Source organism: Actinacidiphila oryziradicis, assembly GCF_005047355.1.
In the GTDB taxonomy this organism is placed as follows: Bacteria; Actinomycetota; Actinomycetes; order Streptomycetales; family Streptomycetaceae; genus Actinacidiphila; species Actinacidiphila oryziradicis.
This window is the reverse complement of sequence record NZ_SUMC01000015.1, coordinates 1-115,343: the sequence shown is the minus strand read 5'-3', so window position 1 is coordinate 115,343 and position 115,343 is coordinate 1. Positions and strand designations below refer to the sequence as shown.

Here is a 115,343-nt window from a genome sequence, read left to right as displayed (position 1 = left end):
TACCCGACCCGGTTGTCGTACAGGCCCAGCTTCTGCGCCTCCACGAACAGCGGGATCAAGCCGGCGGGAAGGAACCCGGAGAACACGAAGAAGGCGTACAGCGCATTGGAGTGCTTGAACCAGCCCCGCGAGATCGGGAAGGCCAGGAACACCCCGAGGATCAGCGTGACGACGTCCGGGACCACCGCGTAGAGCAGCGAGTTGAGCATCTCCAGGGCGAAGTCGCCCTGCGTCCAGGCCGAGCCGAAGTTGCTCAGCGTCCATGGATGCGGCAGGCCCGTCGGATCCTTGAGGAAGGACGGGTAGGTCTTGAACGACTGCAGCAGCAGATACACCAGCGGCAGCGCGAAGAGACCGGCTGCGACCACGAAGCAGAACAGCTGAACGCCGCTCAGCTGCAGCCCCCGCCGCAGCCCGCGGCGCCGGGCCGCGCGCTGGACCTCGACCGTCGTCGTGCTCTCCCGGCGCAGTCCTGCGGTCTGCGTACTCACAGCGACACCTCCCTGCGGCGCAGCGCCCACAGCAGTACGCCGCCGATGACCGCAGTGAACACGAACTGCACCATGGCCAGCATCGAGCCGAGGCCGAGGTCGGGGTTGACCCCGAAGGCCGTGTTGAACATGAACATCCCCAGTGTCTGGGTGTGGAACTGGCCCTGGGTGAGCACCAGGATCAGCGCGTACTCGCCCAGGCTGCCCATGACGGTCAGGAAGACGTTCACGGTGGTGGCCGGGGCCAGCAGCGGCCAGGTGATCTTGAAGAAGCGCCTGATCGCCCCGGCGCCGTCCAGCGACGCCGCCTCGTACACCTCCGGTGGGATGCGCCGCAGTCCAGCGATGTAGACCAGCATCGTGTAGCCGGAGAACATCCAGACGTTGATCAGCACGATCAGCCAGATCGCCAGGTCGGAGTCGCCGAGGAAGGCGCTGTTGCTGCCGAGCACCGAGTGGTAGACCTTCTCGGCGGGACCGCTGCTCGGGTCGAGGAGCAGCGAGAATAGCACGCCGATGATGGTCACCGAGAAGATCTGCGGCATGAAGATCAGCGCTCGGTAGAGGCCGTAGCCGAAGCGCCTGCGCTGCAGCAGCAGAGCCAGGCCCAGGCCGATCACGATCTGCAGCACCGTCACCCCGGCCACGTACTCGAGCGTGGTGACGACGGCCTGCGAGAGCTGCGAGTAGTTACTGGTGAACATGTTGCGGTAGTTGCACAGCCCGCAGAAGTTGATCGGTGTGCCGGGCAGCCCGGTGTAGTTGGTGAAGGAGTAGTAGACGGTGGCCAGCGAGGGGTAGAGCCCGAAGGTCAGCCAGCCGATGGTGGGCACCGCGATGGACAGCCAGGGTATCCATCGTCTGGTCCGCCGCGTGCCGAAGGGGGAGGTGGACACGACGCGCTCCCTAGGGCTTGACTGCGGCAGTGTAGGCCTTGGCCGAGTTGTCGAGCGCCGAGCTCATCGACGTGTTGCCGAAGGGCTGGGTGTCCCTGAGGTTGGGGCCGCCCGCGGGGTTGTCGGAGCCGACCGACGGCGGCAGCCAGGGCAGGGTGGTGCCGATGAAGCCCTTGGAGGCGTTGGTGGTCAGCCAGTCCGTCCACTTCAGGGTCGGGGTGGGCACGGCGGGCTCGGTGGAGACGGATCCGGTGGCCTTGACCCAGGCCGCGTAGTTGGTCTGCTGGGTGAAGAAGTCCAGGTACTCCAGGGCGAGCTTCTGGTGCTTGGCCCACGTCGGTACGGTCCAGGTCAGGTCGGGGGCCAGGTCCGGGCGGTTCCAGGAGGCGTTGTCGGTTCCGGGGACGGCGAAGAAGCCGAAGTTCAGCGACGGGTCCGCCGCTGCGATGGTGTTGCCGTCGTAGGAGCCGTCCACCAGGAACGGGTAGTCCTTGGAGTTGGCCGCCCACACCCCGGGCGCGGTCTGCGCCGGGACGCCACCGGCGTTGGGCTCGATGTACGACATGACCTGCTCGTAGCGCTTCGCGGCGTCCTGGTACACCGCGCTGTTCCAGTTCTGCTGGCCTTGCCAGAACTGCTGGTCGCGCTGCACCCAGAGGGAGTTGGCTGCGGAGGCGGGCTTGTCCTGCATGAGTAGCTGGTTGTAGATCCCGAACCAGATGATCGACTGGTAGCCGTCCTTACCGGCCACGAACACCGGGCTCACGCCCTTCGACTTGAGCAGCTTGAGGTCGCTGATGAACTCGTCGAAGGTGGTGGGCACCGACAGGCCGTACTTGGCCAGCAGGTCCTTCTTGTAGAACAGGCCGGTGTTGTTGACGTACTCGGCCGTGGTGACGCCGTAGACGCCGCTCTTATACCCCATCGTGAACTGCTGTGTGGAGGAGTCGAAGCGCTTCATGAAGGGCTGTGAGCTCAGGTCCAGGAACTGACCGTTGGCGACCAGCGCGGCGGTGCCACTCGGCTGGATTTTGGTCGAGGCCGGTGGGTACTTCTCCGGGCTCTGCGCGAACTGCGCCAGCACATCCACGTTCTTGGAGGCCAGCAGCGAGCTCTGCAGGGCCGGCCAGGCGCCCGCGGTGGTCGGCGCGGTCTGCAGCTTGATCTTGACGCCGGGATGGGCCTTCTCAAACGCGGCGTCGATGGCTTGGGTCTCCTGTATGGCGGCGGCGTTCGTCCACTCGGCCACCACCAGGGTGTTGGACGAGCTGCCACTGCCACTGCCGCAGGCGGTGAGCCCGGTGGCGGCGAGAGCGCCGGCTGCCGTCGTGGCCAGCACACGGGAAAGACGGCTGATGCGGGTTCTGTCGGCCATGTCTGCTTCCTCTGCAAGGAGAGTTGAGGGATGCGATGTAGCCGACGGGGCCCCGGAGAATGATCCGAATCATGTGGCCGATCGGTTGCCGCGTCAAGCCCAGTCGTACGGAAAATTCTGACAGACGTCAAGATACTTTTCTGACGGAAGAGCGATGGAAACCCTGTTATCCGCGCGTCAGCAGTGGCATCCTTGCAGGTCGCATCGGTCAACTGCAAGGTATGGTCAGATTTTACGGCCGGGCTATTGCCTTCGTAACACTCTTGGATTTCCATAGCCCTTGCCGCCGACGGGGCGCCCTGGAGAAGCACCGTCCGTCGACACCCACCCGGAAGGCCTCTGCCGATGCCGCACACATCGAAACGCTCGGGACGCAGAACGGCTCCACTCCTCGCCGCCGCGGCTGTCGTCGCCGCGAGCGCCTGCCTGGTCTCCCCGGCCGGCGCCGCGACCGGCTCCGCGACCGGCGCACCCAAGCTGTGGGCCACCCAGCTCCAGTTCGACGACAACGGCACCCCCTGGTCCGTCGCGCAGTTCCAGGCCATCAAGGCCAAGGGGATGAACAGCGTCGAGATCAACATGCCGTGGACCCAGATCGAGCCCAGCAAGGGCACCTTCGACTTCAGTGAGCTGGACACCGAGCTCGCCAATGCGACGGCCGCCGGCATCCGGATCGTGCCCATCTTCTGGCAGGCCGGCTGGCGTGGCAGCCCCGCGGCCTGGATCACCGACACGGAGACCACCAGCACCGGCGGCACCGGCATCGCCCCGCCCTGGTGGAACCTGACCGAGCAGCAGGACTACTTCGACTACGTCACCGCCACCGTCGCACACATCACCCACAACCCCGGCTACGGCGGATCCATCCTCAACTACGGCCGCCTGGACGCCCAGTGGAGCGACAACGGCGACGGCGGCTGGGCCACAGCCGACATCGACTACTTCCACCAGCACTGGCTGCCGCAGACGTACCGCACCATCGCGCGCTTCAACTCCGCCAACGGCACCGCGTACACCTCCTTCGACCAGGTGCCGGCCGCCGCCCCCGGGCAGCCGCTGGCAGGCGTCTACCAGGACTTCCGCCAGTGGAGCGTCCTGGACACCTACGACCGGCTCACCGCCGCCGTACGCAAGGTCAGCTCCGGGCCGCTGTACTACTACTTCGGCGGCCACATCTCCAACGCGCCCGACATCGGCAACCTGCCCGACGTCTTCTTCACCCTGGCCCGCAAGTACAACCTCACCATCATCGAGGACGCCGCCCAGTCGCCCGGCCTCACCCTGACCTTCGGCAGCCTGGCCAACGCCTACCACGTGAAGCTGGCCCAGGAGTGGACCGCTCCGGTCGATGCCGAGATGCCCGCCCAGGCCGTGCAGTGGATATCCAACTACGGCATGGGGCTGCCCTACGGCGGCGGCGAGGACTTCTTCATCCACGACGGCACGTCCAAGGACGTCATCGCCTACCCGATCTACACCGCCGCGCTGTCGCAATTGCAGGGCCTCAAGGGCTCCTACCCGCAGCAGCCGGTCGCCGTCTACTTCGACTACTCCAAGGCCTGGGGCAACCCGGACGGCGGCAGCCTCAGCAACGTCGAGAACGAGATCACCGCGCTGTGGTCGCGCCATCAGAGCGGCTTCACCGTGGTCACCAGCGACGAGGTCAAGAACCACGCGGTGGACCTGGGGAAGTTCCGCGCCGTGCTCCCGCTCAACGGCGAGGACGCCAATGTGACGGCATATCAGAAGTCCGGTGGCACCGTGCTGACCAACGGCGACCAGCTCACCCAGTACGCCCCGGCGTACGCGGACCTGAGCAGCGCGCACGCCCTGCAGGTCGTCCCCACCACCGCGAGCGACCACCGCAGCGCGCAGCTGGTGCTGGCCGAGATCAACCCGTACTTCCGCTACGACGGCGCGGTCGTGCTGCACCCGGCCGGTCTCAATCTCGCCGCCGGCCGCTACCACGCGGTGGACGCGGCCACCGGAAAGGCCCTGCCGCAGGTCGCCGAGCCGGACGGCGGCGCCTGTGTACCGCTGTCGCTGGCTACGGCCACGCTCGCCGAGTGGAAGCTTCTCCCGGGCCCCGCCCCGGCCGGCACCCCGGTGCCCGCCTCCTGCTCCACCACCGCGGGCGGTGCGACCACCATCGGCGCCACCGCGGACAGCAATGACGGCTCCTCAGGAGTCGTCTTCCAGAACGTCGGCGCGACCGGCGCGGGCGCGGACGGCAATCTGACCACCACCACCATCGGCGGCCAGAGCGCGTACCAGACCTGGACCACCGCCCAGACCGGGGTGGGCTCCGCCAACGCCTACCTCCAGCTCGACCCGGGCAGCGCGGTCGCCCGTGCGGCCACGGTCACCCTCACGGTGACCTACTGGTCGCAGGCCGGACAGGGTTTCACCGCCCAGTACGACGCCACGGACAACCCGTACCAGAACGGACCCACGGTCACCGGCAGCGGCAGCGGGAGCTGGCAGACCGCGACACTGACCCTCACCGGCGCGCAGTTCGACGAGGCCCAGAACCTCCAGGCCGACCTGCGACTCGCCGCGACCGACCCCAGCCTGCCGCTCTACATTCACAGCGTCCAACTGTCCACCGGCGACCAGTGAACAGCGACGGCGCCGTCCCCGACTACTGCGACTACCATGAGATCCGCCGGACCCGGTCGGCAGGGGGGATGACTGCCGGTGTCTGAGCACAGTGCCACCCGCGCATCGATGGAGAACGAACTCGACGTCCTCCGCCGGTGGGCGGCCGGACCCCAGCCCCGCGCGCTGCGCGCGTCGATCGTCCTGGAGGCCTCTCTCGGGCGGAACAACGCCGAGATCGCCCGGCGGCTGGGGGCCTCCCGGCAGACCGTGGTCACCTGGCGGCAGCGGTATGCCGCCGAGGGCCCGGCCGGGCTTGACGGCCGTTGGCGGAGCGGCCGCCCCGCGCTGGTCGACGAGGGCGAGGTGGTCGCCGAGAGCCTGCTGGCCCCGCCCGACCAGCGCTCCTCGCGCAGCCTCGGACGACGGCTCGGCTGCTCGCACACCGCGGTCGCCGCGGCCCGCCGCCGCTGGAACCTCGGCCGCGACGAACTCGCCGCTCCCGCACCGCCGTTGAACCCGCCGCTGGGCGAGGGCGGGATCTGGGTGGTGGGTCTGCTGCACGAACCGGCCCACACGCTGGTCCTGCTCGCCCAGCGCACCGGCTCTCGGCCCGAACCCGCGCTCATCGAAATCCAACCGCCCGCCGACGCGCTGGCCGCGGTCACCACCGCGTTCACCCGTGCCCTGGCCGCCCCGGCGGCGCCCTTCGCGAGCCCGGCCGTGGTCGCCGCCTTTCTCGCCGCCGCCCGGCGGGCCCACCCCAGGGCCTCGCTGCACCTGGTGGTCCTGCGCGGACCCGCCGCCCCCGACTTCGCCGAGCAGTGCGCACGGGCCAAGGTGACGGCGCACCAGCCCCCCGAGCACACCGGCACGGTGTCCTTCCTGCGCGCCGTGCTAGCCTTGGACGCCGCTCAGCACCCGTCCTCCTCGGCCAGGGTGCTGCTCGACCTCGCGACGGCGCTGCGCGGCCCCGGCACCGTCCGCTGGATCCGCGAGCCGCTGCCCGCCGCCCCGGGTGAGCGCCCCTCGGGCGCCGCCGGGCCGCTGCACGCCGACGGGCCGCTGCATGCCGCCATGAACGCGGGCGGTGCCGGGGCCAACCAGATCGACCTGGGCTCCTTCAACGAATGCGTGGTCATCGAGACGGTTCGGCTGGCCGGCGCGATCACCCGCGGCGACATCGCCGCCCGTACCCGGCTCACCCAGCAGTCGGTCTCCCGGATCACGCGCTCGCTGCTGGAGCGCGGACTGCTGGTGGAGGACCGCAAACGCCAGTCGGCGGGCAAGCCGAGCGGCCTGGTCCGGCTGCGCGACGACGCCGCGCACGCCATGGGCATCCATATCGACCCCGAGGTGCTGACCGCTGTGGTGGTCGACCTGTCAGGACGGATCGTCGCCCGGCGGGTCGAGAAGATCACACCCGAGCAGCGCCCCGGAGCGGTGGTCGCGCAGATCGCCGTGCTCGGCGAGTCGGTACTGGCAGGCGTCGGGCGGCAGGTGCGCGAGAGCAGCTTCCTCGGCCTCGGCGTCGCCGTACCGGGCCCGGTCGACACGGTGTCAGGGACCGTACTCGACCCGCCGCTGATGAGCGTGCTGCGCGACGTGCCGCTGCGCACGCTGCTGGAACGCCGTTTCTCCTGCCCGATCCTGGTCGAGAAGGACTCGATAGCGGCCGCCGTCGGCGAACGCTGGATCGGCCGGGACCGGCGCTCGCGCGACTTCGTCTACCTCTACCTCGGTACGGGGGTGGGCACGGGCCTGATCCTCAACGGTGACATCTACCGCGGCCTCACCGCCAACGCGGGCGAGTTCGGCCAGCTGTGCGCAGTGGTGCTGGGCCGGGTCGAGCCGTCCGGGCGCCCGGAGGTGCTGCCCGAGTGCAATCCGGCCAGCCACGTCCTGGTCCCCGACGCCGCTGCCCGGCGCACTCAGCTGTCGGTCCACCAGGCCGCCCGCGCGATCGGCCGCGGCACGCTCGCCGTGATCGACCTGCTCGACGTGGGCCTGGTGGTGGTCGGCGGCCCCTTCTGCACGGGCCCCGCCGCCGAGGTCTACCTCACCGAGATCGAACGCGCCGTCAACGACTTCCCCACCGCCCGCCGCCTGCGCCGCGTCCACGTCGAACGCTCCGTCAGCACCCACGAGGCCGCCGCCGTCGGCGCCGCCTCCACCCTGTTCCATGCCTCCTTCACCCCGCGCCTGCGCCGCCCGGGATCGCCCTGAGGCCGCTCCCGGGCCCGGCTGAACGGCGCTCCTCCCCGGAGCGGCCGTGAGTCCGGCTACTTCAGCAGCAGCGCGCCCGGCTGCGCCGACAGAGCGCCGTCGAGCACCAGAGACGCTGCGCCCACAGCGGCAACGCTAGCGCCAAGGGTCGTCGTGACGACCGCTGTCGGATGCGTCGCCTTGACGAATGGGCTGCTGGCCACCATCGGCTCCACGGTCTCCAGCAACCGGTCCCCCAGCACCTGCCATGCGGGACCACCGAAGACCACCGTGTCGACGTCCAGCAGCGTGGCCGCCGCGCAGACGCCGCGCCCGATACGGATCGCCAACCGCTCCAGGATGCCGTCGGCGGCCGCATCCCCCGCGGCCGACAGCACCGCGAGGCGCTCCAGCCCACGCTGCGCGTCCGCCGGGCTCGCCACCGTGTACTCGGCCCCCAGCACGCCCAAGGCCACAGCCTCCTCGACCAATATGCGGGTGGAGCAGCCCGCGCCGAGGCCGCCGACCTCGCCGGCATTGCCGGAGATCCCCCGCAGCACGGTGTCGTCCACGACCAGGCCCATGCCCGTGCCCGTGCCGAAGTAGAAGAAGAGCAGATTCCGGCTGGCCGTCGCGGCACCCGTCCATCGCTCCGCGACCACCGCCGCCGTCACGTCCTTGTCCAGCACCGCAGGCAGGCCGGTGGCTTCGCTCAACCGGTCACGCAGCGGGTACCGGCCCCAGCCGGGCAGCTCGGGCGGGTCCACCACCCAGCCAGCGACGACGTCGATCGGCCCGGGTGCCGCGATCCCCAGGCCCAGCACCCGGTCCCGGTCCGCGACCGAGTCCGCCACCAGCGCGGACACCGACGCGGCCATGTCCGCGGCGATCTTGTCGGTGTCCCCGCCACTGGGCGTGGTGTGGCTGTGCTGGGCGACGACCGTGCCCAACAGATCCACTACCACGCAGGTGATGACGGCGGGGTCCAGGTGGACACCCACCGCGTACAGCGAGGCCGGGACGATCTCCAGCAGTGTGCGCGGCTTGCCGCTGCCGCTGCTCTGTCGACCGGACTCGCGGATCACGCCCTGGTCCAGCAGCCGGCGGGTGATGTTGGAGACCGTCTGCGGCGAAAGGCCGGTGGCCTGGGCCAGTTCGACCCGGCTCAGGCCCGAGCGCTGCCGGCGGATGGCGTCCAGCACCACCAACTCATTGAAGTCCCCCACTCGCGGCAGGTTGGCTCCGCGTCTGATGGGTGACTGCCCGCCAGAACCCGCCGTCATGCTCGTCAACCTGCGCCTCTCCGCCTCCAGGGACTGCCGTCCGGTCGCTGGCATCGTATGCCACCGACCGGCGACGGGGAGCGGAACGGGCTCGTCCCGCACGGCCGGATGTGACTCGCTCATCCCCGCCCTCCGGCGGTGGCGGCCTCGGGACGCAAGCGCAGCGTCAGGATCTGGAAGGGTCGCAGCCGCAACCGGACGCCGTCCGGCTCCTCCGGCAGAAGGGCCGGCCTCCGCTCGGGGGTGCCCGGGGCGGGCTGCGGCCACGGCTGCTCCAACAGGTCGCAGTCCCAGGCGGCGGCGAGCGGGAACCCGGTCGTCAGACGTGCCGTGGCCGTTCCGCCGCCCGACTCGTACAGGCGGACCACCACGTCGCCGCTGCGGTCGTCCGCCAGCTTGACGGACTCCACCACGACCTCGTCCTGGTCGAGGGAGATCAGGGGAGCGGCCTCCACGGCGGCGGGTCGGAGCGGCAGCGAGAGCGCATAGCCGCCCGCGACGGCCTGCTCGACTCCTGCGCCCGGGACCAGGGCGTAACTGAACTGGTGCCGGCCCCGGTCGGCCTGCGGGTCGGGGCTGTGCGGCGCGCGCAGCAGGGAGAGCCGCACGGTGGTGGTGGTGCCCCCGTCCGCGCGGGTGTCGCGGTGCAGGTCGTGGCCGTAGGTGGAGTCGGTGAGCAACGCGGCCCCCCAGCCGCGCTCGCCCACGTGGATCCAGCGGTGCGCCCACAGCTCGAAACGGGCGGCGTCCCAGCTGGTGTTCTCGTGGGTGGGCCGGCGCACGTGGCCGAACTGGATCTCGGCGCTCTCGTGCTCGGCGTGGATGTCGATCGGCCAGGCCGCCTTGAGCACGGTGTCGCGCTCCTGCCAATCGATGTCGTTGCGAACCGTCAACTGGGCGCTCTCCGCCGCAAGTTCGATGTGCTGGACGAAGCGCGAGGCCCCGTGGGCACGCTCCACCCGCACCACCGCCAGCAGCGGCCCGGCGTCGACCAGGGTGACCGCCTCGGCGTGGTCGAGGTCGCGGACGGTGTCGCGGTAGTAGGCGTCGAGGTTCCAGGCCGACCACAGGTTGGGGTCGTCCGGGTGGACCTGGAGCAGGTTGCCGGCCGCGCCGGGAGCGATGGCCTCGCGCTCCCCCGCGTGGTCGTAGGCGGAGGTCACCAGGCCTCGGTGGTCGACCACGACCCGCAGTCGGCCGTTGTCGAGGACGTAGCCGCCGTCCTCGGCGCGGGCGGTGACCGGTCGCGCGGGGACGGTCTCTGTGCCGGACCCGAGAGCGGGCGCCTGGGCCAGGACAGCGAGCCTGCCGTCCGCGAGGAACTGGCCCTCCGGGTAGGACTCGACCGCCGCCTGGTCCGGCGCCAGGAAGGCGACCTCGCGGCGCGGCAGCGGGCCGCTGTTGAGGAAGGCGGGCGCGCCGGGCAGTTGCGCCACCGCCTCGCCGATGACCTGCTCCAGCTCCCGTTGGATCTCTCCGTACTCGCGTTCGGCCTGCTGGTGCACCCAGGCGATGGACGAGCCCGGGAGGATGTCGTGGAACTGGTTGAGCAGTACGCGCTGCCAGGTCCGCTCCAGCCGCTCGTAGGGGTAGGCCGCGCCCGACCGGACCGCCGCCGTGGCGGCCCACAGCTCGGCCTCGCGAAGCAAGGCCTCGGAGCGGCGGTTGCCCCGCTTGGTACGGGCTTGGCTGGTGAAGGTGCCGCGATGGTTCTCCAGGTAGAGCTCGCCGCGCCAGACCGGGAGCCGCTCGTGCTCGGCCGCCGCGGCAGTGAAGAAGGCATCCGGCGCCTCGACCAGCACCCGGGGCGACCCCTCCAGGTCCCGGAGGCGGCGGGCCTTCTCCAGCATCGAGGGGGTGGGACCGCCGCCGCCGTCGCCGTGGCCGAACGGCGCAAGCGAGCGGGTGGCGATCCCCTTGTCCGCGAAGTTGTCCTCAGCGTGGGCGAGTTCGGCCCCGGTGAGCTCGGCGTTGTAGGTGTCGACGGGCGGGAAGTGGGTGAAGACGCGGGTGCCGTCGATACCCTCCCAGGCGAAGGTGTGGTGGGGCAGGCGGTTCGTCTCGTTCCAGGAGAGCTTCTGGGTGAGGAACCAGCGGGCGCCGGCGAGCTTGGCTAGCTGCGGGTAGGCGGCGGTGTAGCCGAAGGAGTCGGGCAGCCAGACACCATGCTGCTCGATGCCGAACTCCTCGGCGAAGAAGCGTCGGCCGTAGACGAGTTGGCGGGCCAGGGCCTCGCCACCCGGCAGGTTGCCGTCGGCCTCGACCCACATCCCGCCGACCGGCGCCCAGGTGCCCGCGGCGACGGCCTTCTTCATCCGGGCGAAGACCTCCGGGTGTTGTTCCTTCATCCAGGCGTACTGCTGCGCCGAGGAGCAGGCGAAGACCAGCTCGGGGTACTCCTGGGCCAGGGTCGTCATGTTGGTGAAGGTGCGGGCGCACTTGCGCACCGTCTCGCGGACCGGCCACAGCCAGGCGGAGTCGATGTGGGCGTGCCCGACCGCCGCGATGGTGTGCGCAGAGGCGTGCGCAGGCCGGGCGAGCACGTCGACCAGCCTCTTCCGGGCCTCCGCCGCGGTTCCCGCCACATCGGTGGGGTCGACGGCGTCGGCGGCCCGGCGCAGCGCGTACAGGATCTCGTGGCGCCGGGAGGAGCCCTCGGGCAGCTCGTGCATCAGCTCGTCGAGCACCTCGATGTCATGGATCAGGTGCCAGACGTCCTCCTCGCGCACGGCGATCTCGGCCTGCCCGAGGCGGTAGAGGTGCTCGTTGCCCGCGGTCTCCAGCGAACCGAAGTGGGTATTGCGGCCCGCGCTGCCCACGATCCAGGGGTTGGCGGCCAGCTCCACGAGCAGGTCGACCTGGTCGCCCCCGGTGGCGGACTGTGTGAGCAGCACGCTGCGGTGATAGGGGTGCAGGCCCTGCATCGGAGAGCCATGGGCGTCGTGGACCAGGCCCTCGGCCTGGCCGCCGGGCCCACGGCTGATGTCGAAGCCGAGGTCGAAAACGGCCTCGACGCGGCGGCCGGCCCAGCTCTGGGGCACCTGCGCGCGCGCCCGTAGCCAGGTCGTCGACCAGGGACCGCCCCAGCTGGAGCCGAGGACGAAGGGCTGATAGTCGGCCTTCAGGGCCTCGGCGACGGGAACGGGTTCGCCGTCGACCGCCCAGGCGCTCAGGGCGAGCGGGTGGGTCTCGCTGTGGAGGGCGGGTCGGATCACCCGGTCCAGCAGCTTGCGGATCCGGGTCTCGGTGATCCGGCGATCATCATGCACGGGGACGGTCCTTCCAGGGGTCCTGCGCGGGGTCGGGCAGCCGGATGGTGTCGCGCGCGCCGTTCGGCCAGGCGATGTCCACGAGCAGGTCGGCGTCCTGCGCCCGAGTGGTGACCTCCGGCAGGGCGCTCGGGTCGGCCTCGCCCAGGTGGACGAGGGCGACACAGACACTGCCGTGGGCGACGGGGCCCTCGCTCTCCACGACGGGGGTCGCCGAGGCCGCGCCCAGAGCATTGCTGTCCTGGCCTGGCACCACGGTGGCGCGGGGCAGGCCGTGGATGCCTGTGACCAGGGAGACCAGTCCGTCGGCGTCCGCCACCCGGGCGGTGGCGCCGTCCGCCGCGGGGGCGGGCGCCGACGGCGGGTCCGCCGCCAGGGCCCAGCCGCCGATCCGCAGCAGGTGCGGCTCCCCGGCCGGGTCGTCGTCGGCGGGGTCGACCCGCACGGCCCGCACCTCGACGGAGCCGCGCAAGGCGGAGCCGACGGTGACCCAGGGACCGATTCGGTACGCGGTGTCGGGGCCGCCGAAGACGTCCCAGGTGGCGTCCTCGGGCCAGTGCGCGCGGGAGCGGGAGACGGCGGTGGCGCCGTCGATGGAGATCCGGGTGGACGGGCGCCGGTGGGAGGCCCGGCCGTGCGTGTCGAGGAGGACGACGGCGTTGTCCAGCGGCTCGGCGTCCGGGCAGGAGCCGGGCCCGGGGCTGGCGTCCCCGGGGGTTTCCGGCGCGGTGTGGGTGGAGTAGGCGAAGCGCGCGTAGCAGGGGTCGTCGGAGTGGAGGCGGTCCGGGTCGGCGTGGTCGCCGCCGTGGTTGACGACCCGCACCACACCGTCGGCGGCGGTGCCGGAGACCAGCCAGCCGGGCGCGGCCAGGGTACGGGTGAAGTCGCCCCGCTCGACCGGGAGCGGGGTGGCCTCCTCGGTCCACACCGGGTGGTCCGCCGGCAGCGCGAGGCCGATGAAGCCCTTGCTGGCCCAGTAGGGAGACGCGGGCCCGGAGTAGCCCTGGAGTACACCGCGGTAGGGGCGGTGCCAGCCCAGGGTGAGCAGGCCGCGGTCGTCGGTCGCGCCGTTCCGGGTGAAGTGGTCGAGCATCCGGTTGGCGATGGCGCGGGTCTCCCCCGCCGCCAGTGGCGTGGCGTCGAAAAGCGCACCGGTCCACAGCGGTGCCAGGGCGGCGTGCCGGTAGGTGAGCGAGCGTCCTTGGACGAGTGGCGAGCCGTTGGCGCCGACCAGCAGTCGCTGGTCCTCAAGGAAGCGGCGCAGCCGGGCGCGGTAGCGGTCGATCAGCCCCGCGGGTGCGGCATCGCCGAGGATGCGGCAGAACCACAGCGGGTACAGGTGCATGGCCCAGCCGTTGTAGTGGTCGAAGTTGCGGTGCAGCGCGCCGGTGAGGCCGTCGGAGTACCAGCCTTCCCCCGCGTACCAGCCGTCGGTGAGCGCGATGGTTCGGTCCAGGTCCTGCTGGAGCCACTTCCCTCCGGCGGTACGGGCGAACGCCTCGGTGATGCCCTGGAACCAGACCCAGTTGTTGCCCGGCATGAGGTTGCCGACCATCGGCGCGAGCCAGTCCAGGACCTGCTGCCTCACCCGGTCGTCGAGCCGGTCCCAGATCCAGGGCCGGGTCTCGTGCAGCGCAAGCGCGATGGAGGCGGCCTCGACCTTGGCCTGGTTCGCCTCGGCGAAGCTGGGCCAGCGTTCGGGGTGCTTCGGGTCGGTACCGGCGGCCAACCCGGACGCATACCAGTCGGCCAGGCCGTGCGGGTCGGCCCCGCCTGCCCCCGCCAGCCGGAACCCGGCCAGCAGGAAGGTCCGGGCGAAGCCTTCGAGACCGTCACTGTGCCTGCCGTTGTGGCTCGGCACTCCGGGCAACCCGATCAGCGCGTGCCCGGCGGTCGCGTACGGCCGCACTGCGAGCAGCAGCCGGTCTGCGGTCTGCTCCCAGTGGGCGCGGTCCTCGGCGGGGGTGCGGTTCATGAGTGGCGGATCTCCCGGGTCGGTGAAGGTGCGTCCACGTGATGGAGTGTTGCCAATGCCTCCGGTGGGTGAACTGGTGCAACGTACCGGCGCTTTCCAGGGCGGGGAAGCGGCGGTGGAGCGCCGAGCGACAGGGCTTGCCGGACGGCGCTCCACGCTTGACCGGTGACGGGCGTCAGGCTCGCGGTATGCGCAGCGTCACCAGTTGGAAGGGGCGCAGGTCGAGGGAGACGGTTCCGTCCTCGGCCGAGAGTGCTTCGGCGTCCACGAGGGGGCGCTCCAGCAGGTCGGTCAGGACGGCGCGGTCGACGACGAAGCCGTCGGCCACGGACACGGTGGCGTGCGCGCGCCCGCCGTTGGCCTCGTAGAGGCGCACCACCAGATCGCCGCCGCGGTCGTCGGCCAGCTTCACCGCGCTCACCACCACGGCATCCTCGTCCACGGACACCAGCGGCGCCACTGCGGCGACCGCCCCGGTGAGCCGGTGCTCGGGAAGGTTGGCCCGGTAGCCCTCGCGGACCGCGTCGGCGATAGTGGCGCCCGGCACGAGCGCGTGCCGGAACCGGTGCACACCCTGGTCGGTCTCCGGGTCGGGATAGCGTGGCGCGCGCAGCAGCGACGCCCGCACAGTCGTGGTCGTGCCCGCATCGGCGACACGTACCGAGCGGGTGACGTCGTGGCCGTAGGTCGCGTCGTTGACGACCGCGACACCCCAGCCCGGCTCGTCGACGTGGACGAAGCGGTGGTTGCAGGCCTCGAACTTCGCCCACTCCCAGCTGGTGTTCTGGTGGGTGGGCCGGTACGCGTGCCCGAACTGGGTCTCCGAGGCGTACCGGTCCGCCTTCACGTCCAGCGGGAAGGACAGCTTCAGGAACTGCTCCCGTTCGTGCCAGTCCACCTCGGTGTCGATATCGAGCCGCTTCACGCCGTTCGGCACCGACAGCAGCTGGACGACCCTCGACTCGCCGAAGACCCGCTCGATGCGGACCGACGTGCCCTCGACACCCAGGGACTCCACCTCGACCAGGTCGCGGCCGGTGTTCCGGTAGAAGGCGTCGACATCCCAGGCGTCCCACTGGTTGGGGAAGTCAGGGTGCAGTTGCAGCAGGTTGGCCGCCTGTCCCGGTGCGACCGCCTCACGGCCGGCCGTGAGGTCGTAGGCCGACACCACCAGCCCGCGATTGTCGATCTCGACGCGCAGCAGGCCGTTGTCCAGCACGAGACCGCCCCCTTCGTGCGGCACGGGTGTCACCGCGCCGCCCGGCCCGGCTTCAGGTGCGGCACCGCCCGCGGACACCCCGCCGCGAGTGTGCGGAGCACCGTTGAACAACAGCTCGACCGATCCCTCGCCGGCCAGGGCCCGCTGGGCGCCCGCGATGATGCCTTCCAGCTCCTCGCCCATCCGGGCGTAGGTCTCGCGCGCCTCGCGGTGCACCCAGGCGATGGATGAGCCGGGCAGGATGTCGTGGAACTGGTGCAGCAGCACCGTCTTCCAGATCCGGTCCAACTCGGCGTACGGGTACGGGACTCCGGCGCGGACCGACGCCGTCGCCGCCCACAGCTCGGCCTCCCGCAGCAGCGACTCGCTGCGCCGGTTGCCGCGCTTGGTCTGGGCCTGGCTGGTCAGCGTGGCGCGATGCAGTTCCAGGTAGAGCTCGCCGACCCAGACCGGCGGGTTCGCGTACTCGGCCTCGGCCTTGTCGAAGAACGTCGCGGGGGCCTCCCACTGCACCGTGGCGGAGCCCTCCAGGTTGCGCAGTCGCGCCGCCTTGGCGACCATCTCGCGGGTCGTGCCGCCTCCGCCGTCGCCGTAGCCGGTCGGTGCCAGCGAGCGGGTGGCGACGCCCTTCTCCTTGAAGTTGCTTGCTGCGTGCGCGATCTGACGACCCTTCATTTCACAGTTGTACGAGTCCACCGGCGGGAAGTGGGTGAAGATCCGGGAGCCGTCGATGCCCTCCCAGAGGAAGGTGTGGTGCGGAAAGCGATTGGTCCGGCTCCAGGAGATCTTCTGGGTCAGCAGCCGACGTGCCCCGGCCGCCTTGATGATCTGCGGCAGCCCGGCGGCGAAGCCGAAGGTGTCCGGAAGCCACGCCTCCTCGCTCTCGATGCCGAACTCCTCGAGGAAGAAGCGCTTGCCGTGGACGAACTGCCGGGCCATCGCCTCGGAGCCGGGCATGTTGGTGTCGGACTCCACCCACATGCCGCCGACCGGGATGAACCGGCCGGCCGCCACGGCCTTCTTGACCCGTGCCCAGACCTCCGGCCGGTGGTCCTTGATCCAGGCGAACTGCTGGGCCTGGGACATGGCGAAGACGAACTCGGGCTCCGCCTCCAGCAGAGCGGTCATGTTGGACGCAGTCCGGGCGACCTTACGCACTGTCTCGCGCAGCGGCCACAGCCACGCGGAGTCGATATGGGCGTGGCCGACCGCACTGATCCGGTGCGCGGCGGGGACGGCCGGAGCGGCCAGCACGCCGGCCAGTTCGTCCCGGGCCGCCTGGGCGGTGCTGTTGACGTCCTGCAGGTCGACGGCGTCCAGCGCCCGGCCGACCGCGCGCAGGATCTCCCAGCGGCGCGCGCCGTCCACGGGGAGCTCTGCCATCAGCTCGCCGAGCACCTCCAGGTCCATGGCGAGGTTCCACACTGTCTCGTCGAAGACGGCCAGCCGCATCGGGCCGAGCGTGTACTGAAGCGCGTCGCCCGCGGTGGTCCGGTCGCCCAACGGCGTGGGCTGGAAGGGCACACCGTTCGCGTCGAGATCCGGGTTGGAGGCTGCCTCGATCCGCCAGTGCACCTCCTCCCCACCGACCACCGGGAAATCCAGCCGCACATGGGAGTTGCGCGGATGGAGGCCCTTGATCGGCGAGCCGTCGGGGCGGTAGACGAGGCCCTCGCACTGGAAGCCCGGGGTGCGCGGGGTGAAACCGAGATCGAGCACAGCCTCGACAGTGGCACCGGCCCACTCGGCGGGGACCGTTCCGGTGACCTTGAACCAACTGGTCCCCCAGGGCCTACCCCACTGAGTACCCTCGGCGATGGGCCGGGTTGCCGCCGCCAACCCCTCGGCCACAGGCACGGGTTCGCCCGGGGCGGACCAGATCTCGACGTCCAGGGGCGCCGTCAGCGGGTAGACGGCCGGGCGGATGCGCTCCCGCAGGACGCGCTCCAGTCGTGCTTCGACCAGTTGTCGGTCGTCGTGCATAGGGTGGGTCTCCTGTTGCTGCGACGTGTGCGGTGCGGTCCGGAGGTACTGTTGAGGTCGCCGGGCGGCCGGGTCAGGTCACCGGAGCGGGCCGCTCGCAGGTGCTGACGACAGGGAGCGCACGGCCCTGGTCCGCCGCCTCCATGAGGGTGAGCATGACGTCCAGGACGTGGGCGGCGAGTTCGGCGGACGCGCGGTGCGGTCGCCCCTCCGCCAATGCCTCGGCCAGATCGGCGAGGCCGATGCCGCGACCAGCGTCCCGGTACCCGGCACTCACCGGCAGGGCTTCCCAGCCGGCGCCGCGGTTGATCTCGACGGGCCCGTCGAAGTTGTTGGGATCGGGCACGGACAGCGATGCCTCGGTCCCGTGCACCTCGATCCGCGGCAGGCGCGCGGCCTTGACGTCGAAGCTCATCACCAGGGTGCTCAACGCTCCCCCGGCGTGATCCAGGACCCCGGTGATGTGGGTGTCCACCTCCACCGCGAAGGTCTGCCCGGCGCGGGGGCCGCTGCCGATGGTGCGCTCGGCGCGCGGCCGCGACGAAGCGCCGGTCACCTTGACCACCGGACCGAGCAGGTGGACCAGCGCGGAGAGGTAGTAGGGGCCCATATCGAGCAGCGGGCCGCCACCGGGGCGGTAGTAGAACTCCGGGTCCGGATGCCACTTCTCGTGCCCGGCACCGGTCATGAAGGCCGTGGCGGCGACCGGCCGGCCGATCAGGCCGTCGTCGACGGCCTTACGGGCGGTCTGGGCGCCGGTACCGAGAACGGTGTCGGGGGCGCAGCCCACGCGCAGTGCCGCGGCACGGGCCGCGCCGAGGACGGCCTCGGCCTCCTTCTGGTCGACCGCGAGCGGCTTCTCGCCGTAGACATGCTTTCCCGCGCCGAGCGCCGCGAGGGCGACCTCGGCGTGCGCGGCGGGGATGGTCAGGTTGAGCACGGCGTCCACGTCGTCCCGGGCGACCAGCTCGGCGACGGAGCCGACGACCGCGACCTCCTTCCCGTTGCCCGCTCCCCCGGCCGTCCCCTCCGCGGCCAGGCTCACGGCACGGTCCCGGTCGAGGTCGGTGACGGCGGTGAGTTGAACAGACGTCAAACCGTTCAGCGTGGTGAGGTAGGCGCCACTGATCTTGCCTGCACCCACAATGCCGATCCTCAGCGGCTCGCCCACAGCAATCCCCTTTCCGTCAACGTGCGGACCTCCGGCACGTCGAAATCGTCGGGCTTGTGCCCGATGGTCGAGACGAAGACCCGCCCGGCGCCCCAGCTCCGGGTCCAGACCGCGGGCATCACCGCGGGCCGGTCACGCAGGTCGTCGGGCGGGAAGGTGGTGGTAGCCAGTACCTCGATGTGCGGATCGGTGAGCAGCCAGTACTGCTCGGTGTGCACGTCGAAGTCCTGGAGCCCCGCGATGACGGGGTGTTCCGCCTGCTCCGGCAGCAGGTGCACGGTGTAGTCGAGGAACTCGGGCGGGTGCATCACGAACCGGCCACCGGTGAGCAGGTGGTAGCCGTGGTCGAGGAAGGAGTCGACGACGCGCCGTGCCAGCCGGCGAATCCGGTACCGGCGCGGACCGCGGCCGCGAGGTTGTCGCTCTGCTGGCGGGTGATCGTGCCCATGGTCCAGCACTGCACGATCAGGTCGGTGGCGGCCAGGCGCTCGGTGTCCTCGTAGACCGCGAGGTCCTCGGAGGTCTCAACGGCAAAGCCCTGTTCCTTCAGGAAGGGGACGAAGCCGTCGCTGATCTCCTCGGGTTTGTGTCCGTCCCAGCCGCCTCGGACGACCATCGCCCGTCGGGTGGTGTGAGTGGTCAAGGTGATCGCACGCTCCCATCGGCACCGTGCGCGGTGGCCCACGGAGTTGGGCGGTAGTCGCTTGCCCAGCGAACCTACGAATCGGTGCCATAGTTTGTCAATACGCTGGAGAAACCGCGACACGCGGGGCCGCCGCCCTCGCACCACTGCGGCGCGGGATTCGGGCCGATGCCGCAACAGGTGCTTCAGGGGCCGCACCCACTCGATCCGTCCCTCAGTCAGCTCTCCTGGATCGCCACCGCACGACTACTGCCCACTGCAGCATCCATTGACTATCTCCAGTCGATGGATTTAATGTCCGAGGGCACGGAGGCCGTTCTCCCGCCCCCCTGTACCCCTTCACCAGCGCCGGACGCTGACCCACCGGGCCCGCTCCGCCTGAACTCCTGGAGGACCCCGGTGGCCGATCGACCGACGGCTGGTGATGACCTCGCTGGCCGGCGCGGGATTCTTCTTCTTCGTCGGCTACATCAAGAGCATCCCGCGGGAACTGGACGAAGCAGCGGCGCTGGACGGCTGCGGGTACGTCAGATTCATCTTCACCATCATCATGCCGCAGATGAAGCCCGCGCTGGCCACCTTCGCCATCTTCGGCTTCGTGCGCAGCTGGAACAACCTCATCCTGCCCCTGGTAATGCTGAACGATCCGGCACTGTGGCCAGTCACCCGCAGGCTGTTCTCCTTTTTCGGGCAGTACACCACGCAATGGCCACTGATCGCTGCGGCCACGGTCATCGTCGCGGCGCCCATCCTGGTGGTATTCGCGTTGCTCCAGCGCCATCTGGTGGAGGGCGTGGCAGGCGAGCGCGACCGTCGGCATCCAGGGCATCACGCCGACGGCCGCGGACCAGCCGGCCGGCTAGGCCTGTCTTCCGCACGTCACTCCGGCGGGTGACGGCTACGGGCTCGGATGATCGATCTTGACCGGTTTCGCGACCGTAGTTGTGCTCGCTCGTTGAACATGTCGCGGGCGCTGCGACTGGATCCGATCGATTGATCCGAGCTTGACAGAAGACCGATTTAACCGAAATGCCATGTGCGAAATGTGCGGCTAGGGGTGTGCTGAAGGTCTGGGTCGCTCGCTGATCCGGCATAGATCTTCGGCGCGCTCCCAGGGCCTGTCCGGCGCTTGAGGAAGGACCCGGCACCAGACGGACCCGGTGAACCGATGCGGTGACCGCACCAGACCGATTGACCGGTCGAGCCCGGTGCACGAAGGGCCTTGGTACCGGCGGGTGTACCAGACCGCCGAGACCACGGCCGGTTCCGGAACGTCATCGAACCTACGGTGCCTCAAATCCGCGGTGCGAGCCCGAACCCCACCGCCGCGATGAAAGTCGCCTCAGGGACTACAACAAGAGGAGCAGTCCATGAACGACGACCGCAGGCCGGCCCGCGACGACCTCGATCCCGTGAAACCACGAGCCGCCCTGGCCCGCCGACAAGTACTCGCCGGCGGCGCCGGCGTGATGGCGCTGCTGGCGCTGTCGCGAGTGCCGAGCGCGGCGGCGGCATCCCGCACGAGCGAGCCACAGACCCAACCCGCCGAGGGCACCATTCTGCAGTCCCTCAACGGGACCTGGGACTTCCTGCCCACGACCGGCACGCCCATCGAGCCGCCCGCGTCCGGCGACTGGGCGGCGATCCCGGTGCCGGCCGAGTGGAACATGACCCGCAATTCTTTCACGACCGACTGGAACGCCTACGACCTGTTCGGCACACCATCGGCCTGGAACAGCGTGGACGTCGCCTGGTACCGCCGCACCCTGACAGTGCCGGTCGCGCAGCGCGGCAACCGGATCGTGCTGCGCTTCGAGGCCGTCAACTTCGAGTCGACCGTGTTCTTCAACGGAGTGCAGGTCGCTCACAACGTCGAAGGCCTGCTGCCGTTCGAGGCCGACGTCACCGACAGTGTGGCCTGGGGGAACGACAACACCGTGCACGTCCTCGTCCGGTCCGGCGAGGTGGCGTCGAAACAGAGCGACGGCTGGCACCACCCGGCCGGGTCGTGGTGGGGGCAGGACTGCGCCGGCATCTGGCAGGACGTGTGGCTGCTGGCCCGCACCCCCGTACATGTGTCCGACAGCTTCGTCGAGACGTCCGTCCGCAACAGCACGATCTCGGTGACAACCACCGTCACCAACAACGGCACCTCCCCGGCGACCACCTGGGTCGAGCATGTGGTGACCGACGGCGACAGACCCGTGCTGCGGGCCGTCCGGCAGGTGTCCGTCCCCGCGGGTGGCACCGCGACGGTGTCGTTCACGCAGGGCTGGGCCGACCCGCACCTGTGGTCCACCGAGGACCCGCACCTGCACCAGCTCGTGGTGCGCCTCCTGCCCAGCCAGGCCGGCAAGCCCCACGACACCAGGACGGTGCGGTTCGGTTTCCGCGAGGTATGGGTCAGCGGCACCGACATCTACCTCAACGGCAGGCCGATCAAGCTGCGTGGCGACTCATGGCACTACATGGGCTCAATCGAGAACAGCCGCGCCTACGCGACCGCGTGGTTCCAGATGTGCCGTCAACTGGGCGTGAACTATCTGCGGCTGCACGCCATGCCGTACCCGCCGGTGTTCTACGACGTCGCCGACGAACTCGGCCTGCTCATCGTCGCCGAGTCCGGCATCTACGGGTCGTCGGGCAATTATGCCCTGTCGGCCGCGGACTTCTGGGACAACTGCGCCACCCACCTGACCCGGAGGGTACTGCGCGACCGCAACCACCCGTCGGTGATCGCCTGGTCCGCCGAGAACGAGATGCTCGCCGCCTTCGGGCAGAGCTGGGCGTCGAAGGTGGCCGCGCTCAAACCGGTGATCAGCGTGCTGGACACCAGCAGGCCGATCTACTTCGAGGGCGACGGGGACCCGATGTCCGCCGGCGACCTGGAGAGCCATCACTATCCGGTCGAAGTCACCACGAACAGCACCACGATCCCTGAGTCGGCCTACGTGCTGGCACCCGGCGAGTCGCGCGGCGACTACTGGGACCGCAAGAAGCCGCTCATGATCGGCGAGTTCAGCTCCATGTACTACGCGACGCCGTCGTCGATCAGCGCAGTGGGCGGCCCGGACGCCTACGCCGGCGCGGACGGCTTCTACGACGCGCACGGGCTGATCGTCGGCGCGCAGATCGAAGGCTTCCGCTATGCCGGCATAACCGGGATCTCGCCGTGGAACACAGTCTGGTACGGCATGAAGCCGTTGCCCTTCCAGGCGGACCGCGAATCGCTGCCGCTGCCGGAGCCGGGCGGTCCGAAGTTCACTCAGGTGGGGCGGTACGCCGCGACGCTGAACCCGGGGTTCGAGCAGGATCTGCCCGCGTTCGAGCCGAACGCCATCCACACGGCGGCGGCCAGGACCCTGCAACCGACCGCGGCCCTCGCCACCGACTACCGCACGCATTTCTGGGCGGGCAGCACGCTGACGCGCACCTACGCCGTCTACGACGAGGTCGGCACGGACCGCACCGTCACCGTTGAGTGGACCCTGCGTCCGGATGGCGGCCGGACGATGAAGGGCTCGCGCCAGGTGGCGGTTCCCGCGGCCGGTAAGGCGGACGTGACATTCGATGTCGCGTTGCCCGCCGTCACCCGCGTGACGTCGGCGACGCTGGGGATCTCCGTGTCCGCGGGCGGCGGCCGGCTGTTCAGCGACTCGAACCAGATCACCCTGTACCCGGCGTCGGTCGGCCGGCGGACGAACTCCCGTACGGTCAAGGCCGCCGTCCTGGAAACCGACGGCTCCGCGACCCGGGACGCGCTGACCGCACTCGGTGTGACGACCAGGCCGATACCGGATCTGTCCTCGGTGCCGGCGCAGGGCGAGATCCTGGTGCTCGGCGAAGGGGCGTCCATCAGCCCAACGGCTGACCAGATCACCGCGTTGACGGCCTTCGTACAGGGCGGCGGCACAGTCCTCAGCTTCGCCCAGCGAGCGCTGCCCAACCTGCTGCCCTGGCCGGTGCTCAGTTCGACCGTGCCACAGACGATCGCGCACGTCGTCGCGCCGCACCACCCGGTTCTGGCGGACCTCGGCTCGGACGATCTGCGGTGGTGGAACACGGACAGCGAACTCGTCGTGTCGAGCGCCCTGATCAAACCCCGGTTCGGCAGCGTGACATCGTTGTCCGACGTCGGGCCCGGCCTGGCGTCGAGCGCGCTCGCGGAGGCCCCGTACGGCAGCGGGGCCTACTTGCTCTGCCAGTTCCCGGTCATCGCCGCAGCCGCGAAGGAACCGATCGCGGCCGTGCTGCTGCGCAACCTGGTCGACTATGTCGCCACCCGCGCGGTTACGCCCGCCAAGCTGGGTGTGGTCTCCGCGACCGGCTCGGCTGTGCCGGCGACCGTGTCGGCGGCGGAGATCAAGTCGTCGGCAGTGACGACACTGGACGCGGCAAGCCTGGCGGACATCGACGTCCTGCTCGTCGACGCCTCCCAGGACAGCGCGGCCGCCGCCGTTGCGGGCGCGTCGGCGGCACTGAACAGTTGGCTGTCGGCCGGTGGCACGCTGTGGATCAACGGCCTGAAACCGGCGGCGCTCGGCTCGTTCGCGGCAGTGCTGCCGGCCGGGACGTCACTGAAGGCGGTGGACTCCCTTCACCAACTCGGGGCCGTGGTGACCGGGAAGTCGGCGGTCACCGACGGGCTGAACAACGCCGACCTCGACTGGCCGGGCTCGGTGACTGCGCTGCTCGGCCACACCGTGTCCGCGACCGGCGGCACCTCGGCCGTGGACAGCCGGGCGGTGAGCTGGGCCTATTTCGCGAAGGGCAACGAGCAGACCAAATACGGACGCGCGGCGGAGAGCGCACGCGGATTCGTGCCGGGCAGTGCCGTGTGGATCGGCCCGGTCGGTTCCGGCCGGGTCGTGGTCGACCAGCTCGAGTGGGCGGTATCGCTTCCGCTGCCGGCGCAGACGGCGATCGTCGCGGCCCTCGCGGCGGGCCTCGGCGTGGGCTTCGGGCAGGGCACAGGTTCCGGCCTGCTTTCCACGGCCGGCTGGCGGGGCTTCGCGAATCCGACAACCGGCGCCGAGGGCAACGCCTTCGACCGCAACGACTCGACCCGCTGGAGCAGCAACACCAAGCAGCAACCGGGCATGTACTACGGAGTGGATCTCGGTGCGACGCACACGATCACCCGGGTCATATGGGACTCCGCGCTGTCTGCGGGCGACCTGCCGCCGGGGGTGGATGTGCTGGCGTCGCAGGACGGTACCGCCTATACGACGGTTCTGTCGCTGGCGAGCACGGCCGGTGTAAGCAACGCCGGCGTCATGACCCTGACGCTTGATTCGGTGTCGGCGCGCTACCTCAAGTTTGTCGACACCGGGTCCACCAACGGTACCTACGTCTCGCTTCACGAGCTATACCTGTTCGGCACCTGACAAGAACTCCGAGACCGTTCAACCGGTCAAGCCCGGTGCACGAATAGCCTTGGTCCCGGCGGATGTATCAGACCGCCGGGACCACGGCCGGTTCTGGAACGTCATCGAACCTACGGTGCCTCAAGTGCCCCGTCCGGACGGCGGACCCGGGCGGACCAGCGCTCGTGCAGGAACTTGGTCGGCGGATGGGCGGCTGCCGCCTTCTCGTCCAGCTCAACACCCCAGCCGGGCTGCTGCGAGGGATACAGGTATCCCTCGCGGACCACCGGGGTGCCCGGGAAGACTTCGTGGGTCGCGTTGTTGTACTCGTGGGACTCCTGGAAGCCGAACGCCGGGGTGTTGACGTCCACAGCGAGGTTGGCCGCCACACCGACCGGCGAGATGTCGCCGGGCGAGTGGAAGGCGGTGCGCACGCCGAGCAGTTCGCACAGCGCCACCAGTTTGCGGGTCGGGGTCAGCCCGCCGACCGAGGAGGTGTGCAGCCGCAGCAGGTCCACGCCGCCGTCCCGGATCAGGCGCACCGCGTCCGGCACCGAGCCGAGCTGCTCGCCGACCGCGATCGGCACCGGGGAGGCCGCGCGGACCTCGGGCAGCCGGTCGTAGTACTCCGGCGCGATGACGTCCTCCAGGAAGGACAGCCCGTACGGCTCCAGGGCCCGGGCCAGCACCACGGCCTGCTTGGGTGTCAGCCGGCTGTGCACGTCGTGCATCAGGTTCAGCTCCGGCCCGAAACGCTCGCGGGCCGCGGCGAAGAGGGCCGGGGTGGTGCGCAGGTAGCGCTCCGGGTCCCAGCCGTCCGGATGCGGGGAGCGCGGGTAGCCGCCCGGCGTACCGGGAGCGCCGTAAGCGCCAAGACCTGGCTGCCCCGTCTGCAGCCGGACGTTGCGATAGCCGGCCGCGACCAGCTGCTCGGCCTGGTCCAGGGTTTCCTCGACACTGTGCCCCGCGGCGTGCGAGTAGACCTCGACCGCGGCCCGGGACCGCCCGCCGAGCAGCTCGTACACGGGCAGCCCGGCCCGCTTCCCGGCGATGTCCCACAGCGCCTGGTCCACGCCGGAGAGCGCGTTGTTCAGCACCGGCCCGTTGCGCCAGTAAGAGGAGTAGTGGATGAGCCTGGTGATGTCCTCGATGTCGGCCGGGTGGCGGCCGACGGCCAGCGGGCCGACATGCTCATCGACCGCGGCGGCCACGGCCGCGTAGCGCTGGGTGAAGGTGGCGCAGCCGAGCCCGTACAGGCCGGGTTCGCTGGTGTCCACGCGGACGACCACCAGCGGGGCACCCTCGGGGGCGGTGACCACAGCGCGTACGGAGGTGATCCGCAGGCTGTCGCGGGGGGGCCACGGCGGTCGGGCCTGCGGAAGTCCGCCGTCGGCGTCGAGCAGGCGGTTGGGGTCGGTCGCTGTGTCGGTGTGGGCGTCGATGCTGGACATGCGGTCCCTTCGCTGGGTGGGCGGGGCGGGGAATCAGGCGTCGGTGGGGCCGACCACCCTGAGGTGGCCGGTGGAGGCCCCGCGGGTCTGGACGGTGACCGGAAGGACCACGAACTCCGGTGCGTTGTCGGTGTCCTGGCCGGCGATCCGGCGGTGCAGCAGGTGCATCGCGGTGCTGCCCATGGTGCGGGAGGGCAGCGAGATCGCCGCGACGGTCAGCGGCAGCACGTCGAACGGCCCGGCGTCGTCCATCCCGGCCAGGTCGACGTCACCAGGGATGTCGTAGCCGAGGCCGACCAGGTCCTGAGCGGCGGCGGCGAGCACATAGCCGTTGGCGCAGAGCAGCACGCTGGGGGGGCGGCTGCCGCGCATCAGCTCAGTGAGCCGGGCACGGCGCTGCTCGGGGTCGAGGTCGCGGTAGCGGCGCAGTACCGTCAGGTCGGGGCGGACCGGGATGCCGTGCCGGCGCAGCGCGTCCACGTGCCCGGCGAGGCGGTCGCGGACGCTGGTGGCCTCGGTCTCGTCCCACAGCGTGGCGATGGTGCGGTGCCCGGCGGCGATCAGGGCCTCGGTCAGTTCGCGCCCGGCAGCTAAATTGTCCGCGACGACGGCGTCGTGGGCCAGGTCGGGGCGGTAGCGGTCGACCATCACCACCGGGACGCCGGCCCGGCGCACCTCGGCGTAGGCGTCCTCCGCTCCGCTGCCCTGGGCGGGGTAGATGACGATGCCGCTCACCTGGTCGTGGACCGCGTCGAGCAGAGCCCGTGCCTCCCGTTCCGGGTCGCCCTCGCAGTGCCGCAGGTAGAGCCGGTAGCCGAGTTCGGCACAGGCCGACTCCACGCCGGCGAGCAGCTGGGAGACGTGCGGGCCCTGGAACTGGAGCACGCAGGCGATGGAGCGGTCCGCCCGCGGGCGGGCGCCCGGATTGTCGGCGACGAAGGTGCCCTGGCCGCGGCGGCGCACCACATAGCCCTCGGCGGCGAGTTCGTTGAGCGCGCGCACCGCGGTGGCGTGACTGACGTCGAACCGCTCGCAGATCTCACGCTGGGTGACGAAGGGGACTCCGGGCGAGTACTCACCCGATCCGATGGCGGCCAGGAGCTCCCGCTTGACCTGCGCGTACAACGGAATGCGGGAGCCGCCGGCTTTCCCTGCCATCCACGATCAACCTCCTCGAGGCCCAAGGGGCCAGGTGAATCGGGCGTCAATTTAACATGTCAAGGGCCGACTTAACAGATACGAGCAAACACGATGCCAGCAGTCGGGTCCTATTGACATGTTAAATACGGCGCTCCTATGGTCTTCACGGCCGCCCCCAATGACGCGCGGAGGACCATATGCCCAACCTTTGGCGCCGAGTGCGGACTTGGACCGCATGTGCCGCTGCGGCCGCAGCCGCCCTCAGCACCACGGCCTGTGGGGCCGGCTCACTGGCCCCGAGCCGGGTGCGCGCGGAGCCACCGCACACCATCACCATGTGGACGTTCAAGCAGACCCACGTCAACGCGCTGGAGCAGGCCGCCGCCGTCTTCAAGAAGCAGACCGGCGTCGCCGTACGGATCACCGCCTACACCCCGGACGACACCTTCAGCAGCAAGATGCAGAGCGGAGCCGCGACCGGCAATCTCGCCGACGTGGTCGAGGCCCACGCCGGCGGCGAGGACTTCACCTTCGGGGGGGCCGGTATAGCCGCAGACCTGGCGAGCAGCATGGACCCCGTCTGGCACGCCCAGTTCCTGCCCGGCACCGCCGACAGCGGCCTGGTCACCGACAGCGTCTACCGGAGCTCGCAGGAGCCCAAGTCGAGCGACCCGGGAGTGAAGAAGGGGCAGCTGTTCAGCGTGCCGCTCACCGCAGGCACCTTCGGTATCGTCTACGCCAACCGCTCGATGCTCAAGGCCGCAGGGCTCAACCCGGACCAACCACCCGCCACGTGGGAGCAGTTCATCTCCTGGCTGCGCGCCACCCACACCGCCGGCCAGCAGTCCGGCGGCATCACGATGGGCCTCCAGGACCCGTCCACCGCCTTCGACTGGCTGCTGCAACCGCTCTCCTACGCCTACCTCGGCAAGAACCGATTCGAGGCGCTGTTCGGCAAGAACCCCACGTCCAACTGGTCCAGCCCGGCCGGACAGCAGCTGCTCTCGCTCTACAACGAGCTGACCCCGTACTGGACACCGGGCAGCCAGGCGCTGGGCATCGACGACGCCGACCGGGCCTTCGCCCAGGGCAAGTCGGCCTTCGACATCGGCGGCACCTTCACCCTGTCCTCCATCCAGCAGGACGGGATGAACGCGAACAATGTCGTCGCCTTCGCCGTCCCCCCGGCCACCGGCAGCGCCGTCCCGCACCTCAAACTCGCTCCGATCGCGCTCACCGGGCTCTCCATCACCGCCAGCAGCGCCAACCGCGCGGACGACCTCAAGTGGGTCCGCTTTCTGACCTCACGTCAGGCGGCCGCCGCCTTCGCCCGGACAGCGCTCGACCTGCCCGCCACCGATCTCGGCGCAAGCGCGGCCTCCGCGGTCGGGCCGCACATGGCCGCCCTAGAGAGCGTCTTCGGCCCGGCCGGACCGGACACCTACATCCCCAGCGACACCACCTTCATGGGCCCCACCTACGACCCCACCCAGTCCGGAACCGTCCTCGTGCAGATGTCCCCGCTCAAGGGCCTGAGCCCGGCCGGGGCCGCAAAGCAGCTCGGCGTCCTGATCACCAACTCCTGGAAGTGACAGCGCGGTGACTTCCCCCCTCCCCCTGCTCCCGAGGTCAGCCGCAGGCCGACGACGCCTGCGCGAAGCCCTGACCGGCTACGCCTTCCTACTGCCCGCCGTGGCGCTGTTCGCCGTCATGGGCGTCTACACCATCGGCTACGGGCTGCTGCTCAGCCTCGCCCGCTGGAACGGCTTCACCCCGCACTGGACCTGGGTCGGCACCGCCAACTACCTGGACCTCCTCTACCGGGACCCGACCATCGCGCCGATCGTGCGGAGCGCCGCGCTGCGCACCCTGGTGGTGATGATCGCCGTACCGGCGCTGGCCGTCGCCGTCGGCTTCCCGCTCGCTGTGCTGCTCAACCGGATCACCCGGCTGCGCGCCGTCTTCCGCACCGTCTACTTCCTGCCGTACATCACCGCCGGAATCGCGGTCTACTACGCCTGGACCTACGTACTGCAGCCGGACAGCTCGCTCAACTACCTGCTCAAACACCTCGGCCTGGGCAGCCTCTCCCAGCCGCAGGGCTTCCTCGGCAACCCGGCGACCGCGCTGCCCACCCTGATCGTGGTGATGTCCTGGTCCGCGATCCCGGTCGCCATGCTGCTCTACCTGACCGGGCTCCAGGCCGTGGACTCCTCGGTGCTGGACGCCGCGGCCATCGACGGGGCCGGCGGTCTGCGCACCATGACCGCCGTGATCTGGCCGCTGCTGCGCCCGATCACCGCCGCCGTGGTGATGCTCAACATGCGCGACGCCCTCCAGGGCTTCCAGATCTTCCTGGTCATGACCAACGGCGGCCCCGGCGGCCACACCACCGTGCTCGGCCTGGAGTCCTACAACCTCGCCTTCGTCAACGCGCTCAAGCCCACCCTGGGACTCGCCAGTGCCCTCGGCTGGCTGCTGTTCGTCGCAGCCCTGCTGCTGTCCGCCCTCAACGTCCGTGTCCTGCGGAGCCGCACATGACCGCCCCCGCCCTCCTCGACCGCCCCACCACCCCCGCCACGACCCGGCGGACGGACCGCGAGCGGACCCGCGGCGCCGGGCACGCCCGCCGGATCACCCGGCGCACCGTCGTCTACGCCCTGCTCACCGGCTACGCCCTGATCAGCGCCTACCCCTTCCTGTGGATGGTCTCCGGCGCCTTCAAGAACAGCCGGGAAGTGCTCAGCGGCGGCCATCTCATCCCGCACCACCCCACCCTGGCCACCCTGGCCCAGACCTGGAGCCAGCTGCACTTCCTGCGTTACTTCGGCAACAGCCTGATCATCACGCTCGGCACCACGGTCGGCGTGCTGCTGGTCTACTCGCTGGCCGGCTACGCCTTCGGCGTGCTGGACTTCCCCGGCCGCAGGCTGCTCTACGGCTCGTTCGTGGCCCTGCTGTTCGTGCCCGGCATCACCCTGCTGCTGCCGATCGTCATCCTGCAGAACAAGCTCGACCTGCTCGGCACCCGGCTCGGCCTGATACTGCCCAGCATCAACGGCACCGCCCCGCTCGCGGCGATGCTGCTGACCAGCGCCTTCCGTTCGGTACCGCGCGAACTGCGGGAGTCCGCACGGATGGACGGCGCAGGCGAACTGCGCACCTTCTGGTCGATCTTCCTTCCCTCCTGCCGACCGGCCCTGGTCACCATCGCGCTGCTCACCGCGATCCCCACCTGGAACGAGTTCGTGCTCGCCCGGGTCTCGCTCAGCGACCCCTCCACCTACACCCTCCCGCTCGGCCTGCAGAACCTCAGCTCCTCCGCCGCACCGCAGCAGAACGTGCTGATGGCCGCCTCACTGATCATCATCATCCCGGTGGTGCTGCTCTTCGTCTTCCTGCAGCGCTACTTCGTCAACGGCCTGACCGGCGCGGTCAAGGGTTGACGGGCGGGCCCCCGGCACACGCGAACTGAAAGGCAGTCACAGTGAAAGTCCTGGTCACCGGCGCAGCAGGAATGCTCGGGCAGGAGGTCGTCGCCCAACTGGCGGCCGCCGGCTGGACCGTGCGCGCCCACGACCGCACCGCGCTCGCGTCCAGCGGACTCCCCGGTGGATCCGTCGAGCCGGTGCTCGGCGACCTGCTCGACCCCGGGCACGCACGCGAACTCGTCGACGGCGTGGACGCGGTGGTGCACGCCGCCGCCCTGCCCTCCCCCAACTCCGGTACCCCGCAGGAGGTGTTCACCGTCAACGTGCAGGGGACCTACCAGGTGCTGGACACCGCGGCCCGGGCCGGCGTGCGCCGGATGGTGCACATCTCCAGCCTCTCCGCGCTGGGCCTGGCCTGGTCCACGGTCTACCGGGCCCCCGCCGAGATCCCGGTCACCGAGGGCCACCCCTACCTCGCCGAGGACGTCTACGGCCTGTCCAAGCACATCGGCGAGCTGATCGCCGAGACCACCGCCCGTCGCTGGGGCGGCACGGTGGTCAGCCTGCGCTTCCCCTTCCTCGGCAGCGGGCAGCGGCTGCGCCGCCACCTCACCTGGGTGCAGGAGGACCCGGCGCGCGACCGCGGCGGCCTGTGGGGCTGGCTCGACACCCGGGACGCCGCCCGGTCCGTCGAGGCCGCGCTCACCCGACCGCTGACCGGCTTCCACCTGATCAACGTGGCGGCACCGGACACCACCGCCCTCCAGCCGACCCGCGAACTGCTGAGCCGCCACCACCCCACCGCTCCGCTCGCCGACGCACCGGACGCCTTCGGCACCCCCTACTCCACCCGACGCAGCACTGAACTGCTCGGCTTCACTCCCATCCACACGTGGCGGGACGGAACTCCCGCCGGCCTTACCGGAGAGCAGATATGACGACGACAGCTCAGAAACCCAAGCAGGCCCTGGTCGTACGCGGCGGCTGGGACGGCCATGTCCCGGTGCCCGCCGGCGACCGCTACGCCACCGCGCTGAAGGCGGACGGCTACCAGGTCACCGTCTCCGACTCGCTGGACAGCTACCTGGACGAGGAACTACTGGCCGGCACCGACCTGGTCGTGCAGTGCTGGACGATGGGGCAGATAACCGGCGAGCAGGCCGCGGGCCTGTCCCAGGCCGTGCGCGCCGGCACCGGCCTCGCGGGCTGGCACGGCGGAATCATCGACTCCTTCCGCGCCGAGACCCGCTACCAGCTGATGACCGGTGGTCAGTTCGTCCACCATCCAAGGGAGTTCACCACCTACCGGGTCCGCCCGCTGCCCGAGCACTCCGACCACCCGGTGCTGGCCGGCATCGAGCCGTTCACCGTCACCACAGAGCAGTACTACCTGCACATGGATCCGGCGGTGGAGGTGCTGGCGGTCACCGACTACGCGGCCGACCCGGATTTCCCCGAGCTCGCCGGCGCGGTCGTGCCGGTCACCTGGATCCGCCGCTGGGGCGCGGGCCGGGTGTTCGTCACCGCGGTCGGGCACAACCTGGCCGATCTGGAGGTACCCCAAGTGGACTCGATGATCAGGAAGGGCATGACATGGGCGACCCGATGAAGGACCGAGCCGGGCAGCAAGTACTACGAGTGGGCCTGGTCGGCGCCGGGCAGATCAGCGGCGCCTACCTCAAGACGCTCCCCCAACTCGGCAACCTGCAGGTGACCGCGATCGCCGACCTGGACGCCGAGCGCGCCGCGGCCACCGCCGACGCGGTTCCCGGCGCCCGCGCGACCACCCCCGAGCGGCTCTACTCCGCCGAGGACGTCGACCTCGTCCTCAACCTCACCATCCCGGCCGCGCACGCCGAGGTGGCGCACGCCGCGATCGCCGCCGGCAAGCACGTCTACGGGGAGAAGCCGCTGGCCGCCACCACCGCCGAGGCCCGCGAGGTGCTGGCGGCGGCAGACCGGGCCGGGGTGCGGCTCGGCTGCGCCCCGGACACCGTGCTCGGCACCGGCGTGCAGACCGCGCGGGCCAGCCTGGACGCCGGCGATATCGGCGCGCCGATCGCGGCGACCGCCTTCATGGTCACCCCCGGGCACGAACGCTGGCACCCGGCACCGGAGTTCTACTACCGCCCGGGCGGCGGCCCGCTGCTGGACATGGGCCCGTACTACCTCACCGCGCTGGTCACCCTGCTCGGCCCGGTGCGCCGGGTGGTCGGGATGAGCTCGGCCTCCCGGCCCACCCGCACCATCGGCAGCGGACCGCGGGCCGGAACCGAGTTCCCGGTCGAGGTAGCCACGCACGTCACCGGGGTCCTGGAGCACTCCGGCGGAGCGCTGTCCACGCTGGTGATGAGCTTCGACATCTGGGCCGGCGAACTCCCCAGGATCGAGGTCTACGGCACCGCCGGATCGCTGTCCGTGCCCGACCCCAACGGCTTCGACGGCGCGGTGCGGCTCTTCACCGGCGCGGCGGAGAACTGGACGCCGGTCCCGGTGCGCGGCGGCTACCCGGACGCGGCCCGCGGCTACGGCGTCTCCGACCTGGCCCGCGCCCTGACCACCGGCGGCGCGCACCGCGCCAGCGGGGAACTCGCGTACCACGTCCTGGATGTGATGGAGTCCTTGCTCGCCGCTGCGGAGAGCGGCAGCTCGGTCGCGGTCACCAGCAGCTGCGAGCGCCCCGCCGCGGTCCCCGCAGGCGCCCGGCCCGAGGAGCACTGAGGGGAAATGACGCAGCCTCATATACCCGCGCTGCGGGTCGGCATGGTCGGCTACGCCTTCATGGGGGCGGCGCACTCGCACGCCTGGCACACCGCCCCGCGCTTCTTCGACCTCCCGTTGCGCCCCGAGCCGGCCGTGCTCTGCGGCCGGTCGGAGCCCTCGGTCCGGACCGCCGCCGAGAAGCTGGGCTGGGCCGACTGGGAGACCGACTGGAAGCGCCTGGTCGCCCGGGACGACATCGACGTGATCGACATCTGCACCCCGGGCGACACCCACGCCGAGATCGCCGTCGCAGCGCTGGACGCGGGCAAGCACGTACTGTGCGAGAAGCCGCTGGCCAACTCGGTGGACGAGGCGGAGCTGATGGCGGCCGCGGCCGAGCGCGCCGCCGCCCGGGGCGTACGCGCCGCGGTGGGCTTCAACTACCGGCGGCTGCCCGCTCTGGCCCTCGCCCGTCGCCTGATCGCGCAGGGCCGGCTGGGCACACTGCACCACGTCCGCGCGCAGTACCTGCAGGACTGGCTGGTCGACCCGGACTTCCCGCTCACCTGGCGGCTGCGCCGGGAGAAGGCCGGCTCAGGGGCCCTGGGCGACCTGGGCGCGCACGCCGTCGACCTGGCCCAGTACCTGACCGGGCAGCAGATCACCGGGGTGAGCGCGCTGCTGGAGACGCTCGTCCCGGAGCGCCCGCTGCCCGACGCCGCCAGCGGGCTGTCCGCGACCGGCGCGGGAACCGCGCGCGGCCGGGTCACCGTGGACGACGCGGCGGCGTTCACCGCCCGTTTCGCCGGCGGCGCCATCGGCGTCTTCGAGGCCACCCGGTTCGCCACCGGACGCAAGAACGCTCTGCGCATCGAAGTCAACGGCTCGCTCGGCAGCCTGGCCTTCGACCTCGAGTCGCTCAACGAACTCGCCTTCTACGACCGTGCGGAGGATCCGGACACCGCGGCCTTCCGCACCATCCTGGTCACCGAGCCGAACCACCCGTACATGTCGGCGTGGTGGCCGGCCGGGCACCTGATCGGCTACGAGCACAGCTTCACGCACCAGGTGAAGGACTTCACCGAGGCGATCGCCGCCGGCGAGCAGCCGAGCCCGTCCTTCGCCGACGGCCTGCGGGTGCAGCGGGTGCTGGACGCGGTGGCGGCCAGTGCCGCCGACCGCAGCGTCTGGACCACCGTCCCGATCGACCACTGACCTCATCCGAGGAGGGAACATGCCCCGTCCCGTCACCCTGTTCACCGGCCAGTTCGCTGATCTGCCCCTGGAGGAGGTGTGCCGGCTGGCCTCCGGCTGGGGCTATGACGGCCTCGAACTCGCCTGCTGGGGCGACCATTTCGAGGTCGACAAGGCCCTGTCCGACGACTCCTACCTGCCCCGGCTGCGCGCCCTGCTGGACAAGCACCACCTGCAGGTGTGGACCATCTCCTGCCACACCACCAGCCAGGCCGTCTGCGACCACCCCATCGACGAGCGCCACCAGGCCATGCTGCCCGCCAGGATCTGGGGCGACGGCGAGCCGGAGGGCGTCCGGCAGCGCGCCGCCGAGGAGATCAAGAACACCGCGCGCGCGGCAGCGGCGTTCGGCGTACGCACCGTGGTGGGCTTCACCGGCTCCTCCATCTGGCACACCGTCGCCATGTTCCCGCCGGTCCCGCCGCAGATGATCGACCGCGGCTACGCGGACTTCGCCGAGCGCTGGAACCCCATCCTGGACGTCTTCGACGAGTTCGGCGTCCGCTACGCGCACGAGGTGCATCCCAGCGAGATCGCCTACGACTACTGGACCACCGTCCGCACCCTGGAGGAGATCGGGCACCGAAGCGCCTTCGGTCTGAACTTCGACCCCAGCCACTTCGTCTGGCAGGACCTGGACCCGGTCGGCTTCCTCTACGACTTCCGGGACCGGATCTACCACGTCGACTGCAAGGAGTCCGTCAAACGGCTCAACGGCCGTAACGGGCGCCTGGGTTCGCATCTGCCCTGGGGCGACCCGCGGCGCGGCTGGGACTTCGTCTCCACCGGGCACGGCGACGTACCGTGGGAGGCCTGCTTCCGGATGCTCAACTCGATCGGCTACCAGGGGCCGATCTCCGTGGAGTGGGAGGACGCGGGCCTGGACCGGAACATCGGCGCCCCGGACGCGCTCGCCCGGATCCGCGAACTCACCCGCATCGAGCCGTCCTCCGCGTCCTTCGACGCCGCCTTCAGCCAGTCGAAGCAGCCCTCCTGACGCTTCACCAGCTCCGCCGTCACCGCGGGGCTCGCCGCCTGGCGCGGCACCGCCTCCGCCTCGCCGGCCCCGCACACCAGCGGGGCCGGCGACGTGGTCGGGAAGATCACCGTCGGCTACCAGGGGTGGTTCGCCGGGGCCCGGTCCGCATGCGGAAGCTCAGGAGCCCCCTGGCCACCGGGCCGGCAGGTGCGGGCGCGCCCTCGGAGCCCGAGATGCGCGCCCGCACACTTTAGGGCGGGTGGTGGGTTCAGTGGCGTGTCGGGAGAGGCGTGTTGACTGTGGGGGTGTGGGTGGCGGGGGTGGTTGCGCCGGTGGTGGTGGCCGTGACGGTGCCGCCGGTGGTGGGGAGGCCGCCGGCGGTGTAGAGGGCTTCGTCGAAGGTCTGGGTGCCCGTGGGGGTCTTGCCGACGGCGAAGAGCGAGACGGCCTTGCCGCTGATGACGGAGGAGGAGATGTAGTCGCCGACCATGCTGCCCTGACTGGTGTTGGCGACCTGGGCGAGCGTCATGGGTCCGGCGACGGTGGTCGGGGGGCTCCAGCTGGTGCCGCCGTTGGCGGAGGAGACGTAGCCGACCTCCAGTTGGCAGGTGGCCGTGGTGCAGTTGGTGTTCGGATAGAAGTAGTAGTAGAGGCCGATCTTGGTGGTGGTGCCCGAGGTGGTGGGGTCGATGCCGATGCCGGGGATGAAGTGGTCGACGCCGCTGGTGACGGTGTCGATGGGGACCCGGGTCACGGCCGACCAGGTGGTGCCGTTGGCGGAGGTGGAGTAGACGATGTCATTGGCCGTGCAACTGGTGCGGAAGCGGCAGTCCTGCCAGGCGACGTAGACCTTTCCGGTGGCGTCGATCTCGGCGGAGGGCAGGCCGGTGCCGTCGCGCAGGCTGCCGGCCACAGTGTGGCTGCTGATGCTGGCGACCAGGGTGCTGGAGTTCCAGCTGGTGCCGCCGTTGGTGGAGGTGAAGGCGCGGACGGCGGTTTCGTTGGCGGAGTAGGGGACGACCACGGTGCCGCTGGGCTGGACCAGGGGCTGGCCGCCGAGTCCGCTGGGGGTACCGGAGGGCGATGCGGGGGTCGACCAGGTGGCGCCGCCGTCGGAGGAGGTGCTCATGATCACCCGGTTGCCGGACGAGGTGAGGTCGACCTCGATGTAGCAGTGACCGTAGTAGGGGCTGGTGGAGGTGTTGTCGCAGACGATCCAGTCCTTGTCGTAGCTCTGGCCGTCGTTGCCGATCGCGAGGACCGGGCTCTGCCAGGTGGTGCCGTTCGTGGAGCGGCTGACGGTGTCGCCGGCGCCGTTGACGGCTGAGTCGATGACCAGGCCGGAGATCATCCAGGTGCCGTGTTTGGCGTCGTACGCGACGGTGGGGTCGGAGACCCGGGCCCAGCTGCCGCCGCCCTGGTAGGTGGTGATGCCGGGAAGCATGCCGTGCGTCCAGGTGGCGCCGCTGTCGGTGGAGGTGTTCCAGCCGATGTCGGAGGCGCCGCCGTCGGTGAACCGGCCGACCTGGGAGGAGCCGACGATGGTGCTGCCGTACGCGAAGGTGTCCGGCTCCAGCTCGGTGGCGTGCTGGCTGCTGGAGTTGGTGAACGGGTCGGTGCTGACCTGGGTCAGGGCCGACGGGGGCGGGGTGGTGGCGGTGGTGAGAGCGATGTCGTCGTAGAGGGTGTAGGTCGCGTCGCCGCTGTAGTTGTCGTCATGGCTGACCAGAGTGAGCGTGTAGCTGTGCGCGGCTGTGACCGACGCGGTGGCCGACTGCCAGCCCTGGCCGTTGGTACAGGTCTTGGCCAGCACGGTGGTGGTCGTTCCTGTGGTGTTGTCCAGGAGGGTGGCCGTTGCCCAGTCGTAGCTGACGGTGTCTGGGCAGGTGATGTTGTAGGAGAAGGACAACTGGGTGCTGCCGGTGGGGGCGGTGAAGGTCTGGGCGAGTGAGGAGTCACCGTTGGTGGCCGCGGTGGAACCGGCCCGGGCGGCGTAGGTGCCGGTGTGGGCGCCGGAGCTCACCAGGGAGGTGGTTCCTGCGGTGGTCCAGCCGGACAGGGTGCCGGTCTCGAAGCCGCCGTTGGAGACATCGGCGGCGGCCGGTTGCGCGAGCAGGACGCCGGAGAGGGCCAGCAGGGCCGTACCGGTGACGGTGGCGGCGAATCTGCGGCCGCCCGGATTGCGGAACGTTAAGAGCATGGAGGGGTCCCTTTGTCGTCGACGGGCCCTTGGGCCCGAGGGTGGGGGGTGACTACGGGGTGGTTCGTGGGGGGTGGGGACGGGCCGCCGCGTTGTGTCTGCGGCGGCCCGTCCCATTGCGGGGCGTGGGTCAGGACAGGGTCACATCGTCGTAGGCGGTGTAGGTGGCATCGCCGGTGTAGTTGTCGTCGTGGCTGGTCAGGGTGAGGGTGTAGGAGTGGCCGGCGGTGACTGACGCGGTCTTGTGCGTCCAGCCGGAGGAAGCGACGCAGGTCTTGGCCAGCACGGTGGTGGTTGTCCCGGAGGTGTTGTCCTTGAGCGTGGCGGTGGCCCAGTCGTACGTGATGGTGTCCGGGCAGGTCAGGTTGTAGTAGAAGGACAGCGTGCTGGTGCCTGTGGGCGCGCTGAAGGTCTGGATGACCGAGGAATCACCGTTGGTCGGTGAGGTGCTGCCGGCCCTGGCCGCGTAGGTGCCGCTGTGCGCACCGGCGCTGACCACCGAGGTGGTCCCGGCGGTGGTCCAGCCGGTCAGGCTGCCGGTCTCGAAGCCGCCGTTGGTGACCCCGCCGCCGCCCGATGTCGAGGTGACGGTCAGGCTGTAGGTCGCGGTGTGCGTGGCGGAGGCCCCGGTGCCGGTGACGGTGACGCTGTACGTCCCGGCCGGGGTGCCGGCGGTGGTGGCGACGGTCAGCGTGGAGGAACTGCCCGCGGTGACAGAGGTCGGGTTGAAGGTGGCGGTCGCCCCGGTGGGCAGGCCGGACGCGGTCAGACTCACCGACTGGGCGGCTCCGGCGGTCACGGCGGTGGAGACCGTGGTGGTCGCCGAGGATCCGGCGGCGACGCTGGCGGCGGTCGGGCTCACGGCCACCGAGAAGTCATTGGTTGCGGTAGTACCGCAGTTGGGGAGGGTGAAGGCGGCGATGCGGGTGTGCCAGTTGAAGTTGCCGGTCGCCGTGAGGTACTCGTTGGTGTACCAGAAAGTACAGTCGTTCGCCGGATCGATTGCCATCGAGGTGTAGTCACCCCAGCGGCTGTAGGAGGTCTGCGACCCGGTACCGGCCAGGCTGGTCGTCTCGCCCTGGGTCATCGTGCCCAGGGTGTCCCCGGCCAGGCGCCCGGTGAAGCGGATGGAGGGGTAGCTCGAGGAGGAGGACTGCGAGTAGCCCAGCGCGGTGTTGCCGACCTTGTCCTGCGCGATCGAGCCCATCCAGCGATAGGTGGAGTCCGGGGCGTAGGTGCCCTGCTGATACACGGTCGGGTTGCCGCTGGACAACCGCAGCTCGTACCAGCGCACGCCCACCGAAGTGCCGGCGGTGACCGCGTCGTTGAGCACCAATGACTCGTGGTCGCCGAAGTTGCGGTACGCCAGCCGGTACATCACCCGGTCCGAGAGTGAGTCGAGCTGCTGGCTGGTGCCGCTCTGTGGGATGCAGGTCCCGGTGGTGCCGCAGGCGGTGGTGTAGGCCGCCACGGTCAGCGTGGAGGGGCCGGTGAAGGTGGAGTTGGCCGTGGTCGTCCAGTCGACGTGGAACTTCCAGTAGGCCAGCGTCGTGCTGGTGGTGCCCAGAGCGACCAGTAGCTCCGGCTCGCCCGAGGGCGGCGCGGTGGAGCCGTCCAGGTCCGAGCCGAGCAGCCCGCCGTAGGACGAGGAGGTGGTGAAGCACTGCTGGGTGGCGGAGGAGCCGGCCAGCATGTTCGTCCGGTTCATGGCGCACACTTCGGCGTCCAGGAAGGTGCCCGCGGGAGTGAACATGTTGTACGTGATGTAGTACGCGTCCGCCCACACCGAGATCTTCGGGTAGTCCGGGAAGTTGGTGAACTGGTACGAGTACCGGTTGTAGCTGCCGGTCGCGTCCGCGCTCGTGGAGACCGCCACGCACTCGTAGTACGGGCCGGCGGAGGAGGAGACGTTAGCGAACTGCGTGACCACCCAGCGGCTGGCGAGGGTGTCCCAGCGCACGGTCGCGTCACCGTCATTGGTGGTCTGGCAGGAGCCGCCGAACCCCGACCACAGGGTGCTGGTGTTGGTCGGGGCGAGGATCGTGGCACCGGTCTTGGAGTACACCGCGTAGGCGGTGTTGACGGTCTCGACGATCTGGGTGGAGCCGACGGCCGCGTTCGGGTCCGGAGGTATGCCGCTGACCGAGTAGTTGGCCGCGCCGATGCCTTCGAAGTTGGTGGACGTCGACACCGCGGCCGGCCCGTTGGTGCTGGTCTGCACGACCGGGTCGGGGATGCCGGCGGCCGGCGGGTGCGGCAGCCGCTCCTCCCCGTCGTCGGACTTGTGCCTGGGGTGGTGAACCTTGGCGGCGTGCAGGGTGCGCAGCGGCGGCGAGGTGTCGTGGCGGACCGCGGGGCCGGAATCGGCGGAGCGGTGCGCTGCGGCCTTGGCGGCGGACGGGGAGGGGGTGGCGGCGTGGACCGCAGGGGCGGTGAGCCAGACGGCCGGGAGCGAGGCCAGCAGGGCGGCGAGCGCGACTGTGCGGCCGCGTCTGAGCTTGGAGCGTGACACTGAACATCCTTTCGAGCAACCGGGGATCGCCCGGGAGACAGGATGGAAGGACGTTCACGCAAGATGCATGCGTGTTCGCACCTCGGATGCTTGCACGGGACATGTCACACCAACAAGACAAGTTGTAGTAGTAAAACGGGAGGGAGCGAAGAATTTACAATCCACAGTCAAGGCACAGCAAAAACAAAGGATTTACCCTGTGCTGCCGGCGCGAGAGCCGCTAGGTCGGCCCAGCACGGGAACCGGCCGGAGTACGACGGCGTCCAACGCCCGCGTTCCCCGTCCTGCAACCCCGACCCGGGAGTCACGATGCCTCGACACCACCGGCCCACCGCGTGGACGCTGGCCGGACTCCTCGCGGCAGCGCTGAGCGCGTGCGGCCCCGGAGCGGGCGCCCCGGCAACAGCACCGAACACCGCCTCAGCCACTGCCTCTTCCGGGACCGGCCCGGCGACCCCAACCGACGGCAGCACCCGCCTGTGCCTCAGCGGCACCGTCCAGGTGCTGTATCCCCCGGCGGACAACCCCCTGCGCAGCTCCTGCGTCCACGTCGGCACGCGCATCGTGGTCACTTTGCGGGTGCGGTCCAACTACCGGTGGGCACCCGTCGTCAGCTCGGCCCCGTCCGTCGTGACGGTCCTTGGCAATCGCGTCGCACCCGACGGAAGCCGGGCCGCCACCGCCCGGGCGGAAGCCCCGGGCACCACCACCCTCAGCTCCGCCGACACCTTCACCCCCGACCCGCACGGCCCGCCCTCCCGAGCCTGGCAGTTGAAGCTCCGCGTCATCCCCTGACGACACCCGCCGGTCGGTCACGGATCGACACGCACCAGCAACCGCCACAACCGGGTCTGCGGGCCGAAACGGTCACCCCGGAAGGCAGAAGTGGCACGCAGCTCCCCCTCCCCCGGACCGGTCGCCCGCACCACAGCCCGCACCATGCCCTCCGACGACTCTGTCTCGACCACGGCCAGCGGCCCGCCGACACTCTCGACGGGCGTCCACCCATAGCCCGGCGAACCGTACAACGTGACCACGACCTCGTCACCCACGCGCACCCACAACGGCGAACCCAGCGGGTCACCCGGCCGGTACGTGACCTCCACCCGCCCCGCGCCTTCCGCGACCATGCCGGGAGCCTAACGCCTTTCGGACTCGCCGAACCGGCTCCGCCGGAAGGTGAATTGACGTTCCCTTGACCCCATCCGCCCCATGTCCCGTCCGTGCCGCATTACGCTCTGCGGGCGGCCACCACCCCGGTAACCCCAGGACCGCTCAGCGACAGCACCGCCCAGGACAGTCACCGGCAAGCACGGCCACGACTATGGGGGTCAACCATGCGCGCATGTGCAACAACGTCCGTAACAGCCGCGATTCTGCTTCTCACCGCCACCGCCTCAGGCACCGCCCAGGCCGGGGCCGCAGCTCCCGGGGCCCAACCCGTCCGCCTCGTCTCGCCCGGCGATCCATACGCGGCCTGCGACATCAGCGGCGACGGCAGCGGCACCAGCTACCCCTCCGCCGAGGAAGAACCGTACATCGCCGCGAACCCCAGGAACCCGGCGAACGCCGTCGGCATTTTCCAGCAGGACCGCTGGTCCAATGGCGGCGCCCGGGGCCTCACCGCCAGCTACACCACCGACGGCAGCCACTTCACCGAGACACCGCTGCCCTTCACCCACTGCGCCCCCGGCGGCCTGCCCTTCCAGCGCGCTTCCGACGGCTGGGTCAGCTTCGGCCCGGACGGCACCGCCTACTCCAGCGGCCTGGTCTTCGACGCCACCGACGCCCGCAACGGCGTCGCCGCCTCCACCTCCTACGACGGCGGTCGCACCTGGAAACACACCAGCCTGCTCATCGACGACACCCAGGCGCAGTTCACCGACGACAAGAACTCCGTCACCGCCGACCCGCTGCACCCCGGCACCGCCTACCAGGTCTGGGACCACATCAACGAGAACGACTCCGCCGGCATCTACGACGGCCCCGCGTACATCTCCGTCACCCGCGACGGCGGCCGCACCTGGTCCAAGGCCCGGCCCTTCGTGGACACCAGCGTCGTGCCGCACTCCCAGACCATCGGCAATGTCATCGTCGCCGACCCGCGCACCGGCACGCTGTACGACGTCTTCGACTGGCAGACCTACGAAATCGACAGCAGCGGCAACTTCACCCCTACCGACCTGCACTTCGGCATCGTGAAGTCCACCGACCAGGGCCACACCTGGAGCAAACCGGTCACCGTCGCGAAGGACACCGCCACCGCCGAGGTCGACCCCAACGCCCCCGACGACGCCACCAAAGCCCTCCGGGCGGGCGGTGACCTGCCCAACATCGCCATCGACCCGCGCACCGGCGAGCTCTACGTCGCCTACGAGGGCTCGGACTTCAACGGCGGCAGCTACAACAGCATCGAACTCGTCCACTCCACGGACGGCGGCACCACCTGGTCCGCGCCGAAACTCGTCAACCAGGCGCCCGACTCCCCCGCCTTCACCCCCTCCATCGCCGTCGACACGCACGGCACCGTCGCCATCACCTACTACGACCTGCGCTACCTCACCGCCGGCAACACCACCACACTGCCCACCGCCGCCTGGCTGCTGACCTTCCCCCGCGGCGCCCAGGCCCACCCCGCCGAACGCCGCATCTCCCGCATCTTCGACTGGCTGCAGGCCCCCTACGCCGGCTGGGGCCACTTCCTCGGCGACTACGAAGGCCTCACGACGGACGGCTCCGGCATACGTCCGCTCTTCGTCGAGACCAACGACAACGCCCCGCAGAACTCCACCGACGCCTACAGCGGCCTCTTCCATGCGACCACCCAGCACGGCCCCGCCGCCACCACCGCGTCACCGTCCCCGCGGACTGCCCTCCCCGCCGCAGCTGAACCGCACCGCTTCGTTCGGTAGACACCACTCCCACTGCTGGGGACCCTCCTATGTGGCTGGTGCTGAGCGGATCGGTAGGGACCTCTGCGCCGCCGGTCCGGGCGTTTGGCGGTCCCGGCGGTGTCAGGGCGCGCGGCCTCCTGGACCAGCGTCTTGAGTTCCGCGTCCCGCACCTGACGGGCGGAGGGCGACGCCTGGCGCTGCTCGACACCGCCGAAGCGGTGCCGGTGCTCGTCGATGAACGCCACGAGCGGCCGCGCTCGACATCCCTTACTCCCCGCGCACCGTTCCCACCAGGGGCGGATGAGGTTTTCGAGGGCAGGATGGACGCGAGGTGGCCAACTGTGTTGATCTTGTGCAGCTTTTGTCGGCGCGGCGCTCGGACACTTGGACAAAAGGCTGTCTGAGCTGCGGAAACACCACCGTGCTCGGGCCGAGTCGGAGGCCCCGGGTACTCTGCGGCCGGACCGACGACCACATAACTCTGGCCCCCGCTCGTCGTCAGGTGACATGATCCGGGGCACAGAAGCGGAGCCCAACCCGCCGCTTCAGGTTCCCCGGGAGGACACATGGCGCAACGGAGCCGTTCGCCGCAGCATCCGGACGAGGCACCCGACGACCGCGCGGGTCTCGACCGTCGCACGGTGCTCGGGTACCTGCTCGCGGCCCCGACCCTAGCCGTGGGGGTATGGGTGGGCGCGGACGCGCTCGACGGACAGGTTGCCGAGGCCGCGGTGCCGTCACTCCCTCAGCCGGAGGACCTGTTCGATCTCGGGGACTTGCAGAACCTGGCGGCGGCGCCCACAGCCGGGCTGATCTCGGTTCAGGTGCACTCCGACGGCACCGCGTCGTTCGCGGTGCCGCGGGCGGAGGTGGGCCAGGGCATGACCACCGCGGTGGCCATGATGATCGCGGAGGAGATGGACCTGCCCCTGGACAAGGTCCGCGTCACTCTGGCCGACGCCCGCCCCGAACTGCTGATGAACCAGCTGACCGGCGGGTCGAACTCGATGCGCAGCATCTACCTCCCGGTCCGCACCGCCGCAGCCGTCGCACGGCAGCAGCTTGTCTCGACCGCCGCCGGACTCTGGGACGTACCGGCGTCCGAACTGACCACCAGGGACGGCGTGGTCACGTACCGCTCCGAGCGAAGCGCGAGCTACGGATCCCTGGCGACGGCCGCCGCCGGCACGCGGACGACCCCGGTCTCCGCCCAGCTGAAGTCGGCGTCGCAGTTCACCGTCCTGGGCACCCCACGCGGCCGCGTCGACGCACTGGACATCGCGACGGGACGCAAGCAATTCGGGATGGACCTCCAGGTCCCGGACGCCAAGCCGACGATGGTACGCCGCCCGCCAACGATCAACGGCACGGTCGTGTCGGTCTTGAACACCAACACCGTGCGGAACATGCCGGGGATCACCGACGTCGCGGTCGTCTCGCACGGGGTGGCGGTGCGCGGCGCGACGTTCGGCCAGTGCATCGACGCGCTGCGGGCACTGGAGGTGACCTGGGGGCCCGGAACGGTGGACGGCGAGTCGGACGACACCGTACTGGCCAAGCTCAAGGCCGCTGCCCTGCCCATGGTCGTACCACCGCTGCTGACCGAGAGGGTCGACGCCGAGTTCACCTTCGCGTTCGCCAGCAACAGCCCGCTGGAGCCGGACAACGCGATCGCCGACGTCCGGTCCGACCGCGCCGAGATCTGGTCCAGTCTCAAAGTCCCTATCGTGGCCCAACGGGAGATCGCCACCCAGCTCGGGCTGCCCGCAGAATCCGTCACGGTGCACGTGGTGGAGGGCGGCGGTTCGTTCGGGCGCCACCTCTTCCACGACGTGGCCGCGGAAGCCGCCGAAATCTCACAGAAGATGGGCAAGCCGGTCAAGTTGTCGTGGTCGAGGACCGACAGCTTCCGGCAGGGCCGGACGCACCCCATGTGCGTCTCGCGGGTGCGCGCGACGTACGCGCTGGGCAACGTCCTCAGCTACGAGCAGCGCCACACCAGCGTGCAGACCGACTTCGGTCACGGGCTGGGCGAGATGATCACCGCGACGGCCGCGGCCCTGCCCGTGGCCGGCAACCTCAGCTTCGCCGAGACCATCTTCGAACTGACCCAGTCCTCGCCCTACGACTTCGGCGTCACCACCCAGCTCCTCAACGAAGTGCCGCTGCGGTTCAACACGGGCAGCATGCGCAACATCTATTCGCCGAACGTGGTGTGCGCGCAGGAACTCGTCGTCGACCGGCTCGCCGCGAAGATGGGCAAGGACCCGGTGGCGTTCCGCCGCGCGTTCCTCAAGGACGACCGGCTGCGAGCCGTGCTGGACAAGGCGGCCGAAGCCGGCGGTTGGGGAGCGTCGCTCCCGCCCGGCGTCGCCCAGGGCATCGGCCTCCACGCGGAGTACCGCGGCGGGGTCGCGGCCCTGGTAGAGATCGACTGCCGCCCGGAGACGGTGAACCGGAAGGTCAAGGATGGCGTCACCGGGCCCCGCGTCTCCAAGGCGCTGATGGTCGTGGACGCCGGCTTCGCCATCAACCCCCGGGGTCTGGAGGCCCAGATGATGGGCGGGCTGCAGGACGCCATGGCCATGTGCCTGACCTCCAGTCTGCATATCAAGGACGGCATCCCGCTGGAGGGAAGCTGGGACAACTACTTCTACACGCGGCAGTGGAACGCTCCGCTCGACCTGCGCGTCATCGTGATGCCGCCTACCACGGGCAAACCCTCGGGCGCCGGTGAACTCGGTGTCGCCCCCGCCTTCGCCGCGATCGCCTGCGCCTACGCGCGCGCCACCGGCACGATGCCGACCAGTTTCCCGATCAACCACGGCGCCCTCGGCTTCGAACCGCTGCCGCTTGAGCCGTCCACACCGCAGTCCCCCACCGACGGTCTCGACCGCGCCTACTGAGGAGTCCCGTGTCCAGCCACACCTTCAAGCTCAACGGCCGGCAGATCACGGTCGAGGCCGAGGACGACGTACGGCTGCTGTGGGTACTGCGCGATCTGCTCGGCGTGACCGGCCCGAAGCACGGCTGCGCGCTGGGCGTGTGCCAGGCCTGTACCTCCCACATCAACAACCGGGCGTTCAACCCGTGTTCGGTCCCGGTCTCGCAGATCCACCCGGGCGACGAGATCACGACGATCGAGGGGCTGCCCGCGACCGTGGGAAAGGACCTGCACCCGATGCAGGAGGCCTGGCTGGAGCACGATGTCGCCCAGTGCGGCTACTGCCAGCCCGGCCAGATCATGGCCGCCGTCGCAAAGGTCAGACAGGTGGCCGCGGAGGGCCGCGAGATCACCGACGGGGATCTCGACGAGATACGCAACATATGCCGCTGCGGTACGTACGCCAGGATCCGCGAGGCGATCAAGGCAGGCGCCAAGAAGATGTGAGACAGGGCGCGGGGTCCGCGGGGCGTTGGCGGCGCTCACGTCCCGCTCCGCGAGCTGTACGGGCGCCGGTACATCATCCGTGCTGGTCAAGCCGCGTGTAAGTACTCGTGGAGGATCCCGCCCAGTCGATCTTGTCGACGGACCTGTCGACGGACCTGTCGACGGACCTCCAGACGCGAGATCCGCGCAGGCTCGGTGACGGGTCGGTCCCGGCCTCCCTCAGGATCTCCTATACCGTGGAGGTGGCCACCTTCACCCCCAGCACGAACAGCTCGCCGTGCACCCTCTTGTAGCCCCAGCTAGGATTTCCTTCCCCGTGCTCGGACCCGTCGGGGTCGTCGCGGTACGCCAGTACGTCGCCGCGATCGTCCTGATAACCGTCGGCCGGCCCCGTCTGCGGACCTTCACCTGGCAGCAGTGGCGGCCGGTACTGCTGCTGGCCCTGGTGTTCGGCACGATGAACCTGTCCCTGTACAGCGCCATCGACCGCACGCAAGGATCGGCGGCCGCCGCCGGACTCTCCGCCCTGATGTTCCTGCCGGTCGGACTCGTCATCGTCGTCCAGCATCCGCCGACCGCGGGAGCCGCCGCCTACTCTGTCGCCGCCGGCGTTCTCTCCTCAGCCGTGCCGTATCTCGCGGACCTGTTCACTTTGCGCCGCGTACAGGCCCATGCCTTCGGGCTCTTCATGAGCGTCAACCCGATCCTGGCTGCCGTGGCCGGATGGATCATCCTCGGGCAGAACCTGGGATGGATCGAGTGGGCCGGCGTCGGAGCCATCGTCGCCGCCAACGCGCTCAGCATCCTCACATCGCGCACCTGACGGAACGCCGTGTCGCGCCGCGGCTGATCGCCGACCACCGGGCCACGCAGCCTCCAGGGCGGCGGCGAACTGCGGCACGGGGCCGCCCGCGGTCTTCGCGGACGGCCCCGTGGCCTGCTCAGGGGCGGAGCGTCACCAGGGGGACGGCGCCGGGGGTGTGACGACGGGCGGGCGGTCGTCGCAGGTGATGGTGTTGGGGAGTTCCCACGGGGCCAGCCAGGGACCGGTGGTGCCGCCGCCATCGTTGCCGCCGAGGTCGGTCAGGGTGAACTCCGAACCGGTGGCGGGGAAGTTGAACGAGCCGCAGTTGTTCACGCCGACCGCGCCGACGTTACGGGCGTCCACATTCTCGAAGGTCGCCGACCCCGCGGCCCGGGCGCTGACCACGGAGGTGCCGGTGCCGTCGACCCTGACGTCCTTGAAGTGGACGTTCGTGATCGTGTACTTGTCCTTCACCGGCCAGTCGGTGACCAGCATGATGGCGTTGTAGGTGTTGTCGAGGAAGGTGTCACCGGTCACCTGGATGTCCGCGTCGATGTTCTTCTCCAGGGCGTAGAACCAGATGGCACCGAGACCGATCTTCCAGTTCAGCTCGTAGGTGCCGGCCCGTACGGTGGTGTTGCCGGTGATCCACAGGTGCCCGGTGAACGGCTCGGCACCGAAGCGGGAGCCCACGTGCAGGGCGCTGCCCTCGCGGATCGGGTCGGCGATGAGGTTGTCCGAGACCGTGTTGTCGGTGCCGCCGTAGATCGCGATGCCGTTGGCGAGCACCGGCGTCTGTACGGTGTTGTGGTCGAAGGTGTTGCGGGCGTTGCCGGTCTTCTCCGACCACATGGCCAGCCCGTCGTCACCGGTGTTGCGGACGAAGTTGTTCTGTACCAGCGAATCCGTCACGCCGGTGTGGAAGTTGAGGCCGTCGGCGATCTGGTCGGCGATGACGTTGCCGGTGATCCGCAGGTTCGACATCGGCCCGTCGAACCACATGCCCACCTTGGTGTGGTGGATGTAGAGGCCCTCGATCGTCGAGTCGCTGAGCGCCCCGCCGATGCCGTTGACCTGGTCGGTGTCGATCCGCTCGCGGACGTCGCCCTCGATCGCGAAGCCCGACAGGTGGACGTTGTGGCTGCCGCCCGCCGACGCGTCCTTGCCGTAGAAGCCGACGCCGGTGTGCACCGAGCCGTCGGGGGCAGGGGCGTCGAGCGTGACCTGGTGGCCCTTGATGATCGTGTACCAGCTGCCGGCGCCCTCGATCGTCACGTCGTCCACGACGACGTGCCGGTTCACCTGGTACGTGCCCGGCGGGATGTAGACCACTCGATGCCCGCGCCGGGCGAACGCGATGGCCTTGTCGATCGCCCCGGCCGAGTCCCGCCGTCCGGTCGGATCGGCGCCGAAGGCGAGCACGTTCGCCGCGCCGATCGCGACGTGCGGGGCGGCGACCAGCTGCGAGTCGAGCAGGTCGACGGTCGTCGGCACGGCCCCGGGGCGCGTGGGGACCGCCAGCCGGACCGTGTCACCCGCCTTGTACGTCCTCCCCAGCAGCAGACGCTGCTCGTCGTAGAAGTGGTTCGGCCGGAACGGCTTGGCGATCACCGGAGCCGGCGTGGTGGCGCTGGGCACACAGCCGCACTCGGTGATCCACCAGTCGTCGTGCAGCAGCCCGGCGTTGGGGTCGTTGGTGAACGGATACTGGTTGTACAGCCACGCGTACTGCGAGGTCAGCGTCATCGTCGTCCGGTCGCGCCCGTTCACCGTCACGTCGAGCGGCGCCGTGATGCCACCCCCGTTCGGCGCGTCCGGAATGCTGTACCGCACGGTGATCGCATTGGCGGCGCTCGGCAGGGTGAACTCCACGTACTGCCCCTGCTCCAGCGTCACCGCCTTCCGTCCGGACGCCTCCGCAGGCAGCGTGTACGCGCTCCGGTCCGGCCCGATGACCTTCCCGTTAGTCGCGGCGTTCTCCGCCTCCTGCTCGGCGAACCCGAGGTCGGCCCCCCGCCCCGTCACCAGCGCCGGATCCAGCCCCGCCCGCGTCACGACGGCCTCCGCCGCCTCCTCCGTGCCGGCCTGAGCCGTCCCGCCGAGGCCGAGGCCGATCCCGGCCACCACCGTGACCACCGCAATGGTTCTTCGCCACGCTCTCCTGCTGCTCCGTGCCATCCCCAGCTCGTTTCTCTCGTAAGGCGCGCCCGCCCGGGACGTTCGAGGCGGAGCGGACATCGTGAGGTGAGGCGACAGTAAGGACCCGGCGCACCGCTCCACAAGGTTCCTGCGAGATGTTTTCCAGAGCTGCCATGAAAGTTACAAATCAGTGTTCATTTTTTGCATCACTTGCATGATTCATTGCGGCGCCAGCCAGGGAGGCGTGACCGTGACACGCAGCGGTGCTGGGAGTATCCGAGAATCGGCTGGTCCCAGCGAGCTTCACCCCGCACGGGCCGAGCGGGAAGGACCCCCGCCGCGCACCCCGCCCGGCATCGCTGCAAATGCGTCGGCCCTTTCGCGACAGCAGTGCCGCTGCCGAGCGCCTCCGCGAGACCTGCCCCCTGGACTTGGTCTTGGGTGGACCCAGGCGGAGGTGGTTGTTGTCCACGCAGGAAAGCGACCAACGCACGAACAGGGTGCGCTGGGGCAGGTGGATATCGCTCCAGTGCAGGCCGAGGGCTTCGACGCGGCGAGCAGCACCGCCCAGAGGCCTTCGCATCCCGCTGTGTCCCGGGTCGATGTCACTTCCGATCCAGGGAACGGCGCGGGAGTTGCCGGGGACTGCTCGTGGACGACTCCCTCATGGAGTCCTGGTCACAGGATTTGCTGCTCCTACGGGTTGACGGTGATGGTGAAGGTCGAGGTCGGGTTGTAGATGTCGACGTAGTTGTTGCTCTCGGTCAGGTGGTTGAACGTCGCCGAGCCCACGGCCGGCCCCTGGCCCGACTCGGGCTGCGGGTTGGCCCAGACGCCGTAGCCGGACTTGGCGTTGTAGGCGTCACCACTCTGCTTCGCCCCGCTGATGGAGACGTTGGTGAAGATAGTGTCCTTGACCGGATTGAGCGCCGTGCTGCCGGAGTAGTCGGTCTGGAACATGATCCCGGCGTACGTCGGGTCGGTGATGTCCGTGTTGTTCACCCGGATCCCCTGCAGTGGCTGGGTCGCGGAGAACACCCAGATCGCCGGGAACACCTGGCCGCCCCAGAAGTGGCCGCCATCGCGCGCCAGCGAGACGTTCTGGATCGTGGTCGGCTGGGTGCCGAATCCCTGGAAGGGGTAGCCGAAGTTCAGCGAGCTGATGGTGATGCCCGCGTACGTCAGCGTGTCGGCCACGTACAGGTTCTGCAGGGTGTTGTTCTCGCCGCCGTATACGGCGACGCCGGCGGCCCGCCAGGGGGTGAGGGCCGTCAGGTTCTGGAAAGTGTTGCCGGTCAGGTCCGAGGAGTTGTGGTCCTGGGCGGCGAACAGCACGAAGCTGTCGTCGCCGGTGGACCGGGCCTCGTCATTGCTGACCAGGTTGTTCTGACTGCCGTTGGTGAGGTTGATGCCGTCCGCGTAGGTGTCGCGGATACGCATGTTCGTCGCGGTCAGCCCGGTCACGTGGGTGCCCCAGATGGCGCACACCTGATGCTCGATCCAGATGTTGTCGATGGTGACGTTGGAGACGTCGGTGAGATCGAAGACCTTGCCGGGGCCGTCGATGCGCGAGGTGTAGTCGCCGAACCAGCCGAAGCCACTGAAGGTGGAGCCGTTGGCGCTGGCCGGCACCGACCAGCCGACGTCCGTGTTGTCCTGTGTGGTGGGGGCGTTGAACTGGGTGTACCAGGGTCCCGCGCCGATCACCTTGACGGCCTTGCCGTAGACCTGGAACTTGCTGGAGGTCTGGTACTGCCCGGCGGGCAAGTAGACGCCGACAAGCTTGCCGGTGGTGTCCTGGCGGACGGTGTCGAGCGCGTTCTGCACGTCCTGCTGGGCGAACCCGGCGGGGGTGAGGTAGGCGTTCGGGTCCGGGTTGGCGACCGGGGCGACCTGCTCGGTGTTGACGTAGTCGATCGCGTACTGCGAGGTGTTGGCGGAGTCCTTCTGCAGCTTGATCACGCTGCCCGCGGGTACGGTCTGGTTGAGCATCACGTGCGCCTCGTCGTAGATGTGACGCGGTCCTCCGGCGCTGGGGTCGTTGCCAGGACCGGTCTCCGCGCCGTACAGCCAGGCGAACTTGGAGTTCAGCGTGATGGTCTGCAGGAAGGCACCGTTGACGTAGACGTCCAGAGTGGCAGTGGCACCGCCGCCTCCGGGGGCGTCCGGGATGGAGAAGCGGGTGACCAGGGTGTTGGTGCTGGCCCGGGTCGACCACTGGACGTAGGAGCCGGTGGAGTTCAGCGTGACGGCCTTGCGCCCGGAGGCCTCACCGGCGAGGTCGCCGATGGTGCGGTTGGGGCCGACGACGGCAGCGCCGCCGCCGGTCTGGCCGTCCTCAGCCTGGTAGACGTCGTACGGCATGTTGGCGCCGCGGCCGACGAAGAACGAGGTGTCGCTGGTGTTGTTGGCCTGCTTGACCGACAGTTCGTTGGCGTCGACGGCTATCACGGTGTGCACCGTGTACTTGCCGTTGACGGCCGTCCAGCTGCCCAGGTTCACCGGAGGAGCGCTGGCGCCGGAAGCGAGCGCGCCGGAGTAGGAGCCCGTGAGGGTGGTGAGCGTCTTACCGGTGCTGTCGAGCAGGGTGAGCGTGATGCCGTGGGCGCCACCGGCCGTGGCGACGGTGCCCTGGTTCTTCAGCGTCACGGAGAAGTTGACGGTGTTGCCCGCCGACGGGTTGTTGGGGGTCCAGTCGACGCTGGAGGCGATCAGGTCGGAGCTCTGGACCGGGGCGACGACCAGGTTGTTGGGGTTGGTGTAGTTGTTGTTGTTGTAGTTCAGCTCGATGAAGCTCTGCGCCTCGTCGACCTTCGCGGTGAGCTGGTAGCTGCCCGCCGTCTGCGGGCCGATCGCGGCGGACACCGTGGCGGACGCGCCGGCCGCCAGCGCGCCGACGGAGGCGGTGCCGACCTTGGTGCTGCCCAGGTAGAAATTGACGTTGGAGGCAGGGGACGCGGCCGTGCCGACGTTGGCGACCGTCGCGGACACGGTCACCGGGTCGGTCTCCACCGGGGCGGACGGCGACCACGAGGACGTGCTGACCGTCAGGTCGGGGTTCGGCGCGGGGGTGCCGATCACCTGGAACTCGGCGACCTGCCCGCCGGGGGCCCCGCTGTTGCTGGTGATGCTCAGCTCGACATCCGCGACCCTGGCACTCACCGGGATGGTGACGGTATTGCCGCTGTTGGGGTCGAAGGTGTACGTCTGCGCGGCGGAGATACTGGTGAAGCTGGTGGCGCTCTGCTCACGGCCCAGCACCTGGATGGTCTGGGTGCGGGTGGACCACGCCGCGGCCGGGTTGAGCTTCACCACGACGGAGTTCACATCGGCGTTCCCGCCGAGCTTGGCGGTGAGCTGGCTCGGGTACGACGAGCCCTCGAAGTACGTCGTGACATCGCCGTCATTCGCGTTCGCCGGGGCGTAGGTGAAGGTGTACGGAGTACCGGTGATCGGCTTGCCGAGCGCCAGGTTGGTGCCGCCTCCGCCGCCGCTGCTGCCGGTACGGGTGACCGTGTTGCTGGCCGCCGACACGTTCCCGGCAGCGTCGTGCGCCTTGACGTAGTAGGACACCGTCGCCGTGGCGGCCTGGGAGTCGGTCCAGGTCAGGGTGGAGCCGCCGACAGTGGTGGCCAGCGCGCCGTTGCGGAAGACGTCGTAGCCGGTGACGCCGACATTGTCGGTCGACGCCCCCCAGGTCAGAGCGATCTGGCCGGACTGCGGCTGGGTGTAGGCGAGAGTGCCGGGCGCGCTGGGCGGGGCGGTGTCGCCGCTGCTCGGCCCGTACACCTGGAACTCGGAGATCTGACCGGCTGGCCACGCCGTGTTGGCCGTGATCAGCAGCCGCAGGTAACGGGTGCCGGTGGCCGCGAAGTTGACGGTCACCGTGCTGTTGGTCGCCGGGTCGAAGGTGTACGAGGCGGATGCGACGATCCCGGTGAAGTTGCTGCCGTCGGTGCTGCCCTGGACCGACAGCGTCTGGGACCGGGCGCCCCAGCCGGAGACCGGTACCTGTAGCACGACCTGGTTGACGCTGGTGGACGCGCCCAGGTCGACCTGGAGCCACTGCGGGAAGGCGTTGTTGGCGCTCTCCCAGTAGGTGGACTGGTTGCCGTCGTTGGCGTAGGCCGGTGTGTAGGTCTGGTTGTAACTGCTGGCACTCATGGTCTTGCCCGCCGCGAGGTTGGGTCCGGTGGCGGCGTGGGCGGGTGCGGCCTGCAGCAGCGTCAGCAGACTGGCCAGCATGCTGAGCAGTGCGAGCACGGCTGTGCGCTGCCTGTGTGACGCGGGCAGTACGGAGGGTCGTCCGATGGTTCTCATCCTCGTCCTCGACTCCTTTGGCGGGGTGGGGGGGTACGGACGCGAGGGTTGGCGAACGCGGTGACTCTGCGGCTCCAGCAACGCCGAAAATTACAGCGATGGTTCGAATTAGCAACCGCAGACTGATAGAAAATTGCAGCTAACTGTTAGAAAATTACAGACGAGCAATGAGCACGTCAATAGTCGTCACAGTGCCCAGAGTTGCCGCGTCGAGGACGGCCGAACGCGGATCGCCACACGGCGGACCCTGTCCTTGCCGACAACCTCATCCGCCCAGTTCAAGCGGCATGCTGGTAGTCGTGCAGGAGGCCGCCGAGGCGTCGCCGATGTCTCGGCCCGGACCCTGGCCGAGGTCTTCCGGCTGCTCGCGACCGGTGACGCCAGCCTCGCCCAGATCCCGCAGAGCCATTTCGCCTACGTCAATGTGCTGCGCCGCCAGGGCACGCCCGAGCAGCGCAAGTTCCTCTTCGCCGAGCTGCTGGCAGGCCGGCGCTTCGGCGACGCCCGGTCCGAGACCGGCACCAAGCACGTCCAGGACATCCGTACGCGGCTGGAGCGGGCCGCCGACGGCTCGTACGTCCTGACCGGGGTCAAGCACTACTCCACCGGCGCCCTGTCCGCCGACTGGATCCCTGTGCTCGCCCGGGCGGAGGGCGACCTGCTTCATGTCGCCTACGTACCGCGCGACGCGCCCGGCCTCACCGTCGTCGACGACTGGGACGGCATGGGCCAGCGCACCACCGCCAGCGGCACCGTCCGCCTCGATGGCGTCGCCGTCCCCGCGGACCGCGTCGTCCCGCATCACCTCACCTTCACCGGGCCTCAACTTCACGGCTCCATCGCCCAGTTGCTGCACGCAGCCATCGACACGGGGCTGGCGGGAGCGGCTCTGGAGGAGGCCGCCGAGTTCGTACGCACCCGCAGCCGGCCCTGGTCCGAGGTCCGGCTTCGACACCGCGGCCGAGGACCCGCTCCTCATCCAGCGCTTCGGGGAGCTGGCCCTGCAGGTCCGCGCCGCCGACGCGCTTCTGGAGGCCGCCGCCCGGGCCGTCGGCGCCGCGCAGGCCGATCTGGCCGCCGCCTCCGCCGCCGAGGCGTCCATCGCCGTGGCCTCCGCGAAGGCCTTCGCGGCCGGCGCCGCCGTTGAGGTCTCCTCCGCCCTGTTCGAGGTCGCCGGCACGCGGGCCGCCCTGGGCAGCCTCAACCTCCACCAACGGCGACAGCCGCTTGGCCCTGGGCGAAGGCGTTCACCACCTGCTGGCATCGGCTGACCGCCCTGCCCGCCGTCACCTGACGACCAACCGACGAGAACAAGAAGGAGCAGACCTGCACGACCTCCGGGTGCCGTGGAACCCCGGCGCGGCCGCAGCGACACGCGAAGGCCTCACCCGCGATCACGCGGAACAAAAAAGGGCGAACCGACGGCCCGGTCAGGCAATCACACCCACTGACGAACCGAGGCTAACTCCCAGGTGCGCGGTTAAATCACAATCGAGGACCCAGAGAAGGCAGCCGATCTCCATCCATGTCGGAAAGTCATGCGTTCGCCCATTGAACCTCCTAGCCGCGTACGACGTATTAGTCACTATGAGTGGCGTTGCACCCACCCGGAAGACAACCACGGGAACGCGACGATCGCCGAGGTGGCGGCTACGCGTTGCGAACACAGCGCCGAGAGAAAGGACCGAACGATCTCAGTAGAATCGAACCATCCCGTCAGCAGCGTCGATCTTGACGTACCCGTCCCGGCGCGGCAAGGGAACGAGACAGGTGAAGTGCTCGGTCGCAACCATGTGCTGGGCCTTGATGGGCTCCGTGGCTTGGCTGCACTGTACGTGCTCCTATTTCACTGCTGGCTACTAACCTTTCCGGGGTTTCCCGACAACTCGGGTCCCTCCTGGCTGGGCTGGCTGATGTACGGGCGTCTCGCCGTTGTCTTCTTTCTGGCTCTGTCCGGTTTCTCCTTAGCTATCTCTCCAGCGCGTAACGGTTGGCATCTGGGCGGCGTTCTTCGTTTCCTGCGTCGGCGCGCTTGGCGAATTCTGCCTCCATACTGGGCGGCACTCACGTTGAGCTTGATAGTTGCTCGGTTTGTGATGCCCGCCTCGCATTTTGGACCGCCGAGCGACAAATCGATTCTGGTGTACGGTCTCGTAGTCCAAGACATATTTGCGGCTCCAACGCCGAATGGGGCATTCTGGTCGATCGGCGTGGAGGCGGAGCTCTATCTCGTCTTTCCGTTACTCCTTGTAATCCGGCGGCGGCTGGGGGCAGTAATCCTGGTTGCGTGCGTGACTCTCCTGGTGGTCGCACGCGGCTTGTCAGCGGCAAACGCCTCCCCGGTAGAAGGTATGAACTGGCTAACTCCGAATCTCGCCCCTGTATTTGTTGCCGGCCTGGTTGCCGCGGGTGTGATTGTTGCACCTGAGAAGGCCCGGCGCCTGCCATGGCATTGGCTCACCGCCCTGGCCGCCATGCCAGTTTTGACACTTGTTTCCATCAAAGGATCGGTTTGGACGGTAGACCATTATTTCTGGGTGGATCTTGACGTCGTGCCCGCCATGACGATGCTCCTTGCGGCGGTTGCTACAGGCAGACCCGCCTTCCTCATGTGGCTCCTGGCTACGCGACCCATTCGCAGCCTCGGCAACTTTTCATACAGTCTCTACCTCATCCATTTGCCGATTGTCATGATTGTCAGTCGAAAAATCGCCCCGCAGTACGTATTACCCGGCTTACCTGCATTCTGGTTCACGCTGATGCTGGGACTGCCCGCTTCGGTGCTGGGAGCACGACTATTTGCCAAGATCTTTGAGATGCCTTTCAAGCGGAACCGATCTTGGAAGTCCATGTCCTCGGCAGGACGTTCACGCTGGGCAGGCATGCGTTTGAGCCTCCGTCAGCTGCTTCACGATGACGAGCCTGATAAGAATTGACGATGGGCTGCGGGAAGATGTAGGTCGATGGCAGATCCAGGGCAACTTCAAAGTCGCATGCATCGTGGGATGCTCTCTGCATCGGTGCTGGTCACGGTCGGTCTCAACCTGACCGAGCTCGGCAGAGCGGATGATCGTTGGGTGGAACTCGGTTCGCGACGATGCGGCTCGGCAGCTGTCGCCGTCCTGTTCACCTGCGAGTCGATAGCGTCCGCGCCATGCTTTCTTGAGCATTGAGAAGCTCGTCACCGTGCTCGAGTGTCCAGCGTCCGAGCGCCTTCATCGGGCCGTCGACCAGGCTCTCGCCCAGGTTGGTCAGACGGTATTCGACTCGAGGTGGGGCCTCGGCGTAGGCGCGGCGGTTGACCAGCCGGACGCCATGGTCACCGGGGGGAAGGGGTCCTACGGGTGCGGGCACGCGGCGCCCCGAAGCGGGGAACCGGCGGCAGTGGCGACACTGCCACCATAGTGGTTGACGGACCGCACCCCGGCTCCGCGTCCAGCCGGGGTTGCCGGCGGACGCCGGTGCGTCACCGCGGGGTCCGCCCCCGTGTACGCATCATTGGCCTATACATGCCAACCCGTTGCCCCTATCCTGAGCCGGACGTCATCAAAGAGCGCTCTCACTCGCTTCGGTCTCACCCCCCCAGACGGAAGAGGAAGTGTCATGAGACGCAAGATCGGTATGCTCATCGGCCTGTCCGCCTTGCTCGCGGCCGCCGTGGGAGGCACCGGCTCCGTCGCGGCGACCGCCGCTCCGGCCACGGACTCTCACGTCACGGCCGACTCCCGAGCCCTGGACCCCGTGGTCACGGCCATGGCCCGGGACCTGGGCCTGTCCAAGGCCGATGCCCGGCGGCAGCTAAGCCAGGAAGCAGCCGCCACACGTGTCGCGCCGAAGGCGAAACAGGCCGCCGGAACCTCGTACGGTGGTTCGTGGTTCGACCCGGCGAGCGGTAAATTGGTCGTCGGCGTCACCGACGCCCACGCGGCTGCGGCCGTAAGAAGGACCGGGGCGGCCACGGCGGTCGTGGCGCACACCGCCGGACAACTGAACTCGGCGAAGTCCGCGATCGACGCGGTGGCCAGGAAGCACAAGGCCCCGGCCGGCGTGAGCAGTTGGCGCGTCGACCCCCGGACCAGCAGCGTCGTGATCGACGTACGAACCGACGCCGCACAGGAACCGGCGGTGCGCACGTTCATCGCCCAGGCCGAGCAGCGCGGCACCGCCGGGATCGTCACCGTGCACCGGACGACAGACGCCGCCCCGACAACGTTATCAGCAGGCACAGTCGGCGGAGACCCGTACTACAGCCACGGCATCCGCTGTTCCATCGGCTTCTCGGTGTACGGCGGTTTCGTCACCGCGGGCCACTGCTCCCAGGTAGGGGCAGCCGTCTACGGCTGGGACAACTCCTACATAGGCAACTTTCAGGCCGGTACCTTCCCCGGGAACGACTACTCCTGGGTGAACGTCGGCAGCGGCTGGTGGACCGTACCGGTCGTGCTCGGCTGGGGCACCGTCTCCGACGCCCTGGTACGCGGCTCCGCCGAGGCACCGGTCGGCGCCTCGGTATGCCGCTCGGGGTCCACAACCCACTGGCACTGCGGCGCGATCCTCGGCACGAACGAGACGGTCAACTACAGCCAAGGCAGCGTCTACGGGCTGACGGAGACCAACGTGTGCGCCGAACCGGGCGACTCCGGCGGCTCCTTCATCAGCGGTGACCAGGCCCAGGGCGTCACCTCCGGCGGCTACGGCAACTGCACCTCCGGCGGCGAAACCTGGTTCCAGCCGGTCAACCCGATCCTGGCGGCGTACGGCCTCACGCTGCAGACGGCCTGACGACGGCGCGGCGACCGCCCTCCGGCCTGCCCCGGTTCGCGACGAGCCGGGGCAGGCCGGCGCGGACCCGTGGGATCCTGTTGACCATTTCGATGGCGGTGGCCGCATGGCGTTGACCTGCGGAGACACCTCCCACTCCAGGGCGTCCACGTCAGCTCAGTAACCCGGGCGTGAAGGCCCGGGCTCGCGCTCATGAAGTCCTGTCAACTGACGGCCTTCAGGGTCGCCGCGACGATCGGGCCTGCAAACTTGTAGCCCTCGCCGCTGTTCGGGACGATAGCCGCAGCGGCCACGTCACCGCGGTACGCGACGAACCAGCTGTTGGGTTTGCTCTGCCCGTCGACCTCGGCAGTGCCAGTCTTGGCGCCGATGTCGCCGCTGAGCCCGGCCATCGCCGGGGCCGCCGTCCCGGACTGCGCGGTCAGCCGCATCATGGAGCGGACCTGCGTGGCCACCGAGGCGCTCAACTGTCGTGGAGCCTTGGCGAGCGTTCGGCCGTCGACCGACGGCGAGACGATGAACGGCTGGTGAAATCCGGCGGCCCTGACGGTCGAGACGACGGACGCCATGGCCAGCGGGCTCATCAGGTCTTTGCCCTGCCCGATGTACGACATGGCCTTCAGCGAGCCGGCAGCAGCGGGGACGCTGCCGCTGTAGGCGGGAACGCCGACGGTCCAGTTGAGCCCTATTCCGAAGACGTCGTGTGCCTCATTGGAGACGGCGGCGTCGGGCATGAACGTCGCCGTGGAGATGAAAGCCGTGTTGCAGGACTGGGCGAAGTCCTGGGCCATGGTGGCGTTTTGAAGCGAGAAGTTGTTTACGTTGTGGAAGTTCTGGCTGCCGTACTGGTAGTTCTTCGGGCAGTTGAGCGGCTTGTCCGGGGCGACCTTGCCGGTCTCCAGCGCCGCCGACGCGGTGATCAGCTTGAAGGTCGAACCAGGTGCGTAGGTGCCACTCATCGCCTTGTCGTATCCGGCCGCCGGCTGGTTGGCGATCGCAAGGATCGCGCCGGTGCTCGGCTGCATCACGACCGTTGAGGCGTCCGGCCCCTTGGTCTTGACCGCCCGCTCGGCCGCCGCCTGCAGATTGGCATCGACCGTCGTCGGCAAGGGCCTTCCCGCCTTGCCGTGGGAAAGTTGATGCAAGACCGCGCCCGGCTTCCCTCCCGCGCCCTTGACGCGGATCTCGGTCCCAGGTGAGCCGCCCGTCGCGGTGCCATAGGCCGCCTGCAGCTGGCCGAGGACCGGGCCGAGTGAGGGAAACTCGGCCGCGGTCAGCACCTTCCCGTGCCGGTCGAGGATCCTCAGCGCAGGCGCGGGCGTGTGGTCGATGCCCAGCGTCTGGCCGGCGCTGAGGGTTGGATACAGCACGGACGGCGCCCACTTGACCACCGCGCGACCCGAGGAGTCACGGGCCACCCTCAGCGCCGAGTCGTAACGCCAGCTCGATTGCTGGCCGTTGTAGCGGTACCGGGCATTGACCAAGAACGGCACGGTCGTGCCCCTCGCGGGCCTGCTCGTCAGCGCGATCGAGGTGGCGTGGAACTGGGTGCGGAATGCGGCGAGCCGGTCGGCAGCCTGTGCTGCGTTATCCGTCAGGCCCGCAGCTTTCCGGACGTCGCCGGAGGACCACGCGGCGAGGAAGTCACTCGCGGTGTGCGCCACCTCGGCGGCCGACAGGGCAGTTATGATCTTCCGCGAAGGTGCCGCTGCCAGGGCGGAAGCGGCGTCCCCGGTGGGCTTACCGTTCGATGTGCCCTGGAGCAGGGTGTAGCCGCCATACCCAGCCGCGCTGACCATGATCGAGCAAGCCCCACCTATGAGGGCACCCTTCATGCCTCGCCGCATCCGTACGTTCGCCCGGGTCGATCCCTGACGTGCATGGCGCGCGGGAACTCTGTGCGAGCCGCCGTCCGCCGGGGCGGCGTACGGTCCGGACGCTGACGGGGACGACGCAGGTGTTGACGGGAACGCTCCGCGCTGGGCGGGGCGCGCCCGGCCGTCCGACTGTGACGGCTTTCGCCGCTGCTCACTCATGCTTCCAGCTCCTCGGACAGGCGGCTTCGCCTGAAGGCGGCGATGGACATCCGTACACCCGGATGTGGCCCACGCCGGGCCACACGGCACTTGGAACCATGACGTCCCCCCGGCCCCACATGGTTCCCACCCGCCTCCATGTCGAACAAATATCACACCCGTCGAATTCCGAAGTACTTCAACCTTTCCCACAAACGGGACAGACAGACGCCATGGCACCGCCCGCCGAGAAGCCGAAACGCCGCTCAGCAGATGAGTCGCGGACTTGCCGTACAGCGGCGCAGCACAATCGCATGACAGACCGCCGGATTACTTGCGGCCGGCCGCCCAGGGATTCCCCGGGGCCTGAGCACCGTTGTGCCGTGTACGGGGCGGCGCCTGACCCGGCGCCGCCCCGTATCTGTTCGCAGCGCCTACGGCGAGCAGACTCTCGTAGTGAGAGTGAGCTTGCACAACTCGCATGAGCCACCTATATTCACGAGAGTCCACTCTCGCGAAAAGGAAACGCATCATGCCCACCAACACTGCCTCCACCGCCAGCACCGCCAGCACCAGCACTTCCCGGACCGTCGACCTGGCCGGCGGCCTGGCCCTGACCATCGAGGAGTACGGCGTCAACTCCGACGGCAGTGCTGTGCTGCTGCTGCACGGCGGCGCCGGGCCCCGCACGATGGCCGGTCTCGCGACCGCGCTGTCCGAGCATGTGTACGCCATCGTCCCGACCCACCCCGGCTTCGACGGCACGCTACGCCCGGAGTGGGCCGACTCCGTCGCCGACCTGGCCGTGGCCTACCTGGACCTGCTCGACACCCTCGACCTGACCGGGGTCATGGTGATCGGCAACTCGCTCGGCGGCTGGATCGCCGCAGAAATGGCCCTGCGCGACACCCGCGGCCGGATCGGCGCCCTGACCCTGCTCAACGCGGTCGGCATCCACGCCCACATGAAGAAGAACGCGGTCGTCGACCCCCGCACCCTGGCCCCGGCCGAAGTGAGCAAACTGTCCTTCGCCAACGCGGCCTTCCGCCCCGACTTCTCCTCCTTCAGCGACGAGCAGCGGGCCGCGGCAGCCGCCAACCAGAAGACCATGGCGATATACGGGGGCGACGCGTTCACCCACGACCCGAAGCTGCGTGGCCGCCTGCACCGGGTCACCGTGCCGGTGCTGGTCGCCTGGGGCGAGCAGGACGGCATCGCACCCCTGACCTACGGCCGCGGCTACGCCGACTCCTTCCCCAACGGCCACTTCGCACCCATCCCCGAAGCCGGCCACTTCCCGCACATCGAGCAGATGGGACGCACCCTCGGAGCCATCGGCGCCTTCGTCGACACCGTCATGAAGCCCGACGAGGCCGCCTGAGCTGCACGGACGTAGTTATCGGCACACACGAGACTCTGTCGCCCGATTCGCAGTGAGGGCCGATTCGATCAGCCTCACCAGCACGTTCACCGTTAGCCGCCAGTCGGTTTCGGCAGGTCGGCCGAATCGGGCGACAGAGTCGCACAAGCCCCGCCGCCTTCTTCGCTGGTTACCGCTCGCCTCAGCAGGGCGTACACGAGCTGACCGACAACGACCTGCGCAACTGGCGACCCGCCCTGGCCACCCGTCGCGGCGGCCGGCGTCCGAACAAGGGCTGATCACCCCGGCGCGTTCTTCCCAGCCTCCCTCGCGCAACTGGGAAGAACGCGCCATCACAAGAAGCGCAACCCGCCGTCCGGAGTTCCTCGAGCCAGCGCCGATACGCGGGAAGTTCCAGAGCATGTCCAGCGCTACCGTCTGCCCCGGCCGATCGAAGACCCTCTCAGCGTCACGCCGCCCTCCCAGCGCCGCCTTCAACAGGGCCTTCGGATCAGAACCTTCTCCACATCATGCGGCACCTCCCATGCGGAGCCACTGACGGGTGACGCTTCGCGCACAGCGTCGCAGCCGGACGCCGCCGCCTGCGCGTCGGCGACTATCGCGTCATCTACACCATCGACAACGGAGAACTGGTCGTGTAGGTCGTTCACGCCGGACACCGATCCACCGTCTACGACAAATGAATCCACTGACACAGAACCGCTGTGGAGTCATCTGCTGGACCTTCGGGAGCGGCTCCCAGCGGCCGGAGTCGACGCCCCCGTGCCGGCCGGGGACCCTGCCCGCGATCCCATGGCCGTCACCCGTGCGCGGTCCGAAATGCGGAAGCAGACGTTGGAAGGGCGAGCAGTTCCGCTACGCTCGGCGTGATGAGCAGCGTCACCGCCTTGAAGTCCTGGCTCGCCGGCCGTACCCGCGAGCAGCTGGCCGAGTTGCTGGAGCAGCGGGATCTGCCGCAGGCCGCCGGGTACGGCAACCGGGGCCTCACGACTTTGGGGCAGCTCGCCGAGCATCTGCTGACCGGCCCTTGCGTCAGCGGTGCGCTGCGGGAGGTCACCCTTGGGGATCTGCAGGTGCTGATCGCGGCGGCCCGGATGGCCGAGCGGCTGCATGGTCCGCTGGAGGGCGGCGTGCCGGCAGCCCCCGGACAGTTCGGGTACCGGGCCGTGCGGGCCGGGCAGGATCCCGCCGAGCGCGCTGTGCCGCGCGGGCAGCTGCTGGACTGGCTGGCGGACGGCGCCGAGCAGCGGGCGGACGCGGAGGCCGCGTTGGAGCGGCTGGCGGCGCGGGCGCTGGTCCTGCCGCCGCACACCGCGAAGGTCTCGGTGCCGCTGCTGTTCCACCAGCGGGTCGCGGAGCTCCAGGGGCTGGGCGGCCCGGCGGACGCGCTGCTGTCCGCCGCCTACAACGCCCCGGAGATCCACCGCATCGCCGAGGGACTCGGCCTGCCGAAAGCCCGTACCCGCGACGCCGCGCAACTGCAGATCGCCGCCCTGCTCGGCGACCCGCGGCGGGTGCGGGAGCTGGTGGCCACGGCCCCGGGCGAGGCGCGTGATCTGCTGGACAAACTGGTGGCCGGACCCGCGCTGCTGCGCACCCACTGCTTCACCACCCAGTACGGGTACTATTCCGGCCCCAACTCCAAGTTCCTCTTCCGGGCCGGGGGTTCCGGCGACCCGGGCACCGACTGGCTGGCCGCCCGGGGCCTGGTGGTGCCCGTCGGCACCGACCTGGCCGAGCTGCCCTACGAGATCGGCCACGCTTTGCGCGACGATCACGCTCGTCCCGCTTTCCAGCCCGCCCCGCCACCGGTCACCGCGGTGGTGCCGCTGCCCCGCACCGCCGCCGGCGAGGCCCAGTCGGCCGCCGCAACCGCGGTTTCCCGGGCGGAGCTGCTGCTGCGCGCCACCGCCGCCCAGCCCCTGGCCGTACGCAAGGCCGGCGGGATCGCGGTGCGGGACACCAAACGGCTGGCCAAGGCGGCCGGCGCCGCGGAGCAGCAGGCCCGGCTGTGGCTGGACCTCGCCGCCAACGCCGACCTGATCGCCCCGCACCGCGCCGAAGTGCCCGCGCCACGCGGCCGCAGGCCCGCACCGCCGCCCCCCGCCCGGATGCTGCCGACCGACCGCTACGACGACTGGCTGGCCGCCTCCCCCGCCGACCGGCTGCTGCCGCTGCTGGCCACCTGGGCGGTCACCCCCGAGGTGTTCAGTTACTGGCCCGACCAGGAGGAGACGCCGGTCGCCCTGATCTCCCCACAGGATCCCATGGCGGTCCCGCTGCGCACCGCGCTGCTCGACGCCCTGGCGCACCTGCCGCCCGGGCAGGGCCTCGCCCCGGAGCGCGGAGGTACGCCCGGACCGGAGGCGGCGGCCCAGCTGCTGGCCTGTGCGGCATGGTTCCAGCCCGCTCTCGCCGATCCCGGCCAGGACACGGTGGCCCGGGCCGTGGCCACGCTGCACGAGGCCGAGATCCTCGGGGTCACCGCGCACGGCGCCCTGACCGCGGCCGGACATGCGGTGCTCGCCCTGCTGCACGCCGGCGCGGCCCGTCACTTCCCCACAGTCCCCGGCGCCGGGCCCGACCTGAGCGACCACCCGGCCCTCGCCGCCGCCGTACGGGCCCTGGGCGAAGCCCTGTCGCACCTGCTGCCCCCGCCGCAGACCACCGCCCGTTTCCAGGCCGATCTGACCGCCACCGTCACCGGCGCGGCCTCCCCCGAACTCACCGATCTGCTCTCCACCACCGCGGACCGCGAGTCGGAAGGCCACGCGGTGGTCTGGCGGATCAGCCCCGCCAGCCTCCGCCGCGCCTTCGACAGCGGATGGGACGCGACCGAACTCCTGGAACGCCTGGCAGCCGTCTCGGAAGGCGGCGCCGCCCTTCCGCAGCCGCTGGAGTACACCGTCAAGGACACCGCCCGCACCCACGGCCGGATGCGGGTCGTCCGCTCCGCCTGCTGCATCCGCTCCGACGACGAATCCCTCATCACGGAATTGTCCAAAGTCCGGGCCCTGACCAAACTGGGACTTCGCCGCATCGCCCCGACCGTCCTGATCAGCACCGCCGCCCCCGACACCACCCTGGCCGCGCTGCGCACCGCCGGCTACGCACCCGTCCTGGAAGCCGAAACCGGCACCACCGTCATCGAACGCGCTCCCGACGAACGCGCCCCGGCCACCATGCCCTCCCTCGCACAGACCCGCCACCACTACGGCCCAGGACCGCACACCGCCCCGGCGCTCGCCGCCGAACTGCTCACCACCCGGTGACCCTGTAAGACTCTGTCGCCGTAAGACTCTGTCGCCCGATTCGGCCGACCTGCCGAAACCGGCCGGCGGCTAGACGGTGAACGTGCTGGTGAGGCCGCGGTCTTGCCGATCCCCGGCTCACCCCACAAGATCACGGGCAGGTCGGCGGCCACGGCCAGAGTCAGGGCCTCCAGTTGTATGTCGGGGCGCGGTTCAGTGGTGGCGTCGCGCAGCAGGGCCAGCAACTCGCCGGCGACATCAAGCTGGGAGGCGTGGGCTGGGTCGGAGGGGGTGCCGGTTGCAGCGAACGGGGTGTACGTGGGCATGTTCGATCACCTGTGGGTTCGTGGTGGGCCGGGTGGGTGCGGGGGACGGAGGTCCCCGGGTCAGCAGGAGGTCGCGTGGCGCGGGTAGGAGCGGCGGTCACGGGGACGGCGACGATCTGGGCGGATCCGGCCGGGTCCAGGTCCGACCAGGCCTGCCCTGAACAGTCCATATGTGATCCGGCGCAGCGCGGCCGCCTCCAGTTCGTCCCGTAGAGCGCCGGTGCGCAGCAGTGCATCGGGGCCCAGCAGGCCCTCTACGACGGCCAGCACACCGGCGGTGTCGCCATGGTCCAGGCGTTCGCGGACGCCGGCGAGGCAGTCCGGATGACGGTGCGCCTCATCGATTGTCTGCAGGCAGGGAAGCGGAGTACCGGTCAGTGCGGCCAGCAGTTCCTCCCGGCGGATCTCGGCCGGGTCGTGGTCCAGCGGGGCCAGTACCCCGTTGACCAGGCCGATCCGGTGCTGAGCTCCCCGGCACTCCACGAGGCGCGGTTGTCCTGCCCGGTCCGGAATCCGGGACGAACCGGCTGGCGAATGATCCGGTACCAGTGCCGAGGCGACCAGCGGGTGCAGCCGATCGACCTCGATCAAACCGGTGCGGATCAGTTCCAGGTCGGGTAGCACCCAGGTCGCCGCGTCGGGCAGGACCGGCAGCGCGCAGGCGCCGCCATCGGCGGACGCCGCCGCGCACCGCAATTCCGGATGGTCCCTGACCACCGGGTTGTGGTCAGGACGTGAGTGCCGCTCGTCGACGGAACAGTTCCTCGGCGGCGGTCTGGGCTCGGTCGCGTACCCGGTTGGCGTCGACGCTCAGCACCTGGCCGCCGTCGACGAGCATTCGGCCGTCGATCCAGACGTGGTCGACATCGGAGGCGCCGGCGGAGAAGACAAGGTGGGCGGCGGCGTTGAAGTCGTCGCCGTGCAGCAGGGGGGTGGTGTGGAGGCTGCGGAGGTCGACGGTGACGATGTCGGCCTTCTTGCCGGGCTGCAGGGAGCCGGTGATCGTGTCAAGGCCGAGGGCGCGGGCGCCTTCCAGGGTGGCCATGGCGAGAATGTCCCACGGATCGCCGGTGGTGGGGTCCAGGGTGGTGACCTTCTGCAGGAGCGAGGCGAACTTCATCTCCTCCAGCAGGTCGAGGTTGTTGTTCTCCTTCTCGCCGTCGCTGCCCAGGCCCACAGCGATGCCCTTGCGTCGCATGTCGATCACGCGGGCGGGCCCGGAGGAGAGCTTCATGTTGGAGCAGGGACAGTGTGCGACGGAGGTGCCGGTCCGGGCGAGGAGCTCGATCTCCCGGTCGTCCAGCCAGACGCAGTGGGCGATGACGGTTCGGGGTCCGAGGATGCCGCGGTTGAAGAACTCCTCGATCGGGCGGCGGCCGAACTGCCGCAGCGATTCCTGGACTTCCCAGATCGTCTCGGAGGAGTGGGTGTGCAGGCCCGTGTCGAACTCTTCAGCAAGGTCTGCCGCAGCCTTGAATGCCTCGGCACTGCAGTAGAAGAGGTGCTCCAGGCCCACCCAGGAACGCACTCGGCCGTCGGCGTAGGTGCGGTAGTTCTCCAGAAGCCGCCGGTTGGTCTGGAGTGTCTCGAAGTAGTCATAGCCGGGCAGGTCGGCGACGTACGGCACCAGGGTGGCGCGGATGCCGATCTGTTCGGCGGCGTGCGCGGAGCCTTCCATGAAGCGCCACATGTCCATCACTGAGGTGGTGCCGGCCCGCAGCGATTCGGTGTAGCAAAGGAGTGCGGCGGCCTCCGCGATCTCGGGCGTGAGGGCCTTGTGGGCCGGGTCGACGTAGTCACGCAGCCAGTCCCACAGTGACTTGGACTCGGCGGTGCCGCGCAGCAGGCCGGAGTGCAGATGGCAGTTGTGCAGGCCGGGGATGACGGCGCGGCCGGTGGCATCGACGACGACGGCGTCGGCAGCGGCCGCGTCCAGTTCCTCCACAGTGCCGACGGCCGTGATCAAGCCGTTCTCGATGAGGACGGAGCCCGGGTCGTAGACGGTCTTGCGGCCTTCGCAGGGGATGACGATCCCGCCTCGGATCAGGGTCCTGGGCTGAGTCTGCGGCATGAGTGGCTCCTTGGGCGCGGGCGGTGGGTCAGTTCCAGAATCCGTCGTGGACCGCGGCGGCGGGTGCGTGCAGCGAAGGCCCGGAGACGGACGTTGGGCGCTGGCCACGGGCGAATACCTCGCGGCAGGGCAGCGACATGGTGGGGTTGTCCGGGTTGGCGCCGGTGACAGCGAGGAGTTCGTCCTCGCCGAGGGCGTAGACGACTCTGCGGATGCCGCTCCAGTACACGGCCCCCGCACACATCGCGCAGTGCTCGGTGCTGGTGTAGAGAGTGGACTCGGGGAGCTGCTCCCGGCGGTACGTACGGCAGGCCAGCCGCACCACGTTGGTCTCGGCGTGCCCAGTGGCGTCCTGGCCGGTGACGACGGTGTTCTCGGCTTCGAGGACGATCTCGCCGCCCAGGACCAGCAGGGCACCGAAGGGGTGATTGCCGTGTGCCCGGGACCGGGCGGCGATGTCGATCGCGGCGAGCAGGTGCTTCTCGTCATCGGCGGGGGTGTACGGCACGGGGGCTCCCAACAGGCTCAGTCGGTCAGTCGGCGGAGGCGGCGCCCACCGGACCGGCCAGCGGGGCCGGGACCGGGGCGACGGCGGGCTTCCAGGCGGTCAGCGCGGCGTAGGCCAGGCCGGCGACCGCGAAGCCCACGAAGTCGCCGATGTCGCCCAGCCCGGGATGGGCGGCGGCGATCGGGCCGGTGTAGAGGGTCTGGCTCATGAAGGGCAGCGTGGCGGCCACGCCGAGCAGCGTGGCGGGCAGCCCCCAGCCGAAGCGGTGGCCGCGGTCGTACAGCTTCTCCAGGCGCGGCTGAGTGCGGCGCTCGCGCCACCAGAAGGCCACCACGATCACAGCCGCCCACGGGGCCAGCCAGTAGCCGGTCAACAGAGGAAGACCCGGCCTGGCCTGCTGCCGGACGGTAGGTAGCGGCTGTAGTCGGAGGAGTACGCGGCCCAGCCCAGACCGCGGGCGGAGATGACCGACACGGTCAGGATGAACGCACCGACCGTGCCGGCGAACGGCTTGGACGGTGAGGCGAGATGGGCGCCCGCGAAGCCGTAGGCAGAGACGACCGCGAACACGGCGACGAGCAGGACAGCCAGCGTCCGCTCCACGTAGTGGATCATCCGGTGGCCGAGGACGGCCACGGCGAGCTGCCCGGCCGTCATGACCACCAGCGCCGGGGTGAAACCGATGTGCAGCAGATTGCGCAGGATGAAGATGCCCAGGACGGTGTCCACCACGCACCAGCCGACCCCGTTGACCACGGTGAACGCGGCCGACGGCAGATTGCCCAGCCGGCCGAACGGGCCGCGGGCCTGGATCAGTTGAAGCACCCCGGTCCGCGGCCCGCGCGTCGACAGCAGTCCGACCAGACAGGAACTGATCAGCGTACCCAGGACGATCGCGAACGCCGCCGGCACGAAGTCCAAGCCGAACACGGAGGTGGCCAACGCCCCCAGCGACAGAGTCGCGAACTGCACGTCCGCACCGAACCAGAGGGTGAACAGTGACCACGGGCGGCCGTGCCGCCGGTCGGCGGGGACCGGCTCGGTGCCGGCCGTCTCGACTCCGAACACGCTGTCGGGGGACGCTGCGGGTGGAGCAGGGGACGCTTCATCGGCGCGCAAGGCGGTCTCCTCACGGGAACACGGGGATGTCCAGGACAGTGGGCATGCTGCGGCTCGGGGGACTCCGCGGGTACCGGACGGGTGCGCATCCGTAGGATTCGCGCTGCGCACCAGTGAAGCGGACCTGAGGTGCGGCAGGGACTGCACTGCCCTACAGATAAGCGGCCATTCCCGCCTCCGGTCCCCGTACTATCCTCCGAAGCCCGTGCACACCGGTGTGCATGCCTGTAACACGCGCGCCGCTAAGGCTGCGACAAGGAGGTCGACCGGTGCTGGTGACCGAACTGCTCGACATACCCGGCCTGGACCTCGTTCCCCTCGTGCCGGGGCCCACCGCCGGCCGGCGGGTGCGCGGCGTCTACACCACGGACCTTCCCGACCCCGGCCGTTACCTCGACGGCGGAGAATTGGTGCTCACCAGCTCCACCTGGTACCGCAGCCCCCAGGACGCGGAAATCTTTGTCGCCGCCCTCGCCGGCGCCGGCTGCGCCGCCCTGGTGGCGGGCACCGCCGGCATCGGACGGCTCCCAGCCTCGGTGCCCCAAGCATGCGAGCGGCACGGCCTGGCGCTGTTCACCGTTGGCGACGAGGTGTCGTTCGCGACCGTCACCGAGACCGTGCTGGCCGCGCTCGCCGGGCCCGGTCAGCGTTCCCCCGGCGCCGACCTGCACCGCGGACTGGTCGCGAGCATGGCTTCCGGAGCCGGCTCCGAGGGGCTGGTCGAGGTCTTCGCACGGGCGTCCGGTGTGTGGTGCGCTGTGCTGTCCGCGACCGGCCGCCCCACCGCGGGCCACGTGCCCCAAGTAACACCCCACCGCCTCGACCGGGTGCACCGGGACGCCCTCGCCGCCGGGACCTTCCCCGGTGTGCAACCGGTGCCGGGCGGCGGAAAACTCTCCTTCTTCCCCGTGCAGTCACCGGTCGCGCACCGCCCGCCCGCCGCCTACCTCGCCGCAGGCGGCGACTACCGGGACTGGGCGCCAGGGGTCGCTGATGCCGCCACCGAGGTGTGCGCGCTGCTGGCCATGGACCGGGTCGCAGGTCAGGAGCGCCGTCGGATCGAGGAGCGCTTCCTGCGCGAGTCAATCCAACTGGTCCGCGACGGCCAAGCCGAAGCGGCCGACGGACGCTTGCGCAGCCTCGGACTCGACCCACAGGCCCAGCTGACTGCCGTGGTCGTCAGCACACACGGCAGCCACTACGGCGGTGAACTGGCCGCGGTCATCCTGGACGACGTCGCCGAGCAGCTGCCCGGCTGCTCGGCGACGATCGCAGAAGACGGGAGTTACCTCATGCTGGTGCCGACCCGCGACGAGGACGAACACCGCACCGCCGCCCGCGTCGAGCACGCCGCCGATCGGCTCCGCCCGCTCTTGGCCGAAGGCTGGGCAGCCGTTGGCACCGGCCGCCCCGCCGTCGGCGCGATCGCGCTGCGCAGGTCGCTGGACGAGGCCCGGCACGCCCACCGCATTGCCTCTCTGGGCAGCGGCACGGTCCGCACTGCCACCGGCGACAACCTCTCCTCCCATCTCCTGCTCCTGGCCTCCGTCCCCGAGGAGGTGCGCCAGCTCTTCCGGGACCGCCTCATCGGTGTCCTGGAGACCTACGACACCGAACACCGCAGCAACCTCGTCGGCACCCTCACCGCGTTCCTCGACGCCTCCGGCTCCTGGCACCGCTGCGCCGAGCAACTGCACGTCCACGTCAACACCTTGCGCTACCGCCTCCAGCGGATCGAGCAACTCACAGGGCACAGCCTCGCAACGCTCCACGACCGCGTCGACTTCTGCCTGGCGCTCAGCATCCGCTGAGCGACGGGCGTGCAAAGGCGAGGGGGCCCGGGTTGAGCCTGGCGGTCGTGCCAGATCAGCGTGAGGCACGTGTTGCGGCCGGCAAAGCCCGCCCGCTCGACGATCTGACCCGGACCCTGCTGCTGGCCTGGCCGCAACACCGCGGCCGCCGGTGGCCCGGCACTGCCACCCACGGCCCCGACCCCCTGCACCTCGCCGCCGTGTTCGGACTCGACGACACCACCGCCCTCCGCTACGCGACCATCGCACGACAGCTCCTGGCAACCGCCTCCGAGCAACACCACGTCGCCGGTTCCCCCGAACCCAAGGACCCGAACCACCCATAGAGCGCGACCAAGCCCGGGTTCATCCCGAAGACCCTTCAGTTCACCCGAACTCTGGGAAAACCGTCGGCCCCTTCCCGAACGGGACGTGCCAGATTTCCCGGCATCCCGCTCTCCAGTGATTACTTCCGTGGTGGTGCGGCGCCTCGCCCGGCATGGATATCCTCGTGGCAGCGGCGGCAGATCACGAGGGTCTTGCGCTGCCGCATGGCCATCAGGTGCATCCACTGGGACTTGTCCAGCGTCCGGGCCGGTTGAGATCAGCAAGCTTGCGGACGTGTTGGGGCGGAATGATCGAATCCCTGTCCCACCTGATCCGCGCCGCCACCCTCGACGCCATCCTCACCGGCAGCGGGCCTCCGTTGCCTCCGGTCTACCGGCTGACACTGAAACGCGCGGGCTAGATACGGACCGTTGCGAGCGTCTGTTCAAGGAGGTGTGCGACCCGCAGCACGGTAGCGTCCGCCAGGCGTCTGCCAACGATCTGCAGGCCGACCGGCAGGCCGTCGTCCGTCGTCCCGACCGGCACACTCGCTGCGGGCTGGCCGGTGAGGTTGAACGGGAACGCGAACGGCGACCAGTCACGGCCCAGGCTGTGCTCCGGCCAGCGCAGGCCGATCGGGAACGCGGTCGTCGCCGTGGTCGGCGTGATAAGCAGATCCCAGTCCACCATGAAGCTCCTGACCGCGTCGTAGAGCACCTGCCGCCGGGTCGCCGCCCAGGTGAAGGTCTCCGCCGTCCAGTCCCGTCGCACGAGCTCCTGGAGGTCTTCAGAGACTTCGTGGCGCTCGGCCAGCTCCCGCAGACCCACCAGGTCGGAGTCCCGGGCGACCGTGGCGGCGAAGACCCTACGCAGTTCACGCAGGTCTCCGACGGGCGGATCGATGTCCACGACCTCGCAGCCGAGCCTGGCGCGGGCGAGTGCGTCGACGGCGCGCGTCGTCAATTCGAGCACCGCGGGATCGACATCGGCCTGCCCGAGGCGCGGGCTCCAGGCGATTCTCAGCCCGCTCACACCTTCGTCAAGGCCAGCCCGCAGCCCACGCATGACGGTCGGTATCGAATGCCGGTCCCGTTGGTCGAATCCCGCGATTGTTTCCAGCACCAGGGCGGCGTCCTCGACCGTGCGGGTGATCGGGCCGATGGATTCCAGCGTCTCCCAGCTCCCCAGCCCCGCTCGCGTCGGCAGCCGGCACGACGGATACAAGGGCACGGCTCCGAAGGTCGGCTTCAGGGTGAAGACGCCACACAAGGCGGCGGGCACGCGCAGCGAGCCGCCGCCATCGTTGCCCAGGCTGAGCGATCCCATCCCGCCGGCTACGGCCGCGGCCGAGCCGCCCGAGGACCCCCCAGCCGTACGGTCGGGCCTCCGGGGATTGCGGGTCGGCCCGAACAACGCGTTGTCGGTCACAACACCGTAGCCGAGCTCACGGGTGTTGGTCTTCCCCAGCAGGAGCGCACCCGCCGCGCGCATCCGCTCCACAGACACGTCGTCCTGGTCGGGGATCCAGTCCTGGTAGGCAGTGCTGCCCAAGGTCGTCCGCAGTCCGGCGGTCGGGATGAGGTCCTTGACGGAGAAGGGAACCCCGTGCAGGGGCCCGATCGCAGCGCCCTCCGCCAGCGCCGTGTCTGCTGCCCGAGCGTCCGCCAGCGCACGCTCGTTGATCGTGCAGTAGGCATTGACCTCCGGGTCTGCCTCATCGATACGGCCCAGTACCGAACGCATCAACTCTTCCGCGGAGAATTCGCCTTCGCGAACCCCCCGCGCCTGCGCGCCGGCGGTGAGCTCCCACAGCTGCGTCACCGCATCAGCCCGGCCGTGTCCCGACGCTGGTACCGCCCGAACCCCGGCTGCTGTTTGAGCTCGCCGTCCTCCAGTACGACCCGGCCACGGACAGTGGACAGGACCGGCCAGCCGGTCACCTCACGGCCCTCGTACAGGCTGTACGTGGCCGTCGAGTGCTGGGTCGCCGCGCTGATCACTTCCCTGCGCCCGGGATCCACCAGGATGAGATCCGCGTCGGAGCCCGGCGCGATGACGCCCTTCTTCGGGTACAGCCCGTAGATCCGCGCCGGGTTGGTGCTGAGGATCTCGGCCAGCAAGGACACGTCCCCGCCGCGCCGCACCACCAGCTCGTCGAAGATCACCGGCAGCATGGTCTCCGTACCGGGTGCGCCGTACGGCTCGGCGAACACGTCGTCGACCTGGCCCATCCGCGCCCGTACCCGGGGCGCGTGGTCGCTGGCGACCACGGACAGCGTGCCGGTCTTCAGCGCGTCCCACAGCTGCTCCCGGTCGTCGTCCGTACGCAGCGGAGGTCCGACCTTGGCCTGCGCCCCGACACGCAGGAGATCGTCGTTGGTCAAGCTCAGGTACTTCGGACAGGTCTCCCCGAACACCGGCTGGCCTGCCGCCGCCGCTTCGCGCAGGAGCTCCACTCCGCCCGCGGTGGTCATGTGCAGGATGTAGAGCGGGCAGTTGGTCGCCTTCGCGTAGGCGAGCGCCTTGTGTACGCCCAGGTCCTCGGCCGAGGCGGGATGCGTCCACGCGAAATCCTCGAGCCGGGTGCGCCCGGTCGCCTGGGCGTGTTCAATCAGGTTGCTGAGGATCTCCCCGTCCTCCGCGTGCACCATGGCCAGGCCGCCGTTCTCCGCCACCACGCGGAGGTTCCGCAGCAAGGTGGCGTCGGGCGTCATAATGCCGGTGTCCTTGTAGGACATGAAGAACTTGACGGACGGGCTTCCGAGGCTCATCACCTTCGGCACCTCGGTGGCCGCGTCGTGCTCGGGACGCAGGATGGTGTGCAGACCGAAGTCGATCAGCGAGGTGCGTTCGCCCTCCTCGATGAAGTGCTCGATCGCAGCCGAGGGAGCCATCTCGACGGGTGCCCTGATCTGGGTGATCGCGGTGGTGACGCCGCCGTAGGCCGCCGAGCGGTGGGAGTCGCCGATGGCATCAGCGTGATCGGTCCAGGTCCGGCAGTGGACATGGGCGTCGATCACGCCGGGCAAGACGAGCTTGCCGGTGGCGTCGATGACGCGTCCCGTGACGTTGGAGGGCGCGAGGGGAGTGCCGACGGACACGATGGTGCCGTCCTTGATCCCGACATCGGTCCGCATGACGCCGTCCTGTGTGACTACGGATCCGCCGATGATGGCCATGTCGTACATGGGATCGCCTTTCATCGAGTGGGGAGCACCGGGTGCCGGGTGTGCCAGTCCGTGGTGGCCTCGTAGGCTCCGGCCGCGTAGAACAGGGTCGTCTCGGCATGTGGCGGCCCGGCCAGCTGCATGCCGATGGGGAGGCCCCCCGCCGTGGCGCCGCAGGGGACGGACAGCGCGGGCAGGCCGAGGGAGCTGAACGGAGCCAGATAGCGGGTGTACACCGTGTGGGTGGGCTCGGCGCCACGCGAACTCGTCGTGACCGAGGACGTACCGATGGGCGCGGCGGGCACCGGGACCGTCGGTGTGACGATCAGATCGACATCTCGCCACACCTCGGAGAACTCCCTGCACAGCACGGCGCGAATGCGGGACGCCTTGAGGTACTGACCGGCGAGCATGGCCCGTCCGGCCTCCTCCCGGTCACGGATATTGGCGCCGTACTCGTCGGCCTGGTGGAGCAGGAACGGCTCGTGCGACGCAGAGGCCTCGGAGAACGCGACGGCCCGGTGCATCCGCAGGATGTCTCCCGCGTACGGTACGTCCACCTCGCGTACCTTCGCCCCGAGGTCCGTGAGGTGCTCCAGCGCCCGCTCGAACGCGTGCCGCACCTCCGGATCGAGCCCCATGTCCAGCCAGGACGTGGGGATCCCGAATGTCAGATCGAGTCCGGGGGCCCGTTCTCCTGCCAGCGCCGCGCTCTCGCAGCTGCCGCGCCTGCCCCAGGGCGTGTTGGCGGACAGCAGCTGATCAGCGACGCCGGCCACTCCCCGTACGCGCTGCGCCATCACACCGAGGGCGTCCAGCGTCCAGGTCAGCGGCAGAACGCCGCGCCGGCTTATCGCTCCGTAGGTGGGCTTGAGCGCGACGACCCCGCAATGCGCCGCGGGCACCCTGATCGACCCGCCGGGGTCGGGGCCGAGCGCCGCCGACACCAGCCCCGCCGCCACCGCGGCCCCCGCGCCGCCGCACGCTCCGCCGGTCATCCTGGTCACGTCCCAGGGATTACGGGTCCAGCCGAACCGGGCGTTCTCGCCGGTCGTTCCGGCCGCGAACTCCTGCACGTTCAGCTTACCCGCCAGTACAGCGCCCGCGCCGGACAGCGCGCTCCAGCACTCCGCGTCGGTTTCGGCGATCCGGTCGCGCATGATCGCGGATCCGGCCGTGGTGGGCAGTCCGGCGACATCGATCAGGTCGGTAAGGCCGACCGGCACCCCGGCCAGTGCCCCGGTCCGGTGCTGAGCCGCCTCGTCGAGCGTGACGTCGATAAACGCGTTGACCTCCGGCTGCCAGTCGCTGATCCGCCGTGCGTGCAGGGCGGCCACCTCCGCCGCTGTGAGCTCGCCCTCGCGCACCAGGCGGGCGACATCCGTGGCCGGCGCCCAGGGCAGCTCGCCGGCGTCCGGTGGCGGGACCGCGGCGTCGGCCGGCGCGACTCCCGTGCGTTGCACCGGCGTCGGCAGATAGGAGGAGGCGGCGGCCGGGTCGAACGTGAAGACCGGGAATGTGGTGTCCAGATCTCGTGCGTCCACCGAGTCCAGATAGGTGGCGACATCGTCGAGCATGCTTCCAGCGCGGCTGAGCACGCCCTCCTCAAGGTCCGGCTGGATCAGCCGGAGAATGGCGGAACGGGATTGCACTGTTCGTGCGCCTGCTTTCATATCGAGTGGGTGGGGGTGATCGCCGGGCGCGATGTGCCCCCCGTAGGAGAGCCGAAGACGGACTCCGGCTCGTCTTCGGAAACATTGCCCACCGGTTCCCACTTGATCACGGCGAGCACGATCAGACCGATCGCCGGGGCGACCAGCAGGATCAGCAGGGCGTGGTAAAGCCCGAAGGCGGACAGCAGGACCGGGACACCGTAGAGCGCGATCAGGCTGCCGGTGCGGTTGCTGGCCTGGGACAGCCCGGCGCCGACGCCGCGGACCCGGGTCGGATAGGACATCGCTGACATCGACTGCGCGGTGGAACCGGGCCCGAAGGTGTGTGCGCCGATAAAGAACGCCAGCAGTACTACCCCGAGCAGCGGCGGTATCAGATGGCCGACGAGGCCAAGCACGATGAGCACGACAGCGACACCGGAGAATCCGATGACGGTCAGCCTGCGCAGTCCGAGCCTGTCCGCCAAGTTCGCGGCGAGCAGTGCGGCGCACAGACCGCAGGCGTTGGCGAATACCGACGCCAACAGGGAGACGGTGAAGCTGCTGTGGAAGAACGAGAAGACAATCAGAGGCAGGTAGAAGCCGACCGAGGAGAACTGGACGCTCTGCGCCGCACTGATGACTGAGATCAGGATCGTCCGCTTGCGGAACTCGCCGGTGAAAAGCTGTCCGAAGGGACGGAAAGGATTCCTGGGTGTTTCGGCCTGTGGCGCGGCCACCGCGTCCGGCGCAAGCTCGAACGGCCTGGCGTAGGTGATGCTGAGAATACGTGCGGCTTCGGCGAGGTCACCCTTGGTTGCAGCCCACATCGGGCTCTCCGCCATGTACTTGAAGCGCAGCAGAAGGATCACTACGGCGGGCAGGGCGCCGAGGCCGACCTCCCAGCGCCACAGGCTGTTTCCGGCTCCGAGCGCGTTGAGAAGAAGGGCGACGAGCAGTCCGCAGATGGTCGCAGCCGACCACAGCGCCGCCGCCGACTCCACCCACTTCGCCTTCTTCTTCATTGCCATGAACTCGACCAGGAACGCCATGGCGACCGGCACATCGAGTCCGACACCGATGCCGATCAACAGGCGCAGCACAATGAGGGTTTCGTAGTCCGGGGCGAACGCCGCACCGAGCGTCGCCAGCACGAAGAGCAAGAGGTTGACGATGAACATACGGAGCCGGCCGAACCGGTCCACGAAATAGCCACCGGAGAGCGCGCCTACAATGGCGCCGAAGGCCATGACGGCGGTGACAAGACCGAGCTGGCTCGCACTGAGACCGAACTCCGACTTCATCTGTACCGAGCCCGCACTCAGGCTGGTGAAGTCGTACGCGTCGAGGAAGAACCCGCCCAGCGCGATGAAACCGATCATGCGGCTGTGCGGGGCGTCGGCACTCTCATTGATCACGCGGACGACGTCGTCCTTGGTTCTGATCAGCGCCGGGGGGGAATCCACAGGTTTCTCCTGTCTTGGAGTTTATGCCGACATCGGTTTCCGGGGAGGGCTGCCGCTTTTGAGGTATCGAACACCGCACCAACAGATACGTCCAGTCTATTTTTCCGATACAATTGATAGGGTGAGCCTATGAGTATGGATCTACGTACGCTGGAGTACTTTGTCGCCGCGGTCGACGACGGCGGTTTCACGAAGGCCGCCGCCCGCCTGCATGTCAGCCAGCCGTCGCTGTCCGAGGGCATCCGCAAGCTGGAGCGGGAGTGCGGCTCACCTCTGTTCCACCGGGTCGGCCGGGGGGTCGTGGTGTCCGAGGCGGGCACTGTCCTGCTCACCTACGCTCGGCGTGCACTCAAGGACGTGGAAGAAGCGCGGCTGTCGATGATTGCGCTGAAGGGATTCCGCGGTGGCCGGGTCACCGTCAGCGCGCCACCCGCGTTGAGCGTCGAACCGCTGGCCCGGATCATCGGGATCTTTTGCCGTAAGTATCCCGATGTCACGATCTCGATGCTGCCCACCGAAGAGGGCGCCCTCGCCGCGGCGGCGGTGGCCAGCGCCTCGTGCGAGGTCGGGCTCACCGACCGCCCGGTGTCGGCGGACCTGCGGGCACACCCCATCGGCCGCAACGAGATCGTCGCTGTGCTCCCGCCAGGAAGCCTGCTGAGCGGCCAGGGGCCAGTCAGCCTGGAACAGCTCGTGGACATCCCGTTCATCAGCAGCGCCGTCGGTTCCCGGGCCCGCAATCTGCTCGACGAGGCGAAGGAACGGGGCATCGCGCTGCGCACGGCGCTGGAGACGCCTCACCGCGAGGCCGTCGTGCCGCTGATCCTGGAAGGCGTCGGCGCGGCCTTCCTGCCCTGGACGGTGTCACGGGAGGCCGAGCGCAGGGGCGCCGTGGTGCTGCCCCTGCTCCCCCGAGTGACCTACGACCTGCTCATCGTCCACAGGGACCAGCCGCTGACCGCCGCGGCCGAGGCCTTCGTGACGACCGCATTGGCCTCACGCGCCGCATGAACAGGTGCGGTCGGCGAATGTCGCGTGCTTGCTGGTACGGCTCTGCGGTGGCTGCCACGGACAAGGTGACACGGCGATGCCACTGGTCCCAGCCGCGAAGGGAGCGGCGATCACACCGACTTCACACTCAAGAAAGCGTAAGGTCTGTTGCTTCTGGCATGACCGGCAACTGGACCCGCGTGCCACCTCGCCGACCGGCGGGGGGCACGCGGGTTGTCACCTCGTCACGGACACCGTTGCGTTCAGCGTCGGGAGCGTGGTCATGCCGTCCTCCCTGATCACGCCTTGACCAGCCGGGACAGGACCGCAAACCAGATCCGGTCGCGCATCGAGGCAGTCAACATCACAACCGGAGCATTTTTTAAGTTAATTAGAGGCCCCGCGAATAGGTGGGGTGGAGGAAGGAGCGGGGCGAGGGGCAAGTCTGGCAAGGCGGAGGAGGAAGGCGACGCGATGGGGGTGCCCCCTGCTCGAGCGGAGCCGAGAGCTTGGTGGGGGCACCTCCCGGACGGAGTCTGGGGGAGAGTCGTCGACCGACGACAACGCCGCCAGGCGCCGCCCATCGGCACGCGACGCCGCCCCACCTATTCGCGCGGCCTCTTAGTAATAACCGTTGAACAGGAAACGGTGGGCGCAGCGACAGTCTTCGTCGTGGCGCCGCCGCCGTGATCTTGGGGGCGGCGGGTGCCTTTACCCCAACTCTCGGAGGACATCAGTGCCCGTTGTGCAGCGGCTTTTCTCGGGGCCACCGCACTGATCGGGACAGCGGTGCCGACGGCACACGCCGCGGACGACCAGGGAGCACCGCAGCACTACAACAGCGGCCTCGTCCCCACGCCGTACATGGGCTGGAACACCTACTACGACCTTGGCGCACCGACTGAAGCGCAGGTCAAGAGCGTCGCCGACTATCTGGTCAGCAGCGGGCTCAGAGACAGCGGCTACAACATCGTCTGGCTTGACGGCGGCTGGCAGGCTGACAATCCGCGCGACAGCCAGGGGCGGCTCGTCGCCGGTGACCGGATTCGTGAGCGGCGTTCTCGTCGGCGCCCTCGGGGCGACCGCGGGCCCGGACGGCAGTGTGCTGTCCGTCTTCCGCGGCGTCAGTGGCAGGGTCCACCAGAGCAAGCTCTGACGAGCCTGTGGGGCTCGTAAAGTCATCGCTGCAGGTGAGCAGTGGTTTCGTGGTTGTCGGTGGTGGCTGAAACGCGGTCCCGATGGTCGTGCTGCTGTTGTACCGCGCTGCTCACACGATGCTGTTGGCGCGATCCTGGCCCGGCACCGTTGTAGGGCAACGTCACTGGCCGGCTGACTCTTGCGTCGGAGGCCGGATGCTGGGCCTGGCACATGGAGGCACCAACTAGGTACCATGAGGGCATGCCATCACTGAATGTGCCCTTCACCGACGAGGAACTCGAGGGTGTGCGCGCGGCCGCCGCTGCCGAGGGCAAGAGCCTCAAGCAGTACCTTCACGACCTCGGCGTTCGCGAGATGCACCGCAAGCGGTTCATCACCGGCGCCGCCGCCTGGGCGGACAAGCTGCGCACCGAATTCGACGAAGCATTCCCCGAGGAGATCCCGCCCTCCCAGCGCCGCGACGGGGCCGCGGCCGCCTGATGAGCGTTCTCCACATCGATGTCTCCTGGCTGCTGGACGTCCAGGAGTTCGCCCTGGGCCACGAGGACGTGACGGTTTCCGACTACTCCGCGCTGGTGGCAGCCGTCGCACGCCACAAGACCCGGATGCCGACGCTGGAGGCCTCCGACCCTGATGCCGCATGGCGTGCGGCCGCACTCCTGCACACCATCGTGCGCCTTGAACCGCTGCCGCACCGCAACAGCCTCTACGCCGCGTTCGTCGCCGCCCAGTACATGGACCAGTCCGGCGAGGGCATCGACCTACCCTACGGGGCCCTGCCTGACCTTGTCCGTAAAGTCCGGGACAGCCGCCTGAGCGTTTACGCCGTCGCCGACCAGCTGCGCTCCTGGAAGATCTGAGAGGGTGTTCGATACCCGTTTAGGCTGCCACCAGGGGTATCGGGCGGAGGTATTTCCCGATTTGGTTCGGGCTGGCGGTCAGCCGGTGACTCATTGAGTTGGTCAAGACACGGGATCATTATCCCGATCCGGGTGCCCAGACCGACGATGTTCGCCCACTTCCATGGGTCAGATTCGATCACCGACACGACGTAGCGGGTGTGGCGATGCCGATTGCACCCGGCCGTGACCCAGCCGACCTGCGGGACTCTGTCGCCCGATTCGCGGTGAGGACCGCTTTGATCAGCGTCACCAGCACGGTCAGCCGCTTGCCGGTTTCGGCAGGTCGGCCAAATCGGGCGACAGAGTCCCGCAGGGTATACAGGGTCTTCGATCGTCGACGGCCGAAGACTCCTGCGCACCCCCATCCTCCGCGGTGCTGTCAACGAGTACCGGTAAGCGCCTTGACCTGCTGCGACGACTTTTCGAGCCCCACAGGCGGTGGTTTCTGCCTCAGCTGGAGGTCGGGCCGGTCCAGCCGGCCGGCACGTGGCCGAGGCGGACGCGCTGCGGGTGGTCGCCGACCGCCACGCTGGTGACCTTCTCGCCGGTGGCGAAGTCGATCGCGGTGATCTGGTCGGCTCCGGCCTCGGAGATGATGCAGTCCTTGCCGTCACCGCTGACGGTCGCCCAGTAGGGCGTCGACGCCGGGATGAGCGGCCCTTCCTGGAGGGTCGCCCGGTCGACGACGGTCGCGTAGTTGTCCATCGTCCCGGCGACGCACAGCTTGGTACCGTCGGGGTTCATCGAGATGCCGTGGTGGCGCGAGTCGAGGAGCCAGGTGGTGCGGTCCGTGCTGGTCGCCGGGTTCGCCGGCAGCGTCTTCACGCGCGTGATCTTGTCGGCGGCGACGTCGTACTCCAGGAAGCCGTTGAAGAAGGACACCTGGAAGTACAGCTTGGACCAGTCGGGGGTGAAGGCGGCGGGCCGGACCGCGTCGGAGAAGTCCTTGAGGCCGATCGCGTCCAGCCGGTCGCGCATGTCGATGATCTTGACCTGCTTGAAGGTGGTGGCGTCGACGACGGTGATGTGACGGTCGCCCTTGGTCCAGTCCGCCGACGGGTCGTCGAGCGATGTGGTGACCTCGCCGATCGACATGTTCCAGATGTACTTGCCGCCATTGGTGAAGAAGTTCTCGTGCGGCTTGTCGCCGGTGGGGAACTCGCCCAGTTCCTTGCCGGTGTTGATGTCCAGCACCTGCACGAGATTGGCGGTCGAGGCCGAGACCGCGACGCGGGTGCCGTCGGGGGACACCGCCATGTGGTCGGCTCGGTAGCCGGCGACCGGGAAACGCCAGTTGATCTTGTCGGTGGCCAGGTCGATGGAGACGACATCAGCGAAGCTCGGGCGGGAGACGACGACGGACTTGCCGTCGGGCGTGGAGTACATGTCGTCGACGAACTGGTCGTGGCCTTGGCCGACCTCGTTGTTGATGGCCGTGTAGTAGATCCACTTGATCGGGTCGGCGTTGATCTCCGCCAGCCGCTGCGCCTTGTCGGGGATGACGTTGATCTGGCCGATCTTGGCGAAGTCACCGGAGGACTTGATGACAGTGGCGGTTCCGTCCCAGTTGTTGCCGACGAACATCACCTCCTGCAGATCGGTGGCGCTCGCGGTGGTCACCCCCGTGGCGCCGCCCGCGAGGGTCAGGGCGAGCGTGGCGGCGAGGGAGCCAAAGGCGCGCCAGGACAGTCGGCGTCGGCGGCACCGGGCAGAGCCCGCCGGGCGGGCACGACCAGTGGTGGAAGCGGGCATGGCATTCCTTCCGTGAGGTGTGAGCGAGTCGGTCGTGGAGAGCGCACCATCTCCGTGCACGGTGAGCCATTGACCTATTTGCCCAGAACATGACATATCGAGACGAGGGTCTTGCGGAACCGGGTCGACGAGGTGGGGCCTGCGCACGGACGCCAGGCCTGGCGCGGAGGCAGACGGAGCCATACCGGCCCGAATCTGAATACGTCCGCGTTCAGATGTGGCTACTAGAAAGTAACCACGAGCCCTCTCCGCTACAAGAGCCACGGCAGGAGAAGATGTGATGAACCCACGACCAGCGAGGGAGAGTCCGTGGCGGGCAGGCTCAAACAGCCAACGGGCCGTTACGCAGGCAAGAGCGCCGACGAGCGGCAGGCCGAGCGACGTCGGCGCTTCCTGGACGCCGGGCTGCAGCTGTTCGGCGACAGCCCCGGTTTCCGGGCCACTACGGTGGCCGCGCTGAGCGAGGCGGCAGGTCTGTCCACCCGGCAGTTCTACGAGGAGTTCCGAACCCTCGAGGACGTGCTGAGCGCCCTGCACCTCCAGGTCAACGACTGGGCCGAGCAGGCGGCCACGGCCGCCCTCACCGACGCGGCCGGACTGCCACTCGCCGAACGCGCCACCGCCGTCTTCCACGCCTACGCGGCCAACGTCACCGGCGACCCGCGCCGCATACGCATCACCTTCACCGAGATCATCGGCGTCAGCCCCAGGATGGACCGGCAGCGGCTCGCCCGCCGCGCCCGCTGGATCGACTTCATCTGCGCCGAGGCGACCGCGGCGGCCGAGCGGGGCGAAGCCGAAGCCCGCAACTATCGACTGGCCGCCACGGCCTTCATCGGCAGCGTCAACGGACTACTCCATGACTGGACGGCGGGCTGGGTGGACGCCACCCTCGACCAAGTCGTCGACGAACTGGTGCAGCTGCTGATGGCCATCCTGCGCCCTGCCAACCGCAGCCCGCACGACACCTAGCGCCTTGCGAGGAACCGAAAGGTTTATCCGCGCAGGGTGAGAGGCTTGTCGAGCGCGGGCGCTCGACAAACACCGGGACCCGCCCGCACGCCACCACGCGACCCGGACCCGGCCGAAGCACCCTGTGGGGCTCACAGGGTCCTCCCGCACCTCACGCTCGCTGCCCTCTTCCTGATCCTTGTGACGGCTCTGGCGCTGTGCCGCCTGGCGGGGCCTGTCGGAGTCCGCCGCCGAGGTCCACCGGAGCATGGGACGCCTCCACTCCTGGGACGTCGAACAGCTCGACAACTCCCAGCTCCCCGTCGATGAGCACGATGCCGTCGATGAGCGGCATGAGCGGCATGTCCAGCAGCTCCTCCTCCGCTGAGTAACCAACGCGGGTGACCTGCGGGGTCCCGCCAATACGGCAGGACCCCGCAGCCTTTCCATGCGTTGGAACGGGGCGGCGCCCGGACAGGGCCTCGTACTGGTCACAGGCAGCACTCGCCGCCGGGCCCGCGGCCAAAGCGAGACGGCGTCGAAGAAGGCACAGAAGCCGCCGTCCCGGCGCGGGCGGGGCCCGGCGGTTTGCGGCAGGCGCCCTCTCATCGGGGACGGGATGCGGTCAGCCCTCCTTGGCGAGGGCCGGGACGAAGCGGGCCGCGTCGATCGTGCCGACGCCGGTCGCCATGTCGTAGCCCTTCACCGCGGTGTAGCCGGTGACTCCGGCGTAGCTGTTGTTCGTGCCGTCCCTCACGTCCACGATGCCGGTGGAGGGGTTCTGTGCGGACTGCGCGTACAGCGCGTAGAGCGCCTGGTGGATGTCGCCCAGCCGGTGCCCGGCGACCTGGTCGGCCAGGGCCACGATGCCCGCGAAGAGCGGGCTGGCCTCGCTGGTGCCGACGTAGACCTCCCAGCCGACCGCCTTCGGGTCGTAGCTGGAGTACACCCACGCGCCGCCGTTCACTGCGGCGGACATCGAGATGTCCGGGGTGCCGCGGCGGTCGCCGACCACCTGCTTGACCCCGTCCTGGTACGAGGGACGGGCGAAGACATGGGACTTGCCACCGCCGCCCGCCCCGTCGTCGTTATAGACGCTGTCCGGCGCGATGCGGTCGCCATTGTCGTCCAGGTGCAGCTGGGTGCCGCCGACCGAGGTCACCAGCGGGTCGGAGGACGGCCAGGCGTTGACCCTGTACGGGTAGTCGCTGTCGCCGTCCGCGGTGGTGTTGGTGGCACCGCTGTCGCCGGATGCGGCGAGGACGGTCACACCGTGCTTGGCCGCGTCCTTGAAGGCGTACCGCAGGTTCTGGATGCTGGAGAAGTCGCCGCTGCGGAAGCCGGGGAAGGTGTTCTCCGTCGCGCCGAAGCTCTGGCTGATCACATCGCCCACGCCGCGGTCGATCAGCGACTTCTCGGCGTTCATCATCTCCGGCAGGCCGTTGGTGCCGCCTCCGTTCTGGGCGACCCCGGTCTCTACCAGGACGATGTGCGCGTCCGGGGCGACGGCGTGCGCCATCTCCACGTCGAGGGTGGTCTCCCCGGCCCAGCTGATGTGGTTGGGGTTGGTGGGGTTGAAGGGCGGGACGTTGCCCCACTTGACCACGTGGACCTGGGTGCTTTTCATACCGAACCGGGCGCTGTAGACATCCAGGTCGTGCTGGATGGTCGGCGAGCCGAAGGAGTCCACGATCACGATCGTGCGCCCTTTGCCGGTGATTCCTGCTTGGTACAGCGGGTTCAGGTCGTACGCCTGACGGTACTGCGTCGGGGTGTAACAGGAGATCTTCCACTTCGCCAGGCATTGCCCGGTGCTCAGCGGGCTGCGGCCCGCGCGCGCCGATTGCTGTCCGGCTACCGCTGGCACGGCCTTGACCGGTGGCGCCGAATGCACGGATGCGGCGATAGCAGCTCTGGACAAAGAGGTTGATATCAGTATGAAAGTAGCCAGAGCGATGACCCCGGCGACGGCCGCGGCACGCTGCCGCGGACGAACTCTGCGCATAGTTGCTCCTCTTATGGAGTGGGACCGCACTGGGCAGTTGCCGCGATCTCATTCCGAGGCCATCCGTAGGGCAAGCGTGTTGGAACTTTATGCGCTCCTGTGCAACTTGTCCGTGATTGCCCGATTTGGGGAACTGTGATCACGTCGATCGTGGCAAGCACGGCCCGGGTGGCTCATCGGGGCCCGCAAGTAGGCCAGTTGTCGTACAGCTGCCGCCAGGTGACAACTAGACGGTTAACTCACCTGGTCAGAGCCTTCATCATGCTCCCCAACGCCCTCCGGTGGTCCCGGTTGTGGCGAGCCTCACCCGAAGTGGCTCTCGGTAACGCGCGACCGCGATTGGACCGTGTGGCGGCGCAGGGTGGTGACATCAAGGCTGCGAAGTCACCGAGTGACAGGTGGCGCGCTTCGTCACAAGGAGCGACGTCCGTACGACGTTCCAGGTCAGCGGCTCGACCTCCGTTGACGTGGTGACAACTCGACCGGAACGCGCTGTGGGTGACAATGAGTTCGTGCATCTGGTGACAGATTGGACAAATCGGACCGAGAGGCTGGCGCGACGCCCTACGTCGTCCGCCGTCATCGGTGACGACTATCACCGCGAGGCACAGCTTCTTCGACGTCTTCAGCTCACCCCGGTTCGGTGCCGTCTACCTGCTGCCCCGGGATCACGACACCTCAGAGGGTCATATTGAGTCGCCTCCCGGGTTTTCACTCCTCTCGTTCGGGAGCACGGCAAGCCGAGAGCGCAGGGTAGAAGCAATGGCGATACGGACAGCCCGCAGTGGCGCCGTCCGCTGGGCGCGAGCCGCCCTCATCGCCCTGTGGGCCGCGCATGCCGTGCTGATTTACCACGAAACTGCCCCAGCTTCCGCCACCACCGCCACGCAGTCCGCCACGCACGGGAGGCCGATGCCAGGCATCTCTATGTCGGCGGGCGCCGCAGCGGACCGTACGGATACCCGGGCCGGGGACCCGCCGCGTACAGCGCCGACGACGGCGCCTGCGCCGCCACCGGCATGCAGCACTGCTCCACGGCGAGCGTCGACACCATCACGCTCACCCTGCCGCCTCAGGTCCACCTCGAGCGCCTTCCGAATGCGCACCAGGCCATCGCCGGCCCGGCGCTCGCCCGGACGATCGGCCGTGCGCCGCCCGATTTGTCGGTTCTCTCTCAATTGCTCCTCTAGGCCGCGCCGAACGGCGCTCGTGTGCCCTCTTCGCGCCGGCCTGAGCCGTGCCGCCTCTGGCGGTACCACGCGTCGACAAGAGGACTCATCCCGTGAACCACATCAACCGCCGCTCCGTTGTGCTCGCCGGACTCGGCGCCGCGGGTGGCGGCGCGCTCACCGCCTGCGGCAGTTCCAGCGGCTCCGGCAAAAGCCCCGGCCTCATCAGCCCCTCCGGCGCCGAGGTCACCCGGGTGGAGAAGAAGCGAACGAGCACCGGCACGGTGCACCGGCTCACTCTCACCGCCGCCTCCGCCATGATCGACCTGGGCGCCGGCAACATCCCCAAGACCTGGGCCTTCAGCGGCCGGACCCCCGGCAAGGAGATCCGTACCTCCGCAGGTGACACGCTTGCCGCCGAGCTGTCCAACCAGCTGCCGAACCAGACCACCACCTCGATCCACTGGCACGGCGTGACGCTGAGCAACGACATGGACGGCGTGCCCCCCGCGACCCAGGCAGCGGTCCGGGCCGGCAGCAACTTCACCTACCGCTTCATGGCCGCCGACCCCGGCACCACCCGCACGTCGGAGTCGAGCTCGACCGCGGCCTGTACGCCCCCCTGATCGTCGAGGACCCGAAGGAGCCGCTGTCGTACGACGACGAATGGGTCGTCGTCCTGGACGACTGGGTCGACGGGGTCACCGGCACCCCGGACGAGGTCTTCGCCGAGCTCAAGCAGGGCATGGGCAGCATGGGCGGGATGAACATGGGCGGTGAATCGGCGTCCCCGTCCGTCTCCTCCTCGTCCGGCGGCACGTCGAAGAAGTTCATGCTCATGGGCGCCACCAGCACCCTGCTCGGCGGCGACGGGACGGCTCCACCGGTCGGCTCACCCTGGTCGTGGACTGCTTCCATATCGTCCAGCTCGCCCAGCGCCACCTCGCCGACCTGCGCCGCCGCCTCACCTGGAGGCACCACGGGCGCCGCGCCGCAAGGGCGACCCCGTCTACACCGTCCGCAACCTCCTGCGCCGCAACAAGGAAGACCTCACCCGCTCGATTCCGTAGTGCCTCGTGGCGCACCGGAGGATTTCCCAGGCGGTGGAGGCGGCGACCTTGATGCCCAGGGCCCCGAGCTCGCCGTGGATGCGCCGGGTACCCCCAGGAGCTGTTCTCGCGGGCCAGGCGGAGGATCAGGGCTCGGATCGAGCGGACGGTGGGGGGCGGCCGCGCCGCCTCGGTACGCAGGTCGCGGTATGCCGCCGTTTGAGCAGGTCGCGGTGCCACCGCATGATTGTGTCGGGGTGTACCAGGAGCAGGAGTTGGCGCAGCTTGTCCATTGGGAGGTGGTGGAGCAGCCCCGCGAGCAGCGCACGGTCGGTGGCGGTGAACACGGGCTCTCCGGTCTGGCGCTGCAGGACCGGCAGCTGGTGCCGCAGCCCGAGGATCTCGATGTCCTTGTCCCGGTCGCTCATCGGCAGCAGCCGTAGGAGTGTGAAGGTGTTGGTCACGGCGAGGTAGGCCAGGCGCAGCAGCACGACGGATCATGATGCCGCCGTGCCGTGTCCAGGGGAGGACAGCGGGGCGAGCAACCGATACGACCAGGGACCAGTCATCAAGGTCCCACCTGGGCGGATGATTTCGGGGGGAAGGGCCGTCTCGTCAGCCAACAGGGCCTCACAGGCAATGATTGAATATGGGCGCACAGGACGCGCAGGACACGGCTAAGAGGCTGCGGGCGATCAGCGACGAGGTGTCGGACCGTTTCTACGAGCGGGCTGACGTGGTGCGGACGCTGGTGGTGACGCTGCTGGCCGGGCAGCACTCATTGGTGCTCGGCCCGCCCGGAACGGCGAAGTCCGAGATGGCCCGGGAGCTCACGGGCAGGGTCGGGGGGGCGGCCTACTGGGAGATCCTCCTGTCGAAGTTCACCGTGCCGACGAGGATGTTCGGTCCCATCGACGTCGCCGCGCTGGCCCGGGGTGAGTACCGCCAGGTCTACGACGGCCGCGCCACGACCGCGCATGTCGCGTTCATCGACGAGATTTTCAAGTGCTCCACGGCGGCTCTGAACGAGACGTTGGGCTACCTCAACGAGCGGATCTACCACCCCGAGAGCGGCGGCGAGCCGATCCGCTGCCCCCTGATCGGGGCCATCACGGCGAGCAACGAACTGCCCAGCGGAGAGGATTCGGCCGCGATCTACGACCGGCTGCTGGTGCGGATCGAGGTCGGGTACCTGGCAGACCCCTTGAACTTCGCCGCGCTGGTCCGCTCCGCCGTCAGCCGCCCGGCGGCACCGACACGGACCACCATCGAGCTGGCCGCGTTGCAGTACGCCGTGACCGAAGCCGTCCCGGCCATGGACGTCCCCGACGTGATCGTGGATGCGGTGTGTACGCTGCGGGCCGCCCTGCGCCGCAAGGAACTCGTCGCCTCTGACCGCCGCTGGCGGCAGGCGGTGGGCCTGCTCCAGGCGTCCGCGTACCTCGACGGCCGCCCGGCGGTCGCCGAGACCGACCTGTCGGTGCTGACTCACGTGCTGTGGGACTCCCCCGCCGAACGCCCGACCGTCGAGCGCGAGGTGCTGCAACTGGTCAACCCCGACGCCAAGGAGGCGCTCGACCTGGCCGACGCCATCGAGGAGCTGGAGGCCCAGCTCGACGCCATGGCCGGGCAGTCCCGCGAGGCGCTGAGCGAGTGGGTCATCAAGAAGGCCCACAACAAGCTCGCCACGGCGGGGAAGCGGCTGGAGAAACTACGCGAGGAGGCGGCGAGCGCCGGCCGCTCCACCGCCGCCATTGACCGAGTCACCGGCCGCCAGCGCGCCGTCCGCGCCCGCGTTCTCACCGAGGCCCTCGGCGTGGACGCGAGCATGGTGCAGGCCCAGCTCTGAACACCGGGGGATCAGGACCATGGGCAAGACACCGAGCAAGCTCAACGAGCTGGCGAGCCGGGCCGGGAAGTGGCTGGGCCTGTCCGCCGCAGCTCCCGAGCGGCACACCACGGCCGTGGTCGCGGACCGGTTCGACCAGATCGCATGGCGCGACACCTACGAGCAGTCGGCCGGACTGCGCGATCTGGCCGAGGAGCTGAACGAGCGCTACGACTACACCACCGACCTCCTGACCGACGCGTTCCTGGGCGCATACAAGGTCAGCCCGCGGTTGCGCGAGCGCGAGGAGATGGACCCCTCCCGGCTGGTCAACCACCAGGTCATCACCTCACTGGTGGAGTCAATGGAGTTCGCCGAGCTGCGCCGGGAGACGGCCGGCGACCCCTACGCCGCCGCCATGGCCGTGCTCGCCCAGGCCGCCGCGCTGCGCCGGATGCTGGAGCGCTCCCGGGATGCCCAGGAACAGGCCGAGCAGGCGAAGAAGGCCCAGCAGGACACCGAAGGCGCGGCGACCGCCGTGGGCGAGGCGCTCCAGCAGGCCGCCGACGGGGCCGACGAGGACGGCACCGTGCCGGCCCCGGCCGCCGACGCCGTACAACAGGCGATCGAGGCCGCCGAGGCCGCCGAGGCCGCTGCACAGCAGGCCGCCCAGGACGCCGCGCAGGCCCTCGTGGCGGCGGCCCCCGGTATCCGTGCCGCCGCGCGGAACGCGGCGGCGAAGGCCGCCGAGGCCGCGCGGGAGGAGGCCGCGCTGATGCGGGCATGGGGAGTCGATTCCGGCGAGCTGGAGCGGATGCCGTTCGGCCGGCGCGCCCGGCTCGCCGAGCGGCTGCGCACCGGCCGTCTCGGACAGTGGGCCGAGCTGATCGGCCGTTTCCGGCAGATGGCCAGCGGTGAGTGCGCCCGCAAGGTGGAGAACGCTGCCGGGGAGCTGGTCGGCGTCACGCTCGGCAATGACCTCTCCCGCGTCATCCCCTCCGAGCTGGCCAACCTCGGCCTGCCTGAGCTGCGTGCGGTGTTCGCCGCGCGCTACGCCGCCGGGGAGCTGATGCTCTATGACAGCCAGGGGGAGCAGACCACCGGCCAGGGCGCCATCATCGCGTGCGTAGACACCTCGCACTCCATGTACGAGGCAGGGCCCGGCGGAGTCACCCGGGAGGCGTGGGCCAAGGCGTGCGCCCTGGCGCTGCTGGATCAGGCCCGCCGCGCCAAGCGTGACTTCGTCGGCATCCTGTTCTCCGCCGCCGACAAGATCCAGGTCTTCCGCTTCCCGGCCGGCCAGCCCGCCGGCATCGCCCACGTGCTCGACTTCGCGGAGACCTTCCTCGGCGGCGGCACCAGCTATCAGAGGCCGCTGACAGCGGCCGGCGAACTGCTGGAGGAGGAGTTCAACGACGCCGCCCGCACGCGCGGCGACATCGTGATGATCACCGACGACGAATGCGGCGTCACCGAGGAATGGATGCGCGGCTGGAACGACGCCAAGCACCTGCTGGGCTTCCGCGTCTTCGGCGTGGCCATCGGCGCCCCGCGCGCCGCCGAAGCCAGCTCGGTCCTGGACGCCCTGTGCGACAACCTCCGCTCCATCGAGGATCTCACCGACGTCCACGCCGCCGCCGACCTCTTCCGCGTGATCTAACCCGGCATCCTCCCCCGTAACCCCGACACGAGAGAGGATCTGTTCCCGCAGCTCAGCGCCAGCAGCAGGGCCAGCAGGTGCTCGTCACCATCGGTCAGAACAGAAGCCCACTCGACCTCGTCACGGCTCGGCGCGAAGAACAGATGCAGCTCATGCGCGGTGATCAGCCGCTTGAACCGCGGATACGCGGTCCTCTCGATCGAGGTCACAACCCTGTGCCGCTCGAAAATACGATTCGGTGCTGTGAGCTGCGGCGATGCCGTTCGGTCAGGTGGCTTGGTGGTACTCGTTGATGAGGCCGCCAAGTATGGGGCGTCGTCGGACCCGTTAGGCGTGGAGGTCTGTGGCGGTTGCCGGGACGGGCAGTTCGGTGCTTGCGGGGGTAGTTGCTGCCGGGACTGGTGAGGGCGGTATTGGTTGTAGTGCCCGACGTATTCGGTGAGCACTGCCTGGGCGTGGGCCTCGTTGTAGATCAGGATCCGGTCGAGGAGCTCGCGGCGAAGGGTGCCCACGATTCTCTCGCCGATGGCGTTCGCTCTTGGTGCCCGGGGTGGGCTGAGGAGCACTTCCACGTCGTCTGCTTCGAAGACGGCGTCGAAGGAACGGGTGTACTTCGTGTCTCGATCCCGGATGAGGAAGCGCAACGAGTCGATGCGACATCCGCGTGGTCCGCTGGGCGGGGGGGGTGGGCGGTGACGCCAGCGAGGTGAACGCGCCGGGTGCGTGCTCGATAAATACCAGGACGTACAGGCGCTTGAGCGAGATGGTGTCGAGGTGCAGGAAATCAGCGGTCGACGCGGTCAACTCGCCAGGCTTGCTGCAGTCGGTCGACGTTCCGCAGTTCCATCAATACTGGCGCAAGGGGTTTATTCCGACTGTCGACTATTCCCTCCCGTCGGCCCGTTTTCCTTTGGCGACGGCTTCTCAGGCGACCGTTGCCGAGGTGTCCCGCACAGTGACGTTTGCATGGCTCTCCTGGAAGCTCTGCTCGGAGACCAGCGTCAGTCGGGCGGAGGACTGGAACTCCCGCAGTGACGTGGAGCCGCAGGAGACCATGGTGGATTTGATCTTTGCGATGGTGACGGCCAGGCCCTCGTTGAGGTCGCCTGCGTACGGGACGTAGCCGTCGACGCCTTCCTCGAAGATCAGTCCCTGGCCGCCCTGGCCGTAGCGCTGCCAGTTGCGGGCACGGTTGGAGCCTTCGCCCCAGTACTCCTTGACGAAGCCGTCCCGGGTGGGGAGCTTCGCGCCGGGTGCCTGGTCGAAGCGGGCGAAGTAGCGGCCCATCATGACGAAGTCGGATCCCATCGCCAGCGCCAGAGCCACGTGGTAATCGTGCACCAGCCCGCCGTCGGAGCAGACAGGCACGTACTCGCCGGTGCGCTCGACGAAGGCCTCCCGGGCTGCGGCGACGTCCAGGACGGCGCTCGCCTGGCCTCGGCCGATGCCCTTCTGGTCGCGGGTGATGCAGATGGAGCCCCCGCCCACGCCGACCTTGACGAAGTCCGCACCGGCCTCGGCGAGGAAGGTGAACGCCTCGCCGTCGACCACGTTCCCGCCGCCGATCGGGATCTCCGGATAGTGCTTCTTCACCCAGGTGAGGGCTTGCGCCTGCCAGTCGCTGTAGCCGTCGGACGAGTCGAAACACAACACGTCCGCACCCGCCTCCGTCAGCGCGGGGACGCGCTCACGGTAGTCGTGGGTGTTGACGCCCGCGCCCACACGCAGGCGCTTGCCGCCGTCCACGACCTGGTTGGGGAAGCGCTTGTTGTCCGCGTAGTCGGACCGGAATACCAGATGCTGCAGGTGCCCGTCGTCGTCCAGTACCGGAAGGCAGTCCAGTCGCTCGTCCCACAGCCGCGCGTTGGCCGCGGAGAGCGTGATGTCGCAATCGGCGTGGGGCAGGTCGGCGATGGCAGTCATCCGGCCGCTGACGGGTCCGTCGAGGTCGTGGCGCTGGGGGTGGAAGTCGCGGGAGGTGACCAGTCCGAGCAGGCGGCCGGCAGCGCTTCCGTCGTGGGTGACGGCAGCGGTGCTGTGGCCGGTGCGGTGCATGACGCTGACCAGGTGGCTCAGGGTGTCGTCGGGGCGGACGTTCGTGTCGCTCGTGACGAACCCGGCCTTGAAGTTCTTCACCTTCCGGACGGCTGCGGCCTGTTCCTCGATCGACTGGTTGTGGTGTACGAAGCTCAGGCCGCCGTTGCGCGCGAGCGCGATCGCGAGCTCCGGGGAGCTAACCGCTTGCATGATCGCCGAAGTGAACGGGGAGTGCAGCTCGATCGCCGACGCGTCGCCCACCCGGTGCCGCACCAGGGGCGTGCGCAGGTCGACGGCCCCAGGAGAGCAATCGGTCCGGGTCCGATTCGGCAGTAGCAGGTACTCGTTGAACGTCCGTGAGACCTCGGCGATGATCCGTGCCACTGATTCCTCCTGTTCCGCCGGCAGGCACCCGTCTGCCCAGCCGTGAAGATCGCCCCCCAGTCCGATGGCTCGGGTCGTCAGGAGCCAGTAACGCCTCCGCGGAGTGCGCGCCCGCTGAGGCACGCGCTCTGACCAGCTCCTTGGTCGAACGAGGTGCGGTAGTGACCCTGAACCCTATCGACTGCCCAGCCTGTGCACGAATCTTGGTCGTATCATCGGCACCCTTCACGGTGCGTTCTTCCTCGTCTGAGGCCCGAACGGCGAGCTCGGCCCAGTCCCGCCTGGCGTAGGTGACCCAGCGGACCACGGTGTTGCGGTGCATGCCCAGGAGGTCGGCGAGGATGGCCGCCGGGAGGCCGGCGGCGAGCGCGGCCAGGGCCGGCCTTGCGGGGTGGCACGGACGGTGATGCCGTGGCGGCTGAGCTTGTGGGGCATCGCGGCAGTCGCCATCGGCCGTCCGGGAACCATCCCGGGAAGAGTAGCTGCGGTCCTTGGCGGACCTGGGCGAGCAACGGCCTGGGCTGGGGCGTCTCGGCGAGGCGCCGCAGGAGGTCGGCCGGTCGTGGAGGCAGCAGGACTGGGTGCCGGCCCGCCTACCACCGGTCCAGTGCGCGAGACAGACTCTGGACACCGGCTGACCGGCTCGGCAAGGTGGAAACCCGCACGTCCGGTGCGCGGAACGCCGTCCACGACCGCCAGCCATGCCGACCAGAGGAACCATCTGATGAGCGCTCAACCCCTGCCGGCCGGCACTCCGGCGGCCGAAGGCGTCGATGCACACGGCGTCCACGCCTTCCTCGACGCCCTGAACGCCGCGCCGCACATCGAACCGCACAGCCTGATAATCGTGCGCCACGACCGCCTCGTCGCGGCCGGCTGGTGGGCGCCGTACACCCCGGACCGCGTGCACCTGCTCTACTCCCTCAGCAAGAGTTTCACCTCGACGGCCGCAGGTCTGGCCGCCGCCGAGGGACTGCTGCGCCTGGACGACCCGGTGATCTCGTACTTCCCGGAGTTCGAAGCCGAGATAACCGACCCGCGCAGCCGCGCCATGCTGGTCCGGCACATCGCGTCCATGGCCAGCGGGCACCTCACCGACATGGCCGACCGGGCGTTCGCCCTCGACCCGGACGAACCGGTCCGCGGCTTCCTGCTGCTGCCCCCGGACCGCGACCCGGGCACGGTCTTCGCGTACAACCAGCCCTGCACGTATACCCTCGCCGCCATCGTCCAGCGGGTGACCGGCCAGTCGCTGACGGAGTATCTGCGGCCCCGGGTGTTCGACCCGCTGGGCATCGGCGAGACAGCCTGGCTGCAGCACCCGGCCGGCCGTGACATCGGCTACAGCGGGCTGCACGCCACCACGGACGCGATCGCCCGTCTCGGAATGCTCTACCTGCGCGGCGGCGTATGGCAGGGCGAGCGGCTACTGCCCGCCTCGTGGGTGGCCGAGGCGACCCGCCCGCACATCTCGAACGCGGACGGCACCGCCGAGGGGGCGGCCTCGGACTGGCAGCAGGGGTACGGGTTCCAGTTCTGGAAGTCCCGGCACGGGTATCGGGGCGACGGCGCATACGGCCAGTTCTGCCTGGTGCTCCCCGAATACGACGCGGTGGTCGCGATGACCGCGGCGACCGAGCAGATGCAGGCCGTACTCGACCTGGCCTGGGAGCACCTGCTGCCCGCGTTCGGCCCCGGACCGCTGGCGGGCCGGGAGGACGAGGACGCGGCGCTGCGGGAGCAACTGTCCCGGCTCGCGTTGCCGCCGCTCACGGCGAAGTCGGCGCCGCTGGCGGACGCCGCCGCGTGGTCGGCGACGGAGTTCGCGCCGGAGGGCGGTACGTGCGCGGACCAGCCGTCGCTGACCGGGGTCGCGGTCGCCGCGGACGGGGACGGGGACGGCTGGGTCCTGTCGCTGGCCGAGGGCGAGTCACGGCTGGACCTGCGGTTCGACGGCACGAGATGGACGGTCGACGCGGACCCGGACGGGCTGGTGCCGGCCGCGGTGAGTGCGGGCTGGACGGACGCGGACACGCTGGTCGCCGACGTGTCGTTCCTGGAGACGCCGCACCAGCTGGCCGTGACGTGCTCGCTCGCCGCCGGTACATTCACCGCTCGGTGGCGCACGGCGCCGCTGGGCCCTTGGCCGCTGCGGGAGTTGCGCGCGCCGCGGGGGTGAGTCGGGGCCGCCGGTCTACGGACCCGTGTCCCCGGTCGTCCCGCCGCCCGGCGGAGGTCGCGGTCTACTCGGTCTCGCTCCGGCGCAGCTCCGCCAGCAGGTCCTGCCGCCCGGAGAGCAGCTGGGACAGGATGCGCCGGGCCGCCCGCAGCAGTTCGGCCCGTCTCCGCCGGCTGGCTCCGTACTTCGTGGGTACTTCGTTCAGGTCTCCGGCCGGCGGGGATGTGTGGGTTCCAGGCCGAGGAGGTCGAGGAGGTGGAGCTGGATGCCGCGGGTGATGGCGATGACGGGTGGGTCGGTGGCGCTGCCGACGCGTAGGCGCATACGGCACAACGTCTTGCAGCAGTACTGATTCCGCGGAGGTCTTCACGATCAACGCCACGCTGTAACACCCGCGGCGCGGCTGTTCGTCGCGGGCCGCGGGAACCGCCCTGGGACTCCGCTGCTGACGGACCAGTTGCGTCGTGAACCTGAGAACCGCCCCCGGTCACTTTCCGCGACCGGGTCACCGACATGCTGCGCCTGGTCCCTGAACTCCCCGATGCCGTCTCCTACGGTGGCGGCCGGTTGCTCGGGGTCCATCTCGACGGACTTGGGGACCGGGTCGCGCAGACGGAGCAGGGCCGGCGCGGACTCCTGGCGCCGGCCCGGTATGACGTAGGCGAGCTCACCAGTACCGGGGGCCGTGCAGCAGTGTCGTACGAGACCGAGGCAGGGCCCATTTCCCTGTTCGGAGGGGAACAACCGGCCCGCGTCAATCCAGGTCCTGTGCGATAAGGGGCGGAGTCAGTCGCTGTCCTCTCCGGCCGCAAAACGGCGAGCCTCGCCGGCCCGCGTAGCGTTCCTTGCGGTTGCTGGCCCTATCCATTTCCCCCCGCTCCTTCTTGGCAGCGCGCCCATTGGGTCCCGAACAGCAGGTGGCGCCGAACTCGGGGTGTTCCCACCGGCAGCGTGTGTCCGTGTCCTCCCGCGTCGGGTTCGGCGGCAGATCGCACGCGGACGGCAGTTAGGGCACGATCCACGGGAGTGGAGAACCTTTTATGGTATCGGCAAGCTTCGGCCGTACGCAAGAACGCCACAACGGACGCAGCTGACATGCTCGATCACGCTGATGAGGACACCGGCCAAAGATCCCAAAGAGGAGGATCGGAAGCGATCACCTACAGGAAGGCGCGGGTGGCGAGGTGGAGGTAGATGACTTCCAGGAGTTGGGCGTCGACGTCTTGGTAGGGGCCGGCGCCGAGGCACGCCACCGCCCCGGACAGCGCCCACGGCCTGCTGCGGAGGACGATCCCTTCGCGCCCCACGGGCACTGCGGGACTCTGTCGCCCGATCCGCGGTGAGGGCCGATTCGATCAGCCTCACCAGCACGTTCACCGTTAGCCGCCGGTCGGTTTCGGCAGGTCTGCCGAATCGGGCGACAGAGTCCTGCGGGTGCCGATAAATCATCCGGCCAGGTCAGGAGCTTGATCGTCGATGACATGGTCCTCTGCTGCCGCACAGTTCGTGCCCGTGTTGTTCACGTGGCACGCCGGCAGGCGCATCCGACCGCAGCTTGGGTGGTGCAGTTGGGGCGCAATCTCGCCATGGACCTGGCGGACGCGGGCGCACGGACAGCCGGGGCACGCCGGGCGCACCGAGAGGGCAACCGGATGGTTCCCACGGCCGGTTGCCACCCCGGTGGATGATCGCGACTTCGTTATATACACCTCTGGTCCGCGCGTTCGAATCAAGCCATGCTGGTACCCGGCAAGGCCCATGATCCTCAAACCTCAGGGAGCCCCGCTTTTCCTGTGGATACACGGACCTTGCGAGGGCTCCCGGGCACAGATCCCGGAAGCCGCACCCCTCGGCGCCACTCGCTGTGCCGCCGCATTCCCGGGACCTCGGCCAGGCAGGACGTGGTCCGCGTTATGAGGAGCAACACACCTATGCAAGTCCTGATATTCGTTGTGGTCATCGTGGTCCTGCTGCTCCTGGTGGCCCTCACCAAGGGCATAAGGGTCGTCAAGCAGTATGAGCTGGGAGTGCTCTTCCGGTTCGGACGACTGGTCGGAACGCGTTCCCCGGGGCTGCGGTTCATCATCCCGCTCGTCGATGTCCTGCGGCAGGTGTCGCTGCGGATCGTCACGATGCCGATCCAGTCGCAGGGCATCATCACCCGCGACAACGTCAGTGTCGATGTGTCCGCGGTCGCCTACTTCCGCGTGGTGGACGCGGTGAAGTCGGTCATCGCGATCGAGAACGTCCACGCCGCTATCAACCAGATCGCCCAGACGACCCTGCGCAAGGTCGTGGGCCAGCACACGCTCGACGAGACGCTGTCGGAGACGGACCGGATCAACCTCGGCATCCGCGAGATCCTCGATGTGGCGACCGCCGAATGGGGTGTCCAGGTCACCCTGGTCGAGCTGAAGGACATTCAACTGCCCGACAGCATGAAGCGCGCGATGGCCCGCCAGGCCGAGGCCGAACGTGAGAAGCGCGCCAAGATCATCAGCGCTGAGGGGGAGTCGCTCGCCGCCGCGGCGCTCGGCGAAGCCTCGGACATCATGATGGAGCACCCGCTGGCACTCCAGCTCCGCAACCTGCAGAGCCTGGTGGAGATCGGCGTGGACAAGAACACCACCGTGGTCTTCCCCGCCCCCCTGATGAGCACCATCGGCGAACTCGGCTCCTTCCTCGCCCGGGAAACGGCAGCGGCCGCGCCCACAGCACCGTCCGATACCCCCAAGGCGGTCCCCGGCCCCGAGCCGACCGAGACCGTGTAACCAGTACGCTCCGCCGGAGACCGGCCGTAGGCTCGGGGCCGGCAAGGGAGGTTCTCCCAGCGCCGGAGCGCGCCCGCCGCGAAGGCGCTCACCTGGCTGGTGAGCGCCTTCGACTCGCGCTCAAACCGGCCGGCCAGATCCGTCGGCGTGTCGAGCAATCGACCCCGAAGTGCATGCTGCCCATGCCCTGTTACCCCCGTCGTCCGGCCGAGAACGGACGGCAGCCTCTCAGAGCTGTCCTGCTGCGCCGAGACACCCCCAAAGACGCCGAGTTGTTAATGCTGAGGCATGAGAACACAGTCCTGCGCCGTCAGTTCAAGGGCCCGGTCCGTTACGAGCCAGCCGACCGGCTCTGGCTCTCCGTGCTTGTCCCGCGTGAACATCAACCTGATGCCAGACGGCCGCAGAAGGGAACCCCTCCGCGCCTGTCCCGCTCGAATATACGATTCGCGGCTGTGGTCTGCACGTTTGCTGATCCTGGCGACACGGCCCGGACTGGCCTGCGACGATCTGCGGATGTCGCTGTCGGTCGTCGCCGCGCTCGTCCGGAATCTGATCACAGTGCCCGCTGCTGTACTGCGCAGCCGCGCGGCCAAAGATGCGGAAATCCTCGCACTACGGCATGAGAACGCGGTGCTGCGCCGTCAGATCTCCCGGGTCCGCTACGAGCCGGCCGACCGGGTCTGGCTCGCCGCACTCTCCCGGCTGATCCCGCGCGAGCGCCGGCGCCAGGCCTTCGCGGTCATCCCCACCACACTCCTGGCCTGACACCGTCAACTCCTCGCCCGCAAGTTGTGCGGCGCGCTGCCTGTCAGGGCTCGTCGAGGTCGTGTTGCCAGTCCCAGCCGGCGTCTTCGAGTGCGATCAGGGTGGCGAACCGGCCGCCGGAGGCGAGTAGCTCGCCGGGCGTGCCTTGCTCGACGATGCGGCCGCCGGCCATGACCACGACGCGGTCCGCATCTCTCGCTGTGGCCAGCCGGTGGGCGACGGTGAGCACGGCGGTTCCGGCCGCCGTGACGTGCTCGTGCAGGGCGGCTCGGAATGCGGCGTCGCTGGCGCCGTCGATGACTGCGGTGGCTTCGTCCAGCAGAAGGGCGGCAGGGGCGGTGACCAGGGCCCGTGCGAGCGCGAGCAGTTGGCGTTGCCCTGCTGAGAGCTGCACCCCGGTGCCCCGGCCGGAGACGGACAGAACGGTGTCATAGCCCTCTGGCAGGGTGCGGATGAACCGGTCGGCACCGGCGAGGGTGGCCGCTTGGCGTGCCCGCTCCGCCGTGATGGTCTGGTCGCCGAGGGTCAGGTTGTCCTGCACGGTGCCGCTGAACAGCTGCACCGTCTGCGGGACGAATCCGAGCGTCGCCCGGCGCGCCGCGTCGTCGAGGGTGCGGGGGTCGCACCCGGCAACGTGGACGTGTCCCGCCCATGGCGTGTACAGGCCGGCGAGGAGGGCGAGCAGGCTCGTCTTGCCGGCGCCGGTCCTGCCGACCACCACGACGTGCTCTCCGGGATGCACCGCGACGCTGACCTCGTGCAGCACCGGTGCGCCCGGCGTGTAGCCGAAGGTTATCCGGTCCACTTCAAGCGCCGGCCCGTCGGCTGGAGAGCCGTGGTGGTCAAGGCGGTCCTTACCCTGCTTGGAGATCGCCTGCTTGGAGATCGCCGGTGCGGGTCCGGCATGGACGTCGACGGGCAACGCGAGGACGGAGAACACGCGCTCGGCGCCGGCCAGCGCCGCCTGCACGGACTGCCATTCGTCGCCGAGGTTGATGAGCGGGGTGATGAACTGGGCGAACAGCAAGATGAAGGCGGTCAGTGTGCCCAGCGACACCCCGATCGTGTCGAAGGCGTTGCGGCTGCTCAGCCACACCAGCAGCGCGGTCGCGAAGGCGGAGAGCAGGCCGAGGCCGGGGGCGTAGAAGGCGTTGTAGAACGTGGACTTGTTCGTCGCACGTAGCCAGTCGGTCAGCGCCAGGCGGAATCGATTGGTGAACGTCGTCTGCCGGCCGAACGCCCGGATGACCTCCGCACCGGACAGATCCTCCTGCAGATGGGTGTTGAGCAGCCCGATCGCACGCCGTGTGTCACGTTCGGCGTCGCGGATCCGCCGCCGCAGATAGCCGGTAAGCAGTGCCACCGGTGGCATGAACACAGCGGCCACGACGGTGAGCGCCGGGCTGAGGACGAGCATGGTGACGGTGACGGTGACCAGCTGCACGGTCTGCCCGAGCAGAGTGGCGACGGAAGAGGAGAACAGCGCGTCTATGGCCTCGACATCGGCGGTGCACCGGCTGATGGAGTCCCCAACCGCGGTCCGGTCGTGGTAGCCGGTCGGCAGATGCAGCAGGTGGGAGAAGAGCCGGGTGCGCAGACCGGCGAGACTGCGCTGGGCAACGGTCGCGGCGAGGTAGCCGTATGCGGCCGTCAGCATGGCCACGGCGGCGCTCACCGCGAGGTACAGCAGCGCGGCCGGGGCCAGTCCTGCGGTGCGGTGCGCGGTCAGGTTGTGGTCGACCACGTGCCGCACGATCAGCGACGGGAGCAGTCCGAGCACCGCGGCGCCCAGCACCGCGGCGGCGATGAGGAGCAGCCGGGCCGACCACGGTCGTGCCAGCTGAAGAAGCTGGGCACCCACAGCCGGGCTCGGTTCCGGCTGGAGCCCAGCCCCTTCTTTGGTGTGGGTGTCGGTGATGCTCATGGCCGCACCACCGCCGCGGTGGCGTGGCCGCGCCGCTGGGCCCGGAAGATGCGGGCGTACAGCCCGCCAGCGGTCAGCAACTCCTGATGTGCACCGCGCTCGTGGATGCGGCCGTGGTCGAGGACGATGACCTCGTCGGCCTGTGCGAACGCGGCGAGGCGGGTCGAGCACAGCAGGACGGTGGCTTGGCATTCCGGCGGGGCAGCGGGGCCTACCGCTTCGCGCAGCGCGGCGATGATGCGGGCTTCGGTGTCGGCGTCGACCGCGGAGAACGGGTCGTCGAGCACCAGCAGCCGTGGGCTGGTGGCGGGCGCGGCCAGGGCCCGGGCCAGGGCGATGCGTTGCCGTTGGCCGCCGGAGACGCGCACGCCGAGTTCACCGATGCCGGTGGCCGTCCCGTCGGCCATGCCGGCCACGTCGGTGTCGAGGTCGGCCACCCGCAGCGCCTTCGCCAGGCGCCCGGATGGGATCGTGCCGGCGGTGGTTCCGGGTTCCGGATGGGTGAGCGTTACGTTGTCGGCGACGCTGCCGGAGAACACCGGATGTCCCTGCGGCAGGTATCCCACGCTGTCCCGCTCGGCCGGCGTCCAGGTGTGCGGGTCGGCCCCGTCGATACGGACCCGTCCGCTCTGGACCGGGTACAGGCCAAGTACCGCCCTGGCCAGCGCGGTCTTTCCGGAGCCGACCGGGCCGGTCACCGCGACCAGCGCACCGGGAGCCACCCTCAAGCTCACCCCGTTCAGCGCGGAATGCGCCGCACCGGGGTAGACGAACAGCACATCGTCCAGGACGATGCCCACCGGCCCTCGCCGGGGCGTCACCGCCTCGTGGCGCGGCCGGACGCCCCCTCCCGCGACTCGGTCCGAGCGCCACGAGGCGCGCGGCGGTTCGTCGCCCAAGGGGGGCGGTGGGGCGAGTAGCGGTGCGAGGCGGGTGAAGGCCGCAGCAGCGGCCTGGACCCGGTTGACCATCTGCGGGATGCGGAAGGCCCGTGCTGTGAACCGGGTGAAAAGCCCGAGAAAAGCCACGAGGTCACCGACACTCAGCGCGCCGGTGGCGACCTTCGTCCCGCCCAGCCAGATCACGGCAAGGACCCCGGCGGTGGTCAGCGTGCCGTAGACCGGGGCCAGCGCCGAGTCCAAGCGGGTCGCCGCCAGTTCCGCGTCGGCCTGCGCGTCGGCCAGCAGATTCAGCCGCCGGGCAAACGCCGCGCGCCGCCCGGACGCCCGCAGGACCCGCAGCCCGACCAGGCCTTCCTGTACGAACGTGGTCAACGCGGCATTGGCCTCGCGGGCGCGCAGCGTGCGCCGGGACACCCATATCCCGGCGACCTTGGCCAAGGTCAGCGCGATGGGCACCGGCGCCAGCGCCAGCGCGCCAAGGGCCGGGTCGTAGGCAAGCATGGCCACGATCAGTGCCACGGAGAACAGCACCGTGTCCCAGGTCTCCACGATCAGCTCATTCACGCCGGTGCCCAGCACCTCGACGTCTCCGATGATGCGGGCCATGACTTCACCGACCGACGTGGTGTGCAGCCGGTCTGCAGGCCAGGAAAGGACCCCGCGCAAGGCATCGGCGCGCACGTTCGCGTAGATGCGGGCCCGGGCCACGCCGAGCCACCAGCGTTTGCCGACCCGGGGCAGCTCGGTCGCGGCGGTACCCATGATGAGCAGCAGCGCGGCCCGGGTCACGGCCCCGCCGGTGGCCTGCCCGCGGTGGAAGGCGAGCACGGCATCGACGGCATGGCCCAGCAGCACGGACGGCAGCACGACGGCGATGTTCATCGCGATGCCCGCCAGCGAGCCGATCACGAACAACCCGGCGACCTGACGGAAGTACGGCCGCATCCGGCGCAGGAAACCTTCACCGGGTAGTCGGCCCTGTTTCCGGTCTCGCGAGGAGGCTGACAAGTCCCTGGTGGTCATGAACGGCTCTGTGTGCCCTTCTCTCACAGCTGTGCCAATCGTCGGGTCAGATCCTCGCCGGCCAGCGCGGCCGGCTCTGCACGCCCCGCGATGGCCTTCATGTCCGCGTAGATCATGGCCACCGTCCACACCGCCTCGAAGTCGCCCTGCGGCGCCTCGCCGTCGAGGTAGCCCTCGTGCAGCGCCAGCCGATCGGATACCGCCGGCCAGGTACGCAGATCCAGAGCCGGATGGCTCAGATAGGAGTCACCGAAGTCGATCACCCCGGTGAACGCGCCGTCGGCGTCGACGAACGCGTGCGTCGGCCCGGGATTCGAATGCAGCGCCACCGGAGCATCGAACCGTGACGGAAGCGCCTCAATCGCGCGGACGGCGACCACTTCCGGGCTGGGCACGAGCTGCCAGCAACCCGGCCGGCTATTGATCTCCTCCACGAGATCAGCCAGGGCCGGCTCCAGGCGGTGCCGCAACGCCCCGGCGTCATCATCCGTCGGGAACAGGCCGCTGTCGGCCAGTTGATCAGCCGGCTGGGAGTGCAGATGGCGCAGCAGCCGGCCCAGGGTGTGCAGCAACCGCGTACGAGCCGGGCCCGTTACGGACACATGCCCCGCGGCCTGCCCCGGGACGCGGCTCATGACGACGTACTCCACACTGCCCTCGGGCGTCTCGACACGGTCGTGGCCGAACACGGTCGGGATACGCCCGGCCAGCGCCCCGGCCAGATGCTCCAGCAGCCGTGCTTCCTTCGCCAGACTCGTCTTCGGACGCACCCGGTGCGGGCGTTGCGTCTTTACCACGACGCTGTCGTCGACCAGGTACACCCGCGCCTCCCCACCGGACTCGTCAACCGCTGTCACCGCCTCCGCCCGGGTGCAATGGGCCCGAGCGAGCCGCAGTACGGTGGCCGCTGACAGAACTGGGTCTTCAGCATCCGGCTGCAGGTACACATCAGCGCGTCCCATCCACCTCACCCCACCTGTCAGACTGCGGATGTGAAACCATGGTTACATCATAAGATGGCTCCACGGAGCGCGAGCCAGGGGGTGGTCCTGCCCTGCCGGATACCCCGAGGACCCTCCGCGTCGCGGATCAGCATCTGGGACAAGCTCGCCGCCTACACCTGGTTCAGGCCTCGGGTTAATACAGGTACACGTCCACCAGCAGGGCCGCGAGTCCGACTAGTAGGGCCCTGGCTGCGGTGTGGCGGGCGGGTTCCGCCGCCAGAGGACCGAAACCGTAGACCAGAGCGGCGGTGGCCAGGGCGAACACCCCGGATCCGGTGTCCTGCCAACGACGGCCGACAGCGCGGCCCCGTACCCGATCTATCCCCAGCCGATCATGGAATTCTCCCCCTCGTTGCTGTAACCATGGTTACATAGTTGCTGACGGATAGGGGTGTGATGACCGTGATCGGTGAACCGCACCGGCGGACAGGCGCGTGGACGGGGTCGCGCCGGCCGGTGCTGGCCGGAAAGACGTCGGGGGCCGCCAGGGCAGATGCCGACGGCATCGCCCGGCACCCGCGCGACCAGCGCGGGGCGATCGCGCCGAGTACTTGCGAGGCCCGCCGGCAGGGCGTTCTGGGGGCGCGGTGCCGGCCCGGGAGACCGTCGGGCGCCATACTTCCATCGCGCCGCGGGGTTGGGGACCGGTGACTGTGCCAGGGATATCAGACGGTCCCGGCGAGTGGGTTCTGTTGTCCTACCGCGTTCCGCGCGAGCCCTCGACGCCACGGATCGCGGTGTGGCGCAAGCTCAAGCGGTTCGGCGTGGTCCAGCTCTCCGACGGGCTGGTCGCGCTGCCGGCGGACGCGCGCACCCGCGAGCAGCTGGAGTGGATCGCCGAGGAGGTGACCGAGGCAGGCGGCAGCGCCACGCTGTGGCTGGCCCGCCCGGCCAGCCTCTCCCAGGAGCGCGATCTGGCCACCGGCATGGCGGCCGCCCGCGCGGCGGAGTACCAGGCCGTCCTCGCCCAGGCCGCCGAGGCCACCGCCGCAGGACCCGCCGGCACGGAGAGCGCGGCGCGGCGGCTGCGCGCCGAACTGCACCGTATCCAGCGCCGCGACTACTTCCCGCCCCCCGAACGCGAACAGGCCCGCGCCGCCGTGCAGACCCTGACCAACGATCCGGCCGCCGAACAGCAGCCGGCCGAACCCGTAGAGGAGGAGCCAACGTGAAGTGGGCGACGAGAGCATCCATCCACATCGACCGGGCGGCCTGCGCCTGGCTGATCCGCCGCCACATCGACCCGGACGCCCAGTTCGTGTTCGTCACCGACCCCGCCGAAGTCCCGCCGGATGCGACACCGTTCGACATGCGCGGCGTCGAACTGGGACACCACGGCGGCGACTGCAGTTTCGAGACGATCCTGCACCGCCGTGACCTCACCGACCCCGTCCTGTGGAAGATCGCCGAGATCGTGCACGAGGCCGACCTCGACGACGAACGCTACGACGCCCCCGAAGCCCCCGGGCTGGACGTCGTACTACGCGGCCTGTCCATGATCCACAGCGACGAGGAGATCCTCGCCCTGACCGGACCCGTCTTCGACGGCCTCTACGAGTACCACCGGCGCGCCGCCGTGATCGGAAGGGAACCGGCATGACCAGCAACACCCCTGAAGGCGAAGGGACCGCCCACACCATCAAATCGCCCCACTCCGGCGGGCCGGCCCCGCCCGGATTCGCATCCGTACTGCGGTACTTCCTGCGGCTGGGCACGCTCGGCTTCGGCGGCCCCATCGCGGTCGTCGGCTACATGCAGCGCGACCTCGTCCAAGCCTGCGGCTGGATCAGCAAGCAGGACTTCCTCGACGGCGTCGCACTGGGCCAGACCATGCCCGGCCCACTGGCCGCCCAGGTCGCCAGGTGGGTCGGCTACCTCAAACGCGCTTGTGCGGGTCTGCTGCCTGTCGATGCGGTGGCGGTGTGCCCATGCTGTGCGTCGCGCGGCCAAGCAGCCGTCAGACGCGGCTACTTGCGGCCGGTCGCTGTGAACGCGGGGTAGCGGCGTGCCGGTAGGCGGCGATGGTGTCGGCGATCTCGGCGGCGGTGAACGCGCGCGGGGTGAGGGTGTCCTTCGGTCCGGCCGGGGTGAAGGACGTCTCGCCGGGGTTGACGGCCGACGGTCCGGCGGGCAGGCGGCCGCCGCGGTGGTCGGGGTGGGAGACCGCGCCGACGTGACCGAGCTGCGAGACGATCCGCCCGCTCGTCTCGTGAACGGCTTCGGTCACCTTCGCCCAGCCGGCGGTCTGCGCCTCGCTGTAGATGCCGGGGACGTTGATGAAGCCGATGGCGTCGGCACTGACCCAGGTGCCCTCGGTGACGATCAGGCCGGCGCCGGCACGCTGCGCGTAGTAGGCCGCGTGAAGATCGGTGGGGGCCAGTTCTGCGTTCTGGGCGCGGGCGCGGGTCATGGGGGCCATGACGACGCGGTTGGGCAGCTCCAGCGCGCCCAGGCGGACGGGCTGCAGCAGGGGCTGGACGGTGGAGGTTCGGGGCTGGCTGGTCATGAGGATCTTTCTTGTACGGGTCCGGGGTCCGGGCGAGAGGGATGGGTGAGCGGGGGTCTGGCTCAGTCCTGTTTGAGGACGTGGAGGCCGGAGAGCGGGCCGCCGAGTTGCATGAGGCGTCCGCCCTCGCGCAACCCGCCGAGGTCGACGGGAGCGAAGCCGAACCCGGCGGTCAGGTCAGCGACGGTGTGCTTGGCGTCGGCGTCGTCACCGGCGAGGAACAGCACCTGCCGTCCGGCCTCGTGGCGTGGGTCGGCGGCGATGTACTGGCCGTAGAGGGTGTTGAACGCCTTGACGACGCGGGCGCCGGGCAGCAGCGAGGCGACGTACTCGCTTCCGGTCAGTTCGCCCAGGTCGGCGATCTTCGCGTTCAGGGGCGGGGAAGCGAACTGGTTGGTGGCGTCGACGACGATGCGCCCGTCGAAGGGCGGCAGGCCGGCCACCGCGTCCGGCACCTGGGGCCAGCCGACAGCGAGCACGACGAGCTCCGCCGCGGCGGCCTCTGCGGGCGTGCCGGCACGGGCGAGCGGTCCGAGGTCTTCGGTGAGGGCGGCCAGGGAGGCGGGGCCGCGGCTGTTGCTCAGCACGACCTGATGGCCGTGGGCTACCGCGTGCCGGGCGATGGCCTGGGCGACGGTTCCGGCGCCGAGGGTTCCGATCTTCATGACAGGGCCCTTCGTGAGGTTCAGGAGGCAGGGCTGGTGAGCAGGACGGTTCCGCTCTTGTCGGGGCGGCGGACGTGGGCGATGGCCTTCGCGAAGTCGGCGAGGTCGTAGCGGGCGGCGACCTCGAACAGCTCCGGGGCACTCTCGGCCAGGCGGGCGGCGAAGGCGACGTCCTCGGCCCGCTCCCCAGGCGTGCGGGTCAACCATTGGCCGATGGACACGCCCCGCACGGTCAGGCCCCGCGGGATCAGCGCCAGAGACTCCAGCGGTGTGCTGCCGGAGCCGAGCGCGCCGTAGGAGATCAGCGTGCCGCCGTCCGCGAGCAGCGCGGCCAGGTCACGGGTGAGCGATCCGCCGACCGCGTCGAGGACGACCTGGGCGCCCTGGCCGCCGACGGCGTCCTGGACCTGCGTACGCCAGTCCGCGTCGGCCGTCGAGATGGTCGGCAGCCCGGGGAAGCGCTGCCGCAAGGCCCGCGCCCCCGTGTCGCCGCGTACCAGATTGACCAGCGGGAGTCCGTGCTTGAGCGCGGCGGCGCTGGCAAGCAGCGAACGGCTGCCGCTGTGCCGCCTACGCTTCTCCGGTGTCCTGCACACCTGGGGCTTCACGATCTACCTCGCCAGCCCCCTCCCTGTCAGACCCCGGTCGCTGCGGGCCTGAGCGCCCGCGGCTGGGCCGGCTGAGCTCAGGCGGACTCCTCGAGCTGAGCCGCTCGCAGGCGTGGCTGCCCTGACGGACCGGCCGGTGCCGACCTCGGCTCGGCCGCCGGTGGGTGCAGCGGCAGCACCATCCGGAGCAACGAGCCGCTCGGCCGCTCGGACACCACAGTGAGGCCACCGCCATGACCCTCGACGATGGCGCGCACGATCGCCAGGCCGAGCCCGGTGCCGGGGCGACCCGACGACTGCGGTTGGCCGCTCCCGTCGTCGGCCTGCGACCGGGCGAACCCGATGCCCGCGTCCTCCACGTCGACCACGGCACCGTTGCGGGTCGCGCGACAGCGCAGCTCGATGGCGTCCCCGTCCACGGTGAACTTCACGGCGTTCTCCACCAGGGCGTCGAGGGCAGCCTCGAGCCGGGACTCGTCACCTTCGACCAGGACGGACGGCGCGTCCAGGAGCCAGTCACGGTCCGAGGCCGGCCGCCACCGCTGGACCGTCCGCTGCAGGAGGGAGCCGAGGTCGACGGGGCCCCACTCGAACTCGGTGGACTCGTAGGCGTCGACCAGGACGAGGAGACGCCCGGCGAGGCCGCCGAGCTTGTCCAGCTCGTCCACCACGACGTCGAGGTCGTCCTTGCTCTCCGGGGTCGGCAACTCGTCCCGGACCATCTCTGCGTAGCAGCGGGCCACCGTGATCGGCGTACGCATCTCGTGTGAGCAGTTGCGGACGAAGAGCTCCTGGACCTCCTGCGCGCGACGCTCGCGCTCGACAAGGCTCTGAGTCTCCGCGAGGGCAGCGGCCCGCCGGCGTACGTGCCAGACCATGGTGAGGAACACCAGCGCCATCAGAGGCACCTCGGCGAGCTCGTCCCAGTGGGCGTAGCCCTCCGCTATGAACTCGCTCAGGGCAGCACCCGTGACCAGGATGACCACGGTCAGCACGACGGACGTGCGACGGGCCGACCAGCTCTGAACGCCGTAGACGATGGACATGCTGATCCACACCAGGTGGAACGCCACGGTCTCGAGGTGGGGTACGACGAACAGCAGCAGCTGGCTGCACGCGGCGAACAGCACCCAGCCGACGAAGACGAGACGTCGGCGCTCAGCCGGCACTGAACACGTACCCGACATTGCGCACCGTTGCGATGACCGGCCGGGGCACCTTGCCGCGGATCCGGCGGACCGTCACGTCGACCACGTTGCTCCCGAGGTCGTCGGCGTAGCCCCAGACGCTCGCGAGGAGCTCACGTCGGCTGCACACCTCCCCCGCTCGCCGCATGAGGTGGCCAAGCAGCATGAACTCGCGGTGCGACAGGGGCACGTCCCTCCCGTCGAGGCTGAGCGCCTGCCGCTCGAGATCGAGGGTGACCTCCCCGACGTGAAGCCACCGCTGGAAAATGCTGGCGGCAGGCGCACGGAGCCTGGTGCGGACACGCTCCACCAGTTCCGCGGTCGCGAAGGGCTTGCCGAGGAAATCGACGGCCCCGATCTGCAGGCAACGGATCCGGGTGGCGACGTCCATCACGGCGGACAGGACGAAAACCCGCTGGTCGGGTCGCCGGTCGAAGGCCCGCTGCATCACCTCGAAACCGTCGAACCCGGGCAGCATGAGGTCGAGCACGACCAGGTCGAACTCGCCGTCTCGCAGGCGGCGTACGGCGTCCGGGCCGGACCCCGTGCTGTCGACGACGTGACTGTCCGCTTCCAGCGTGCGCGTGAGGTAGGCGCACAGCCGCGCCTCGTCCTCGACGACCAACAACCGAGCCATAGTGGCTACTACCTCCCCCGCCGCGCACCCGACAGTGCCCTCTGGGCTGTCATCTGCGGCTGTCCCCGGCTCTATATAAGTGCCGCACCCGGCCTTCCGCAGGCGAACTCGCAAAAGTGTCGGGATCGACCCGGTTTGGCGTCCGCCGAAGGCGATCGACATGACGTTGCGTGATTTGTCATGTACGCCGGGCAACGACGCGTCCGGCGCGCCGACGTCCTACGCAGTCCGGCCTCGCGGCGCCCCGTCATGACATCTGGATGAGAGGCGCGTCATCTTTGCCCATGCACTCGGCGGCCGGCCGCAGAGTCGTCGCGCGGCCCCCGCGGGTCGCGCCACTGGCCGGTGGCAAGGGCTCGTGCCCTCGTTCTCGCCGCCTCCCAGTGGGCCAAGGGGGGGCAGACCCGAGCGCGCAAGCGGCGGCGGGTCACCAAGGGGAGGGGAAGGCGTGTTCACCGAAAAGGTAATTAGACCGTTGGGGAAGTGGAGACAGCGCACCGTCGCGCTGATCGGCTCCGGGGCGATGGTGGCGATCTTGATAGGTCTGCCGCCGTCGCCGGTCCAGCAGGCGCAGGCGGCTGCCGCCAGCGGGCCGAGCAGCCCGACGGACGAGACGAAGGTCCCGCACTACTTCGGCCCGTGGCCGAACTGGGCCAACAGCCCGCTGACCCTGTCGAAGGCCAGTGTGACCATCACGTCCACCGCTGCCGGGACCGGCGCCGAGGCAACGGCCACGGTGGACCCGCAGACCGGCGGCATCGCCAGCATCGACGTGACCGCCCCAGGGCACGGCTACGTCGCCGGCGCGACGTCGGTCACCATCGACGGTGGCACCACGGCAGCGACCGCGGAGGCCACCGTCCAGTCGACCGGGGCCGTGGTCGGCCTCATGGTCAGCGCGGGCGGCGGCGGCTACGGCGGCTTCGCGGTCGACATCACCGGCGGCGGCGGCAGCGGTGCTGTCGTCACGGCTTCCGGTGGGGTGGACGCCGTGACGATCACCGACGGCGGGTCGGGCTACACCATGCCGACGGTGGACTTCGACCTCCCCGACGATCCGAACGGCGCAGTGGCCAAGGGCCACGTCGACCCGGCCGATCTCGCTGCCGACGGCAGCGTCACGAAGGTGACCGTCGACGATCCCGGCAGCGGCTACAGCAGCGCACCCGGCGTCGCGATCCACAACGGGACGTTGGCCGACCCGATCCCCGGCGCGACGGAGGCGAAGGTCTCCAGCAGTCTGAAGCTGGTGGCACTCACCGTGGACACGATCGGCTCCGGCTACACCGGAACGCCCGATGTCACCATCACCGACCCGACGGGCAAGGGAGGCGCCGGGGCAGCGGCAAACGCCCTGACGAACGCCGGCGCGATCAGTGGAATCAAGGTCATCAACCCGGGGGCCGGCTACCTCTCGGTCGGGATGAAGAAGTTCCAGGACGAGCTGCCGATCACCTGCGATCCCGGGGCGGACGGCACGGGTTGTCCTGACGTCGCACAGCTGCAGGCACCGTCGACGAAGCCGTCGGAGAAGTTCATCCCCGTGGGTGTGCCAGAGCCTGTCACCACCAGCGGCAAGCCGGCCGACGAGTACGTCATCGGTCTCGTGCAGTACCTCACCCGGTTCTCCTCGGACCTGCCGCCGACCCTGGTGCGGGGATACGTCCAGCTGTCGACGGACGCGGTGCCCGGACGGAAGGTCCCGCTCTACAACGAGCTGATGGACGGCACCAGGCAACCGCTGCCGTACACGGGTGTGACCTCACCGCAGTGGATGGGCCCCCTCATCGCCGCGACCAAGGACCGGCCGGTGCGGATCGTGTTCCGAAACCTGCTCCCGACGGGCGCCGACGGTGATCTGTTCCTGCCGGTCGACAGCACCGGCATGGGCTCCGGCATGGGCCCGATGACGATGCCCGCACCGAAGAACGACGGCACCGTCACGGACGAGGTGCGCAACCCGATGTGTACGAACGACAAGGCCGGCTGCTTCACGGACAACCGGGCCACGTTGCACCTGCACGGCGGCACCACGCCGTGGATCAGCGACGGCACCCCGCACCAGTGGATCACCCCGGCCGGCGAGACCACGGACTGGCCGCAGGGTGTCAGCGTGCAGAACGTGCCGGACATGGTGGACAGCTCCGGGGCGACGCTCTGCGCCGCGAAGGACGACGGCTGCTCGACGTTCTACTACACCAACCAGCAGAGCGCCCGGCTGATGTTCTACCACGACCACTCCTACGGCATCACCCGGCTGAACGTGTACGCCGGCGAGGCTGCGGGCTACACCATCACCGACGACACGGAGAAGGCGCTGGTCAACAGCGGCACGATTCCCGACGCGGGTGACACCATCCCGCTGCTCGTCCAGGACCGCACGTTCGTGCCGGACGACTCGCAGCTCAAGGACCAGAAGGACGTCAACGGCAAGACCGTCTCCTACGGTCAGGACCCCACCTGGAACACGAAGCGCTGGGGCACCAAGGGCAGCTTCTGGTACCAGCACGTCTACATGCCTGCGCAGAACCCCGGCGACCCGTCGGGCATGAGCGCGTACGGGCGCTGGATGTACGGGCCGTGGTTCTGGCCGCCGGCCGGCGACACCAAGTACGGGCCGATCGCCAACCCGTACTACGACCCGAAGTGCAAGCTGGACGACCCGTCGACCTGGCAGTACCAGACCGACCCGTTGTGCGAGCCGGAGCAGATCCCCGGCACGCCGAACATCTCGATGGGCATGGAGCAGTTCAACGACACACCCATCGTCAACGGGGTCGCCTACCCGAAGGTGACGCTTCAGCCGAAGACCTACCGGATGCGGCTGCTCAACGCCGCGAACGACCGGTTCTTCAACTTCCAGTGGTACACCGCCGACCCGAAGCAGGGCGACGGCACGACCGAGGTGGCGCTGAAGCCGAGCGAGCTGGCGGCCGCGCAGACCGACCCGAACGTGTCGCCCACCCCGGCGGACGCGAACAACGACGCCGCCGGGCCGGACTGGATCCAGATCGCCAACGAGGGTGGCTTCCTGCCGGCACCGGCTGTCATCGACGGTCAGCAGCCGACTACCTGGATCACCGACCCGACGCGCTTCGATGTCGGCAACGTCGACAAGCACTCGCTGGCTCTCGCGCCGGCCGAGCGGGCCGACGTGCTGGTGGACTTCTCGAAGTTCGCCGGCAAGACGCTCATCCTGTACAACGACGCACCCGCGGCCTACCCGGCACGCATCTCGTCGTACGACTACTACACGGGTGCACCCGACCTCAGCCCGGTCGGCGCACCGAAGATCCTGCCGGGGTACGGGCCCAACACCCGCACCGTGATGCAGGTGACCATCGCGGACACGACGCCGGCTCCGGCGTTCGACCTGGCAAAGCTGCGGGCCGCCTTCAAGCACCATGCAAACGGCTCGGGCGTCTTCGAGTCCGGGCAGAACCCGACGATCGTCGGGCAGGCGGCCTACAACTCGGCGTACGGCACGAGCTTTGCCGCCAGCAGCAACTGCAACGTCAAGAACACGTCCGTGAACACCTGTGACGGCCTGGTCCGCGTGAACGACACGTCGGCGTTCGGCTTCAACACGCTCAAGGCACCGAACACCAAGATGACAATGCCGCTGCAGCCGAAGGCCATCCACGACGAGATGAACGCGACGACGTTCGACGACTTCGGTCGAATGCAAGCCAACCTCGGCATCGAGGCGCAGCCACCGACGCCGGGGGCGCAGAACGTGACGTTGTACCCGTACATCAACCCGCCGACCGAGCTGATCGACGGTACCGACCTGCCCAAGGCAGACGTGAAGGTGACGCCTATCAGCACCAACGCGGACGGGACGCAGATCTGGCGGTTCACCCACAACGGGGTGGACACGCACCCGATCCACTTCCACCTGTACGACGTCCAAGTCCTCAACCGGGTGACCTGGGACAACATCATCATCCCACCGGACGCCAACGAGCTGGGGTGGAAGGACACGGTGCGGATGAGCCCGCTGGAGGACACGATCGTCGCGCTGCGGCCGGTCGTGCCGACGGTGCCGTTCGAGGTGCCCAACTCCGTCCGGCCGCTCGACCCGGCGATGCCACTCGGTGACACGTCGATGTTCAACAACGTCGATCCGCAGGGCAACCCGACGGCAGCCATCACCAACAAGCTGGTGAACTTCGGCTGGGAGTACGTCATCCACTGCCACATCCTCAGCCACGAGGAGATGGACATGATGCGTCCCGAGTCGCTGGCGCTGCCGCCGTCGAAGGCGAGCGGGCTCTCGTCAGCCGTCGTGGGCACGGGCAAGAACGCCCGGATCCGGCTGACCTGGCAGGACAACTCGATCAACGAGACATCCTTCGTCGTCCAGCGCACGAGTGACGGCACCACATGGGTCGACGTCGGCACAGTTGTCTCGCCACTGGACCAGCCGAACATCCACCAGGCCCGCGCCTTCGTCGACCCGACGGCATCGGTGACCACGCCGTACCTCTACCGGGTCGTCGCACTCAACACGGTCGGATACGGCAGCGAGTTCCCGAGCATGACGGTGAAGTCGGTGTCGGACCCGGTTGGGGTCAACGTTCCGCTGTCTCCGACCGGCCTGACCGCTGCGTTGCAGACCGGACCGAAGGTCAGCCTCACCTGGCAGGACAACGCGACCAACGAGTCCGGGTTCGTCGTCGAGCGGTCCTCGGACAGCGGCGTGACGTTCAGCCAGGTCGGCACGGCCCCGGCCCGCAACAAAACCGGAACGGTCACGTTCGTGGACGGCACCGTCGCTCTGGGGTCGACCTACCAGTACCGGGTCTCGGCGGTGAACGCCGCCGGGCGCAGCACGACGCCTCCCATCACGGTCCAGGTGTCGGCCCCGTCGGTGCCGGCAGGCATGGGAACCGCGGTCCGGGCCGGCAGCAACGAGAGGATGACGATGACCTGGAGCGATGTCTCCAACGCGTCCAGCTACGCCGTCCGGTGGAGCAGCACCGGTGCCTTCACCACGGTGGCCGGGACGTCGCCCACGATTCCCGCCGGCACGCTGACCTACACGACGGGCAACGTCGCTCGGAAGGTCTGGTACATGGAGGTCCGAGCGACCAACGTGCTCGGGAGCTCGGCGTGGTCGTCCCCGGTCCAGGTGGCCGCAGCACCGTGATGTCGGGAAGGAGGGACGCCGGTCGCGGCTGAGTGACCACGCACGACAGGAGGGCGGGCGCCCCGAACGCCCTCCTGGCTCTCCACGGGGACCGGGGGCCGGGCCGCTTCGTCCGGCCCCCGGGCCACACCGTCGGCGCCGCCCACCCCCCATCCGGCGCCGGCGGTGTGCTGCGCTCCGGAGGCCGTCCCTACAGGCGGTGGGAGATGTGGGGGACGAGGGGCCACGGACCGCGCCGTGAGGTCGCCGCCCGACCCGCAAGGTTCCGGAAAGGGTCTTCAACTGTTGGGGGTTTCGCTTAGGGGGCCTTGTGGATGCTGCGTAGCAGAGTGCGTGTGGATCTGTGGGTAATTCCGCCCTGTTTCCAGCGATGGTGTGATGTTCGTGCTGGTTTGGGGTGGTGGGTGCGCTTGGGGCCGTAGGCTCCTCGCGTGGAACTTCTTCGGTTGGCGGTGGCTGCGCGGTGGGTGGGTGTGCACCCTGGCACGCTGCGGTTGTGGGCGAACGAGGGCAGGGTTCCGGTGGTGTGGGTGGGGCGTGAACGGCGCTTCTCCAGCGAGGCGTTGGATGTCCTGACCGGCTGC

The 115,343-nt window shown here is 69.4% G+C and carries 77 protein-coding genes and 10 pseudogenes (1 of these 87 running past the window's edge); 40 read left to right on the top strand and 47 right to left on the bottom strand.

The features are described from left to right. The 3 genes in view from FCI23_RS17935 to FCI23_RS17925 are tightly spaced (at most 10 nt apart) and all read right to left on the bottom strand, a layout consistent with a single transcriptional unit that may run on beyond the window. Positions 1 to 491, bottom strand: the 5' portion of a protein-coding gene (locus tag FCI23_RS17935) for a carbohydrate ABC transporter permease (RefSeq protein WP_211265375.1). 451 nt of this gene lie to the left of the window's left edge; the window shows 491 of its 942 coding nt (coding positions 1-491); its start codon is at positions 489 to 491; its stop codon lies beyond the left edge, outside the window. Next, entirely contained in the window at positions 488 to 1,387 is a 900-nt protein-coding gene (locus tag FCI23_RS17930) for a carbohydrate ABC transporter permease (RefSeq protein ID WP_136724897.1), read from the bottom strand. Before FCI23_RS17930 ends, FCI23_RS17935 begins: the two co-directional genes overlap by 4 nt. A gap of 10 nt (positions 1,388 to 1,397) precedes the next feature. Beyond that, entirely contained in the window at positions 1,398 to 2,762 is a 1,365-nt protein-coding gene (locus FCI23_RS17925) for an ABC transporter substrate-binding protein (protein ID WP_136724896.1), read from the bottom strand. 345 nt (positions 2,763 to 3,107) lie between these two features. Between FCI23_RS17925 and FCI23_RS17920 the strand changes: the two genes are divergently transcribed. Together FCI23_RS17920 and FCI23_RS17915 are read left to right on the top strand one after the other, a co-directional pair. Next, entirely contained in the window at positions 3,108 to 5,381 is a 2,274-nt protein-coding gene (locus FCI23_RS17920) for a beta-galactosidase (RefSeq protein WP_136724895.1), read from the top strand. A 78-nt stretch (positions 5,382 to 5,459) separates the two neighbouring features. Continuing rightward, entirely contained in the window at positions 5,460 to 7,586 is a 2,127-nt protein-coding gene (locus FCI23_RS17915) for an ROK family protein (RefSeq protein ID WP_246143790.1), read from the top strand. Positions 7,587 to 7,642: 56 nt separating this feature from the next. On the opposite strand, the gene FCI23_RS17910 is transcribed toward FCI23_RS17915, so the two are convergent. The 6 genes and pseudogenes from FCI23_RS17910 to FCI23_RS17885 all read right to left on the bottom strand — a co-directional run bounded on the left by FCI23_RS17910 (position 7,643) and on the right by FCI23_RS17885 (position 19,081). Further along, the gene (locus tag FCI23_RS17910) at positions 7,643 to 8,848 is read right to left on the bottom strand and encodes an ROK family transcriptional regulator (RefSeq protein WP_407645980.1); all 1,206 of its coding nucleotides are present in this window, start codon (positions 8,846 to 8,848) and stop codon (positions 7,643 to 7,645) included. Between the two features lie 119 nt (positions 8,849 to 8,967). Continuing rightward, the gene (locus FCI23_RS17905; RefSeq protein WP_136724893.1) at positions 8,968 to 12,117 is read right to left on the bottom strand and encodes an alpha-mannosidase; all 3,150 of its coding nucleotides are present in this window, start codon (positions 12,115 to 12,117) and stop codon (positions 8,968 to 8,970) included. Continuing rightward, entirely contained in the window at positions 12,110 to 14,092 is a 1,983-nt protein-coding gene (locus tag FCI23_RS17900; protein ID WP_136724892.1) for a DUF2264 domain-containing protein, read from the bottom strand. The genes FCI23_RS17905 and FCI23_RS17900 overlap by 8 nt, the downstream gene beginning before the upstream one ends. Before the next feature lie 175 nt (positions 14,093 to 14,267). Beyond that, on the bottom strand, positions 14,268 to 17,294 hold the full coding sequence (locus FCI23_RS17895) for an alpha-mannosidase (RefSeq protein WP_136724891.1): 3,027 nt from the start codon (positions 17,292 to 17,294) through the stop codon (positions 14,268 to 14,270). A gap of 73 nt (positions 17,295 to 17,367) precedes the next feature. Beyond that, positions 17,368 to 18,465, bottom strand: coding sequence for a Gfo/Idh/MocA family protein (locus FCI23_RS17890; protein WP_136724890.1), 1,098 nt, complete (start codon positions 18,463 to 18,465; stop codon positions 17,368 to 17,370). Then, positions 18,450 to 19,081 (bottom strand): annotated as a pseudogene (locus FCI23_RS17885) (ThuA domain-containing protein). Before FCI23_RS17885 ends, FCI23_RS17890 begins: the two are co-directional and overlap by 16 nt. Before the next feature lie 451 nt (positions 19,082 to 19,532). Between FCI23_RS17885 and FCI23_RS17880 the strand changes: the two are divergent. Both FCI23_RS17880 and FCI23_RS17875 read left to right on the top strand, forming a co-directional pair. Continuing rightward, positions 19,533 to 20,003 (top strand): carbohydrate ABC transporter permease, encoded by a 471-nt coding sequence (locus FCI23_RS17880; RefSeq protein ID WP_211265374.1) that lies wholly within the window; start codon positions 19,533 to 19,535, stop codon positions 20,001 to 20,003. A 475-nt stretch (positions 20,004 to 20,478) separates the two neighbouring features. After that, on the top strand, positions 20,479 to 24,495 hold the full coding sequence (locus tag FCI23_RS17875; RefSeq protein ID WP_136724889.1) for a glycoside hydrolase family 2 protein: 4,017 nt from the start codon (positions 20,479 to 20,481) through the stop codon (positions 24,493 to 24,495). Between the two features lie 110 nt (positions 24,496 to 24,605). Here the strand turns inward: FCI23_RS17875 and FCI23_RS17870 are convergent, their stop codons facing one another. Then, the gene (locus FCI23_RS17870) at positions 24,606 to 25,925 is read right to left on the bottom strand and encodes an enolase C-terminal domain-like protein (protein ID WP_136724888.1); all 1,320 of its coding nucleotides are present in this window, start codon (positions 25,923 to 25,925) and stop codon (positions 24,606 to 24,608) included. A 33-nt stretch (positions 25,926 to 25,958) separates the two neighbouring features. After that, positions 25,959 to 27,083: a LacI family DNA-binding transcriptional regulator gene (locus FCI23_RS17865; RefSeq protein ID WP_136724887.1), complete on the bottom strand. Its 1,125-nt coding sequence runs from the start codon at positions 27,081 to 27,083 to the stop codon at positions 25,959 to 25,961. A gap of 317 nt (positions 27,084 to 27,400) precedes the next feature. Here FCI23_RS17865 and FCI23_RS17860 point away from each other — a divergent pair, with 317 nt between their 5' ends. The 8 genes from FCI23_RS17860 to FCI23_RS17825 are packed head-to-tail and all read left to right on the top strand — an operon-like array spanning position 27,401 to position 35,450. After that, the gene (locus FCI23_RS17860) at positions 27,401 to 28,657 is read left to right on the top strand and encodes an ABC transporter substrate-binding protein (protein WP_169316838.1); all 1,257 of its coding nucleotides are present in this window, start codon (positions 27,401 to 27,403) and stop codon (positions 28,655 to 28,657) included. Between the two features lie 7 nt (positions 28,658 to 28,664). After that, a complete protein-coding gene (locus FCI23_RS17855; RefSeq protein ID WP_246143789.1) occupies positions 28,665 to 29,606 on the top strand; it encodes a carbohydrate ABC transporter permease in 942 nt (313 codons plus the stop codon). Beyond that, positions 29,603 to 30,511: a carbohydrate ABC transporter permease gene (locus FCI23_RS17850; RefSeq protein WP_136724885.1), complete on the top strand. Its 909-nt coding sequence runs from the start codon at positions 29,603 to 29,605 to the stop codon at positions 30,509 to 30,511. Before FCI23_RS17855 ends, FCI23_RS17850 begins: the two co-directional genes overlap by 4 nt. Before the next feature lie 41 nt (positions 30,512 to 30,552). Further along, the gene (locus FCI23_RS17845; RefSeq protein WP_246143788.1) at positions 30,553 to 31,434 is read left to right on the top strand and encodes an NAD-dependent epimerase/dehydratase family protein; all 882 of its coding nucleotides are present in this window, start codon (positions 30,553 to 30,555) and stop codon (positions 31,432 to 31,434) included. Continuing rightward, positions 31,431 to 32,105 carry a ThuA domain-containing protein gene (locus FCI23_RS17840; protein ID WP_136724884.1) on the top strand — a complete coding sequence of 225 codons (675 nt, stop codon included), beginning with the start codon at positions 31,431 to 31,433 and terminating at the stop codon, positions 32,103 to 32,105. The genes FCI23_RS17845 and FCI23_RS17840 overlap by 4 nt, the downstream gene beginning before the upstream one ends. Beyond that, complete coding sequence (locus tag FCI23_RS17835) at positions 32,090 to 33,217, top strand: Gfo/Idh/MocA family protein (RefSeq protein WP_136724883.1); 1,128 nt, start codon at positions 32,090 to 32,092, stop codon at positions 33,215 to 33,217. The genes FCI23_RS17840 and FCI23_RS17835 overlap by 16 nt, the downstream gene beginning before the upstream one ends. A 6-nt stretch (positions 33,218 to 33,223) precedes the next feature. After that, positions 33,224 to 34,414: a Gfo/Idh/MocA family protein gene (locus FCI23_RS17830; RefSeq protein WP_211265373.1), complete on the top strand. Its 1,191-nt coding sequence runs from the start codon at positions 33,224 to 33,226 to the stop codon at positions 34,412 to 34,414. Between the two features lie 19 nt (positions 34,415 to 34,433). Continuing rightward, entirely contained in the window at positions 34,434 to 35,450 is a 1,017-nt protein-coding gene (locus FCI23_RS17825; protein WP_136724882.1) for a sugar phosphate isomerase/epimerase family protein, read from the top strand. A 250-nt stretch (positions 35,451 to 35,700) separates the two neighbouring features. Here FCI23_RS17825 and FCI23_RS62380 read toward each other — a convergent pair whose 3' ends face one another. Both FCI23_RS62380 and FCI23_RS56435 read right to left on the bottom strand, forming a co-directional pair. After that, positions 35,701 to 37,632 carry an exo-alpha-sialidase gene (locus FCI23_RS62380; protein ID WP_265737753.1) on the bottom strand — a complete coding sequence of 644 codons (1,932 nt, stop codon included), beginning with the start codon at positions 37,630 to 37,632 and terminating at the stop codon, positions 35,701 to 35,703. Positions 37,633 to 37,762: 130 nt separating this feature from the next. Further along, complete coding sequence (locus tag FCI23_RS56435) at positions 37,763 to 40,144, bottom strand: hypothetical protein (protein WP_169316837.1); 2,382 nt, start codon at positions 40,142 to 40,144, stop codon at positions 37,763 to 37,765. Positions 40,145 to 40,453: 309 nt separating this feature from the next. On the opposite strand from FCI23_RS56435, the gene FCI23_RS17815 reads away from it, so the two are divergent. Continuing rightward, entirely contained in the window at positions 40,454 to 40,939 is a 486-nt protein-coding gene (locus FCI23_RS17815) for a hypothetical protein (protein WP_136724881.1), read from the top strand. A 17-nt stretch (positions 40,940 to 40,956) separates the two neighbouring features. Here the strand turns inward: FCI23_RS17815 and FCI23_RS17810 are convergent, their stop codons facing one another. Then, positions 40,957 to 41,274 (bottom strand): protease inhibitor I42 family protein, encoded by a 318-nt coding sequence (locus FCI23_RS17810; protein ID WP_136724880.1) that lies wholly within the window; start codon positions 41,272 to 41,274, stop codon positions 40,957 to 40,959. A gap of 207 nt (positions 41,275 to 41,481) precedes the next feature. Here FCI23_RS17810 and FCI23_RS17805 point away from each other — a divergent pair, with 207 nt between their 5' ends. The 4 genes from FCI23_RS17805 to FCI23_RS17790 all read left to right on the top strand — a co-directional run bounded on the left by FCI23_RS17805 (position 41,482) and on the right by FCI23_RS17790 (position 47,252). After that, positions 41,482 to 43,056 (top strand): sialidase family protein, encoded by a 1,575-nt coding sequence (locus FCI23_RS17805; protein WP_136724879.1) that lies wholly within the window; start codon positions 41,482 to 41,484, stop codon positions 43,054 to 43,056. Between the two features lie 548 nt (positions 43,057 to 43,604). Continuing rightward, positions 43,605 to 45,944, top strand: coding sequence for a molybdopterin cofactor-binding domain-containing protein (locus FCI23_RS17800; RefSeq protein WP_136724878.1), 2,340 nt, complete (start codon positions 43,605 to 43,607; stop codon positions 45,942 to 45,944). Between the two features lie 8 nt (positions 45,945 to 45,952). Next, positions 45,953 to 46,429 carry a (2Fe-2S)-binding protein gene (locus FCI23_RS17795; RefSeq protein WP_136724877.1) on the top strand — a complete coding sequence of 159 codons (477 nt, stop codon included), beginning with the start codon at positions 45,953 to 45,955 and terminating at the stop codon, positions 46,427 to 46,429. Positions 46,430 to 46,706: 277 nt separating this feature from the next. Further along, positions 46,707 to 47,252 (top strand): EamA family transporter, encoded by a 546-nt coding sequence (locus FCI23_RS17790; RefSeq protein ID WP_136724876.1) that lies wholly within the window; start codon positions 46,707 to 46,709, stop codon positions 47,250 to 47,252. A gap of 132 nt (positions 47,253 to 47,384) precedes the next feature. Here the strand turns inward: FCI23_RS17790 and FCI23_RS17785 are convergent, their stop codons facing one another. After that, on the bottom strand, positions 47,385 to 49,412 hold the full coding sequence (locus FCI23_RS17785; RefSeq protein ID WP_136724875.1) for a glycosyl hydrolase family 28-related protein: 2,028 nt from the start codon (positions 49,410 to 49,412) through the stop codon (positions 47,385 to 47,387). Between the two features lie 657 nt (positions 49,413 to 50,069). Further along, a complete protein-coding gene (locus FCI23_RS17780; RefSeq protein ID WP_211265372.1) occupies positions 50,070 to 53,693 on the bottom strand; it encodes a discoidin domain-containing protein in 3,624 nt (1,207 codons plus the stop codon). Between the two features lie 167 nt (positions 53,694 to 53,860). Between FCI23_RS17780 and FCI23_RS17775 the strand changes: the two are divergent. After that, positions 53,861 to 54,907 (top strand): annotated as a pseudogene (locus FCI23_RS17775) (acyl-CoA dehydrogenase family protein); the annotation flags it as partial. A gap of 429 nt (positions 54,908 to 55,336) precedes the next feature. Then, complete coding sequence (locus FCI23_RS17770) at positions 55,337 to 56,629, top strand: acyltransferase family protein (RefSeq protein ID WP_246143787.1); 1,293 nt, start codon at positions 55,337 to 55,339, stop codon at positions 56,627 to 56,629. Between the two features lie 190 nt (positions 56,630 to 56,819). Here the strand turns inward: FCI23_RS17770 and FCI23_RS17765 are convergent. Then, a pseudogene (locus tag FCI23_RS17765) lies at positions 56,820 to 56,999 on the bottom strand (winged helix-turn-helix transcriptional regulator); the annotation flags it as partial. 297 nt (positions 57,000 to 57,296) lie between these two features. Between FCI23_RS17765 and FCI23_RS17760 the strand changes: the two are divergent. Further along, positions 57,297 to 58,475, top strand: coding sequence for a S1 family peptidase (locus FCI23_RS17760; RefSeq protein ID WP_246143786.1), 1,179 nt, complete (start codon positions 57,297 to 57,299; stop codon positions 58,473 to 58,475). Positions 58,476 to 58,678: 203 nt separating this feature from the next. Here FCI23_RS17760 and FCI23_RS17755 read toward each other — a convergent pair whose 3' ends face one another. After that, complete coding sequence (locus FCI23_RS17755) at positions 58,679 to 60,274, bottom strand: penicillin-binding transpeptidase domain-containing protein (protein ID WP_246143785.1); 1,596 nt, start codon at positions 60,272 to 60,274, stop codon at positions 58,679 to 58,681. Between the two features lie 748 nt (positions 60,275 to 61,022). On the opposite strand from FCI23_RS17755, the gene FCI23_RS17750 reads away from it, so the two are divergent. The 3 genes and pseudogenes from FCI23_RS17750 to FCI23_RS17740 all read left to right on the top strand — a co-directional run bounded on the left by FCI23_RS17750 (position 61,023) and on the right by FCI23_RS17740 (position 65,143). Further along, positions 61,023 to 61,871, top strand: a complete 849-nt coding sequence (locus FCI23_RS17750; RefSeq protein ID WP_136724871.1) for an alpha/beta fold hydrolase — start codon at positions 61,023 to 61,025, stop codon at positions 61,869 to 61,871. Positions 61,872 to 62,429: 558 nt separating this feature from the next. Beyond that, positions 62,430 to 62,512: pseudogene (locus tag FCI23_RS17745) on the top strand (type II toxin-antitoxin system RelE family toxin); the annotation flags it as partial. A 228-nt stretch (positions 62,513 to 62,740) separates the two neighbouring features. Beyond that, positions 62,741 to 65,143, top strand: coding sequence for a helicase-associated domain-containing protein (locus FCI23_RS17740; protein WP_136724870.1), 2,403 nt, complete (start codon positions 62,741 to 62,743; stop codon positions 65,141 to 65,143). Between the two features lie 92 nt (positions 65,144 to 65,235). Here the strand turns inward: FCI23_RS17740 and FCI23_RS59725 are convergent. The 6 genes and pseudogenes from FCI23_RS59725 to FCI23_RS17710 all read right to left on the bottom strand — a co-directional run. Next, positions 65,236 to 65,448, bottom strand: a pseudogene (locus tag FCI23_RS59725) (AAA family ATPase); the annotation flags it as partial. Positions 65,449 to 65,508: 60 nt separating this feature from the next. After that, positions 65,509 to 66,144 (bottom strand): annotated as a pseudogene (locus FCI23_RS17730) (hypothetical protein); the annotation flags it as partial. A 31-nt stretch (positions 66,145 to 66,175) separates the two neighbouring features. Further along, positions 66,176 to 67,519, bottom strand: a complete 1,344-nt coding sequence (locus FCI23_RS17725; protein ID WP_136724869.1) for an amidohydrolase family protein — start codon at positions 67,517 to 67,519, stop codon at positions 66,176 to 66,178. Between the two features lie 28 nt (positions 67,520 to 67,547). Then, on the bottom strand, positions 67,548 to 68,027 hold the full coding sequence (locus FCI23_RS17720; RefSeq protein ID WP_136724868.1) for a nucleoside deaminase: 480 nt from the start codon (positions 68,025 to 68,027) through the stop codon (positions 67,548 to 67,550). Positions 68,028 to 68,052: 25 nt separating this feature from the next. Next, entirely contained in the window at positions 68,053 to 68,400 is a 348-nt protein-coding gene (locus FCI23_RS17715; RefSeq protein ID WP_136724867.1) for a hypothetical protein, read from the bottom strand. Then, positions 68,397 to 69,146, bottom strand: a complete 750-nt coding sequence (locus tag FCI23_RS17710) for a purine-cytosine permease family protein (RefSeq protein WP_169316836.1) — start codon at positions 69,144 to 69,146, stop codon at positions 68,397 to 68,399. Before FCI23_RS17710 ends, FCI23_RS17715 begins: the two co-directional genes overlap by 4 nt. 269 nt (positions 69,147 to 69,415) lie before the next feature. Between FCI23_RS17710 and FCI23_RS17705 the strand changes: the two genes are divergently transcribed. Together FCI23_RS17705 and FCI23_RS58290 are read left to right on the top strand one after the other, a co-directional pair. Continuing rightward, positions 69,416 to 70,957: a PucR family transcriptional regulator gene (locus FCI23_RS17705; protein WP_169316835.1), complete on the top strand. Its 1,542-nt coding sequence runs from the start codon at positions 69,416 to 69,418 to the stop codon at positions 70,955 to 70,957. 47 nt (positions 70,958 to 71,004) lie between these two features. Next, entirely contained in the window at positions 71,005 to 71,283 is a 279-nt protein-coding gene (locus tag FCI23_RS58290; RefSeq protein ID WP_211265371.1) for a hypothetical protein, read from the top strand. Between the two features lie 119 nt (positions 71,284 to 71,402). Here FCI23_RS58290 and FCI23_RS63070 read toward each other — a convergent pair whose 3' ends face one another. The 5 genes from FCI23_RS63070 to FCI23_RS17675 form a co-directional block, all read right to left on the bottom strand. Then, entirely contained in the window at positions 71,403 to 71,522 is a 120-nt protein-coding gene (locus FCI23_RS63070; RefSeq protein WP_407645981.1) for an HNH endonuclease, read from the bottom strand. A 158-nt stretch (positions 71,523 to 71,680) separates the two neighbouring features. Next, entirely contained in the window at positions 71,681 to 73,084 is a 1,404-nt protein-coding gene (locus FCI23_RS17690) for an amidase (RefSeq protein ID WP_211265370.1), read from the bottom strand. Beyond that, complete coding sequence (locus FCI23_RS17685) at positions 73,081 to 74,451, bottom strand: dihydroorotase (protein WP_169316834.1); 1,371 nt, start codon at positions 74,449 to 74,451, stop codon at positions 73,081 to 73,083. The genes FCI23_RS17690 and FCI23_RS17685 overlap by 4 nt, the downstream gene beginning before the upstream one ends. A gap of 11 nt (positions 74,452 to 74,462) precedes the next feature. Next, on the bottom strand, positions 74,463 to 76,007 hold the full coding sequence (locus tag FCI23_RS17680; protein ID WP_169316833.1) for an amidase: 1,545 nt from the start codon (positions 76,005 to 76,007) through the stop codon (positions 74,463 to 74,465). 92 nt (positions 76,008 to 76,099) lie between these two features. Beyond that, a complete protein-coding gene (locus FCI23_RS17675; RefSeq protein WP_136724862.1) occupies positions 76,100 to 77,548 on the bottom strand; it encodes an MFS transporter in 1,449 nt (482 codons plus the stop codon). A gap of 135 nt (positions 77,549 to 77,683) precedes the next feature. On the opposite strand from FCI23_RS17675, the gene FCI23_RS17670 reads away from it, so the two are divergent. The 4 genes and pseudogenes from FCI23_RS17670 (at position 77,684) to FCI23_RS17655 (ending at position 80,556) form a co-directional block, all read left to right on the top strand. Next, complete coding sequence (locus tag FCI23_RS17670; RefSeq protein ID WP_169316832.1) at positions 77,684 to 78,559, top strand: LysR family transcriptional regulator; 876 nt, start codon at positions 77,684 to 77,686, stop codon at positions 78,557 to 78,559. A 711-nt stretch (positions 78,560 to 79,270) separates the two neighbouring features. Further along, a pseudogene (locus FCI23_RS59720) lies at positions 79,271 to 79,573 on the top strand (glycoside hydrolase family 27 protein); the annotation flags it as partial. Between the two features lie 363 nt (positions 79,574 to 79,936). Then, on the top strand, positions 79,937 to 80,176 hold the full coding sequence (locus FCI23_RS17660) for a hypothetical protein (RefSeq protein WP_169316831.1): 240 nt from the start codon (positions 79,937 to 79,939) through the stop codon (positions 80,174 to 80,176). Continuing rightward, a complete protein-coding gene (locus FCI23_RS17655; RefSeq protein WP_211265369.1) occupies positions 80,176 to 80,556 on the top strand; it encodes a toxin Doc in 381 nt (126 codons plus the stop codon). The genes FCI23_RS17660 and FCI23_RS17655 overlap by 1 nt, the downstream gene beginning before the upstream one ends. Positions 80,557 to 81,048: 492 nt before the next feature. Here the strand turns inward: FCI23_RS17655 and FCI23_RS17650 are convergent, their stop codons facing one another. Beyond that, the gene (locus FCI23_RS17650) at positions 81,049 to 82,350 is read right to left on the bottom strand and encodes a YncE family protein (protein ID WP_246143784.1); all 1,302 of its coding nucleotides are present in this window, start codon (positions 82,348 to 82,350) and stop codon (positions 81,049 to 81,051) included. 309 nt (positions 82,351 to 82,659) lie between these two features. Here FCI23_RS17650 and FCI23_RS17645 point away from each other — a divergent pair, with 309 nt between their 5' ends. Next, positions 82,660 to 83,322: a TetR/AcrR family transcriptional regulator gene (locus FCI23_RS17645; protein WP_136724859.1), complete on the top strand. Its 663-nt coding sequence runs from the start codon at positions 82,660 to 82,662 to the stop codon at positions 83,320 to 83,322. Positions 83,323 to 83,926: 604 nt separating this feature from the next. Here the strand turns inward: FCI23_RS17645 and FCI23_RS17640 are convergent. Beyond that, the gene (locus FCI23_RS17640) at positions 83,927 to 85,195 is read right to left on the bottom strand and encodes a S53 family peptidase (protein WP_322973852.1); all 1,269 of its coding nucleotides are present in this window, start codon (positions 85,193 to 85,195) and stop codon (positions 83,927 to 83,929) included. 1,036 nt (positions 85,196 to 86,231) lie between these two features. Beyond that, positions 86,232 to 86,360, bottom strand: coding sequence for a hypothetical protein (locus FCI23_RS62375; RefSeq protein ID WP_265737752.1), 129 nt, complete (start codon positions 86,358 to 86,360; stop codon positions 86,232 to 86,234). A gap of 228 nt (positions 86,361 to 86,588) precedes the next feature. On the opposite strand from FCI23_RS62375, the pseudogene FCI23_RS17635 reads away from it, so the two are divergent. Further along, a pseudogene (locus FCI23_RS17635) lies at positions 86,589 to 87,346 on the top strand (multicopper oxidase domain-containing protein); the annotation flags it as partial. 213 nt (positions 87,347 to 87,559) lie between these two features. Here the strand turns inward: FCI23_RS17635 and FCI23_RS17625 are convergent. Further along, positions 87,560 to 88,015: pseudogene (locus FCI23_RS17625) on the bottom strand (integrase); the annotation flags it as partial. A 158-nt stretch (positions 88,016 to 88,173) separates the two neighbouring features. On the opposite strand from FCI23_RS17625, the gene FCI23_RS17620 reads away from it, so the two are divergent. Next, on the top strand, positions 88,174 to 89,373 hold the full coding sequence (locus FCI23_RS17620) for an AAA family ATPase (protein ID WP_136724857.1): 1,200 nt from the start codon (positions 88,174 to 88,176) through the stop codon (positions 89,371 to 89,373). A 19-nt stretch (positions 89,374 to 89,392) separates the two neighbouring features. Further along, positions 89,393 to 91,012: a VWA domain-containing protein gene (locus FCI23_RS17615; RefSeq protein WP_136724856.1), complete on the top strand. Its 1,620-nt coding sequence runs from the start codon at positions 89,393 to 89,395 to the stop codon at positions 91,010 to 91,012. On the opposite strand, the gene FCI23_RS59715 is transcribed toward FCI23_RS17615, so the two are convergent. Together FCI23_RS59715 and FCI23_RS17600 are read right to left on the bottom strand one after the other, a co-directional pair. Beyond that, positions 91,009 to 91,584 (bottom strand): transposase, encoded by a 576-nt coding sequence (locus FCI23_RS59715; protein ID WP_246143783.1) that lies wholly within the window; start codon positions 91,582 to 91,584, stop codon positions 91,009 to 91,011. The two genes, FCI23_RS17615 and FCI23_RS59715, sit on opposite strands and share 4 nt — an antisense overlap. 352 nt (positions 91,585 to 91,936) lie before the next feature. Continuing rightward, entirely contained in the window at positions 91,937 to 93,433 is a 1,497-nt protein-coding gene (locus FCI23_RS17600; protein WP_136724854.1) for an IMP dehydrogenase, read from the bottom strand. Positions 93,434 to 94,157: 724 nt separating this feature from the next. Between FCI23_RS17600 and FCI23_RS17595 the strand changes: the two genes are divergently transcribed. Further along, positions 94,158 to 95,612 (top strand): serine hydrolase domain-containing protein, encoded by a 1,455-nt coding sequence (locus tag FCI23_RS17595; RefSeq protein WP_136724853.1) that lies wholly within the window; start codon positions 94,158 to 94,160, stop codon positions 95,610 to 95,612. Between the two features lie 64 nt (positions 95,613 to 95,676). On the opposite strand, the pseudogene FCI23_RS59710 reads toward FCI23_RS17595, so the two are convergent. The 3 genes and pseudogenes from FCI23_RS59710 to FCI23_RS56420 form a co-directional block, all read right to left on the bottom strand. Then, positions 95,677 to 95,772, bottom strand: a pseudogene (locus FCI23_RS59710) (transcriptional regulator); the annotation flags it as partial. 41 nt (positions 95,773 to 95,813) lie between these two features. Beyond that, on the bottom strand, positions 95,814 to 95,936 hold the full coding sequence (locus FCI23_RS62370) for a hypothetical protein (protein ID WP_265737751.1): 123 nt from the start codon (positions 95,934 to 95,936) through the stop codon (positions 95,814 to 95,816). A gap of 836 nt (positions 95,937 to 96,772) precedes the next feature. Continuing rightward, positions 96,773 to 96,925, bottom strand: a complete 153-nt coding sequence (locus FCI23_RS56420) for a hypothetical protein (protein WP_169316826.1) — start codon at positions 96,923 to 96,925, stop codon at positions 96,773 to 96,775. A 618-nt stretch (positions 96,926 to 97,543) separates the two neighbouring features. On the opposite strand from FCI23_RS56420, the gene FCI23_RS17580 reads away from it, so the two are divergent. Continuing rightward, positions 97,544 to 98,383 carry a slipin family protein gene (locus tag FCI23_RS17580; protein ID WP_136724852.1) on the top strand — a complete coding sequence of 280 codons (840 nt, stop codon included), beginning with the start codon at positions 97,544 to 97,546 and terminating at the stop codon, positions 98,381 to 98,383. Between the two features lie 516 nt (positions 98,384 to 98,899). After that, entirely contained in the window at positions 98,900 to 99,151 is a 252-nt protein-coding gene (locus FCI23_RS59700) for a hypothetical protein (RefSeq protein WP_246143805.1), read from the top strand. Between the two features lie 43 nt (positions 99,152 to 99,194). On the opposite strand, the gene FCI23_RS17565 is transcribed toward FCI23_RS59700, so the two are convergent. The 4 genes from FCI23_RS17565 to FCI23_RS62365 all read right to left on the bottom strand — a co-directional run bounded on the left by FCI23_RS17565 (position 99,195) and on the right by FCI23_RS62365 (position 104,269). Beyond that, the gene (locus tag FCI23_RS17565) at positions 99,195 to 101,075 is read right to left on the bottom strand and encodes an ABC transporter ATP-binding protein (RefSeq protein WP_136724851.1); all 1,881 of its coding nucleotides are present in this window, start codon (positions 101,073 to 101,075) and stop codon (positions 99,195 to 99,197) included. Continuing rightward, on the bottom strand, positions 101,072 to 103,000 hold the full coding sequence (locus FCI23_RS17560) for an ABC transporter ATP-binding protein (protein WP_211265368.1): 1,929 nt from the start codon (positions 102,998 to 103,000) through the stop codon (positions 101,072 to 101,074). Before FCI23_RS17560 ends, FCI23_RS17565 begins: the two co-directional genes overlap by 4 nt. A 23-nt stretch (positions 103,001 to 103,023) precedes the next feature. Then, a complete protein-coding gene (locus FCI23_RS17555) occupies positions 103,024 to 103,857 on the bottom strand; it encodes an aminoglycoside phosphotransferase family protein (RefSeq protein WP_211265367.1) in 834 nt (277 codons plus the stop codon). A gap of 280 nt (positions 103,858 to 104,137) precedes the next feature. Continuing rightward, positions 104,138 to 104,269, bottom strand: a complete 132-nt coding sequence (locus FCI23_RS62365) for a hypothetical protein (RefSeq protein WP_265737750.1) — start codon at positions 104,267 to 104,269, stop codon at positions 104,138 to 104,140. Positions 104,270 to 104,657: 388 nt separating this feature from the next. Between FCI23_RS62365 and FCI23_RS17550 the strand changes: the two genes are divergently transcribed. The 3 genes from FCI23_RS17550 to FCI23_RS17540 are packed head-to-tail and all read left to right on the top strand — an operon-like array spanning position 104,658 to position 106,005. Further along, on the top strand, positions 104,658 to 105,176 hold the full coding sequence (locus FCI23_RS17550) for a Chromate resistance protein ChrB (protein WP_246143782.1): 519 nt from the start codon (positions 104,658 to 104,660) through the stop codon (positions 105,174 to 105,176). After that, the gene (locus tag FCI23_RS17545; protein WP_136724849.1) at positions 105,173 to 105,604 is read left to right on the top strand and encodes a chromate resistance protein ChrB domain-containing protein; all 432 of its coding nucleotides are present in this window, start codon (positions 105,173 to 105,175) and stop codon (positions 105,602 to 105,604) included. Before FCI23_RS17550 ends, FCI23_RS17545 begins: the two co-directional genes overlap by 4 nt. Continuing rightward, on the top strand, positions 105,601 to 106,005 hold the full coding sequence (locus FCI23_RS17540) for a chromate transporter (protein ID WP_136724848.1): 405 nt from the start codon (positions 105,601 to 105,603) through the stop codon (positions 106,003 to 106,005). Before FCI23_RS17545 ends, FCI23_RS17540 begins: the two co-directional genes overlap by 4 nt. Here the strand turns inward: FCI23_RS17540 and FCI23_RS17535 are convergent. The 5 genes from FCI23_RS17535 to FCI23_RS17515 all read right to left on the bottom strand — a co-directional run bounded on the left by FCI23_RS17535 (position 105,962) and on the right by FCI23_RS17515 (position 109,607). Next, positions 105,962 to 106,510, bottom strand: a complete 549-nt coding sequence (locus FCI23_RS17535; protein ID WP_246143781.1) for an oxidoreductase — start codon at positions 106,508 to 106,510, stop codon at positions 105,962 to 105,964. The genes FCI23_RS17540 and FCI23_RS17535 overlap by 44 nt on opposite strands. A gap of 62 nt (positions 106,511 to 106,572) precedes the next feature. Continuing rightward, a complete protein-coding gene (locus FCI23_RS17530) occupies positions 106,573 to 107,175 on the bottom strand; it encodes an NADPH-dependent F420 reductase (RefSeq protein ID WP_136724847.1) in 603 nt (200 codons plus the stop codon). Positions 107,176 to 107,195: 20 nt separating this feature from the next. Next, on the bottom strand, positions 107,196 to 107,783 hold the full coding sequence (locus FCI23_RS17525; protein ID WP_246143780.1) for a zinc-binding dehydrogenase: 588 nt from the start codon (positions 107,781 to 107,783) through the stop codon (positions 107,196 to 107,198). Between the two features lie 77 nt (positions 107,784 to 107,860). Continuing rightward, complete coding sequence (locus FCI23_RS17520; protein ID WP_169316829.1) at positions 107,861 to 108,952, bottom strand: sensor histidine kinase; 1,092 nt, start codon at positions 108,950 to 108,952, stop codon at positions 107,861 to 107,863. Further along, positions 108,942 to 109,607, bottom strand: coding sequence for a response regulator transcription factor (locus tag FCI23_RS17515; RefSeq protein ID WP_136724844.1), 666 nt, complete (start codon positions 109,605 to 109,607; stop codon positions 108,942 to 108,944). Before FCI23_RS17515 ends, FCI23_RS17520 begins: the two co-directional genes overlap by 11 nt. A gap of 448 nt (positions 109,608 to 110,055) precedes the next feature. Here FCI23_RS17515 and FCI23_RS17510 point away from each other — a divergent pair, with 448 nt between their 5' ends. Further along, positions 110,056 to 114,759: a multicopper oxidase domain-containing protein gene (locus tag FCI23_RS17510; RefSeq protein WP_211265366.1), complete on the top strand. Its 4,704-nt coding sequence runs from the start codon at positions 110,056 to 110,058 to the stop codon at positions 114,757 to 114,759. Positions 114,760 to 115,343 lie beyond the last annotated feature (584 nt).

Excerpts from the sequence above, each read along its gene's own strand:
- FCI23_RS17925 (WP_136724896.1), bottom strand. The coding sequence starts at position 2,762 with ATGGCCGACAGAACCCGCATCAGCCGTCTTTCCCGTGTGCTGGCCACG.
- FCI23_RS17920 (WP_136724895.1), top strand. The coding sequence starts at position 3,108 with ATGCCGCACACATCGAAACGCTCGGGACGCAGAACGGCTCCACTCCTC.
- FCI23_RS17910 (WP_407645980.1), bottom strand. The coding sequence starts at position 8,848 with ATGACGGCGGGTTCTGGCGGGCAGTCACCCATCAGACGCGGAGCCAAC.
- FCI23_RS17900 (WP_136724892.1), bottom strand. The coding sequence starts at position 14,092 with ATGAACCGCACCCCCGCCGAGGACCGCGCCCACTGGGAGCAGACCGCA.
- FCI23_RS17895 (WP_136724891.1), bottom strand. The coding sequence starts at position 17,294 with ATGCACGACGACCGACAACTGGTCGAAGCACGACTGGAGCGCGTCCTG.
- FCI23_RS17880 (WP_211265374.1), top strand. The coding sequence starts at position 19,533 with ATGACCTCGCTGGCCGGCGCGGGATTCTTCTTCTTCGTCGGCTACATC.
- FCI23_RS17875 (WP_136724889.1), top strand. The coding sequence starts at position 20,479 with ATGAACGACGACCGCAGGCCGGCCCGCGACGACCTCGATCCCGTGAAA.
- FCI23_RS17870 (WP_136724888.1), bottom strand. The coding sequence starts at position 25,925 with ATGTCCAGCATCGACGCCCACACCGACACAGCGACCGACCCCAACCGC.
- FCI23_RS17865 (WP_136724887.1), bottom strand. The coding sequence starts at position 27,083 with ATGGCAGGGAAAGCCGGCGGCTCCCGCATTCCGTTGTACGCGCAGGTC.
- FCI23_RS17860 (WP_169316838.1), top strand. The coding sequence starts at position 27,401 with ATGTGGACGTTCAAGCAGACCCACGTCAACGCGCTGGAGCAGGCCGCC.
- FCI23_RS17850 (WP_136724885.1), top strand. The coding sequence starts at position 29,603 with ATGACCGCCCCCGCCCTCCTCGACCGCCCCACCACCCCCGCCACGACC.
- FCI23_RS17840 (WP_136724884.1), top strand. The coding sequence starts at position 31,431 with ATGACGACGACAGCTCAGAAACCCAAGCAGGCCCTGGTCGTACGCGGC.
- FCI23_RS17835 (WP_136724883.1), top strand. The coding sequence starts at position 32,090 with ATGGGCGACCCGATGAAGGACCGAGCCGGGCAGCAAGTACTACGAGTG.
- FCI23_RS17830 (WP_211265373.1), top strand. The coding sequence starts at position 33,224 with ATGACGCAGCCTCATATACCCGCGCTGCGGGTCGGCATGGTCGGCTAC.
- FCI23_RS17825 (WP_136724882.1), top strand. The coding sequence starts at position 34,434 with ATGCCCCGTCCCGTCACCCTGTTCACCGGCCAGTTCGCTGATCTGCCC.
- FCI23_RS62380 (WP_265737753.1), bottom strand. The coding sequence starts at position 37,632 with ATGCTCTTAACGTTCCGCAATCCGGGCGGCCGCAGATTCGCCGCCACC.
- FCI23_RS17815 (WP_136724881.1), top strand. The coding sequence starts at position 40,454 with ATGCCTCGACACCACCGGCCCACCGCGTGGACGCTGGCCGGACTCCTC.
- FCI23_RS17810 (WP_136724880.1), bottom strand. The coding sequence starts at position 41,274 with ATGGTCGCGGAAGGCGCGGGGCGGGTGGAGGTCACGTACCGGCCGGGT.
- FCI23_RS17805 (WP_136724879.1), top strand. The coding sequence starts at position 41,482 with ATGCGCGCATGTGCAACAACGTCCGTAACAGCCGCGATTCTGCTTCTC.
- FCI23_RS17800 (WP_136724878.1), top strand. The coding sequence starts at position 43,605 with ATGGCGCAACGGAGCCGTTCGCCGCAGCATCCGGACGAGGCACCCGAC.
- FCI23_RS17785 (WP_136724875.1), bottom strand. The coding sequence starts at position 49,412 with ATGGCACGGAGCAGCAGGAGAGCGTGGCGAAGAACCATTGCGGTGGTC.
- FCI23_RS17780 (WP_211265372.1), bottom strand. The coding sequence starts at position 53,693 with ATGAGAACCATCGGACGACCCTCCGTACTGCCCGCGTCACACAGGCAG.
- FCI23_RS17760 (WP_246143786.1), top strand. The coding sequence starts at position 57,297 with ATGAGACGCAAGATCGGTATGCTCATCGGCCTGTCCGCCTTGCTCGCG.
- FCI23_RS17755 (WP_246143785.1), bottom strand. The coding sequence starts at position 60,274 with ATGGTCAGCGCGGCTGGGTATGGCGGCTACACCCTGCTCCAGGGCACA.
- FCI23_RS17750 (WP_136724871.1), top strand. The coding sequence starts at position 61,023 with ATGCCCACCAACACTGCCTCCACCGCCAGCACCGCCAGCACCAGCACT.
- FCI23_RS17740 (WP_136724870.1), top strand. The coding sequence starts at position 62,741 with ATGAGCAGCGTCACCGCCTTGAAGTCCTGGCTCGCCGGCCGTACCCGC.
- FCI23_RS17725 (WP_136724869.1), bottom strand. The coding sequence starts at position 67,519 with ATGCCGCAGACTCAGCCCAGGACCCTGATCCGAGGCGGGATCGTCATC.
- FCI23_RS17685 (WP_169316834.1), bottom strand. The coding sequence starts at position 74,451 with ATGTACGACATGGCCATCATCGGCGGATCCGTAGTCACACAGGACGGC.
- FCI23_RS17680 (WP_169316833.1), bottom strand. The coding sequence starts at position 76,007 with ATGCTCGACGATGTCGCCACCTATCTGGACTCGGTGGACGCACGAGAT.
- FCI23_RS17670 (WP_169316832.1), top strand. The coding sequence starts at position 77,684 with ATGGATCTACGTACGCTGGAGTACTTTGTCGCCGCGGTCGACGACGGC.
- FCI23_RS17660 (WP_169316831.1), top strand. The coding sequence starts at position 79,937 with ATGCCATCACTGAATGTGCCCTTCACCGACGAGGAACTCGAGGGTGTG.
- FCI23_RS17655 (WP_211265369.1), top strand. The coding sequence starts at position 80,176 with ATGAGCGTTCTCCACATCGATGTCTCCTGGCTGCTGGACGTCCAGGAG.
- FCI23_RS17650 (WP_246143784.1), bottom strand. The coding sequence starts at position 82,350 with ATGCCCGCTTCCACCACTGGTCGTGCCCGCCCGGCGGGCTCTGCCCGG.
- FCI23_RS62375 (WP_265737752.1), bottom strand. The coding sequence starts at position 86,360 with ATGGTGTCGACGCTCGCCGTGGAGCAGTGCTGCATGCCGGTGGCGGCG.
- FCI23_RS17620 (WP_136724857.1), top strand. The coding sequence starts at position 88,174 with ATGGGCGCACAGGACGCGCAGGACACGGCTAAGAGGCTGCGGGCGATC.
- FCI23_RS17615 (WP_136724856.1), top strand. The coding sequence starts at position 89,393 with ATGGGCAAGACACCGAGCAAGCTCAACGAGCTGGCGAGCCGGGCCGGG.
- FCI23_RS17595 (WP_136724853.1), top strand. The coding sequence starts at position 94,158 with ATGAGCGCTCAACCCCTGCCGGCCGGCACTCCGGCGGCCGAAGGCGTC.
- FCI23_RS62370 (WP_265737751.1), bottom strand. The coding sequence starts at position 95,936 with ATGCGCCTACGCGTCGGCAGCGCCACCGACCCACCCGTCATCGCCATC.
- FCI23_RS17580 (WP_136724852.1), top strand. The coding sequence starts at position 97,544 with ATGCAAGTCCTGATATTCGTTGTGGTCATCGTGGTCCTGCTGCTCCTG.
- FCI23_RS59700 (WP_246143805.1), top strand. The coding sequence starts at position 98,900 with ATGTCGCTGTCGGTCGTCGCCGCGCTCGTCCGGAATCTGATCACAGTG.
- FCI23_RS17565 (WP_136724851.1), bottom strand. The coding sequence starts at position 101,075 with ATGAGCATCACCGACACCCACACCAAAGAAGGGGCTGGGCTCCAGCCG.
- FCI23_RS17560 (WP_211265368.1), bottom strand. The coding sequence starts at position 103,000 with ATGACCACCAGGGACTTGTCAGCCTCCTCGCGAGACCGGAAACAGGGC.
- FCI23_RS17540 (WP_136724848.1), top strand. The coding sequence starts at position 105,601 with ATGACCAGCAACACCCCTGAAGGCGAAGGGACCGCCCACACCATCAAA.
- FCI23_RS17535 (WP_246143781.1), bottom strand. The coding sequence starts at position 106,510 with ATGACCAGCCAGCCCCGAACCTCCACCGTCCAGCCCCTGCTGCAGCCC.
- FCI23_RS17530 (WP_136724847.1), bottom strand. The coding sequence starts at position 107,175 with ATGAAGATCGGAACCCTCGGCGCCGGAACCGTCGCCCAGGCCATCGCC.
- FCI23_RS17515 (WP_136724844.1), bottom strand. The coding sequence starts at position 109,607 with ATGGCTCGGTTGTTGGTCGTCGAGGACGAGGCGCGGCTGTGCGCCTAC.